Raw genomic sequence first — 115,343 nt, 5'->3', positions numbered from 1 at the left:
TAATAATATTCTAGACTGTATCCCGCATTTCTCAAACTTCGCGGAATAGAAGGAAGTTTGTCCGTCTTTTCGGGATATTTCATAATGCTGGTGCTTGGCTGTCCGGGATAACCACTGATGATGGAAGCCAGCCCACGATCGGTACGGAAGCTGCTGGCGTAGAAATTGCTGAATAATATGCCTTCTTTGGCGAATTTATCCATATTGACAGCTACGTTCGGATGTCCGCCGAAAGTTTCCATCAGATGTGTGGAGAAACTTTCGAGAATAATAAAGATAATATTCGGGCGTTGTGTATTTAATAATTGGGGAATGCTGTCGGCAGTTACGGCAGGTTTGTCTACCATTTTCGCAAACAATTCGTCGGCCTTTTGAGGGTCCATGAACCGATATTGTTTCTCAAAATTATTCTGATGGGTAGCAGAATACATGAAACTGAATGCCGGATTGATGGCGGCATGATTCATTCGCTGATCCTGACTGTAATAGACTTTACTCAGATTCATGGTCGACACGGTGAACCCGCCACGAATGGGGATGAAAAGTGCGGCGGTGAGCAATAACAGCGCGAATGAGACATTTTGCCGGCGATAGGGTATCTTTAAAGGTTTTCTTTCACGGATCAGTACGATATAAAAGATAGAATATAAAACAGCCGCATAGACCAACATTGCTAATATTCCCAATAAAACGAACCAGAAACTGACGCTTGCGATAGCATCTTTGGGTGAGGAGAAGAAATAGAAAATGGGGGTGGCGTCGAGACGGAATCCCCAGAAACCGTATAGCCCGAGATCGACAATAAAGATACATGCCATGACAAATGCTATCAATCCGAAATAGACTTGCCGGATGCGGCGGAGTATAGACGAATCCGTCCAGGCGGAAGCGATAAGTATCAAGCCGGGAATGGCGGTGAGGTAACCTGCGAGTGATAAATCCAAAGGTAAGCCGTGCCACATGACACTGAAATAATCACCGAAAGAAACATCGGCGTATAAATCATGGTAGTAGACCATGAAGACCGGCTTTTGAAGAACAAACAAGAGGACAAATAAAAAGTATGTCGTGAGAAATTGGATAATTCTCTTTTTCATAATGTGTAAACTTAAAATAATTGAACGGATACAAAGTTAGTATACTTTTCGTTATCTTTCTCATGATGTAATATAAAACATCTCTTTTTTTCCATATCTTTGTCGTGTATGTGACAAAAATTAAGTAATGAAATGGCTAAGATTGCGAAGAAACTAACAGATTTAGTGGGGAATACTCCTCTGATGGAGCTTTCCGGTTATTGTGGAAAGTATGGTCTGGAACGAAATATTATTGCCAAACTGGAGGCTTTTAATCCGGCGGGAAGTGTGAAAGACAGGGTGGCTCTTTCGATGATTGAAGATGCGGAGGCACGTGGGGTATTGAAGCCCGGTGCAACGATAATCGAACCGACAAGCGGAAATACAGGTGTCGGACTGGCAATGGTCGCTACCATCAAAGGATATCACTTGATATTGACAATGCCTGAGACGATGAGTCTGGAACGGCGTAACCTGCTGAAAGCACTCGGTGCGGAAATTGTTCTGACAGACGGCTTGGGCGGAATGGCGGCTTCCATTGCAAAGGCTGAGGAATTGCGAGACAGTATTCCCGGTTCGGTGATTCTGCAACAATTTGAGAATCCTGCCAATGCGGCGGCGCATGAGCGTACGACAGGAGAAGAGATATGGCGGGATACAGATGGTGAAGTAGACGTTTTTGTTGCCGGAGTTGGTACCGGAGGAACGGTTTGCGGTGTAGCCCGTGCTTTAAAGAAACATAATCCTGATATTTATATCGTAGCGGTAGAACCGGCTGCGTCTCCTGTATTGGAGGGTGGACAGGCGGCTCCACACCGTATTCAGGGAATCGGAGCCAATTTTATTCCTAAACTTTATGATGCTTCTATGATAGACGAAGTTATCGGTGTGCCTGATGATGAAGCGATTCGTGCAGGGCGTGAACTATCGGCAACGGAAGGCTTGTTGGCCGGAATTTCTTCGGGAGCGGCTGTGTATGCAGCCCGTCAATTGGCACAGCGTCCGGAATTTAAAAACAAAAAGATAGTGGCGTTGTTACCTGATACGGGAGAGCGTTATTTGTCGACGGAATTGTTTGCATTTGACGCATATCCGTTGGACTGATTTTGATTTATAAATACTAAAAAGACCTGAACCATGGTAAGAACGATTATTGCTTTACTTTTCTGTTTCCCGGTTGCCTTGTATGCGCAAACTTATCAGCAATTGTCCGAAAGGGCTATTGACTGTATCGAAAAAGACAGTCTTCCACAAGCGGAAGAACTTTTGCTTCGTGCTTTGAAACTGGAACCGAAAAATGCGAAGAATGCCTTGCTTTTTTCCAATCTGGGATTGGTACAACGTCGTTTGGGAGAGTTTGATAAGGCGCTCGAGTCTTACTCTTTTGCCTTAAACTTTGCTCCGTTGGCAGTTCCTATCTTGCTGGACCGTGCCGCCATCTATATGGAAATGGGAAAGACAGATCGCGCTTATACGGATTATTGCCAGGTGCTTGACGGGGATAAGCAGAATAAGGAAGCCTTATTGATGCGTGCGTATATTTATGTACTCCGCAGGGATTATCCGGCTGCCCGTATTGATTATAATCGTTTATTGGAACTTGACCCGCAGAGTTATAGCGGTCGGCTGGGATTGGCTACGTTGGAACAGAAAGAAGGAAAGTTCCGTGAAGCTCTTGCCATTCTGAATAAGATGATTGTGGAATATCCTGAGGATGCGACACTGTATATAGCCCGTGCCGATGTGGAGCGTGACATGAAACATGAAGATTTGGCGCTGGTTGATTTGGAGGAAGCGATCCGGTTGGATGCCTCGTCGGCTGATGCTTATTTGTTGCGTGGAAATATCTATCTGGTGCAGAAAAAAAAGGCATTGGCAAAATCGGACTTTGAGAAAGCCATTTCGCTGGGAGTACCTCCTGCCGATTTACACGAGCAGTTGAAACAATGTAGATAACCATTCAGAAGTAACTATACGGCAAAAAAGACTTTACTGGATTTGGAGTCGGATGTCAGGTGAACTGCCGGATTAGGTTGACGAAATCTTTACCATACTTTTTCTTCTTATATTCTCCGATACCGCTGATAGATCCGAAATCTTCAATGGTGGTAGGTCGTGAAATGCTGAGCAGATGTAATACTTTGTCCGACAATACGATATAGGCGGGCAGACCTTCCTGATCAGCTAATTGTTTTCTTAATCCGCGCAGTGCTTCGAATAAATCTTCGTTTTCGCCGCCTGCCAGGCCGAAAGGAAGTTCTTTGGCTACCACTACTTTCTTCTTTTTCCCTTTTCGTGTGGCGGTCTCTTCATGACGGATAACTGCCAATGTGGCTTTTGCTCTCCCAAAAAGAATGTCACTCCCGCTGGGCGTGATTTTCAGATGGTTGTTCTCGTTATAAGCTATTTCAAAATAGCCGAGTTGCAACATCTGAAGAAGGTAATCTTGCCAATCGCGAGGGGGAATATCACGTCCGACACCGAATGTCTTGAGTTCTTGGTACCCTTTCGCTGTCACCTCTGCCGAATAGCTTCCCCGCAGAATGTCGATCAGAAGCCCTGTCCCGATCTGTTGTTCCGCACGTGCAATGGCGCTTAGTGCTTTTTGTACAATGACCGTCCCGTCAAAACGTTGGGGGGGATTCTTGCAGACATCACAATTTCCGCAGTCCTCTGTGGCTGTCTCTCCGAAATAGCTCAATAAGATGCGTCTCCGGCAGATGTCAGCTTCCGCATATTGTTGCATTCGTTGAAGTTTCTCGAGGTTGATCTTTTGTTGGCTACTTTCCGATGCAAATTTGGTCAGTAGTATCAGATCGCCTAATGAATAGAATAATACAGTATCGCTGGGCAGGCCATCCCGTCCGGCACGTCCGATTTCCTGATAAAAGCTTTCTATACTTTTGGGCAGATTATAGTGAATCACCCAGCGTACATTCGATTTGTCGATTCCCATACCGAAAGCGATGGTGGCACACACTACCTGAATGCGGTCGTTGATGAAATCATCTTGTGTCTCGTCACGTTGCTGTGCGGATAAACCGGCATGATAGACCCCACAACGGATACCTTGCTTTAGCAGCATTTGGGCTACTGTTTCTGTCTTGCTGCGGCTCATGCAGTAGATGATTCCGCTTTCTTTTCCATGTCGTTGGATGAATTCTATGATGGCTTTATTTTTTTCTTTCGCCTGAAATCCCCGTTTGACTGTCAGGCTGATGTTGGGGCGGTCGAAAGAAGAAATAAACGTACGTGGTCGGATAAGATGTAGCTGACGGATGATATCTTCGCGGGTGATTTTATCCGCAGTGGCGGTTAAAGCGATGATGGGCACTTGTGGGAATTGTTGATGGAGGACTCCCATCTGTGTATACTCCGGACGAAAATCGTGTCCCCATTGAGAGATACAATGAGCCTCGTCTATGGCAAATAGAGAAATGTTCATATCCCGTAGCAGGTAGTCTTTTTCCGCCAACAACTTTTCAGGAGAAATATAAAGCAGCTTCAGCTTCCCCGCAACGCAGGAACGCCGTAAATTGGCATTTTCCGTTTCGTCATTACTGCTATTCAGGGCTCCGGCGGCAATGCCGTTTGCCTGTAACGCTTCCACCTGATCTTTCATGAGTGAGATAAGCGGAGAAACCACGATGGCAGTACCTTCGCTGAGCAAAGCAGGCAATTGATAACAGATGGATTTTCCTCCACCTGTGGGCATTAGAACCAGTGCATCCTGTTTATTCAGAATGTGCCGGATGATTTCTTCTTGTAGCGGACGGAAACTGTCGTATCCGAAATATGTTTTTAGGGTTTCTCTCATTGGGCGTTCATTTAAACTTGTTGCAAAGGTACATTTTTATTCGTCAATTATGATAATGAGTGGATTTCAGTTTCCGATATGAAACATAAAAAGGTTAAAGTTTCTTATTATTCGAGCTTAATCCCTCTTTTTCAAGGTTTTTGATTGTTTATTCAGAAAAAAAACGCACAAAATAATTGTGTGTTTAAAAAAAAAGTAAGACATTTGTAACATGTAACGTTGCGAGTATGCAACTTACTAACAAATGAACAAACCCTAACCAGTTAATTCAATGAGTGATTTAGAGAACAAAACATCGGAAGAAACTCCGAAAAAACGCCCTTACAATTTGAGGGAGAAGAAAGAAAAGAAGGCTGCATATAGGTCGTTAATCAGACCGGAATTGGCAGATGAGTTGTATGACAAGATCTTGAATATCATAGTCGTACAGAAAAAGTACAAGGATCCTGATTATTCAGCAAAAGACTTGGCGAAAGAATTGAAAACGAATACTCGTTACCTTTCTGCAGTAGTGAACTCACGTTTCGGTATGAATTATTCTTGTTTGTTGAACGAATACAGAGTGAAAGATGCTTTGCATTTATTGACTGACAAACGTTATGCCGATAAGAATGTGGAAGAAATTAGTGCCATGGTTGGTTTCGCAAATCGTCAATCTTTTTATGCCGCATTTTACAAGAATATAGGTGAGACTCCTAACGGATACCGCAAGAAACATTTGGAAAGCAAAAAGTAATAGCGTGTTCCGGAATTAGCCAAAAGGAATTACCTCTAAATGAAAATGTTTGGAGATAATTCCTTTTCTCATTTTAATTGATCAACACTAGCATTATGAAGAAACATCTTATTTCAATGACTATTGCCGCCACGCTTTTGACGTCGTGCGGAGGAAGTAAAACAACAACTGCTGATGCAGAAAAATTTGATTATACAGTGGAACAATTTGCTGATTTACAGATTTTGCGTTACAAGGTTCCCGGATTTGAGGAACTGACGCTGAAACAGAAAGAACTGATTTATTACCTGACACAGGCTGCTTTGGAAGGAAGGGATATTCTGTTCGACCAGAATGGAAAATACAATTTGAGAATCCGTCGGATGCTCGAAGCGGTATATACGAATTATCAGGGGGATAAGACAACTTCTGACTTTAAGAACATGGAGATTTACTTGAAAAGAGTATGGTTCTCCAATGGTATTCATCATCATTATGGCTCGGAGAAATTTGTACCGAATTTCTCACAGGACTTTTTGAAACAAGCTGTGCTTGCCCTCGATGCCAAGCAGCTTCCGCTTGCAGAGGGGCAGACTGCCGAACAGCTTTGTGATGAGTTGTTCCCCGTGATCTTTGATCCGGCTATTATGCCGAAACGGGTGAATCAGGCGGATGGTGAGGATCTTGTGCTGACTTCGGCTTGTAACTATTACGATGGGGTGACGCAACAGGAAGCGGAGGCTTTCTACGGAGCGATGAAAGATCCGAAAGATGAGACTCCCATTTCTTATGGCTTGAATAGCCGTCTGGTAAAAGAGAATGGAAAGTTGCAGGAGAAAGTATGGAAAGTCGGCGGGCTTTATACACAGGCTATTGAGAAGATTGTGTATTGGCTGAAGAAAGCGGAAGCGGTGGCTGAGAATGATGCACAGAAAGCTGTGATTGCCCAACTGATTCAGTTCTATGAGACCGGTAGCCTGAAAGATTTTGATGAATATGCTATTCTTTGGGTGAAAGACCTTGACTCGCGAATTGATTTTGTGAATGGATTTACAGAAAGTTATGGAGATCCGTTAGGCATGAAAGCGAGTTGGGAATCTTTGGTCAACTTCAAAGACCTGGAAGCTACTCGCCGTACGGAAATTATCAGCAGCAATGCCCAATGGTTCGAGGATCACTCTCCGGTGGACAAGTCTTTCAAGAAAGATGAAGTGAAGGGTGTGTCGGCTAAGGTGATTACCGCCGCTATCCTTGCCGGTGATCTCTATCCGTCAACTGCTATCGGTATCAATCTTCCGAATGCCAACTGGATTCGTGCGCATCACGGTTCTAAATCGGTGACTATCGGTAACATTACGGACGCTTACAATAAGGCGGCCCATGGAAACGGGTTTAATGAGGAATTCGTTTATAGCGATACGGAAAGACAGCTGATCGACGCTTATTCCGATCTGACCGACGAACTTCACACGGATTTGCATGAGTGTCTGGGACATGGTTCCGGGAAGTTGCTTCCGGGAGTAGATCCTGATGCGTTGAAGGCTTACGGCTCTACGATTGAAGAAGCCCGTGCCGACTTGTTCGGATTGTACTATGTGGCCGATCCGAAATTGGTGGAACTGAAACTTCTTTCCTCTCCGGAAGCTTATAAAGCTCAATATTACACGTATCTGATGAATGGTCTGATGACTCAGTTGGTACGTATCGAACCGGGAAACAATGTGGAGGAAGCTCATATGCGTAACCGTCAGTTAATAGCCCGTTGGGTATATGAAAAAGGAGCTGCCGATAAAGTGGTGGAATTGGTGAAGAAGGATGGAAAGACGTATGTGGTCATCAACGATTATCCGAAGGTACGCGAACTTTTCGGTGAGTTATTGGCTGAGATCCAGCGTATCAAGTCGACCGGTGATTTTGAAGGTGCCCGTTCATTGGTAGAGAATTATGCGGTGAAAGTAGATCCGACTCTGCATGCTGAGATACTGGAACGCTATAAGAAGTTGAATCTGGCTCCTTACAAAGGCTTTGTGAATCCTAAATATGAACTGGTGACGGATGAAAACGGTAACATTACGGATGTCACCGTATCATACGACGAAGGTTATGCAGAACAGATGTTGCGTTACAGCACCGAAAACTCTCCGCTGCCTTCGGTAAACAACTAATCTGAAATGGATATTAAAGAACAACTGAAAGATATCAAGACACAGCTCCGTCTCTCAATGAACGGGGCTGTGTCCCAAAGTATGCGTGAAAAGGGGTTGGTATACAAATTGAATTTTGGTGTCGAACTGCCCCGTATCAAAATGATCGCAGGGAATTACGAGAAGAATCACGACTTGGCGCAGGCCTTGTGGAAAGAGGATATCCGCGAATGTAAAATATTGGCCGGACTGTTGCAGCCGATTGATACTTTTTATCCTGAGATAGCCGATATTTGGGTAGAGGATATCCGGAATATAGAGATTGCGGAACTGACGTGTATGAATCTTTTTCAGAATCTGCCGTATGCCCCTGCCAAGTCTTTCCACTGGATAGCCGATGAACGGGAATATATACAGACTTGTGGGTTCCTGACTGCTGCCCGGCTTCTGATGAAAAAGGGAGATATGACTGAACGGGCTGCCGGTGAGTTGCTTGACCAGGCTATTTGCGCCGTTCACTCCGAAAGTTATCATGTACGCAATGCTGCTTTGCTGGTGATTCGTAAATATATGCAGCACAACGAAGAGAATGCTTTCCGGGTATGTCGGTTGGTAGAAGGAATGGCCGATTCCAATATGGAAGGAGAGCAAATGCTTTATAATATGGTAAAGGCGGAGATGGAATAATAAACCTGTGTACTTTTAATTGGTATATTGGCATAGGAGCAAATTGATAATTTATTAAAATCCTTTTGCGTTCCGCAAAAAAGGCTTAACTTTGTTCGCGCTAATTCTGGCTGATGATGGAAACTCAAAACGTGAAAGATACAGTAAGGCAGATATTCACTGAATATCTCACTGCGAACGGGCATCGTAAGACTCCTGAACGCTACGCCATACTCGATACAATTTATTCTATCGACGGTCACTTCGATATCGATATGCTTTATTCACGAATGATGGATCAGGAGAATTTCCGGGTGAGTCGGGCTACTCTTTACAATACCATTATTCTTCTTATCAATGCACGGCTGGTCATTAAGCATCAGTTCGGTACCTCTTCCCAATATGAAAAATCATACAATCGTGAAACGCATCATCACCAGATATGTACGCAATGCGGTAAAGTGACTGAGTTTCAGAATGAGGAATTGCAGCATGCCATTGAAAATACGAAATTAAGCCGCTTCCAGCTTTCGCATTATTCCTTATATATATATGGGATATGCAGCAAGTGCGACAGAGCCAACAAACGGAAAAAAGTCAATAACAACAATAAAAAAGAAAGATGAAAGTAGATGTTCTATTAGGATTACAATGGGGCGACGAAGGTAAAGGAAAAGTAGTCGACGTTTTAACACCTAAGTACGATGTGGTTGCTCGTTTTCAGGGCGGCCCGAATGCCGGTCACACACTTGAGTTTGAAGGACAGAAGTATGTACTTCGCTCTATTCCTTCCGGTATTTTTCAGGGAAATAAGGTAAACATCATCGGCAATGGTGTGGTACTTGACCCGGCGCTGTTCAAGGCAGAGGCTGAGGCTCTTGAAGCATCCGGCCATCCGTTGAAAGAACGTTTGCATATTTCAAAGAAGGCTCACTTGATTCTTCCGACACATCGTATCCTTGACGCTGCCTATGAAGCTGCCAAAGGGGATGCCAAAGTAGGAACTACCGGTAAGGGTATCGGTCCTACATATACAGATAAGGTTAGTCGTAACGGTGTTCGTGTTGGAGATATCCTTCATAATTTCGAACAGAAATATGCCGCAGCGAAAGCCCGTCACGAACAGATTCTGAAAAGTCTGAATTATGAATATGACTTGACGGAGCTGGAAAAGGCTTGGCTGGAAGGTATTGAATATCTGAAACAATTCCATTTCGTAGATAGTGAACATGAAATAAACAATTTGTTGAAGGATGGTAAGAGCGTACTTTGTGAAGGTGCCCAGGGTACTATGCTTGACATTGACTTCGGTTCATATCCGTTCGTAACTTCTTCTAATACGGTTTGTGCAGGTGCTTGTACAGGCTTGGGCGTAGCTCCTAACCGTATCGGGGAGGTATATGGTATCTTCAAAGCATATTGTACACGTGTAGGTGCAGGTCCGTTCCCTTCGGAGTTGTTTGATGAGACAGGCGACAAGATTGGCGCATTGGGACATGAGTTTGGTGCTGTGACCGGCCGTAAGCGTCGTTGCGGATGGATTGACTTGGTAGCATTGAAATATTCTGTAATGGTAAACGGAGTTACTAGGTTGATTATGATGAAGAGCGATGTGCTCGATACTTTCGATACCATCAAGGCTTGTGTAGCTTACAAGGTAAATGGTGAGGAAATCGACTATTTCCCGTACGATATCACAGAAGGTGTGGAACCTGTATATGCGGAACTTCCCGGTTGGAAGACAGATATGACTAAGATGCAGAGCGAAGATGAATTCCCGGAAGAATTCAATGCTTATCTGACTTTCCTGGAAGAACAGTTGGGCGTACAAATCAAGATTGTATCTGTAGGACCGGATAGAGCGCAAACTATCGAACGCTATACTGAAGAATAATAATTGACTAATTTTTAGCTAATTCTTCATAAAAGCAAGGGGAAACTATTCTGACATTGATAGTTTCCCCTTATTTTTGGCAAACAATTTGTATATAGAGATATAGAGTAATAATTAAAATGAAATGAATATGTCTTATTGGGTATTATTTATAGGAATAGCCGTAGTAAGTTGGCTGGTACAAATGAATTTGCAGAGCAAATTCAAAAAGTATTCTAAGATTCCTACAGGAAATGGAATGACAGGACGCGATGTAGCTATCAAGATGTTGCATGACAATGGAATTTATGATGTACAGGTGACGCATACGCCGGGTCAGTTGACCGATCACTATAATCCGACTAACAAAACGGTGAATCTGAGTGAAGGAGTGTACGAAAGTAATAGTATAATGGCGGCTGCCGTAGCGGCTCATGAATGTGGTCATGCCGTGCAGCATGCGCGTATGTATGCTCCTTTGAAGATGCGTAGTGCGTTGGTTCCGGTAGTTAACTTTGCCTCTTCCATTATGACATGGGTATTGCTGGGTGGTATCTTGTTGGTGAACACATTTCCGCAGTTATTGCTGGCAGGTATTATTTTGTTTGCTATGACTACATTGTTCAGCTTTATCACGTTGCCGGTGGAAATCAATGCAAGTAAACGTGCATTGGTATGGTTGAGTTCATCCGGCATTACTAACTCGTACAATCATGCACAAGCTGAAGATGCTCTTCGTTCTGCTGCTTATACCTATGTAGTTGCTGCATTGAGTTCATTGGCTACGTTGGTTTACTATATCATGATTTTCATGGGTAGAAGAGACTAAGTCTTTCCGAAGACTATGGAGGATTTTTTCGTATATATGTAAGCATTGCTCGGAAATTTGCAGTAAATTTGCGCAATTAAAATTATAAACAGCAATATCATGGCAGCAAAACCAAGTATTCCTAAAGGAACTCGTGACTTCTCGCCGGTAGAAATGGCGAAGCGTAATTATATATTCAATACAATTCGTGACGTATACCATCTGTATGGTTTTCAGCAGATAGAAACTCCTGCGATAGAGATGCTTTCTACATTGATGGGAAAGTACGGTGACGAAGGTGATAAACTCCTTTTTAAGATTCAGAATTCGGGTGATTACTTCTCAGGAATCACAGACGAAGAATTATTGAGCCGTAATGCCGCTAAGCTGGCAAGTAAGTTCTGTGAGAAAGGATTGCGTTATGACTTGACAGTACCTTTTGCGCGTTATGTAGTGATGCACCGTGACGAAATCACTTTCCCTTTCAAACGTTATCAGATACAGCCGGTATGGCGTGCCGACCGTCCGCAGAAAGGGCGTTATCGCGAGTTCTATCAGTGTGATGCAGACGTGGTGGGAAGTGATTCCTTGCTGAACGAAGTCGAATTGATGCAGATTGTCGATACTGTATTCAGCCGTTTCAACATCCGTGTGTGCATTAAGATCAATAACCGCAAGATTCTTTCCGGTATTGCCGAGATTATCGGTGAATCGGATAAGATTGTCGATATCACTGTTGCCATAGATAAGCTGGATAAAATCGGTTTGGACAATGTAAATGCCGAACTGAAAGAGAAAGGTATCAGTGATGAGGCTATTGCCAAGTTACAACCGATCATTCTCCTTAGCGGAACGAATGCGGAAAAGTTGGCGACGCTGAAAAATGTGTTGGCTGCCAGCGAAGTAGGATTGAAAGGGGTAGAAGAGAGCGAATTTATTCTGAATACTTTAGAGACAATGGGATTGAAGAATGAAATCGAACTTGACCTGACATTGGCTCGCGGACTGAATTATTATACCGGTGCTATTTTTGAAGTAAAAGCATTGGATGTGCAGATCGGCAGTATCACAGGTGGTGGTCGCTATGACAACTTGACCGGTGTATTCGGCATGGCAGGAGTATCAGGTGTCGGTATTTCCTTTGGTGCAGACCGTATCTTTGATGTGCTGAACCAACTCGACCTTTACCCTAAAGAAGCTGTGAATGGAACCGAACTTCTGTTTATTAACTTCGGTGAGAAGGAAGCCGCATTCTCTATGGGCATTTTATCGAAAGTACGTGCTGCCGGTATCCGTGCGGAGATTTTCCCCGATGCGGCTAAGATGAAGAAGCAGATGAGCTATGCCAATGCAAAGAACATTCCGTTTGTAGCTATCGTCGGTGAAAACGAAATGAGTGAAGGCAAAGCGATGTTAAAGAATATGGAGACAGGAGAACAGAATCTTGTTTCGGCGGAAGAATTGATTGCCGCTATAAGATAAGAGATAGTAGGAATTAAAATAAATAAGGTGTCGTTGACTTCACAATCAGCGGCACCTTATTTTTTCTTTTCGTGTGTACTGTTTAATATTCTATTTGGTCAAGTATTCCGTTGAGGTAGGCGATAGCCACTCCATAATTTGTCATGGGGATGTGCTGCTCCCGCGCACGTTCGATGCGGCTTAGCACATATTTGCGGTTGAACATACATGCTCCGCAATGGATAATCAAGTCGTAAGGCGTGAGATCCTGAGGGAAATCCGTTCCGCCTACAATGTCGATTTGTAACTTTTCGCCAATTCGTTTGCGTAATAGGCGGGGAAGTTTCACTCTTCCTATATCTTCGGTAAGGGGAGCATGGGTACAAGCCTCCGCAATCAATACTCGTGAAGCCTCCGTCAGGCTTTCAATGACGGCGGCACTTTCTACGTAGTAATGAATGTCTCCCTTATAACCGGCAAAAAGTACCGAAAAAGAGGTCAGTTTGCTTTCTTCCGGTTTCTGTTCATAAACAGCCTTGAAAACTTGCGAGTCGGTGATGATTAGTTTCGGAGGACGGGCGAGAGCTTGTAATGTCTCTGTCAACTTGTCGGTAGTGCAACTCACAACGAGGCATTTCTTGTCCAGCAATTCACGGATTGTCTGCACTTGCGGCAGGATAAGTCTGCCTTTGGGAGCTTGGATATCCTGCGGAATGACGAGAAGAACAAGATCATTCTCTGCGGTAAGCTCTCCGGTAATGCTTTGCTGACCGAAGTCCGAAGGCAGTTTTTCAAGAATTGCCTGCCGGATTTGCTCGATTCCTATCTCTTCTTTTGCACTGACGAGCAATGGACGTATTTTACATTCTTTCTCAATGTATGTAGCTAAGCTATCACTGTTCTCTCTTATATCTATTTTATTCAATACCGGAATGACAGGGATATTCTTCTTTTTCAATAGTGCTAGCATCTCTTTTTCATGAGAAAAGGTAGTATCCCCACATAGCAGCAATGCAATATCCGTTTTCTCAATAGCCTTTAAAGTCCGGCTGACACGTAGTTCTCCCAGCTCTCCCTCATCATCGAACCCCGGAGTATCTATAAACAAACACGGACCAATACCTTGAATTTCCATAGCTTTGGATACAAGGTCGGTAGTCGTTCCCGGAGTATCTGAAACGAGGGCGGTATCTTGTCCTGTCAATGCATTGATAAGAGAAGATTTACCACTGTTCCGTCTGCCGAAAAGGGCTATATGAAGTCTGTTGGCATTTGGAGTATCTGTCAGGCTCATAAGCGAAAATCTCTTTTACCGTTGGAAATTTCTTTTAAGTTACGGATAGCTATTTCTCTGATTTTGGGATTGGGAATTCGTTCCGTTTCTTTGGAAATCAGCTCCAATCCTTTCCGACGGGTATCTTCGGAGGCATAGTCTTCCAGATACTCTTTCAAGGTCATCAGAGCGTTCGGTCCGCAGCAATTTGCTATCTGACCGGATTTGACTAATGACATGAAGCGGTCTCCCGTCCGTCCTTCCCGGTAGCAGGCAGTGCAGAAACTAGGGATATAGCCTAGTTCGAGTAGCCAGTTGACCACTTCGTCCAATGTCCGTGTGTCGCTGACATCAAATTGAGCGGAGTTGTTTTCGGGCAATTCTGTTTCGGCATAACCGCCTACACTGGTACGTGAGCCGCCACTGATTTGCGAGATACCCAGTTCGAGAACTTTTTTACGGGATTCCTGTGATTCACGGGTGGAAATAATCATTCCCGTATAAGGAACGGCAATCCGAATCACAGCCACAATCTTGCTGAATATTTCATCTGAGATGGCATTGGGAAAGTCTCCGGCGTCAATATCATCTGCCGAACAGATTCGGGGGACGCTGATGGTATGTGGTCCTACACCGAACTTAGCTTCCAGGTGTTCGGCGTGCATTAACAATCCTACAAAATCATACCGATAAGTATTCAGACCGAAAAGAACTCCAATCCCCACATCGTCAATACCTCCTTCCATTGCACGGTCCATTGCTTCCGTATGGTAAGCATAGTTACTTTTCGGTCCGGTAGGGTGGAGGGTTTCGTAGTTTTCCTTGTGATAAGTTTCCTGAAATAGAATGTAGGTACCGATACCCGCTTCTTTCAGTTTACGATAGTTTTCTACCGTAGTAGCGGCGATGTTGACATTCACCCGGCGGATGGCACCGTTCTTATGTTGAATGCTATAAATTGTCTTTATGGACTCCAGAATATATTCTATCGGATTCAGTGATGGATGTTCTCCGGCTTCAAGAGCAAGACGCTTGTGTCCCATGTCCTGTAAGGCGATCACTTCCCGGCGAATCTCTTCCTGTGTCAGTTTCTTGCGGGCAATCGTCTTGTTCTTGGCGTGATACGGACAATATGTACAACCGTTTACGCAATAGTTCGACAGATAGAGTGGTGCGAACATCACGATGCGGTTACCATAGAATTTTTGCTTGATTTCTTTAGCAAGATGAAATATGCGCTCTATAAGGTCGGGCTGGTTGCATTCCAGCAACAGGGCTGCTTCGCGATGGCTCAATCCTTTACAATGGGAGGCCTTTTCAATCAGCTGCTCGATAAGTGCACGGTTGTCTTTATTGTTTTTAGCGTATTCCAGCGTATCCAGAATTTCTTCGTGGTGGATAAACTCTTCTGCTTTTGATGAATCTTTTTGGTATATCATATATTTTCTCTTTTTTCATTTTCACCACAGATTACACGGATTTTCACAGATTTATTTCGATTCATTCTTAATCTGTGAAAATCCGTGTAATCTGTGGTGCACTGTATAAAGTCCCCTCTTTCGGTGGAAATCTCGTAGCCGATGGCATTCAGCTGTTTTTGTAGGACAATCAAGCCTTCGGCAGATTCCGCTTCGAGTGAAGCTTTGTCATTATATAACTCATATTTCTTCCGTTCCTCGCGCGGAGAGAGGTTAGGCATTACTACATTGGCGCCTGCCAATATTCCCCGTTCTCTTCCGTCGGAGGCAAGAGTCGCTAAAGCCGTTGTTGCCGGGATCAATGCGGATGGATGCATCAGGCGGAAGATGGATAATAGGAGAACTGTCTGTGCCACTGTTCCACTTGGACATTGGGCAAAAGGGGTATCATGATGCGGCAGGAAAGGACCTATGCCGATCATTTCCGGACGGAGCCGTTCTATAAATAAGATATCTTCGACAATATCTTCCACTGTCTGTCCGGGACTGCCGACCATAATTCCGGTTCCTGTCTGGTAACCGATGTCTTTTAGATCTTGCAGACATTGCAAACGCCGCTTGCCGGACATCTCCGCCGGATGCAGCTGTTGGTAATGCGCCTCGTTGTAAGTTTCGTGGCGTAGCAGATAACGGTTGGCGCCTGCTTTGAAAAAACGTTCATACGCATTGCGGGACTTCTCTCCGAGTGATAATGTAATGGCACAGTCCGGGTATCCTTGCCGGATGTTTGTGACTATCCTCTCTATCTTATCATCCGTCAGGACGGGATCTTCTCCACCTTGCAGGACGAAAGTACGGAAACCTGACTCATATCCCTGTTTGCAACAGTCCAATATGCTTTCCTGCGTCAGACGATAACGCTCGATGTTTGGATTACCTTTACGAATGCCGCAGTAATAGCAGTTGTTCCGGCAGCAATTGCTGATTTCAATCAGTCCACGGATATAAATCTTGTTTCCAAAATGAAGGAGACTGACTTCCTGTGCCTGTTTGTTGATGTAACGCAGCAGCTCTGCGTCACATTCAGTCAACAGTTGCCGGAACTCTTCCGGTCGGAGGGTTCTTTCCCGCCGTAGCCTATCGATCCATTGTTTCATAGCTCTCTTTGCGTTTGAGAAGCTCTTGTACCAGTTGGCGACGTCCTGAAACAATATCGTTATGCGTACTTGGACCGGTGATACATCCGCCTTCGCAAGCCATCACTTCGATGAATTGTCCGGCAGCTTTTCCCGTCTTGGCGCAAGCGCGTAACAGAGCGATATTCTTCTTATTGATGTCCGATACCTGTATCGCGTTGATTTTCTCCGCTTCTTCTTTCAAGTAAGCCTTGACAGCCCCCATCACGCCGCCTGCTTGGGCAAACCCGTGTGCTTCGCGGACGGAAGTGTGCAGAATGGAAAATTCCTGCATTTGTTCCAATTGGATATCGAATCCATCAAGAATAGAACCTATTTCCTCAAATGTCAGAATGTAGTCTACCGCTTCGTCGCGTCGGACTTCTTTACGCTTGGCTATACAGGGGCCGACGAATACGATTTTTGCGTCCGGGTGTTTTTCTTTGGCGATCCGTGCGGCATAATACATGGGTGAACCGGTGGAAGATACGTATGGCTTCATTCCCGGAATATGTTTTTCGACTAACTCTATATAAGAAGGGCAACAAGAAGTGGTCATGAATTTCTGTCCCTCTTCCAACTTCTCCAATAACTCGTGAGCTTCGTTGCTGGTAGTCTGCATGGCACCTTCAGCAACCTCAATGACATCGGCGAATCCTATTTCCTTAAATGCTCCGTATACCTTTTCTATGGTTGTGTTGAACTGCCCGAGAATGGACGGTGCAACGATGGCAACCAGCTTTTCTCCTTTACGGATATGCTGCAGGACATCGAATGTCTGTGAAATCTCAAAGATTGCACCGAATGGACAAGCGTTCAGACACTTACCGCAATAGATACATTTACTTTCATCGATATGCTCTATGCCATGTTCGTCTTTGCTGATTGCTTTTACCGGACAAGATTCTTCACATGGCACGGGGATATACACAATGGCATGATAAGGACAACTCTTATGGCAAATACCGCAACTGACGCAAGTGTCATGGTCAATCATCGCCTGACCGTTCTTTTTGAAGCGTATAGCGTCTTTGGGACAGTTCATATAGCAACTGCGGGCTACGCATCCGCGACAAAGATTGGTAATCTCATAGTTGATTTGGACACAGGAAGAACATGCTTCGTCAATCACACACATGATATTTTCCTTATTCGGCTCGGGGCGGCTCAATGCCATACGCGCATAATCAGAAAGGGGAGCGACTTCATCATGTTCATCCGTCATATCCAATCCCATCAAAGGAAAAGTCTTATATCTCCATACCGCCCGTTCTTTATGTATGCAGCAACGTCCCATCGGTTTCGATCTTCGGGGACTCAGTTCTACGGGGAGCCGGTCTATCTTTTCTATTAACTGGTCGTTTTTCCAGAGTCTTACAAGGTCTGCCAGCAATTTGTGCCGGACAATCATAATATTATTCGTAAATGCCATATTGTAATAAAAATAAAGAGATTATTAGTTAGCCGGTGCAAAGATACGAACACTATTTCAATATTTAAGTTTTTTGTAATAAAAGAAAATAAACAGGCGAAGTGAGGTGGTTCGCTGGAAATTCCTATATTTGTATTATGAAAAAATGAAACCTCATGGAAGAAAAGAATAAAGCATGGCAAACTTTGAGTAGCAAGTACCTGTTTCGCCGCCCTTGGCTAACTGTACGTTGCGAAGATATGTTGCTCCCAAATGGGAATCATATCCCAGAATATTATATCTTAGAATATCCCGATTGGGTGAATACGATTGCCATCACCAAAGAAGGTAAATTTGTTTTTGTTCGTCAGTACCGTCCTGGAATCGGACGGACTTGTTATGAACTTTGCGCCGGTGTGTGCGAGAAGGAAGATGTTTCGCCACTGGTATCCGCCCAGCGCGAATTGTGGGAAGAAACAGGGTATGGCAATGGGAACTGGCAGGAATATATGGTAGTTTCGGCTAATCCGAGTACTCACACCAACTTGACTCATTGTTTTCTCGCCACAGATGTGGAACTGATAGATCATCAACATTTGGAAGCTACGGAAGATATTTCTGTGCATTTGCTCACATTGGAGGAGGTGAGGACGTTGCTTGAGAATAACGAAATTATGCAGTCGCTGAATGCCGCCCCGCTTTGGAAATACATGGCAAGTCTATAATTTAAAATCATTATATTATGAAAACAACATTATTAAGCGTCCTTTGTCTATTCATTTCGGGATGGGGGAGTATGCAGACCGCATTAGCGCAGGATTTACAGGAAATGGAGAAAAGTTTGTCGGCCATCAATGAAGAACTGAATCAGAAAACAAAAGAGTATAGTTGGCAACTTGTGAGTGCTTACGCAGACTATTGTGAAGCGAATAATAAGTATATCAGTTGGAATGATGTGCCTTACCTGCAGGAGATTGTTGAGTATAACCGTCCTGCTTCATTGGAAAATTACCGGCTTGAGCATAAAGTCTGTAAAGATGCGCTGGATAAGTTCTTAAATACATATAAGGAATATAGGGAACTTAAAAAGAGACAAACGGAGGTTGTATCTAAGGAAGAGAAAGATGCGTTGTCGGCAGCTTTTTCTGCTTTTTGGAAGAAGTTGAGAAGTGAAGACAATGCTTATAAAGAATTATATTATGCGGAACGGAAGACCGTTTGTAAATATAGATCGGAAGCTTTGCGATATATGATTGAACAATATAAAAAGGATAATAAGGCAGTGCCCACTTCCATGATAAAATACTCAGACCGTTCTTATCTGTTACAGAAAGGTTCAGCTTTGGAACTGTTGGACAAAGAAGTGAACGCATTGGAGAGTGTTCAAAGGGAACTTGTACGGAAAATTACGAGAGCAAAGTATGGCTTGACTGAGGCCGAAGAAAAGTACGAAAAGACTTTCTATCTGTCTGATTTACCGGAATTAAGTTGTATGATGTCCGTGTGTCGTACAAATGTGGTATGCCCTTCACCTTTTCGCTATAACGCCTTATTCATGGGCGTTAGCGGGTGAAGGGCATATCTTTCACCCTCTTTTCTCTTTTTTAAGGCTGTCTATGCATACCGACAATTGGTCTGATGGCGGGCGTATATTGTAGATAAACCTCTTTTCTATGAGATCTGAACTCCCTTTCTATAGGCACTGAACTTCTTTTGGGTTATGGATAAACTATAAATGAAGGCTTTGATTATAAAAACGAAGCCTTTGTTTTTATAAACGCAAGCTTTGTTTTTATAAACGCAACTTGCGTTTATAGATTGCGACTAGTGCAAAAGAATTTTATATTCGGAAGAAGAGAGGTTTATCTATAATAGAAAAGAAGTTTAGTGCCTATAGAAAGTAAGCTTGTTATTAATGGACCGGAGGTGTAAGTGCGGGTGAAGATGTCGCCCTTCACCCGCTAATACCGATGAATAAGGAGTTACAGTGAAAAGGTGAAGACTATTAATATATCAAACTCATGTTATAATAAGGCATAATATGATTCCTGTGCGAAAACTTTCGCACGGGATTTTGTGTTATATTGCATCGGAAAGTGTATCTTTGTAGTATATAAAGATTGGAGGTTAATATGGATGATACTTTGAATTTGCCGAATGAGAATATTTATTGGAATATGTTGAAGGATCTTAGCAATGAGGCTAAGTTGGAATTGATAGCCCGATTAAGTAACTCGCTTCTTCATCAAGAAGTAAAAACGAAGATTTCGGCTAGTAGTTTCTATGGAGTTTGGAGAGATGATGATGTACCAGAGGATTTAGCGGAAGAAATAAAGGTGTCCCGAAGGTTTAAAAATGACATAGAAGCCTTTTAGAATAATGGAAAAGTATTTGCTTGATACAAATATTTGTATATTTCTTCTACGAGGAAAATATGATGTAGACAAAAAGATTGATAGCGTAGGATTGGAGAATTGCTGCATATCAGAAATAACAGTAGCCGAGCTAAAGTACGGTGCTGAGCTAGGGCGTAGAAAAGGGCTAAAAGATCGTCGGCAAAGTCTTGAAAGATTTTTATCTTCTATCTGTGTGTTGCCTATAACAGGGGCGCTTGATTTATTTGCTACAGAAAAAGTTCGCTTGCGTTTAGCTGGAACTCCGGCAGAAGATAACTTTGATTTATTGATAGGTTGTTCTGCTATTGTGCATGGAATGATAATGGTTACAGAAAATATCAGGGATTTTAAGAACTTATCAAAGATCCGACTTGAAAATTGGATCAATAGATGATTCTTAAGATAACCGGTCTTTCGGAAGAAAAAATAGAAAAGCTATAAGATTATTTTAACGTAATAAGGTATAATATGAATCCCGTGCGAAAACTTTCGCACGGGATTCATTTGTTTTTGCCATAACGAGGTAAGCGGACAGCCATTTTGTCAGTTCAATTTCTGACAAAGAATCACTAAACTGCTTTGGCACACTTTTCGCAATGTTTTTAGCGTTCCGCCTGAAAATGACGGGTAACATCTAAACATTAAATGTATAACTAAAATATAAAAGTAACTATGAACATTAAACCATTAGCAGACAGAGTGCTTATCCTCCCTGCACCTGCAGAAGAAAAAACAATTGGTGGTATCATTATTCCTGATACAGCAAAAGAAAAACCTTTGAAGGGTGAAGTTGTGGCAGTAGGTCACGGTACGAAAGACGAAGAAATGGTATTGAAAGTAGGCGATACAGTTCTTTATGGTAAATATGCCGGAACAGAACTTGACGTTGAAGGTACTAAATATCTAATTATGCGTCAGAGCGACGTTCTCGCTGTTTTGGGTTAATTAATAATAGTAGATAGTAAAATTTTAAATAGTAAATAAAGAGATGGCAAAAGAAATATTATTCAATATCGATGCCCGTGACCAATTGAAAAAAGGTGTCGACGCTTTGGCGAATGCAGTAAAAGTAACTCTTGGTCCGAAAGGACGTAACGTTATCATTGAGAAGAAGTTCGGTGCTCCGCACATCACAAAAGACGGTGTGACAGTAGCTAAAGAAATCGAATTGGCTGACGCTTATCAGAATACTGGTGCACAGTTGGTAAAAGAGGTCGCTTCTAAGACAGGTGACGATGCAGGTGACGGTACAACTACTGCAACTGTTCTTGCTCAGGCTATCGTAGCTGAGGGTTTGAAGAACGTAACAGCGGGTGCCAGCCCGATGGATATCAAACGCGGTATCGACAAGGCGGTTGCCAAAGTGGTGGAATCAATCAAGAACCAAGCTGAAACAGTAGGTGACAACTACGATAAGATCGAGCAAGTGGCTACTGTATCTGCAAACAATGATCCGGTGATCGGTAAATTGATTGCTGACGCTATGCGTAAAGTTTCTAAAGACGGTGTTATCACTATCGAAGAAGCTAAGGGTACTGATACTACCATCGGCGTAGTGGAAGGTATGCAGTTCGACCGTGGTTACTTGTCGGCTTATTTCGTAACAAATACGGAAAAGATGGAATGTGAGATGGAGAAACCTTACATCCTGATCTACGACAAGAAGATTTCTAACCTGAAAGATTTTTTGCCTATCCTTGAACCGGCTGTACAGACAGGTCGTCCTTTGTTGGTAATTGCAGAAGATGTAGATAGCGAAGCGTTGACTACATTGGTAGTAAACCGTCTGCGTTCTCAATTGAAGATTTGTGCAGTGAAGGCTCCGGGCTTCGGTGATCGTCGTAAAGAAATGCTTGAGGATATTGCTATCCTGACAGGTGGTGTTGTTATCAGTGAAGAAAAAGGTTTGAAACTGGAACAGGCTACCATCGAAATGTTGGGTACTGCCGACAAGGTTACTGTTTCTAAAGACAATACAACAATCGTAAACGGTGCAGGTAACAAAGACAGCATCAAGGAACGTTGCGAACAGATCAAAGCTCAGATTGCTTCAACTAAGTCTGACTATGACCGTGAGAAATTGCAGGAACGTCTGGCTAAATTGTCAGGTGGTGTAGCTGTTCTCTATGTAGGTGCTGCTTCTGAAGTGGAAATGAAAGAAAAGAAAGACCGTGTAGATGACGCATTGCGTGCAACCCGTGCTGCTATCGAAGAAGGTATTATTCCGGGTGGTGGCGTAGCTTACATCCGTGCCATCGAATCTTTGGAAGGTCTGACAGGTGACAATGCTGATGAGACAACCGGTATCGGTATCATCAAACGTGCCATCGAGGAACCGCTTCGTGAGATTGTAGCTAATGCCGGTAAAGAAGGTGCTGTAGTTGTTCAGAAAGTACGTGAAGGAAAGGGTGACTTCGGTTACAATGCCCGTACGGATGTTTACGAAAACTTGCACGCTGCCGGTGTGGTAGATCCTGCTAAGGTTGCTCGTGTAGCTTTGGAAAATGCAGCTTCTATCGCTGGTATGTTCCTGACTACTGAATGTGTAATCGTAGAAAAGAAGGAAGATAAGCCAGAAATGCCGATGGGTGCTCCCGGAATGGGAGGCATGGGTGGAATGATGTAATTCCGGCTTTCGCAGAATGAATATAGAAGTCGCTTTCGGTTTACCGAAAGCGACTTTTTTGTTATAAACTGTTCTGAACTTAAAAGAATCTCTTTTAATCCTCATGCTCCTACTTGATTATTATTTATTTATCGGATTGAATACGATGAAAGTCCTTATCATACAGTCCTACAAGTAAGTTTTGTCCTTTATCATTCACTTTCAGTCCGCCATATACGGCTTTTTGATAAAGGGTATCCTGTCCTTCTTCGAAGAAGAAAGACTCGGCACCGAGGAAGAGCCTGTGATGTACTATTTTATATTTGATGACCAGTTCATCACTGTTTACAGGTTCTAAAGCATCTTGCAGTCGTACTATTTCTCCTACCTGATTACTGTCAGTTCGAAGTACGGCATAACCGCGTTTGGCAGTTTGTTCGTCTACCGGAGCTGATGAGGCTTCCTGGTAGTTAAGTCTCATATAGTCTCCTTGCATAAGAGAGCGGGGATCGACAGGAACTAACTGTAACAAAACCAACCGTCCGTCTTTCAAGATCTGCTCTTTCTTATAAACCGACCAGTTGAAATATCCTAGTAAAAGTATCAGGTTTACGATAATCAATATTCGGCTATATTTTTTCATGTCTTGTTCTTTTTTGAGTGAAGAAATACCAGGCTGCAATACATGCAATTCCGATGAAGAAAAGCGTAATGGATTTGGTGAGCAGACTCAAATTCAAATCATAATAGTATTTGGAAACAGCATAGATAAAGAGAAGGAGTGTAGCGGCACACTCTGCTCTATAACCATAATGAAAACATATTAAAATCAGTAGCAAACTACCGGATAAATAAGGAGCAAATACGGTAGGCAGACAAATGATAATACAAAGAATATAGATACCAACCTGATTTACTGGGTTGTCCACTTTCATGACCTGCATGATTCGTTGAATCATGATAAGAAGTCCTATCCATATACAAACGGACAGTATGCAGGATATGAACCAGCTATTTGTCTCTGATACCAGATAATTGATTGATAATCCTCCCAGTGAAACGATACCGGATACGAATAAGCCGATATGAAATGGCCTGTATTTGGAAAAGTAATTCCCCGTCTCTGCACACTTAAACAGCTTTGCCTCGAAGACATTCGTAAATAGAAATGCTGCAAGGATAGGGACTACTGCAATTTGAAGGGGATAAAATGAAGAAAAGACATAGACAGCTTCTCCAAATAAAGATATAGTAAACAGAATGACTGAAAGAAAGGGGAGAATGAATCCTCTTGATAAAAAGAAGGTGAGTATACTGATTATTATAAGTATAAAGAAGAGGGCATGAATATTAGCACTCATGCCAAAGCCTGCCAATACGCATCCTGCTATATATAAAGTGATGTTCATCGCATCCAGAAAAGGCCGGATAACGACGCGGCTGATTATTAACGTAGTAATGATTAACATAGTTCCTATAATCAGACTGGAAATCTCGGATTGAATGATTCTGGCAAGTGCCAGAAATCCCAGAAAGAAAATAGCCGTCAGGATTCCCCCGATAATGGATACGACTTGAATGGTGAGGTTATGCTTCTGTGCCATACCATTGCTTTTTTAGATGAAGAATGATGTAAATAAGTAAAGTTGTCCCGGTGATGACAATGATTCCTCCATAGAAGAATATCTGAACATCCCTAAGATCACTTTTAGATATGAATGTAGTCAATAAAATCATTAATGTGGCAAAAGGAATGATAGCCAGATAGAACAGACTCTTTTCTCTCCATCCGTACCAAAGTCCCGCTGCGAATAGAAGGACAGTAGTTATGAGAGGAACAGATAATATGGTATAATCATCACAGATGGCCGCTATTAACAGAAAGCTGGTGTGTAGAATGGTAGCCAACGAAAGAAGACTGACAAGCCAATGATTGTTTCTGTTCAAATGACCTTTTGCACTCATCCATTCCGTAATAATAGTTGCCACGGCACATATCCAGGTTACTGCATTGCCCAATAGAGTTATTTCCCAAGAGCCATAGCCGGCAATTTGTATATTATACAGCCATATCGTAGTACAAAGTAGTCCGATGAAGGTCAGCCATAACGGAGCGAAGCGGATAGCAATCGCCCAGAGAATGGTGAAAAGAGTCCACCCCAGGAAGAGATCGTAAGCATCGGCCCCTGTTTGGTAAATTTGTCCGAAGACAGCGAAAAGCGTACCTATCAGAAATGTAGCTCCGGTGAGGAGAATTTGTTTGACGAGCTTACTCCAACGGGTAAATGTAGCGAGCAGGACAGAGGCTACTAATAATACTTCTACCATTCCTAATTTTGCAAATTTAGGTAGTTTATCCCAGTTATAGGCAAAAAAGAAGACGATGCCTGCCACTGTAAAGCCAACGCCCACTGCCAATAAAAAAATAGAAAGGAATTGATTCCACTCTTTTTTATCTGCATGTAGAGCTTGTCGGGATAAAGGCGAAAAGTCGGGCTTTTCCATGTGTTTTCACTTTTTGATAATTGCAAACATAAGAAAATAAAATGATTTCCACTTCAAGATAGACTATAAAATAGACTATAAAAAGGTATGACTTACCTTACTGCGATTAGCAATAATAGTAAGTCATACCTTGGGAGAGGTATTGAAGAACTTAAAAAGAGAATAACTTAAAATACCTCCCGTATATGCTTAAAGTTAGAATTGATAGTATCGATAACTTCTTGTGAGCGGCCGTTGATTAACAACTTGTACATCGACTGTGCAAAACCCACCATTTGTCCGAATTCAATTTTCGGAGGCATGGCCAGTGCATTCGGATCAGTCATGATATTTACAAGTACCGGACCATCCAGTTCGAATGCATTAAGTAAGGTAGTCAACACCTCTTCCGGATCGCTGACATTAAACCCTGCCATTCCCATCGCTTCAGCCACTTGGGCAAAGTCGGGATTCAGCATATTTGTTTGCCAGTCCGGCAGTCCGTCCACTTCCATTTCCAACTTCACCATTCCCAGTGAGCGGTTGTTGAATACGATGATTTTGATCGGCAACTTATATTGGACAACTGTTTCCAAATCTCCTAAAGTCATAGACAATCCGCCATCTCCGCAAAGTGCCACTACCTGACGATCTGGAAAGGCTAGTGCGGCACCGATGGCTTGCGGCAAAGCATTTGCCATAGAACCATGATTGAAAGATCCCAGCATGTGGCGTTTACCTGTCGCTTGCAGATAACGCGCTCCCCATACACAAGTCATTCCTGTATCTACTGTGAACACAGCATCGTCCGAGCTTAGTTTGTCTATTTCAGACATCACATATTCGGGATGAATCTTATTTACATCGCCTTTATCTTCCGTGTAAGCAGCCAGATCCTTCTTTACTCCTTCATATCTTTTGAGTTGTTTCAACAGGAACGAATCATCCGTCTTCGGATTCAGCATACGCAATAAACTTTGGATGCTAAGTTTAACATCGCCGCAAAGTCCGATATCAACCTTTGCTCGACGTCCCAGACGTTCGGGCTTTATGTCAATCTGTGCTATCTTGATGTCATCCGGCAAGAAAGCGGAATATGGAAAGTCGGTGCCGAGCATGAGAAGCACTTCGGCTTCATGCATACTGTAATAGCCCGACGGCATTCCCAGCAATCCGGTCATACCCACTTCATACGGATTTTCATATTGCACCTCCATCTTTCCTTTGAAAGTATATACAACCGGAGCGTTCAGCTTCTCGGAAAGCGCAATCACTTCCTCGTGAGCTCCCCGGCAACCGATGCCGCAGAAAAGAGTGATGCGTGTATGTTTGTTTAACATATCGGCTAATTGAGCCAGATCTTCTTCTGACGGACAAACTTCCGGTGGGGCAGGATAGTTGATAACCGACGAGTCGACAGCAACGGCAGAAGCCTTTGCCAAGTCACCCGGAAGCCCGATAACGGACACCCCTTTGCGGGTGACAGCCGTTTGTATGGCCGACTGGAGCATACGTGGAAATTGTGTGGGAGTAGTGGCTACTTCATTATAATAACTGCAATCGTTAAAAAGTTTGATGGTATTTGTCTCCTGAAAATATTCCGTACCGAACTCTCCGGTAGGAATTGTAGAGGCGATAGCGACTACCGGTGCGCCGGATCGGTGCGCGTCATACAAGCCGTTAATCAGATGAACATGTCCCGGCCCGCTACTTCCCGCGCAGCATCCCGGGCGACCGGTCAGTTGTGCTTCTGCCGCAGCGGCATACGCCCCTGTTTCTTCGTGGCGCACATGTATCCATTTTATTTGATTGTTTTTTCTGACTGCTTCGTTTACTTCATTCAGACTGTCGCCTGTTACGGCGTAGATGCGTTCAACTCCGGATTTTACCAGAGTATCTATCAACTGTTCTGCTATTTTTTTTGCCATAGCTGTAATTGGTTTAGGATTGATTTTTATGTAATAACAGATGGCTGCAAAGAAAAGTTCTACTTTAACATATGCTAATAACGTCTCTGTGTCGGGACACATCATCGCTTTTATGTTAAAATTAATTCTGTAACAACTTTCTAGTGAAGATGTATAAACAATTGCAATATCCTTTTGTTATCTTTATAGGCGAAATCTTAACCTAATGTATTAAACCTCTTAATAACTCTAGAAAAATGAACAAAAATGAAATCGGCGTGAATGCCGGTAAGGTTTGGCAACTGCTTAGCAATAATGAGAAGTGGAGCTATGGACTTTTGAAGAGAAAATCCGGGCTGAAAGATAAAGAGCTGGGTGCCGCTTTGGGGTGGTTGTCAAGAGAGAGCAAAATAGAGTTCGATCAGTGCGATGAAGAACTTTATGTATATCTCTGTGTGAATGTTTATATTGGCTAAAAGAGTCTGACGCTTTAACGGGAACAGAAGAGTCTCCGGAGGAATGACGGAACGGTCAGGGCTTTGGAGATTCTCGTTTTTTATTCTTTTTCCGCTTTGTGTATCGGAAGCATTGAACCTTCTTTTGATGCCACAAAGGAGGATGTAGACGAGTTTATAAGACTTTTAAAACGTTAAAAAGGAAATCCGGAACAACAAAAACGCCTAAATCTCTGTTTTTATAAGAAGTTTGAAACTAACTTTGTCCGCAATGTTTTCTACTTCTTATGATGATGGATACTAGACAGAACAGGCTAATCATATTCGCGATTTTGTTATTGACACAAACCCCATTGGGCGCGCAACTGCATTCTACAAAAATTGAACTGCCGGAGGATTCTATACCTGTAATCATTGAAGATTCTGTTCCGGCGAAGCGCAGCTTCTTTAAGAAGTTTCTTGATTACTTCAATGATGCCAATAAGGAAAAAAAGAATAAAAAGTTTGATTTCAGTGTGATAGGCGGCCCTCACTATTCCAGTGATACCAAGTTCGGACTCGGACTGGTGGCAGCCGGATTATATCGTACCGATCGGATTGATTCGCTTCTTCCTCCTTCCAATGTCTCTCTTTACGGAGATGTGTCGACGGTCGGCTTCTATCTGTTGGGAGTCCGTGGAAACCATCTGTTCCCGCAAGATAAATACCGGTTGAATTACAATCTGTATTTCTATTCTTTCCCCAGCCTGTATTGGGGACGGGGATATGACAATGGAGCGAACTCTGATAACGAAAGTGATTATAAACGTTTTCAGGCACAGGTGAAAGTCGATTTTATGTTCCGGCTGGCAAAGAACTTCTACATCGGACCGATGGCCGTATTCGATTATATTGACGGACGGAACTTTGAGAAACCGGAATTATGGGAAGGAATGGCCGCGCGAACTACCAATACCAGCCTGGGACTTTCCCTCCTTTATGATTCACGTGATTTCCTGACCAATGCATATCATGGCTATTACTTGCGGGTAGACCAACGGTTCAGTCCGGCTTTTCTCGGTAATAAATATGCGTTTAGCAGCACAGAACTCACTACCAGCTATTATCAACCGGTATGGAAGGGCGGAGTACTGGCAGGGCAATTCCACACATTGCTTACTTATGGAGATACTCCCTGGGGCTTGATGGCAACGCTGGGAAGTTCCTACTCCATGCGCGGATATTATGAAGGACGCTATCGGGACAAGTGTGCTATGGATGCACAAATAGAACTCCGCCAACACGTATGGAAGCGGAATGGAGTGGCTGTATGGGCAGGAGCGGGAACGATTTTTCCACGATTCTCCGAGTTCACCCCGAAACACATTCTGCCTAACTATGGTTTCGGTTATCGTTGGGAGTTTAAGAAGAGAGTAAATGTACGTTTGGATTTAGGGTTTGGCAAACACCAGACCGGATTTATTTTTAACATCAATGAAGCTTTTTAAGAATATAAAGAATTGGTTGGAGAATCAGGAACATCTGTTTTATCTGTTTCTGTTTATCTTGATAGTACCTAATATAGTACTCTGTTTTACAGAGCCTTTACCATTTATGGCAAAAGTCGCCAATGTGTTGTTACCTTTCGGTTGCTATTACCTGTTGATGACTTTGTCGAGGAATTGCGGCAAGATGCTGTGGATTTTATTCCTGTTCCTGTTCTTCGGAGCTTTTCAGATCGTGTTGCTTTATTTATTCGGCCAGTCCATTATCGCTGTCGATATGTTTCTGAATCTGGTCACCACCAATTCGAGTGAGGCATTGGAACTGCTCGATAATCTTACACCTGCCATTATTGCTGTAATCATACTCTATGTACCTGCCCTGATATTAGGGACGATTTCAATTATACGTAAACGGAAACTCACGGTAGAGTTCATTCGCAGGGAACGGAAGAGAGCCTTCCTGGTCTTTGGCATCTCCCTTCTTAGTCTTGTCGGAGCCTATGTGCAGGATTCGGGATATGAGTTGAAATCTGATTTATACCCGCTAAACGTATGTTATAATGTAGGTCTTGCCTTTCAAAGAACAGCTCTGACACAGGATTACCACCGTACATCCAAAGACTTTACTTTCCATGCCCAGCCTACTCATCCGGAGGGAAAACAGGAAGTATATGTAATGGTCGTAGGAGAAACCTCTCGTGCCCTAAACTGGCAATTGTATGGTTACGAACGTGAAACGAACCCGCTCTTATCCCGGCAAACGGGTCTGATTGCTTTCCCGAAAGTGTTGACAGAGTCGAATACGACACATAAAAGTGTCCCCATGTTGATGTCGGACGCTACTGCCTGCAACTACGATTCTATCTACCATCAAAAAGGAATCATCACCGCTTTCAAAGAGGCAGGATTCCGGACGGCTTTTTTCTCCAACCAACGTTATAACCATTCATTTATCGACTTCTTCGGAATGGAAGCCGATACGTATGATTTTATAAAAGAAGATTCGGTCGGTTCTACCTATAATCCTTCTGACGATGAACTTCTGAAATTGGTGGAGCAGGAACTGGCGAAAGGTGCAACGAAACAATTCATCGTACTTCACACCTACGGTTCCCACTTTAACTATCGCGAGCGTTACCCGTCGGGAGATGCTTTCTTTACACCCGATTATCCGGTTGATGCGGAAAAGAAATACCGGGATAATCTGATAAATGCCTACGATAATTCTATCCGTTATACGGACCGCTTTTTGTCACGGCTTATCCGTATATTGGAAAATCAGCAGGCTGATGCCGCCATGCTCTATACTTCGGATCATGGAGAGGATATTTTCGACGATTCCCGTCATCTGTTCCTCCACGCTTCTCCTGTACCTTCTTATTATCAGCTTCATGTACCATTCTTGATTTGGATGTCCGATGATTACCGCGAAACGTATCCCGAACGCTGGAATACCGCTATTGAAAATAAGGATAAGAATGTTTCTTCCAGTAGCTCTTTCTTCCCTACAATGCTGTCCTTAGGCGGAATAGAAACTTCTTACCGGGATGATTCGCAGGCTGTGACGGCTCCGGACTACGTAATGAAACCAAGGGTTTATCTGAATGATCACAATGAACCCCGTTCATTGGATGATTTGGGCATGAAGAAGCAAGACTTCCGAATGCTGGAGGAGAGGAATATAAAGTATTAAATATTAGGTATTAATCCTTGTTAATTTTTGCATCCAAAAGCGTGCTTGGCGTGTTATTTGCCGTATGATGTATGAACGATTAAATTCATAAAACATGGCCTATATAGATTATTATAAAGTTCTTGGGGTAGACAAGAGTGCTTCTCAGGATGATATCAAAAAGGCTTTTCGTAAGTTGGCCAGGAAATATCATCCCGACTTGAATCCGAATGATCCGAGTGCAAAGGATAAGTTTCAGGAGATCAATGAAGCAAATGAAGTGCTGAGTGATCCGGAGAAACGTAAAAAGTATGATGAGTACGGAGAGCATTGGAAGCATGCCGATGAGTTCGAAGCACAGAAGCGGGCACAGCAACAGGCCGGAGGCTTTGGTGGTGCAGGCGGGTTCGGCGGATTCGGTGGCGGACAGGGTTTCTCTGACGGCAACGGGACGTATTGGTACAGTTCCGATGGAGAAGGATTTTCCGGTGGTAACGCCAGTGGATTTTCCGATTTCTTCGAATCGATGTTCGGTGGACATCGGGGTGGAAGAGGACAGGGTGCTGCAGGATTCCGTGGGCAGGACTTTAATGCAGAGCTGCATTTGTCTCTTCGTGACGCTGCCCAAACGCATAAGCAGATATTGACTGTCAATGGTAAACAGGTACGTATCACTATTCCAGCCGGTGTGGCCAACGGGCAAGTCATTAAACTGAAAGGCTATGGTGCCGAAGGTGTCAATGGTGGACCGGCCGGTGATCTGTATATTACTTTTGTCATAGCGGAAGACCCGGTGTTCAAACGTCTGGGTGATGATCTGTACGTAGATGTGGAGGTAGACCTTTACTCTGCCGTATTGGGAGGAGAGAAAGTGGTTGATACGCTGGATGGTAAAGTGAAACTGAAGATAAAGCCGGAAACACAGAACGGAACGAAAGTCCGTCTGAAAGGCAAAGGATTCCCGGTATATAAAAAGGAAGGACAATTTGGTGACTTGATTGTGACCTATTCTGTCAAGATTCCAACAAACTTGACGGACAGACAGAAAGAGTTGTTCCGTGAGTTACAGAGTATGAACTAAAAAGAATGAGTGCTATGCAGACTGAATTAATTATTGTCAGTGAATACTGTCACAAATGTCATATTGAGCCTTCATTCATAGATATGTTGGAAGAAGGTGGGTTGATAAATGTACATACCGAAGGAGGTGAGCATTATTTGTTTTTGTCAGAACTTCCGAGTGTTGAACGTTATAGCAGAATGTATTATGATCTTGCCATTAACATGGAAGGTATCGATGCAATTCATCATTTGCTGGAAAGAATGGAAGCTATGAGACGTGAAATGAATTCACTCCGTAATCAGCTTTTATTGTATCGGGAACGGGAAATAGAAGATGCGGATTGGTAACAATGTAGGAAGGGCGGCTATAATGAAGAAATAAGAAAGGCTGGACTCAATTTTGTTGGGTCCAGCCTTTTTTATTATTAGACCGGAAACTTTCTTACTTCTTGTAGAAAGCCAAGTCTTCTTTGTCGAAATTTTCGATGAATCCGGCGTGTTTTTCTACTTCTGCTTCCGCATAATTCAGATATACGTGTGCAGATTTAGCAAACAGTTCGGGATTCTTGCTAGCGTCTTGAATTAACAGGTGGCACATGATAATATCGGCAGCCATTTCCATCAGTCTGCGAGCAGTGAAATCAAGTAATTCCTGGTCTTGTGCTTCTTTTACAGCGTTGGTGCTTGCTTCAAATTTGTTAGCCATCTTCTTCAGACGGGACATTAACGGTTCCATTTCCGGTGAACAGGGAATGGTTTCAAACTCGCGGATAGTGGAGATATAAGAGCCATTGGTGACATAACGGATGGCGGCTACAGTCTGCAATTGGGTAGTTCCTTCGTAGATACTAGTGATACGTGCGTCGCGGTAGATACGTTGACAAGCATATTCCATCATGAATCCTGAACCACCGTGAATCTGGATACAGTCGTATGCGTTTTGGTTGGCGTATTCGGAGTTCATACCTTTGGCTAGCGGAGTAAAGCTGTCGGCCAATTTAGCATATTTTTTCTGTTCCTGACGTTCTTCCGGAGTCAGCTTACGTTCGCGGGCGATATCATCCAATGCTTTGTAGATGTCTACGTAGCGGGCTGTCTGGTACAGCAAAGCACGTCCGGCATCCAATTTACCTTTCATGATAGCCAGCATATCGTATACTGCCGGGAATTCGATGATTGCTTTGCCGAATTGCTTACGGTCTTTAGCATAGGCCAATCCTTCATTGTAAGCAGCCTGGCTCAATCCTACAGATTGTGCGGCAATACCCAGACGGGCACCGTTCATCAAAGCCATCACGTATTTAATCAAACCGAGTTTACGGTCACCGCAAAGTTCGGCTTTTGCATTCTTGTATACTAATTCGCAAGTAGGAGAACCGTGGATACCGAGTTTGTTTTCGATACGGCGTACGTTTACCCCGCCTTGACGTTTGTCATAAATGAACATAGACAAACCGCGACCGTCTCTTGTTCCTTCTTCCGAACGTGCCAGTACAAGGTGGATATCAGCGTCTCCGTTTGTAATGAAACGTTTCACACCGTTCAGCAACCAGCAACCGTCTTTTTCACTGTAAGTAGCTTTCAGCATAACTGATTGAAGGTCGGAACCTGCGTCCGGTTCTGTCAAGTCCATAGACATGGTTTCACCCTGACATACACGAGGGATGAAACGGCTGTGCTGGTCGGCATTACCGAATTCGTACAGTGTTTCGATACAGTCCTGCAAAGACCAGATATTTCCGAAACCTGCATCGGCAGCGGCTACGATTTCTGCACACATGGTGTACGGAGTGATCGGGAAATTCAAACCACCGAATTTGCGTGGCATGGTCATGCCATTCAGCCCGGCTTTTACCATAGCGTCCAAATTCTGTTTGGTTCCGGAAGCGTATTCTACACGGCCATTGGCGCAGTGAGGACCTTCTTCATCTACACCTTCTGCATTAGCAGCTATGATTTCCCCAGTGATTTCTCCGGTAATCTCCAATACTTTATCGTATGAGTCTACAGCATCTTCAAAATCTAGCGGAGCATAGTCGAATTCATCTTTATCTCTGTAATTGCGTTCTTTGAGTTCGCAAATACGTTTCATCATCGGATTGTTCAAGTGAAACTTGAGTTCCGGTATGTCTGTATAATAATTAGCCATCTTTCCTTACTTGCTATTTTGTTTATAATACTTAATCATCTTCGGCACAACTTCTTCGATAGTTCCATTGATTACATAGTCGGCAATTGTATTGATCGGAGCGTCCGGGTCGTTATTGATGGAGATGATGATACCACTTTCCTGCATACCGGCGATATGCTGAATCTGTCCGGATATACCGCAGGCGATGTAGAGTTTCGGACGGACTGTGACACCAGTCTGGCCGATTTGGCGGTCATGGTCTGCAAAACCTGCGTCAACAGCGGCACGGCTGGCACCTACTTCTGCATGAAGTTCTTTAGCGAGGTCGAACAGGAGGTCGAAGTTTTCTTTCGAACCTACACCATATCCACCAGCTACGATAATAGGAGAACCTTTCAAGTTGTTTTTAGCCTTTTCTACGTGGCGTTCGATAACTTTCACTACATAGTCCGTGTCGGCTACATACTTCTTTACGTCGTGACGGATTACTTCTCCCTGATAAGTCGGAGAGAGGATTTCTTTCTTCATTACACCTTCGCGGACGGTTGCCATCTGTGGGCGGTGTTCCGGATTCACAATCGTAGCAACGATGTTACCACCGAATGCCGGACGGATCTGATACAGCAGATTCTTGTAAGTCTTACCTTCTTTTTTGTCTTCGTGGTCACCGATTTCAAGTGAAGTACAGTCAGCAGTCAGTCCACTGGTCAAAGCGGAAGAAACGCGCGGGCCGAGATCACGACCGATAACGGTAGCACCCATCAGGCAGATTTGCGGTTTTTCTTCTTTGAAAAGATTTACCAAGATAGAAGTATGGGGAAGTGAAGTATAAGGGTAAAGCCCTTCACCGTCGAAAACGTGGAGTTTGTCTACTCCGTAAGGAAGGATTTGTTTTTCAATCTCTTTGAGGCCTGTTCCTGCAACCACAGCTTCGAGCTGGCAGTTCAATTGGTTGGCTAACGAACGACCTTTGGTCAGAAGTTCGAGGCTGACGTCTGCAACGTTACCTTCTTCTATTTCGCAATATACAAATAAGTTATTCATGATTATCCGATGGTGTGGTTAGCTAATAGTTCAACAATCAGGTCTTCTACGTCACGGTCACTGCCGCTAATGGTTTTGCTCTCTTTAGCCTGGAACACGATGTTCTGGATGGCTTTTACTTTTGTCGGTGAACCGGACAGACCACATTGTGCAAGGTCACCGTTTACGTCGGCTACACTCCATTCTACCAGATTCAGATAATCACGCTTGTCATACAAGTCGGTATAATCAAGGTTACCTTGTTGTTTTTCGGTAACTGTTTTGGCGTGTTTGTATTTCTGTACTAGTTTCGCATTGCGCGGACGGCAAGGAGCGGCAGAACCATTTACAGTAATCACGATAGGTAACGGGCCTTCTACGGTTTCCACGCCACCGTCAATATGGCGTTTCACTTTAATCTTGCCTTCACCTACCTCCAGAATCTCTTCTGCGTATGTGATTTGTGTCAATCCCAGCTTTTCTGCTACCTGCGGACCTACCTGCGCTGTGTCACCGTCGATAGCTTGGCGACCGCCGATAATGATATCACAGTCACCGATTTTGCGGATGGCAGTGGCCAGTGCGTAAGATGTCGCCAATGTATCTGCACCGGCGAAGGCACGGTCAGTCAGTAAGTAACCGTTATCTGCACCACGGAAAAGTCCTTCACGAATAATATCGGCTGCCCGTCCCGGACCCATTGTCAGGATGGTTACGGTAGAGCCTGGATGAGCATCTTTCAATCGAAGCGCTTGCTCGAGAGCATTCAGGTCTTCGGGGTTGAAGATGGCGGGGAGTGCCGCACGGTTAATCGTTCCGTCGGCTTTCATGGCATCTTTCCCAACATTGCGTGTGTCGGGAACTTGTTTTGCCAATACAACAATTTTCAAACTCATGTTATAAATTTTAGTATTAGTATTTCTACAAGTTAGTAGCCAGTAGTCAAGTAGTAATGTCTTGCTATTCAAACTATCCGGTTAACTATCAGCGTGCAAATTTACTCAAACACTTGGTTCTGACAAGAAATCCAAGCGAAAAATGTACATTGTTAAGCATTTCTTTGTTCTGTTAGTTATATGTATATCACTGTTCTTTTCGATAAAAAAAGGTTTTTGTATTGTTTATGTGCAACTAATATGTTTATTTTGCCCGCTATTATTTGGTAATATTATGGAAAATGATAAAAGACAAATGGAGAAGGACTTTCAATCTTTCTTCACTGTTAACTTTCCTAAAGTGAAGAACTTTGCTCGAAAGTTACTGAAATCGGACGAAGATGCAGAAGACGTTGCTCAAGATGTTTTTTGTAAACTGTGGCAACAACCGGAAATGTGGCAACATCCTAATGATAAATTGGATGGGTATATCTTTGTAACAACACGGAATATTATTCTTAATATGTTTAAGCATCAGCGTATAGAGCAAGAGTACCAGGCAAGTTTTGCGGAAAATGCGATACTTTGTGAAATAATAGAAGATGATCAGGCACTAAAGGATATCTATTATAAAGAGTTACTTATGATTCTCCGGCTTGCTTTAACAAAAATGCCTGAGCGTCGGAGGATGATATTTGAGGCCAGCAGATTTCAGGGACTAAGCAATAAAGATATTGCGGAAAAATTGGGTGTTTCTATCCGTACGGTAGAGCACCAAATTTATTTAGCATTAATAGACCTAAAGAAAATACTTCTTTTTTTAGTTTTTTTCTCTTCTCTCTTAAGTAGTATAATGATTTTAGTTGTCTTTAAAGTATAAGGCAGAAATAATAATGAAATAATGATGAAGAATTATATTCGACAAGTGATAGAACTTTTTAGTCAGAATGACTATCCGGTTTCCGTCCAAAAGCAATTCCGGCATTGGTTGGCTGATGAAGAACATAAGGAAGAAAAAATGGAAGCGCTCACTTCTCTTTGGGAAGAAGCCGGACAGCAGCGAGTTCCTCAGGGAATGCAGCAGTCTATACGCCGTATGCAACAAAATATAGGTATGCGTCCTGTCTCTTCGCAAAAGAGGTATATATTACGTATTTGGCAGGTAGCGTCGGTATTGTTGCTGGCTGTATCGTCGGTTTCTATCTATTTATTATTGGAAAAAGACGATTTCTCCAGTGATTTGATAGAATGCCATATACCAACTGCAGAAATACATGAACTGACATTACCGGATGGTACTTCCGTTATGTTGAATTCAAAAAGTACTTTGTTTTATCCGGAAAGTTTTAATGGCAAAACCAGAAGTGTATATCTGATAGGTGAGGGCTATTTTAAGGTAAGGCCGGATAAGGAACATCCCTTTATTGTGAAAGGAGCTGATTTTCAGGTTACAGCTTTGGGGACTGAGTTTAATGTAAATACTTATTCGGAGAATGACGAAGTGTACACTACTTTAGTTTCGGGCAGTGTAAAAGTGGAGTATGATAATTTAGTCTCAAGTGTTATATTGAAGCCTAATCAGCAGTTATCTTATAACAAACTTACTAAGAAAAGTCGTTTGCAACAATCACAAGTTGATGATGTAATAGCTTGGCAACGTGGAGAGCTTGTATTTAGTGATGCACATTTGGAAGATATATTCACGAGACTAGAACATAAGTATCCATATACTTTTGTATATAGTTTCCATAGTTTGAATAATAATACTTATAGTTTCCGTTTCCCGAAGAATGTGACGTTGGAAGAAATTATGCTAATTATTTCACAAGTAGTTGGAGATATCCACTATGTGATTAAAGACAATAAATGCTATATAACTAATTGAAAAATAACCCCTATGTCTAATTATTAACTTAACACACCATGAAAAAAAATATCCGGAGGGAACTGCCATTCCTTCCGGATATGAAATCGAAAAATTCCTTAATATTAGCGTGTTACTAACGCAATCCAATCAAAATAGAATTAATAACCAATTTACTAATACCAGGAAAATGCTACAAATGTATAAAGAAATAGCAGGACGAGTGCTCCAAAAACAGGTTTTTCTTACTTTTTTAGTATTATTAATGATGCAGACCTCTGTTTTTGGGCAAAGAGATAGTAAAATAACTATCCAGCAGAAAAATATGACTGTAATTGAGGCTTTAAAATCTGTGGAAAGACAAACTAAAATGTCTATCAATTATAGTGATTCTCAATTGAAAAGCAAAAAGCTTACCAATCTGAACTTGAAAAATGCGCTTATAACTACTGCGCTTGATACAATCTTAAAAGGAACAGGTTTCACTTATCAAATCCGTGATAATTATGTTATAGTTACCGAACAAAAGTCGGTAGCACCTTCTGTAGTGAAGAATATAAGAGGCAAGGTAGTTGATGAAAATGGAGAACCACTGATTGGTGTGAATATCTCGGTGGAAGGTAGTTCTACGGGAACTATAACTGATATGAATGGAAACTTTATGATAAAAGCTTCCGATAAATCTAAGTTGAAAATATCTTATATAGGGTATGCAACTCAAATGGTTGCCGTTTCAAATAAAGATTTTTATCAGGTTGTGTTAAAACAGGACGCTGAAGTCTTGGATGAAGTTGTTGTAACCGCATTAGGTATAAAACGTGCGGAAAAGGCTTTGTCATATAATGTACAACAGGTGAAAGGGGATGAATTGACTACTGTGAAAGACGCTAACTTCATATCTTCATTGAATGGAAAGGTTGCCGGTGTTACCATTAATTCTTCCAATTCAACTGGTGGCGCATCCCGTGTTGTTATGCGTGGTGTAAAGTCTATCACTTCTTCCAACTTGGCGCTTTATGTGATTGATGGTGTGCCCATGTATAATATGATGAATGGTGGCAATTCACAAAGCGTTTTTGCTGACCAACCGGGTACAGATGGGGCGGCTGATATTAATCCGGAAGATATAGAGTCTATCTCTATGCTGACAGGACCTTCCGCTGCTGCATTGTATGGTAATGCTGCCGCTGCGGGTGTAGTGCTGATTACTACTAAAAAAGGATCTGTTGACAAGACGTCTGTGACAGTATCTAACAATACAACTTTCTCGAAGGTGGCGATGATGCCGGAAATGCAGAGTAAGTACGGAAATGTGGCAGGAAATGTGGATAGCTGGGGACCGATTGTGAATAGCAATTATGATCCGCGCGATTTCTTCCGTACAGGTAGCAACGTGATAAACTCTGTAGCTTTGTCTACCGGTAATCAAAAGAACCAGAGTTATTTGTCGGCTTCCACTACCAATACAACAAATATCCTGCCGAACAGTGGATATAACCGTTATAATTTCACTGTACGCAACACGACCAGTTTCTTGAAAGATAAAATGACACTGGATGCCGGTGCAAGCTATATTCTTCAGAACGATAAAAATATGGTATCTCAAGGATACTATTATAATCCACTGCCCGGACTTTATCGATTCCCCCGTTCGGAAAATTTTGAGGATGTGCGTATGTTTGAGCGTTACAATGAGGGTTTAGGTATAATGGAACAGTATTGGCCTTACGGAGAAATTTCCAGTGGACTGGCAAATCCATATTGGGTACAAAACCGTCAGATACGTGAGAATAAGAAAACACGTTATATGGTGAATGCTTCTCTGAAATATCAAATATTTGATTGGTTGGATGTCACAGGTCGTGTGAAAATTGACAATTATGAAAATCGTAAGACATACAAGGCGTATGCTTCTACCGGTAGTCTGACTGCAGGAGACAGAGGAACATATCATGATACTTGGGCTCAGTCAAAGACTACCTATGCAGATGCCATTGCTACGGTAAATAAGAACTTTAACGATTGGTCTGTGAATGTAAACTTGGGTGTATCTTTGAATGACAGTCGTTATGAATCGATCGGATATGAAGGCGGCTTGAAGATTTATAACTTCTTTGCTGTTCATAATTTGGATTTTGATAAAGCATGGAAACCAAAGCAAGAGGGTTGGCATGATCAGACTAGAGCTATCTTTGCGAATGCAGAACTAGGTTGGAAGTCAATGCTTTATTTGACGGTAACCGGACGTAATGACTGGGATTCAAGATTGGCTTTCTCTGATTATAAATCATTCTTCTATCCATCGGTAGGGCTTTCGGCTATTCTTACAAGTATGTTTGATACACCGGAATGGTTAAGTTTTTTGAAAGTTCGTGGTTCATATACTGAGGTAGGTAATTCTTACGATCGTTTTATGACTACTGTCACTTATCCATACGATGAAGCATCGCATAATTGGAACACGACTTCTGTTTACCCGAATACTAAATTGAAGCCAGAACGCACAAAATCATGGGAAGTGGGGGTAGACGCCAGATTTCTGAATGATATCAGTTTCAACTTAACTTACTATCGTTCCAATACTTACAATCAGACTTTCCATGCAACTTTGTCTGCTTCTTCCGGATATTCATCTATTCCTATCCAAAGTGGAAATATTATGAATGAAGGTATTGAAATGTCTTTAGGATATGATAAGAAGTGGGGAGATTTCTCTTTCAACACTAATTATACGTTGACTTGGAATCGTAATGAAATAAAACAATTAGCCGATGGCGCTTATAATTATGCTACCGGAGAGCCGATCGTAATGCCGGAGTTGGATGTTTTGCATTATGGACAATTAGATGCCCGTCTGCTTTTGCGTGTAGGTGGTTCAATGGGAGATGTATATGGTCAGAAAGTGCTGAAACGCGATCTCAATGGATATATCCTTAATGAGGAAGGAGTAGGTCTTGCCCTTGAAAATAAGGAAACTCATTTGGGATCTATCTTGCCAAAGATGAATATGGGATGGCATTTGGGATTCGGATATAAAGGTATAAATCTGGGTATGACATTTACCGGACGTTTTGGAGGTATTGTACTAAGTGAAACGCAATCAGTATTGAATGCTGCCGGTGTGTCTAAAATTAGTGCGGATGTTCGTGATGCGGGTGGCGTACCGATTAATCAAGCCAAAATAGATGCGCGCAATTACTTCCAGACAATTCAAACAGCTTCCGTTTACTATACATATAGTGCTACAAACGTGCGTTTGGGTGAATTAAGCCTGAGTTATACATTGCCGAAGAAATGGTTTGCCAATAAATTAGGTATGACTGTCGGACTTGTAGGAAAGAATCTGTGGATGATTTATTGCAAAGCACCTTTCGACCCGGAACTGACTACTTCGGCTGCGTCTAATTTCTATCAGGGATTTGATGCATATATGCTCCCAAGTACGAGAAACTTTGGATTTAATGTCAAATTTCAGTTTTAAATAGTAAATAGGTATGAACAAGATAATAAAATATATTGGAGCAAGTGCGGTTATATGCTTGATGGCAGGATGTACTACTAATTTTGAGGATTTCAATACCAATCCGTACCAGCCTTCTAAAGTGCCGGCTAATACATTGCTGTCGGGAATGTTTAATGTATATGCAGCACCTATGCAAAATGACTGTCAGCATATAAATTGTATGTGGGCTTGTTTTAGCGGACAAATTACCGCACCTAATACTTGGTCAAAAGGGGAAAATCTTTTTGCTTATTACAATGCGATGGAGGATCATAACGCTGCTACCTGGGCTAAAATATATGCACGCATTTATCCTAACTTCTTCCGGATTGAGGAAGCTACGGAGAAAAAGGGTGTTATCTACGCTATGGCTCAGTTGACACGTATTTATGCAATGCAGATGATGGCCTCCCTGCAAGGTCCTATCCCTTACTCTAAAGTGAAATCGGGTGATATAAGGGCTGCTTATGATGACGAACCGACTGCCTGGCGTGCCATGTTCGATGATTTGGATAATGTAATTACTATACTGAAATCTGCAGCGGAATTGGGGATTAACCAGGATTTGGCAGCAGTAGATCAATTTTATGGCGGAAATTGCGAAAAATGGATGAAATTTGCCAATACATTAAAACTTAGAATGGCTCTCCGGGTGTCCGGAGTAGCAGATTATGCTCAGGCTAAAGCTGAAGAAGCTGTACGTGGTGGTGTGTTGGAGTCTGTTTCCGATAGTTCGTATGACACAACTAGCAGTGGTATCAATGAAAATGGCTATGCTATTGTGAGCGGATGGGGCGAAGTGAGAGCTAATGCTTGTATTACCTCATATATGAATGGGTATAAGGACCCACGGCGTTCCGCTTATTTTACTAAGCAAGCGGCTGGCTTTTCTGAAGATTATGTAGGAGTCCGTTCGGGATCTTGGGTAGCTCCAAGTCCTTCTGATTATCAGAACTATAGCAACCTGATGATAACGACTGATAAAACATTGCCGCAACCGGTGATGTATGCTGCAGAAGCAGCTTTCCTACGTGCTGAAGGCGAGCTGAAAGGCTGGGATATGCAGGGTGATGCGGAGACTTTCTATGAACGGGGAATTCGGTTGTCATTTGAGGAATTTAAAGTAACCGGAGTAGATGAGTATTTGGCTGATGATGAATCGAAACCGGGAAATTACGTTGATCCCAATCACTCTGCCGACAGTTATAGTAATCTGTCTACCATCACTATTAAATGGGACAAAAATGCTACTCCGGAGGAAATGTTGGAGAGAGTGCTTACTCAAAAGTGGATAGCTCTCTATCCTGATCCTTTAAATGGCTGGTCGGATTTCCGTCGTACGGGATTCCCGAAAATATTTCCGGCAACACATTCTGCAAATCCGGATTGTAAACCGGCTCGCGGGCAACGCCGTCTTCGTTTTGCTGACACAGAGTATAATACAAATAAAGAAAATGTGGAGGCTGCTGTGACTATGCTTAGTGATGGGAGAGACTCTAATGGTACCGATTTGTGGTGGGCTTTGAAAAATTAGAGATTATTAATGGTTAATTTTAAGATTATAGTATGAGAAAATTAATATATTTCATATTCGCGTCTGTCGCTGTACTTGTATTTGTGCAATGTAGTGACTGGACTGAAATGGAGAATAAATTTACTGAACCGGTGAATATTAATAGCGAGGATTACTATCGAGCCTTGCGTGAATATAAAAAAACAGATCATCCTATTTGTTTTGGATGGTATAGCGATTGGTCGGGGACAGGTGACAATATGAATAACCAATTGAGAGGTATTCCCGACTCCATGGATTTAGTATCTTTGTGGGGCGGCGCTTTCAATTTGACAGAAGCGCAGAAAAGTGATCTTAAGGAGGTTAGGGAAAAGAAAGGAACCCGGATATTGTATTGCCAGCATATCATGGATATTGGTAGAAGTATGACACCTGCTTCTGTGGAGAATGACCATATGGTAGACGGTGTGCAATATGACTCTTATGCAGAGGCTATGGCAGCTTACTGGGGATGGTATGCAACCGGAAATCATCCAACGTACAATAATCACTATGGTGATGGCTCCCCAGAGGGTATTGAGGCTGCTATCCGTAAATATGCACAGGTTATAGCGGATTCTGTCAATAAGTATGATTATGACGGTTTTGATATTGACTATGAACCGAATTGGGGCTATCCAGGCAATATTTCCAGTCATCCGGAACGCATGCACATTCTTCTTGATGAGTTATCGAAAAATTTTGGACCGAAATCGGGAACAGGCCGTATTCTTATGGTGGATGGAGAACCTCAGACTTTGAACACAGAATCTGGTGGACTATTGGATTATTATGTGATTCAAGCATATTATAGCCCGGGTGATACTGATTTGGATACTCGTTTCAATAAACTATTGGCTAAATTTGGATCAATAGAAGATGAAGTTACAATTCTTCGTAAAACTGTTTGGTGTGAAGACTTCGAAAGACATAAATCGGACGGAGGACCGCAGTTTACAACTCGAGACGGTGTGACGACATATTCTTTGAAGGGGATGTCTATGTATTATCGTCCGGGAGTAGATGCACGTATCGGTGGTGTAGGAGCGTATCGTTTTAATTTGTGCCGTCCGGTAAATGATTATTTCTTTATGCGCGAAGTGATTCAGGTGATGAATCCTGCCCAACATTAATACTATGAATATAACTAAAAATGAAAACTATGAAGATGATTAGATTTTCTAAATATGTGGCATTGGTAATTATTCTAGCATCAGTCTTTGGTTGTGATGATGCGGAAATGAAGGCCATTGATAATGGATTATATATTCAGGAGGCCGCACCTTCTAATAAATTCGATCAACAGATAATAACGCAGTTGGTAGATGATGAAGAAGTTGTAAAAACGCTGACAGTTCGTTTAGTTCGTGCTATGGATCATGATGTCACTGTTACACTGGATATTGATCCGCAGTTGCTTGAGGATTATAATAACAAAAATGAAGCAAACTATTTAGTACTTCCGGAAGAATATCGAAATTTTGAAAAGACGGTTACTATTTCTGCTGGTAATGTTTCAGCTCCGGTTATTGATCTTACTATAAAACCATATAGTTCTTCAAATGGTGAGGCATATGCTATCCCTATACGAATTACTTCTGTGGACGGACCGGTCGAAATGAAGGGGAACGCGAATCATCTTCTTTATTTGCTAACCTCACCTCATAGGCAAAAAGCTGTAATAATAAAACGTGGAAATAGAACTACTAAGACGTTTAGTACTGCCATTCCTATGGAACAATGGACTTTTGAATATTGGGTGAAGGTAGATAATATAACAGGGAGCCCTACAGGAGATTGGGAAGGTCTGGAAAATAAAAATTTCAGGGCACGAATTTTTGTTCCTGATTCCCAACCGCTCACATTCTCTGATTTAACTCTTCGCTATTATGCTGATGGAGCTAATGTACAGATTCCTATTTTACAATTCCAAAATTCAGCAGGTCATTTTGATACTACCGGATTCTGGTGGCCTGATACATGGTATCATATTGCTTATACCTATGATGGTACAACAGTTACAGTATATAAAGATGGTGTAAAGGATAATTCGTTAGCAAATTCTATTGACTGGACTTTTAAAAGCCTTTCTTTTGCTATAGGAAGCTTTGGATATGAACAACAAGTAGAATTCGCACAGATTCGTATGTGGAAGAAATGTCTTTCAGAGAATGTGATAAAAGACAATATGTCACGTCAAGTTGCCGGAGATTCTGATGGGTTGATAGGTTACTGGAAATGTGATGAAGGAACGGGTAATGAGTTGAAGGATAGTAGTCCTAACCAGAACCATGTAACTCTTGGTGGAACACCTCAATGGAGTGAACAAATTAATTTTTCTCATCCGAATAAATAACTCCTAGTGAAATGAATAGAAAAGTCGTCACGTTAATAAGTGGCGACTTTTTTGTTTCTAGGATTGGAATCTCATATTCCCACTTACGGTCGTTAAGTTAGGTTTTAGTTGTATTAGAGGAATGGATAAACTAGAGGGTAATTCCGAATACAAAATAGACCTGTTCCTCGTAAGGGTTAGCTATTAATTTTCCGAATATGGGCAAAGAAAAATTGGATGTAATTTTGAGTCCTTTTGTTGCGGATAACCCGACGTTGACTACATTGAATTTATTGGAATAAAAACTTTCCCAAGGTGTAAAGCCTGCTTCGATACTTAGATTTACGTCCTTCACATTGAAAGGATAACTCAATTCACAGTAACTGGACCAAGCGCGTTTCCCGTTTTCCCGGTAGTCATTTCCTGCAAATGTGGTGTACCAGCTTACAGATAGTGGAAATTTCTCGCTAAACATATATCCGGCTCCTATTTCAAAAGTATGTCCGGTGGAGTGTGAACTGTAATTGAAATATTTGAAAGGTTCATCCTCTGTTTGGGTAAAGTAGTTATTGAAGTAAAGAGTCAGGTTTTTATACTCATATTCTAGTGAAAGGTCTATTTCATTATTTTTTTCCCGGAACTCGGTGGACCCCCAAGCATAGACGGTCAACCCTTTCCAGTTGAGGCCGAGTGAGGGTTGCACACTTGCATTGCCGCTGTCAATACCACGCCAGATATAGCTGCTGACGAAATCTGCATTTACAAAAACTTCTTGTGCCTGTGCAAAGGCTGCGTAAAATAGGATTGCAATAAGTACAATATGTCTTTTCATTTTATCGGTTGTATTTCTCTGTTTTCGGGTGCAAAGATACGTAATATATAAATTGAATGTGACCGGATAGGGCAAAAAAAGGAAACGACTGCATTATGCAGCCGCTTCGTAATCAATTATAAATCTTAATAGTCATTTAGAAAGTGACATCCATTTTCAGTACGAAAGTGCGTGGGGCAGCAACTGCCATAGGACGATAGCTGTATTCTTTGTTCAATAGGTTATTTACCATAAATTGGAACGCTACTTCTTTGGTTGCTTTTACTCCAAAACGCAGGTCGACGGTAGCATAATCCGTATTGTGCTTTTTCCAGTAAGTAGCCAGTGTCTCGCCTTTTGAATAGCCGAAGAGAATACCGCGTACATAGTCCATCAGATCTTTCTGCTGTTTATCACGTTCGTCCATCATCAAATAGTCTACTGCTAGGATTTTGCTCTTCCATGCAATGTTGGCACCTACGTTGATACGCTTCCACTGGAAATCTACCGTAGCTTTAAAGCTATGTTTAGGACGGTATTTCAGATATTTTCCCGTATTTGATTTCTCCTTCATCTGTAACGGGTCGGTATAAAGTCCTTCTACGGCATTGCGTTCCTGATAATCAGCATCACGAGGTTCGGTATATACATATCCTAAGTTATAGAATAGTTTTGTATTCTTATTGAAGTTGTACACACCGTTTGTGGAGATTTCAATACCGTAGATTTGTGCTTTCGATACATTATGAAATTGGGCACCGATTCCAAAGCCTTTACCGTCTGATAACATCTGAATGGCATCGCCAATACTGTTGATCATCGTATAGTTGGCATTGTTGAACAAACCGAACTGGAATTCAACCATATCTTTATATTGCGTATAGAATCCTGCAAGGTCTACAAATCCTTGCAGATTGCCGACTTTATATCCCTGTTTGAATCCTAATTCCGCATTAAATCCCTTTTCCGGTTTGATGTCCAGATTAGGATAGATACCGACTCCACCGATATCTTTACGCAGGTATTTTTCATTGATAGACGGGTTGCGGTATCCCTGTCCGAAGCTGGCACGGATAAAACTGTAATCAGCCAATTGATAATTTAATCCGGCACGGAAAACAGGACGGAAGGGGACCTTTGTTCCGAATATTTTTGTTTCCGCCTCTCGGTGATGGCTGTTTACGCGGTAGTATTCGGCACGTACACCGGCCGATACGCTCAGACGGTCCCAAAAACGTTGGTCATATTGCAGGAAAGCGGCAATGTTGTCACTTTTATATATCTCATCCATTACGGCAGAATCATAGCGGATATGTTCGAATGTAACCCCCGTAGTGATTTGCGCACCACTGTTCCATTTTTTATTAAATTGGTAGTCGAGGTAATAGTCGAAATTCTTGTCCGTCTGTGTTTTCGGATTAATGCGTGACGGATTAATAACATTAGATAGCCAAGGAACGAGATCACTGGGCAATTTACCATCCTGTATCAGTTTGTCTAAATCAGCGGGCAGCCCGTGATCCATAGTCCATGAGATTAAGTCGCAATAGTCGGCGGTTGTTGCATTCGGGAATATATTTCCTAATGAAGTGAATATTCCATTCATTGCATTTTCCAGATTTCCATTGATAAGTCCTGAACCAATGCCAACTAATGCCGGGTAAAGTGAACTGTAATCACCTCCTGCTATATTCTGTATTGTTTGGGCATCGGTTCCCATATTCCCTAGAATATCGGTAATGGAGGCTCCGTTGGTGGGGCGTATAATGTTGTCGGCACTATAATAGAAGCGGCCTTTAATCTTATGTGATGTACCGTTCTCCGGATTCACATAGTTGATGAAAGGGTCGATATGGAAGTTATTTTCTTCACGTCCCATGTTGGTGAAAGGAGATGGCTTGTATACTTCTGTCGGCGAACGCCAGATAAAGAAATCTCCATATTGGTTGGACAGGAAGTCAACATTGAATCCATAGTTCAACAGTTTCATACCCATATCCGGCTGATGATAGGTCAGGCTCCCACCCATCCGGAAACGTTTGTTGTATCCTTGTTCGCGATATCCTTCGTCGGTGAAGAGATTAATACCTCCGCTAACGTCGAAATTACCGATACGGCGGGAGTGGGAAAGGTCGAATCCTTCGTAAATAGGATTGCGTACACCACTAAGAAGGCTTCCACGCAAGATAGGTTTCACTGCGTATTTATCTTCTTTCCAAAAGCTCTTGTCGCTCCATTGATATTCATCATTTTCTGCATCACCATATACACCGACGTAAGCACTGAACCTGGTTTTCGGAGTCAGTCCCGGCCGGGCGGTACGGATATTGATAATACCATTCAGTGCTGACGAACCATATAGTACCGAAGAAGCTCCTTTTATCACTTCCACTTGTTCTACATTTTCTAGAGGTACGGTGTTCCAATTTATTTCTCCGGTTTTAGGGTTGAGTGTACTCATTCCGTCTACCAGAATTTGGCTACGTGCACCTACTCCGTAGGTCCATCCGCTACCACCACGCATGGAAGGCTGTTTATCTACAATATCTACTCCGGGAAGTGTACGAAGGGTAGAGGAGATATCTGTCGGTGCCTGGCGGGCAATATCTCCTGATTTGACTACATCCATAGAGACGGTAACATCGCTCAACTTCTGCTCAAAACGTCCTGCACTGACCACTACTTCTTCCAGTAGCTTGGTGCTTTCTTTCATATAGACGTCTTTGGTGACAATTTCACGTTTATTGATCACAATAGGCATTAGCACATCTTCATAACCTACATAACTGAAAACAAGGTCAACTCCTCCTTCTGGAAGTTTGATTTCATATTCTCCGTTGATGTTGGATACTACTCCCTGATTGCCGTGAAGCTTATAAGTGACGGCTGCTCCTACCAATGGTTCATTGGTCTTTGCATCGTATATATGTCCTTTAAGGGTTTGGGCAAAACTTGTATTCAAACAGCTAAGGCATAAAAGTAGAGTTAGGATATATATTTTCTTCATTGTTTCTTATTCTTTATTAATGTTTAGTTTCACTTTTCTTTTGGGTATCCAATCCTATATTCACTGTTTTGATCACTGGCCAAGCTTCTATAATTGGCTTCACGTAACTTGCCACTAGAAGTTCCCCGAAAGTAGGTATGGCTTCTAAGGTCGGTATCATTTTTGCTAGAATATTGATGAATGGAGTGAGGACCGATTTGTCTGCATATATGTAAGTATGTCCGTTTACATTATCCAGATGCATGGGAATGCCATTCTTTATCCAAACGAAAATAGCTTGGAAGTCTTTATCATCTATCTCAGTTATTAGAGATAAAATTGGATTATTTAATTGTTTGTTGATAGTAATGAGCACAGATTGTAGTTGGCTTGGATTTGATTTCAGCAAAGCATCCGTGACGGTGTTTATCAGATTGTAGTCTACATTTTTTCCTTTGTCTTGCATAGACTTTACAATAATGGCGGGAATGTTTAATTTTATATAGAAAAGTCCATCTTTAGAGTACCAGTATGCTAAGCCCTGAGAAGAAGAGGTATAGTGGCGTCCGGTTGTTACGGCTTCTATATCGGCAGCGGTAAATCCACCTCCCATTTCGACAGGAAAATACAGTTTCTGCATTATAAAAGTCATCAGTTGGCTCATAGCCTCTTTGTTGTTCATATCTATTTCACTGATTTTTAGTTCTCCTATTTGTACTTCATCCGTAGTATAATTGGCTACGATATTGCCGTTGGATGTAATATCCACAGATTGTAATAATTGAGCTATCATATATCCACCGAAGCCTTTGATAACATCTGTAATTGTTGCATACAGGAAGACTGCATTATCTACCTGCAAGTTGATATCCATGTCTGTATACAAGGCGGTTGCAGTCAGCTTGTTAGCTTCTTCTCCCCATTCATATAGTCCTGTCTCTTTATTGCGTACAGGATATTTTTTTGTACCGTATGTCAATTCGCTCATTTGGTAGGAGTGTGCCCATTGAGAACTGTTTCCCATTTTTATATTAGTGAGGTTGATGGTCAGTTTTCCTTTCTCAACATATCCGTTATAATTGAATGTTGCTCCTGTCACATTTCCTGTTCCGTTGCCTGAAAAAGAATAATTAGTATCGTTTCCTATTAGAGGAATAGACACTAGCTTTAATGTTTCTTCTCCCGGAATAATATCATAAAGAGTTATATTAGCTGTTTCTCCTTTTACAGTACTGAAGTCTACCGACTTACCAAGCATTTCTTTACCACTATAATATAATGACAAATTGGAATTAGGATTTGAGAACTTATTTGAATAATTGGCTGTTACATCCACAGGATCTGGTCCTGGGTAATCTTCGCTACAAGAAGTTAACAGACAGGCTGTGCTAATGAAACTGATAATTAATAATATAGATATTTTTTTCATCATTCTTTGTTTTCTTGATTTTTGAGATTGAAGTATTTATTTTTGTGTAGTTAGGTCTAATCCAATATCCATTGTATCGATCATTCCTAATAATCCACTAATATCCATTCCTAAGTTTTCGGTTATAATAGGGGCTATAGCACTGAAAATAGGAATTATTGTATTTTTATTAACATAGAGATATGTATGTCCATTTTCTTGGTTCATTTCTACTGGTATTCCACTTTTTAACCAAGAAAATATGGTAGTAAATGTGGTATCGTCTACTTGTAAAATATAGCTAATGATCTTATTGTTAAGAATCTGATTAACGGTACTTAATGCCGCTTTCAGTCTGATAGGATCGGATTTTAAAAGGGCTTCACTCACTCCGGCTATTAGTTGTGAATCAATGTTCTGTTCACTGTTTTGTGTTATGAGTGAGAGGATTTGCGGGAGGTTTAGTTGCATCACTAGGTTGGTATTGTTTATTTGATTCCAAAAAATGAGTCCTTTAGGAGAAAGCGTGTAGGTACGATTGTTAATGATACTCTGAAAATCTGCATCGCTCATTTCGCTATTGACAATATCCATTATTTCATCCATATTAATGGGACTAGTAGTATATTGAGCTGTTGTTATACCATTCTTTTCGAGGGTTATATCTGACAAAATATGTGGTAATAACGCATCTAAAAGATTAGTCGCAATTGCTTGGATAAATGGAACGAGAAAGGCTCCTCCTGAACCTTCTGTCGCAGTCATTCGGACATAGCTGGCACCACTATTACGTACTGTGGAACCTTCGTAAGTGTGTGAATATGGGGGGAATACGTATGTATTCGCAACGGAACCGTAATGAGCCATCGTCACCTCAAGTGACAATTGCATAGCTTTCGGTGTAATTCTACCGCTATATTTAACTTCAGCCCCTGTTTTCGTAACGCTTGTCCCATTGAATGTATAAGCATCTTTTTCTCCACTTTCATTCAATTGCACATCATTGATTGGAGTGGTGTTTTCTCCCGGAATTACATCGTTTAATGTCAGTGTTCCTGTCTCACTGTCTTCCGTTTTAAAGTTGACTGTTTTTCCAGCCAATTTCTCTCCACTGTAGGTTAGGTCTAAAGTGTATGGCTTGATATACGAACCATATTCCTGGCTGATTTCTCCCGGCCAAAAGAGTTTGTCGTTGTAGGTTTTCTCGCAAGAAGCCAAGAGTAAAGCCATACAGGCGACATAAAATAGTTTCTTAGAAGTTTTCATTCTCTTTTAGTTTTTATTAGAATATTAATTAAAACTCTGCAAAGGTCGTTTAATGTTTATTCGCTATCAAGCTCCATATTTGGGATTCAATGTTCTATATTTGCTATTTTAATTCGTAGAATCTAATGAAATATTAAATAGATGTTCCATTTATTAGATATGTTGTTCTATTCTTAATGTGCTATAACAAAGGTCTCAAAAGAAAAACTATCTTTGGGCAACTTAATTTTTTTGGTTATGATAATAGATGGTAATCTTCCTAAATTTGATCTTCCTATTGATTTTATAGCGGATGATAGTATTACTGGTGATATATTAAATATGTATAGTCGGTTTCCCTGTCAGATAAAAGCCGGGCTTTTTATACTTTGTACGGAGGGAACTGTTCGTGCCACCATAAATTTGTTGGAGGTAGTCATTCGTCGAAATGACTTTATCACTCTTCTTCCTAATTCATTTATCCAAATACATGAAGTATCTTCGGATACCCGTGTTTGCTTTGCCGGATTTTCTTCTGAGTTTGTCGCTTCAGTGAATTATGTCGATTCGTTGTTGAGCTTATTGCCAAACATACTGAATACTCCGGTCGTTCCTTTACCGGAAGAGATTGCAACTTTGTATCGTAATGCTTATAGCTTATTAATCAGGGCTTATTCTTTGCCTAATACATTGGAAAATAAAGAAATCCTTCGTTCTATTCTTACTATCTTTTTTCAAGGAGTGAAAGAGTTGTATAGTCGACAACAAACAGTAGTGAATGAACCTCTCAAACGTGAACATGAATTATATCGGCAATTTGTTCAAATATTAATGGCGAATTATACAAAAGAGCATGAAGTCGCTTTCTATGCTGATAAATGCGGAGTGACACCGGCACATTTCTCCAGTACAATTCGAAAGGCAAGTGGGCATAGTCCGTTGGTGATTATTACAGGTATGATAATAATGAATGCTAAGGCACAATTAAAGTCTACCCGTTTACCGGTGAAAGAAATAGCATTCTCGTTAGGCTTTAGCAATTTGTCTTTCTTCAATAAATATTTTCGGAAGCATGTAGGGATGACTCCACAGGAATATAGAGAGAAGTAATTATGAAATAAAAGAACGGTATTCCTGTACATTTGATGTAGGGATACCGTTCTCTATATTAGTCAGTTATGCTTTTTAATACTATTTTCAGGCAGACTTATTTGATACCCAGTTTCTTGGCAATTTCCTTAGGAAGTGCATCCTTGTGTACTAGAATATTCATAGTCTTATAAGCAACAAAGGCTTTGGAGGCATACCAGATACCGTTATATTTGCCGGCTTTTCCCCAAGAATTCTTTACCATGAAATATTCTTTCCCTGTCTGATCTTTGGCGATTCCATAGATTTGCATTCCGTGATCATCTGTTGTTTCCCAGTTATCAAAAGCAGCCTGACGCATTTCTTGAGTAATTTCCATTTCCGGTGATGGTTTGCTACTCAATTCTCTGCGTTTGTCGGCAGGAGTCATACCTGTCCAACGGGCCATGTCCGAACCGGAAAGTTCAGCTCCTTTGATGATGTCCGGCATAACGGCGGTACCATTGCGGCTGAACCCTTGTTCACTGACATCACTACCCCATGCAAAAGTATATCCTTTCTTTACGGCATTGTCCATTACAGCCATCAGTTCATCGATTGGCAGGTTGTATGACAGACCGTTACGCCAATTATCCTGAACTTCTACGGCAAATTGAGTATAGAACGGATGATGAGTATAAGAAGTCAGTGATATATAGTCATCGCAGTTCAGACCAAGTGATTCGGCGAAACTTTTCGGCGTATATTCTTTTCCTTTGTAAGTGAACTTCTCAGGACATTCTCCCAAATATGTATCATAAATAGCTGTCAGACCGTTTTTCCAAACCGGAGTCAATTTGCTTAACTTGCCTTTGGCTATTGCATTAATGTATCCTTCGGCAACTGCGTCCAGTTCATTGTGCACCGGTAGAGTATCACCATACATGATACCCGGCATTACTTCTTGCGGAACGATACCGTAATTCTTAATACAATACATCACATCATAGAAACTTCCACCCGGTGAAAAAGAACTGTCGCCATGATAGCGTACATAATTCACTCCACGATCTTCCATCGTTTTGTGTACTACGAACATTTCAGAAAGGTCATATTCACCTTTTCCTAGCCGGAGTAATTCGGACTCTACGAATCCAAGAGTAGAGAAACTCCAGCAGGTGCTCGAACGGTTCTGGTTCTTAATGGAAGTAATCGGATTTTCTTTCACTGTCGTGAAAACGAAGCCCTCTTCGGGTTTTGTGTCTTGTGCCGTCATGCTTAGGCTGAATAAGCCCAAAGCAGCGATAAGGATACTCTTTTTCATTCTTATGACATTAATATTAAATTTGTTTTGGCTACAAATATAAGGATTCCTCTTTTGATAACCATCCGTTTGAATTAATATGTATAAAAAAAGAATGAATATTAGTATATTGGGGTACGAAAATACCGCTTTGTTCTAACAACAAAGCGGTATAGTTAGATGCATCATTAGATGCGTGTTATTCTTTCTTTTCCTTATCCTTGGATGTTACTATGTAATCTTCTTTAATGAATTCATCGTAGACACGTTTCGGATGGTCGAACGGTGCAGTTCCGTTTTTCTGTTCGTTGAAGTTGTCCCGGCGGAATTGTTTTAATTTCAGATTGTCTTCTGCGTATTCTCTAAGTTTCTTAGGCTCGTTTCCATAAAGCGAACTTTCGGTCACATCGGAATTGAGCAAACTCTCTTTGGGGGTAATAGTCGGTAGAAGTACTTGTTCCAATAGTCCACGATAGGCTCCGTTATATTCGCACCATACGATGTCATTGGTTACGAATATGCGATAGGAGTACTTTGACCATGCGGTTTTGATTTCAATGGACGTAGCATAAATCTCAATAGTGGCTTCTGAACCATACGCCTGGTCACGGATCACAACGGTCGTCCGACCGCTAAGTTCTTCCTTCACGGAAGTTTGCCATCTTTCGGAATTCATGATTTCTTCGATGATTTCCGGTAAATTTTCTTTAATCTCAAACTGTATTCTCATGGTGCTTGCCTGCGGGCAGGACTTTTTTAATTTTTCCTCCTTAAACAATTAAGCTAGCCTAAAGTTACATATATTGAACCGAAAAAACAAGTATCTGTTTAAATATTTGCTATTTTTGCCCAACAATCAGCCTTTTTGTTTGAATTTGTCATAAATATGCAATAAAAGACAAAGGCTTGTTTATGCAACATAGAGTGTGAAAACGAGAATGGGAGTAAGGATATGAAAGATTTGAAAGTAGATGAATCTATAGGATTGGTATTGGAAGGCGGAGGTATGCGCGGTGTGTTTACTTGTGGTGTACTCGACTATCTGATGGATCACAATATTCGTTTTCCTTATACGATAGGAGTATCGGCAGGAGCGTGTAATGGGTTGTCGTATGCTTCCCGTCAACGGGGACGTGCCAAATACAGCAATATTGACCTGTTGGAGAAATACAACTATATCGGTTTGAAGTATTTACTCAAGAAGCGTAACATTCTCGATTTCGATTTACTTTTCAATGAGTTCCCCGAGCATATCCTTCCTTACGATTATGAAACTTATTTTGCTTCATCCGATCGTTTTGTGATGGTGACTACGAATTGCGTGACGGGAGAGCCCAATTACTTTGAAGAGAAGAAAGATAAAAAGCGAGTGATCGATATCGTTCGTGCTTCCAGCAGTCTGCCTTTTGTTTGCCCTATTGCCTATGTAGACGGTATACCGATGCTCGACGGAGGAATTGTAGATTCCATTCCCCTGCAACGGGCTATTGCGGATGGTTACACACACAATGTCGTTGTGCTTACCCGTAACAGGGGTTATCGGAAAGATTCGAAGGATATTCGCATTCCGGCATTTGTTTATCGGAACTATCCGAAGTTACGTGAAGCGTTGAGCCGTCGTTGTGCTGTTTATAATGAACAATTGGAAATGGTGGAGCGTATGGAAGACGAAGGAAAGATTATCGTTATCCGTCCATTGAAGCCTGTGGTGGTAGACCGTATTGAAAAGAATGTGCGCAAACTGACGGAATTTTATGAAGAGGGATACGTATGTGCACAGGCTTTGTCTCATTATTTTTCTACTTTTTTTCCCGATTAATTCGATTTTAAGTCTTTATTAATTCCTTTTAGTGGGATTTATTAAGGGGCGCTCCTTTACTTTGCTGAAAAATAGTATTGGAGAACTTTTAATATAACATGAAAAACAAAGGAATATGGTAAAAAGATTTAGTTGGTTGGTTTTTTGTTTATTGTTTTCAGTAGGTATAACAGCCAAAGGTGGAGGCAGGCAATATAACTCTTATAAGGGGTTAGTGATGGCCGGTTATCAGGGGTGGTTCAATACCCCTGATGACGGCTCTGGTCGCGGCTGGCATCATTATAATGGTCCGAAGGGTTTTCGTCCCGGTTCCTGTTCAATTGATTTCTGGCCGGAAGTGTCGGAATATAAAAAACTCTATAAGACAGAGTTTACTTTTGAGGATGGCAAACCAGCATCAGTCTTTTCTTCTTATGACGAATCTACAGTCGAACTTCATTTTAAGTGGATGAACCAATATGGGTTGGATGGAGTATTTATGCAACGCTTTGTTTCCGAAATTCGGAATGAAAGCGGATTGAAACATTTCAATAAAGTCCTCAATTCGGCAATGAAGGCAGCAAATAAATACGAACGGGCTATCTGTGTGATGTATGACTTGAGTGGTATGAAGCCGGGAGAAGAAGGGTTGTTATTAAAAGATATTGCAGAAATCGCACGTCAATATTCTATAAAAGATCATGTCAAGAATCCGTCTTATCTATATCATAATGGGAAACCGTTGGTTACCGTATGGGGAGTTGGATTTAATGATAACCGACGTTATGGGCTGAAAGAGGCGGAGCGTATTATTGACGGTTTAAAATTGCAAGGATTCAGTGTAATGCTTGGAGTGCCTACCCAATGGCGCGAACTGAAAGGAGATACAGAATCAGATCCCCACCTTCATCAGCTTATCAGAAAATGCGATATCGTGATGCCTTGGTTCGTAGGACGTTATAATGAAAACACTTATCCAAAATTTCAAAAATTGGTAGAGGCGGATATCCAATGGGCAAAGAAGAATCAAGTGGATTATGCTCCATTGGTATTTCCGGGTTTCTCGTGGGGCAATATGAAAGGTCAAGATCACAATTCATTCATTCCCCGCAACAAAGGTTCTTTCCTTTGGAAACAGCTGATGGGAGCTATTCGTGCAGGAGCCGAAATGATTTACGTAGCAATGTTTGATGAAGTGGATGAAGGCACAGCGATCTTTAAATGTGCAAAAAAAGTTCCGGTAGGGGAAAGTATATTTATTCCTGTTGAAGAGGAAGTGGAAAGTGATCATTACTTGAAGCTGGTCGGTGAAGCTGGTAAAATCTTACGTAAGGAAAAGGCGATGGCTTTCGATACTAGTTTGAATCCTTCGGCGCCTAATCCTTTTATCCGCCATATGTATACGGCAGATCCTTCCGCACACGTTTGGAAAGATGGCAGGTTGTATGTATATGCTTCGCATGATATTGCTCCGCCCCACGGATGTGATTTAATGGACCGTTATCATGTTTTCTCTACCGACGATATGGTACATTGGACAGATCATGGTGAGATCTTGAATTCAGCCCAAGTGTCTTGGGGACGCAAGGAAGGAGGTTTTATGTGGGCACCGGATTGTGCATATAAGAATGGAACCTATTATTTTTATTTTCCTCATCCTAGTGGAACGGATTGGAATGATAGCTGGAAAATCGGAGTGGCTACGAGCCGTAAGCCTGCCGAAGGGTTTAAGGTAAAAGGTTATATAAAAGGAATGGACCCGTTGATCGATCCTTGTGTTTTTGTGGACGACGATGGACAAGCCTATATCTATAATGGAGGTGGCGGTCTTTGTAAAGGGGGGAAACTGAAAGATAACATGATGGAATTGGACGGACCTATGCAGGTAATGGAAGGTTTGGAAGATTTTCACGAGGCGACTTGGATACATAAGTATAATGGTAAATATTATCTGTCTTATTCCGACAATCATGATGAAAGTTGGAATGATGGAGTCAAAGGGGATAACCGAATGCGTTATGCCGTCAGTGATTCTCCTTTGGGACCTTGGGAATCAAAAGGAATCTATATGGAACCGACTGACAGCTATACGAATCATGGTTCTATCGTAGAGTTTAAAGGACAGTGGTATGCCTTTTATCATAATAGTACGCTCTCCAATCATGATTGGCTCCGTTCCATTTGTGTAGATAAATTATATCACAATCCTGACGGGACGATTAAGCTCGTAAAACAGACGAAAAGTACGCCGATAACGGTACAGAAAAAGTATCCGTTCCGTAATCCTCAACTTTCCATAGAACAACGTGTTGATGATTTAGTTTCCCGTTTGACTCTGGAAGAAAAGGTGAGACAGATGTTGAACAATGCTCCGGCGATCAAACGTTTGGGAATTCCTGCCTATAACTGGTGGAATGAATGTTTGCATGGTGTTGGACGTACTAAATATCATGTCACAGTATTTCCGCAGGCAATAGGAATGGCAGCTTCATGGAATGATGTGTTAATGAAAGAAGTCGCTTCTTCTATAGCAGATGAAGGACGTGCTATTTATAATGATGCACAAAAGAGAGGGGATTACAGTCAATATCATGCTTTGACGTATTGGACCCCCAATATAAATATCTTTCGTGATCCTCGTTGGGGACGTGGTCAGGAAACGTATGGTGAAGATCCCTATCTGACATCTAAAATAGGAAAAGCCTTTGTTCTTGGGCTCCAAGGAGATGATCCCCGTTATCTGAAAGCTTCGGCTTGTGCTAAACATTATGCTGTGCATAGCGGTCCGGAAAAGAATAGGCATAACTTCAATTCCGATGTAAGTACTTATGATTTGTGGGATACTTATCTGCCGGCTTTCCGCACATTGGTAGTCGATGCAAATGTATCCGGTGTCATGTGTGCGTATAATGCTTTTAAGGGACAGCCTTGTTGTGGAAATGATTTGTTAATGCAGTCTATCTTGCGTGATAAGTGGAACTTCAAAGGTTATGTTACTTCTGATTGTGGCGCTATCGATGACATATTCAATCATCATAAGGCACATCCGGATGCGGCTACAGCAGCAGCCGATGCAGTATTTCATGGGACTGATTTGGATTGCGGTCAAAGTGCATATCTGGCTTTAGTAAAAGCTGTAAAAGACGGAATCATTACGGAAAAACAATTGGATGTCTCTGTGAAGCGTTTGTTTACGATACGTTTTCGTTTGGGTTTATTCGATCCCGCAGAACAGGTGGATTATGCCCATATTCCCATATCTATATTGGAATGTAAAAAACATCAGGATTTAGCGAAGCAATTGGCGCGTGAATCAATGGTACTTCTCAAGAATGACCGATTGCTGCCCCTTCAGAAAAATAAATTGAAGAAGGTGGTAGTGATGGGGCCGAACGCTGATTGCAAAGACGCTCTGTTGGGAAATTATAATGGTCATCCTTCCCGTATGTTAACTCCTTTGCAGGCTATCCGTGAACGTCTGAAAGGAGTGGCGGAAGTTGTATATGTGAGTGGTATTGATTACATAAATACCCTATCGGAAGATGAACTGAAGCGATATGTTAATCAGGCGAAAGGTGCTGATGCGGTTATTTTCGTAGGCGGTATCAGTCCGAGATTGGAAGGTGAGGAAATGTCGGTCAATAAAGACGGATTTGATGGCGGTGACCGTACTTCCATTGCTTTGCCGGCAGTCCAGACACAACTGATGAAAGCATTGGTGGCAGGGCGTATTCCGACTGTATTCGTGATGATGACGGGAAGTGCACTTGCCATTCCTTGGGAAGCAAAGCACGTTCCGGCAATCTTGAATGCTTGGTATGGAGGTCAATATGGTGGAGAAGCGATTGCAGATGTTCTGTTTGGAGATTATAATCCTTCCGGAAAGCTTCCGGTAACTTTCTATGCCAAAGACAGCGATTTGCCGGATTTCGAATCCTATGATATGCAAGGACGGACATACCGTTATTTTAAGGGAAAAGCACTTTATCCTTTCGGCTACGGATTGAGTTATACCGATTTTAGGTATTCTTCTTTGAAAATGCCTACGGCTTGCAATACTACTGATAAAGAAATTCCGGTAACAGTTACAGTGAAAAATACAGGAAAGATGGATGGGGAAGAAGTTGTCCAGCTTTATGTATCCCATCCGGATAAAAAAATACTGGTTCCGGTGACGACCTTAAAAGGTTTTAAACGGATATATTTGAAGGCTGGTGAAGCAAAACAAATAACTTTCTCTTTATCTTCTGAAGATTTGTCCTGCGTCGATGAAAACGGCATTCGTAAAGTTCTGCCTGGCACAGTAAAGATACAAGTTGGCGGCTGTTCACCTGTGGCTACGCTAACTGCTCCTTTAAAAACTGTAGAAACTGCTTTGAAACTTACAGGAGATACTTATACGATAGATAAATAATTATTTAATTATATTTGAAAAAAGCATAACATGAGAAACAAAATGAAATGGATGTTGGCAATAGGATTATTATCATGTTCTGCGGTGATGGCGCAACAACAGAGCGATATTATGTCAGTATCGGCTTCTGTGAATGCGGAAAGAGCTGCATTGGCTGTTGATAAAAATGTGAAAACGATGTGGACGTTGCCGTCTCAGGCGTTGAAAGCCGAACAATGGTTAATGTTCACTATCCAGCAACCGGGGGATGTTTGTGAACTGGACCTCCAGATGCAGGGAATCAATAAGAATGATCTGAAAGGATTATTGGATATTTATGTCACCTATGATCCGATGAATCTGGGAGATCCGGTGGACTATCAGGTGAGTGGGAGCGATAAATCAATGAAAGTCAAGTTTACTCCTAAATATGGCGCTCACGTCAAGTTGAATTTTAAACCCGGAAAAGCGGATAAACCTTTTTCATTGAAGGAAATTACCGTATATCTCACGGAAAAAGTGCTGACAGACAGCAAAGGGAAAGTGACCGACCGTCCCTATATGGATGCATCACTCCCCGTAGATGAACGGGTAGAAAGTTTGTTGGCTGTAATGACTCCGGCAGATAAGATGGAACTTATCCGTGAGGGATGGGGAATTCCCGGTATTCCTCATTTGTATGTACCGCCTATTACAAAAGTGGAGGCAGTACATGGATTCTCTTATGGCAGTGGGGCTACCATTTTCCCCCAGGCTCTGGCAATGGGAGCTACCTGGAACAGGCAACTGACGGAAGAAGTAGCAATGGCTATTGGAGATGAGACGGTGATAGCCAATACCAAACAAGCATGGTCACCGGTGTTGGATGTAGCTCAGGATGCACGTTGGGGACGTTGTGAAGAAACGTTCGGAGAAGACCCGGTATTGGTCTCTCAAATGGGAGGTGCATGGATTAAAGGATATCAATCTAAAGGATTGTTTACTACTCCCAAGCATTTCGGTGGGCATGGAGCGCCTTTAGGCGGGCGTGATTCGCACGATATAGGTTTGTCCGAGCGTGAGATGCGTGAAATACATTTAGTACCGTTCCGTCATGTGATTCGTAATTATGACTGTCAGTCGTTGATGATGGCTTATTCCGACTATATGGGAATTCCAATTGCAAAAAGCACAGAATTGTTGCAGCAGATTTTACGTCAGGAATGGGGATTCAATGGTTTTATTGTCAGTGATTGTGGTGCTGTAGGTAACCTGACTTCCCGTAAGCATTATACGGCAAAGGATAAGATCGAGGCTGCCAATCAGGCGTTGGCTGCCGGAATAGCAACCAACTGCGGTGACACTTACAATAATAAAGAAGTGATTCAAGCTGCAAAGGATGGACGTATCAATATGGAAAACCTGGATAATGTATGCCGTACAATGTTGGCTACCATGTTCCGGAATGAGCTTTTTGAGAAGAATCCTTGCAAGCCTCTCGATTGGAAGAAAATCTATCCGGGATGGAACTCGGACAGTCATAAAGCTATGGCACGTCGGGCAGCCTGCGAGTCGATCGTGATGTTGGAAAATAAAGACAACCTTCTACCTTTATCAAAGGAACTTCGTACGATTGCAGTTCTGGGTCCCGGAGCAGATGATCTTCAACCGGGTGATTACACTCCGAAACTTCAACCGGGACAGTTGAAATCTGTATTGACCGGTATTAAGGCGGCTGTAAGCAAACAGACTAAAGTGCTTTATGAAAAGGGGTGTGACTTTACTGAAACGGGTGTAACAGATATTCCTAAAGCTGTGAAAACCGCTTCTCAAGCGGATGTTGTAATTATGGTGCTGGGAGACTGCTCGACGAGCGAGGCTACTAAGGATGTGCGTAAAACATGTGGTGAAAACAATGATTTAGCCACTTTGGTCTTGCCGGGTAAGCAACAGGAATTGTTGGAAGCGGTTTGTGCAACCGGAAAACCTGTAATTTTGATTCTTCAGGCCGGTCGTCCCTATGATCTTTTGAAGGCTTCGGAAATGTGTAAAGCTATTCTGGTAAACTGGTTGCCTGGACAAGAAGGCGGACCGGCTACGGCAGATGTTTTGTTTGGTGATTATAATCCGGGTGGTCGTTTGCCGATGACTTTCCCACGTCATGTAGGGCAGCTTCCTTTATACTATAACTTCAAAACTTCGGGACGTCGTTATGAATATGTAGATATGGAATATTATCCTCTTTATCGTTTCGGATACGGATTAAGCTATACTTCGTTTGAATATTCGGGATTGAAAGTACAGGAAAAACCGAATGGAAATGTGACGGTTGAGGCTACCGTGAAGAATATAGGAAACCGTGCCGGTGACGAAGTTGCCCAATTGTATGTTACGGATATGTATGCCAGTGTAAAAACACGTATCATGGAACTGAAGGACTTTACCCGTATTCACTTGAATCCCGGAGAGTCAAAGACTGTCTCTTTTGAACTGACACCGTATGATTTGTCATTGCTTAATGACCGTATGGATAGAGTAGTTGAAAAAGGGGAGTTCAAGATTTGTGTTGGTGGTATGAGCCCTGATTATAAGGCAAACAATGAAATTAAGCATAGTGTAGGTTACAGTGATAAGAAGAGAGGGGTATCCGGAATACTCAATTATACGCATGAGTTCGGAGCTGATTTTGCTCTCTCTGTATCGAAAGTGGAAGAGAATCTGTTGAAAGACCAAAAGACTGTATGGGTGAGTGTGAAGAATGGCGGTACTTTGATGGATACCGGTAAGGTGGAAATGTTTGTTGACGGTAAGAAGATGGGAGATGCCATTCACTATGAACTCGGGCCGGGAGAAGAAAAGTTGATTCCTTTCAAGCTGAGCAAAGATAATAAGCAGCCTGTTGCTTTCACTACCAAATATAAAATGGTTGCTTTATAGAGGTATCAATTTAGGAAAACACAATGAAAGGAACCACCTCTATAATAATTGGTATGTTGTTGGCAGGAAGTGTCACTTCCTGCCAATCACAAAAGCAAATAGCCGCTCACCGGATTGTTGCTAACCCGATCAATCTGAATTATCGATTTCAACCGAAAGACGAGTCTCGTCGTGAAGCCGCTGATCCGGTATTGGAATACTTCAAAGGTTATTATTATCTGTTTGCCTCCAAGTCCGGAGGATATTGGCGTTCCGACAATCTGGCGGACTGGGAGTATATTCCTTGTACAACTATTCCCACATTGGAAGATTATGCTCCTACGATTCTTCCGATAGGAGATACATTGTACTTCACTACCTCTAGTGGGAAAACTCAAATATTCAAAAACGCTCATCCGGAAAAAGATACATGGGAACCGGTAGATACGAAGTTGACTTACCGATTGCATGATCCGGCGTTTTATAAAGACGATGATGGAAGAGTATATATGTATTGGGGATGTTCGGACAAAGATCCCATAATGGGAGTGGAGGTAGATCCGCAGGATGGCTTCAAGGCTATTGGGGAAGCTAAGGCATTGATCGAACATCATGGTGATAAATATGGTTGGGAAGTTCCGGGAAAGAATAATGAAGAGCCGCGTCAGGGATGGAATGAAGGTCCTTGCATGCTGAAACATGAGGGACGTTATTATTTGCAATATGCAGCTCCGGGTACTCAGTATCGAATTTATGGTGATGGAATCTATGTCGGCGACAGTCCTTTGGGGCCATTTGAATATATGGAGGATAATCCGTTTTCCTTTAAACCGGGAGGTTTCATTGGTGGAGCCGGGCATGGGCATACTTTCCGCGACAAATATGGAAATTATTGGCATGTGGCGTCTATGACTATTTCTGTCCGCCATTGGTTTGAACGGAGGCTAGGGCTTTTCCCCGTTGTAATTTCTCCCCGCAAAGGTATGTACGCTCATACGGTTTGGGGAGATTATCCATTTTATATTCCGGACCGCAGAGTTGATTTTAGTAGGAATAATCTCAGTATAGGCTGGAATCTACTCTCATATCGGAAACCTGTTCTTGCATCTTCATCCCTTGCAGGATATGAGCCGGATAAGGTAAATGACGAACAAATAGAAACGTGGTGGGCTGCTCAAACCGGAAAAAAAGGAGAGTGGTTACAGGTCGATTTGGAAACTCCGTTGTCCGTGAATGCTATACACGTGAATTTTGCCGATCATAATTTTAAGGTTTTTGCACCGCATCCTCCAGTAGTCTATCAGTTCGTTATTGAGGGGTCGACGGATGGAAAAGAGTGGGTGAACCTTGTTGATGAAAGAGATAACAGTAAGGATGAGCCTCATCGTTTGTTCACATTAGATAAATCTGTAAAAGTCAGATATCTGCGGATCAGTAATGCAAAGAACATGGATGGCAGTTTCTCTTTATCCGGTTTCCGTGTATTTGGTATGGGGCAAGGAATTGCTCCTTCTAAAGTGACAGGATTCCGAGCTGTTCGGGATCAGCAAGACAAGCGGATCTACCGTTTTACTTGGGATGTTCAAAGAGGGGCTACGGGCTATGTATTACGCTGGGGAACTCAAGAAGATAAGCTGACTCATGCAGTGATGGTTTTTGATAATCAGTATGAGGCTCGTTATTTTAATCGGGATTCGGAGTATTATTTCTCAATTGAAGCTTTTAATGAAAACAGCTCCGATCTACTAAAGAGTACAAGATAGAAAAATGAGTATAAAAGAAATAAGAAAGTTTATATTGGCGGGTGTTCTGTGTGGAGCACCTTGCCTTTTTTCATACGCACAGGAATTGTATAAGAATGAAAATGCTCCTGTGCATGAACGAGTGATGGATTTGATTTCACGTTTGACGGTGGAAGAGAAAATAAGCCTGCTTCGTGCCACTTCTCCCGGTATTCCCCGTCTGGGCATTGATAAATATTATCATGGTAATGAAGCATTGCACGGAGTTGTCCGCCCGGGACGTTTTACGGTATTTCCACAAGCTATCGGACTGGCAGCTACATGGAATCCCGAATTACAAAAGCGGGTAGCTACTGTGATTTCGGATGAGGCGCGCGCTCGTTGGAATGAACTCGATCAGGGGAAGAATCAAAAAGAACAATTCAGTGATGTGCTGACTTTTTGGTCACCTACCGTGAATATGGCTCGTGACCCTCGTTGGGGACGCACGCCGGAAACGTATGGAGAAGATCCTTTCTTAAGCGGGGTGATGGGAACGGCTTTTGTGAAAGGATTGCAAGGAGATAATCCGCATTATTTAAAGATTGTTTCTACTCCCAAGCATTTTGCTGCCAATAATGAGGAACACAATCGCTTTGTCTGTAATCCGCAAATCTCGGAAAAGCAACTGCGCGAATATTATTTCCCTGCTTTTGAAATGTGTGTGAAGGAAGGAAAAGCCGCTTCCATCATGACTGCTTATAATGCGCTGAATAATGTGCCTTGTACGCTGAATTCCTGGCTTTTGCAGAAGGTGCTGCGTCGGGATTGGGGATTTCAGGGATATGTGGTATCCGATTGCGGAGGACCTTCTTTGTTGGTCAATGCGCATAAGTATGTGAAAACCAAAGAAGCGGCTGCCACGCTATCCATTAAAGCCGGATTGGATCTGGAATGTGGAGATGATGTGTATGATGAATATCTGTTGAATGCTTACAAACAGTATATGGTTTCGGAAGCGGATATTGACTCGGCTGCCTATCATGTGCTGACAGCTCGTATGAAACTGGGACTTTTTGATGGTGTGGAACGGAATCCGTATGCTAAGATTTCTCCATCGGTAATAGGTTCGAAGGAACATCAGACGGTAGCTTTGAATGCTGCCCGCGAATGTATTGTCTTATTGAAGAATCAGAAAAATATGCTTCCGCTTAATGTAAAGAAGCTGAAATCAATAGCTGTTGTGGGGATTAATGCCGGTAAATGTGAGTTTGGTGATTATAGTGGGGCTCCGGTAGTGGAACCGGTTTCTATTCTGCAAGGTATCAAGAACAGGGTAGGCGATAAGGTAAAGGTAGTTTATGCTCCTTGGAAATCGGCTGTCGACGGTTTGGAACTTATTCAAGGAGAGAATTTCCCGGAAGGACTGAAAGCGGAATATTTTGATAATACCCGTTTGGAAGGTACGCCCAAAGAGCGCAAGGAAGGTTGGATCAATTTTGAACCAGCCAATCAGGCACCCGATCCGTTCCTTCCTAAATCTCCTCTTTCCATTCGTTGGACAGGAAAGTTGAGACCTACCATTTCCGGGCATTATACTTTTAGCTTTACTTCGGACGACGGTTGCCGTTTACGTATTAATAATGAGATGTTGATTGACGCTTGGAATGGGCATTCCGTATCTACCGACTCTGCATCTATCTATCTGGAGGCGGGAAAAGACTATCAGCTACAGGCGGAATATTATGATAACCGGGATTATGCCATTGCGAAGTTACAATGGAAAGTGCCGCAAATAGGAAAGGCTACCCGGCTTGATTTGTATGGAGAAGCAGGAAAGGCCGTTCGTGAATGTGAGACTGTTGTTGCCGTAATGGGAATCAATAAATCGATTGAACGCGAAGGGCAAGACCGTTATGGCATTGAACTTCCGGCAGATCAGCGTGAATTCCTACGGGAGATTTATCAGGTGAATCCGAACATCATTTTAGTTTTGGTAGCGGGAAGTTCTTTGGCCGTTAACTGGGAAAATGAGCACTTGCCGGCCATAGTGAACGCATGGTATCCCGGTGAACAGGGAGGAACAGCTGTTGCAGAGGTTTTGTTTGGAGACTATAATCCGGCGGGTCGTTTACCGCTGACTTATTACAAGTCTTTGGAGGAACTTCCACCCTTTGATGATTATGATATAACCAAAGGACGTACTTATCAGTATTTTAAGAAAGACGTGCTCTATCCGTTTGGTTACGGACTTAGTTATACGACTTTTAAATATAGTAATCTGGAAGTAACTGATGCGGGAAAAACGGTGAATGTATCATTCACGTTGAAAAATACAGGTAGGCGGGCTGGCGATGAAGTGGCGCAAGTTTATGTTAAATTGCCGGAAGTTGCAGGTGGTACGCAAGCTATCAAACAGTTGAAAGGTTTCCAACGGGTTGCTTTGAAGGCAGGAGAAAGTAGGAAAGTGGAGATTACGGTTGATAAAGAGCAACTTCGGTATTGGGATGAAAAACAGACCTGTTTTGTTGTGCCGCAAGGTTCGTTTACTTTTATGGTAGGGGCTTCATCCAGTGATATTCGTTTGGAGAACACTACAATTTTGTAGTGTTCGTCATTTTAAAGTAGTTTTCGTTATCATGTGATAAAAAGGAAGGGTATCTTGAAAATAGGAGGAGATAGTAAATATTAGGATGAAATATCGTTTAATATCTGATTAATTATACCTGCTCTTGCTTTTCATAGATAGATTTCGTATCTTTATAGTTTTTACTCCTTTTGAAAAGGAGTGGTTGTCTTATAAGGTGACATTCGTCACGCTATAAAGTGCCATTTATCCCTTTACAAGGTGACAATGGTCACGTTATAAGGGGACTACTTCCCGGCTACATAAAAGTACCTAGTTTTTCGCACTGAAAGTCTTTAATCTCCGCACTGAAAAGTCTTATACAATAAGAGATTTTAGATAAGAATCAATGAGAAGCCCTACCGTAAATAGAAGCTTTTAGGCTTATTGCTTTACGGTAGGGCTTTTTTAAAGACTCTTTTACTAGAATCTATTTTTTGAAGATATTGAACAGGGGGTATTAGTTCTCTACAAAGAATATAATGTTTTGAGTTGAATAGTCGGTGTTGAAGACAACTTTGAATTGAACATTTCCACCGTCCTTGGGTGCAGTTACTTTAATTTTAAAGTTATCTGGATCTGTTACAGTGAAATAAGAACCACAATCGCCTTCTGTATTTAATTTGAGTTCAGCCCTTCTTTTACCAAAATATGTCTTGCAATAATCAGTTATTGCTAATCTTCCCAACTCATCGCTATATTTTACCAATGCGGGAAGTTTTGCTCCGGTGAGCTTATTAGGACCGCCATAAACATCCCATGCACAACCGTTTCTCCAAAAAGCTATATTCCCGAAGGCTTTTCCTAAATCATATTCTTCTCCTGCTACAAGTTCCTTCAATTGAGAGTGTGCTCCGTTAGTCAGATCTTTTACTTTGATACTATATCCTGTGCTTATCACGCCTGTGGCATTTGGATTTTTGTCATAGTTCAAATAAGTGATATTATCGCCCGGATTGAAAGTCGGGTCTTTGATGAACCACCGTTCTTTACCGTCAGATTGTACTTCTCCTTCTCCTGCATTAAATTTCCATGAGAACTGAATGCCGACTTTATCTTTGTCACCGCCAAGTTCTGAAGGCTTCTTGTTCAATAAGTTGTATTTGTATAACTCATTGTCGTTCTTTACTGTTAATGTGCCATTTTCAGCATGCCAAGCAAAACTGCCATCCCATTTCTCTTTTACATACTGATTCTGGTCATTTTCATTCATAGTAAATACAAATTCTGCATCTGTAGGTTTGAAGTTGTATAAACTACGGAAATCAATATCTGTGAAGTTATAGCCTTTTTCTGTGTCGTATATACCGGGAATAGCAAAGTGGCTACCATAATAGAGATCTCCTTTGGGTAGTTCTTCGGGCTTCTTATCTATACCGCCTTTAGCATAAATCATCACTTCTAATTCCGGTTTCTTAGTCGGATTCTCTATCACATAACTTGCTTTTACATTACCAACATAAACTCCTATTTGCTTGCCATTGTGGTCGAAATTCTCTTTATCCGTTGCTTCTTCATTCATAGCGAACAAGTTAGCGTTTTCTATATTTTTTGTTTGTGGACCTACCAATAAATAGCTTTTCTTGTCAGTTGCATCGTAATAGAGACAGACTTCTCCATTAGCTAATGAACGTTCTTTTGAAATGTCAGAGAGAGAAGTTGTCATTTCGATAACTTTCCAAGTCTCATCGGGTTGTTTAGCACCTAGTTTCCATGCTTTGGATGTGGTGACTCCTAAACTTTCCAGACTAGTCTGGCTGTTGCTAACTTCGATGACTTTCGTTCCTTGATAAAGAGTCTCAATGTCGCTTAACATTTCTGTTGCTCCGGATAATTCAATACCGCTTTTAGCAGTGCTTTCATCTTGAGAATAAACTAGAATTTCTTTAGAAAATTCTTCTTCGGCTACGATATATGTTACTTTCAGTTTTCCTGTTTTGTTGGCACCGGTAGCTGTTAATATGCCTTTTTCAGTCACAGCAAAAGTGTTGTTGGGATTATCAACCAATTCATATTCTACTTTTACGGTCAAATCTCCGAAACCTAGTTCATCGACAAATTTCACTTCTCCGGATTCTCCAAATCCCCATCCTATGGCTTTAGAAAGATCGAGACTTTCGGTACTGATGAATTTGAGAGATTCTGAACTTTGGTAAAATTCACGGGTTTCGCGGTAAGCAAACTGACCTTCAGATGCGTTGTATGAAGTCGGCTTCACAACAAAATAATTAGAACTGGTCGTTGTCTTATCCAATGTGATCTCCAACACGGCTCCATAATACTCTGCCGGCATATCTTGCGGAGTGAGCTCTACGGTCAGAATACCGTTTTCGTCCAATTTACCATTGTTAAGAGCTTCTACCAACAATTGAGGAGCAGCCGCACGTGTCAGCTTTAACTCGTGTATATCCGCACAGGCAAAAGTCGCTTCAGATAAGTCTATATCTTTAGGCAGAATTTTAAACTTAGCGGTTGCGGTATGGGCTGTCACTACTTCGCCTTTTGTATTTGTATAGCTGGCAGCTTCCAGGTATTCATCTTCCTCAAAAACGAATTGTTTCTGGAAAAGAATAGAACTAATGCCACTAAAACCACCACCTTGTATAGGAAGAATATAATTCTCTCCGTAAATATAGATAGAAAGTGTCTTGTTTTCCTTGTTCTCGGCAAGAATAGGTGTTTCCTTGTTTACTGTGATACTGGTCTGTACCAATGATTCGGTTTTCTGGATGTAGATATATCCATTGCTCTTGTCATAGTACAATTGATCTTTTTCTGTGCCGGGAATTTCTTTTTCAGTACCTGATTCCAGCACTTTGTTCCAACCTGCTCCCTTATCGCTACTGTATCTCCATGTACCATCTTCTATTTTAAATTGATAGAAAGGGGTTGCTTTGTTCGAAGCTTGTACATATAGTTCGTCGCCGTTGCTCAATACGATTGTGTACTGTGACTGGTCCTCGCTGGGATACCAACTTTGTACTGTCAGATTGGCATTCAAAGCAGCTTCAATCTTTTCCTTGAATCTTTCCATATCAGATTCAACCGTTGTGATACGGTTGTTCAAGCCTTCAATATCGTCGTCATAGTCCTTACAGGAAACGACTCCTGTTCCTAATGAAAACAACAATGCTCCATAGAGGACGTTGTTTAATAATCTTTTGTTCATCATAGGTAAATTTTTAGTTTAATAATTATTTTACTTTTCTTTATTTCTCTGCAATGATTTCCACATAATTCAAGCTGATCTCACCCTCGGATACTATCAGATTGAGGTCTGCATAGCCGCGTGTGTCACGGGAATAAATAGCTACCTCGGCTTCTTCCCAAGTTCCTCCTGTGGCAGGAAGGCTTATGCTTTTTGCCATTGTATCACCGATCAGACAAGATACAGTAGCTACGGTATTGCTGGAGTAACGGAACCGAATTGTATTCTGTCCGCTTCTGAAAGGCAATTCTTTCCATTTTAACGTGTTCAAGTCTTCTGCTGTAAGGTCAGTATGCCATCCACCGCTGTATTTGCTGTCCTCACAACGTTTTACTACAAATTGTTCGGGGGCATTTGTCATCTCTTGCTCCGTTAATGATGTCTCAATCTTATTTCCGGAAACAGTTCCTTCGTAACAGAAGTCACAGGCTTCCGCTTCCAATCTCTGTTCCATGGGGAAAGGATGATTGCCGTATTTGCGGAGCAAGTTGATGCGTTGGTTCGGGTAGTCATAGTAGGTTCTGTCCTTACTGCGCCACCAAGCCGCATTTTCGGCTACATCGGTAAATCCCTCAAGAAATACTAAGTCCGGTTTCATGTTGAGGAAGGACTCGAACATTTTAGTGGCGAATTTACCATGATTAGCATCAATAAACTGATAATTTGGACGACTACGTTCACCTTGAACGAATCCCGGACATCCACTGCCTACTTTAAAACCCTTGAAATTGTAAGAAGGGATATAGGTATTGTAGATTAAATTTTCGTTATATACGTCTTCTGACATATCCATAGTAGGAACGGCAAACCAGTTGTGAATACCATCCAGATAGGGACAATCTACCAATGAGTAATCACGGTCTGTCCATTCGCGTTGAACGATAAGGAAAGGGCGTACGCCGAATTCTGCGTTAAAGTCATCACTGATACACTTCAGAATATAACTCAGCTTGCCATTGTATGCGTCCGCTTTGGTATAATCAAGACCGGTAGTGCTGACATATTTATTGGGGTATTTGGTCATTAACTCACCAAGATAGCTATCTTGTAAGAAACCGTTAGGATTCCAGAAAAAAATGACCGGACGTCCGTTTATCTCAAACCAATAGTCACGTGGCATATTTTCAAATGCCGGCTTCAGGTTGGTATCCCAGATGTAGTAATAGATTTCCTTACGAAACTCATTACCTGGCCCTTTCTGGTCTTCTTTTTCCGGATCGAGGAATAATAACGGATAATGTGAACCTTCTACTCGTGTGCCATTTTTAAAAGGTTTACTGTCGTAACCGTATCCTAGATGAGAGTTGCGTGCTGCCGACCATGAAGCCGGCGTATCATCAAAGATGGCGATTTTGAATTTATTCTCCAGACCTTTACGTTTAATGGCTTCTATCATTTTAGGGAGTAGGGTGGGACGCCCGTGGTCTACACCACTTGCTTCACCACGACAGTTCATGGCAACGTAGTCCTGACCGCTATAAGCGATTTCTTCCACAAAATTATCCCACCAATCTGCTTCGGTGATTGGAGAAGGATAAACCTGCTTTTTCGGTTCTTCAGCTTCTGGGGTTATAGGTGGTTCCGGAGCTATTTGGTCGGAATAGGCAGAAGCTATGTAACGATAGAATAAAGAGCGATTGTACATGACAGTACTTTGAGTGAAAGGGATATCCATTTTTGTTCGCAAGTCGCCTTCAAATCCTGCCAATGTACCCAATTTGTAAGAACGAACGATTTCCTGTTCGATTCCCTGCTCGCCTTCTCCTGAACCTCCGCCGGCATTTTCCGTATTATCATCCGAACATGAGTAGCAGAAAGCTCCCAAACTTAGCAGACATATATATTTAAAATACTTATTTCTCATATTTATTTTAATTATTAAAGAGTTGACATTTACTTAATTCTTCTTGAATTGTTGACGGGTAATTTCCAGATAAGTTTTTCCATATCCGTTTCCATATCCTTCTACTGTAGGCTCAATGAATGAATTGAAGTTATATTTGTTGTAAGAGTCGATAAAAATCAGTCGGTTACGTCCGGCGTTCATTTTTGCAACATTACATATTGTACGGTAAGTAGCAGGATCTTTTGTCACAATCGGAGAATTACCGATGGAACCGCGACCGTCCTGGACAAGCTTATTCCATGCCGGACCTATGGTAGGAATGAATTCCATGCTTCCATTACCAAAGCTAGGCAATGCGGTTTCACGGTTGTATTTCCAGTTCTGGTCTATCATTTGCGGATACATATAAGAACGGCTCACTTCACTTTGGTCGTACATATTACGACTGGCTACTGCGTCTACCTCTCCTTGCATATAGAAGTACTGATAACGCATTTGGTTACACCATACGTCAGCACTTTCCACTACAATGTAAATGTCGTATCCGGTGGCCTCTTTTACAGCCTGGCGGATGCCGTCATACATTGCTTTGGAGTTTTGCGCGTAGATTTCACCTGTCTTGTTCTTGATATAAACCATTGGACGTGTACCTCCTACCTTATAGTAACTTTCGTCGGAAAAGAAACATTTACCGATTTCACTAAAGAAATTGTTGAGCAATTGCTGGCGAGTATATTCCACACCATTGTACGTTTTTCCGGCAACATTTTCTATACAACTGCTTGAAGAGAGTTTGGGAGGCAGATCAACGATAGCGTTCCAATTGATACCGGCTACGATTTTCATCGTTTTTAAATCTACAAAATCTCTGCCCGGCTGTCCCATGTGTGGCATAGGTAACTTATTGCCTCCTCTTCCTGAACGTCCCAACATCATGGTAACGAACAAGGAATCACCTCTACTAAGTCTTGTGCCAGGACCTTGGTTGAGGTCTACACCTACTTCGGGAAGTATCATAAAATCGGCTCCCGCTTCGATACAGTCATCCACGTGCTGTTGGATCATGGGAATCATACGGAAACTTTGGCTACCTGCATCCGGCTGTAGGAAACCTTCCTTTTGTGATTCGGGCATTACTTGGGGAGTCAGATTATTATAATAACTCTTTGCACTGAGTTCCTCGTCTGTCAGCGTCAGGATCTCCCAACGGGTAAAATTAGGATCACCATTTGGAATACCGGTAATATCGTTTCCTCTGTTGTAGAAAATTCCTACCTGATAGTCTTCGGTGACAGGTATTTCCGGAATCTCATAATTCAAGAAGTGATCGTCAATGCTCGGCCCTTCGTCTTCCTTGCACGCAGCAAAAAGGAGTAAAGCAACAGAGCAAACGGTAGTGTATTTCATTAGTTTCATAACTTTCTTATGTTTATTTTATTAATTGTCTTCTTTTATACGTACATATCCAATACTTGCTGCCAGACGTTCTTCTCCTTGCAGATGGGAGTATTCAGGATAGTCTTTGAGGACATTATCATAAAATTCCTCCAATGTATCTCCATACCAGTGCGCCACCATCTCGTTGTTGTACATCAGGTATCCTTCTTTCCAACGATCGTACAAGCCTTCTTGATTGTATGGACCTCCAATGCCCAAAGGAGTAAAGAAGTTATCGTTGAAATTGTTATCGGGACGAGGTGTCTGCGATGAAGATTGCAACATACGGCAGGCTTCACGGTAATAGTTCATATTCCAGTTGCGCTCGTCTATCGGATATTGTAATCGTTCGGGAATCGGATCAAATAAGTTGGCGCCATAAGTTCCATAATTGTTTTCCGGATTATTGTAGAAGAAGGGCGGGAATTTCATAACACGTGTTCTGCGTTCCAGTGTCCATCCGGCAAATCCGTTAAAATAGCTGGCAAAGTAGCGTTGTTTCCATACTTGTTCCAGGTTATTCTTGTAACCGCCTTTTCCATTGATATCCGCTTTGTAGAAGTTGCGGTAGTCATGACATCCTAAACCATTGGTGTTCCATTTAATGCCGTTACGTTCCATATACTCGGAGATGCCCGTAGTGACACCGTATTCGTTCATGGAAGCACTGATGCCGTTATAGTAGTACTGTTCCGCACTTTGCGGTAATGCTACGTTCACACCCCACTCGTCTTTGCGCAATTGAATTTCAGCTAACATAAAGTTTACTTCCGCACATGTCAATAGCTTTACAGTAGCGTCTTGCTTGATGAAGTCGCGTGGCAATAAAGCGTAGGTATATCCTTCGATACTGACTGACGCCGTAGAATAAAGGCTTTGAAGGTCATTGTTGTGCTCATCTTTGCCTACAAGCCATCCGCTTGGTGTCTGTTTCATTTCGAAACGAGGTAAAAATGGGACTCTATAAGATACCTGTACGAATTTCTTTTCTACTGTCGACCATAAAGAGTCTCTTACTACTGCACGATGATCACCCGAATCGTCGTTGCGTGATGTTTGTGCGTATTTGCTCAGACGGGGATCGTCATACGAACGCATATAACAGAAGAAATATTCATTCATGGCAGGATAGGTTAGACCGCCGAGTTCGGTTTCTAACTTAGTGCCCAGATCGAATTCTTTCAGGATACGTTCGTAGTATAAAGAAACATCAGAGTTGGGGTCCGTTCCGTAGCGTCCCATAGCGTTATCGCTGTTGGAAGTGAACAAATAGTTACGATTCGTTTCATTCAATGCTTTAGCCATTTGCTCACGTGCCATAGAGATCGCTTCTGGGCTTTTTTTCATGTTCATCATGCGGATGGCTACATCCAGACGTAATGAGTTGGCAAATTTGCGCCATTTCTCGATATCGCTTTCACCGTTAGCACCGGGATAGAAAGGATCTTTCAGCATTTTCTCACCGCTAGGGTCGAATGTCTCTACTGCTTCGTCCAGCCAACGGAGGATTTGTATATTTACTTCAGCTTCACTGTTATAGTAGTATACATTTCCGTAAGTTTCTTTACAAGCGGCGTCCATAGGCACCGGTCCCCAAGTGGCAGTTAGTACAGAATAGAGATATGCTTTCCATGTGGTCAATATTGCCCAATAGTTTCCGTTGGAATCACGGTCATATTTCTCTTCCATGATGGCTACGTCTCCTAAAACCTTTTTATAGAAGTTATAGAATCTGTCGCCTATGTTGTCCATGCTTTTGGGAGCAGTCCATGAAACTACATAACGTGCCATGTAGGCATAGTGGTTGTAGTTCATTTCGGACAGTACATTCAATGACTTATAGATAGTTCCCGGAAATATCTTTTGAATATCGATATCCTCCATATAAAGTTTGTTAGGATTCTGATTCGTTGCGTCGAAACTATCCACACACGAAGTAGCCAGGCCTAACAAAGCTGCTGTACATAGTGTATATAAGTACTTTTTCATTGTTGTTGCTGTTTTTTAGAAAGTTATCTTAAAGTCGAAACCATAGGTGGAAGTCGGCAAATTGAAGCCTCGTTCCAAGCCTTGTTGGATACCCATAGAAGAAGTAGCTTCGGGATCGATACCTTTTGGAGTCTTTTGGTGGAGAATGGCAACGTTCCTACCCACAGCCGAGATTCTCATAGACTGTATGAAACCGATCTTTCTCAACCAGTTTTTCGGGATGTTATATCCTAAAGAAATTTCTTTCAGTTTTACATAAGAAGCATCGTATAAATATAACTCGCCGTTTCTACCGCTATCGTTAGTCCAATAGTCAATCGGCTGAATCCAGGCTTGACAGGGCTGTCCGGCCAGTCCCGGTACGGAAGCGTCATAAACAGCTCCGGGAATATTCATACCTTTGGGACGGGAAGCATCCATATAGATGTTACTCATACCGTTGGGCACATATTTGGAATCCAATGTACCAAGATATCCTGTCTGGTCACCTTCATTTAGGATTAACTTGGAGAATAAGTGTTCTTCACGTCCTCCAAGTGACATGATTGTTCCTGCGTTGCGGGAACCTATAAAAGCCGTTTCCGACCAAACGTGCCCACCCATACGGACATCGAATAATGCGGAGAATGTAAGGTCTTTCCAACGGAGGGAGGTTCGGATACTGCCTGTCCATTTGGGCTCTACGTCCGCGAGGAATTTGGCTTCACCTGATAGCGGACGACCGTTGGCACCTACCAATACTTGTCCTTGCTCGTTTCTTTTCCAAGGCTCGCGGCAATAGAGGCTTACTAATGGCTCACCTTTGACAATGCGTAATTCCACACTATTTTGTACAGTAGTCAGGGTCATGTAATCCATTCCATTGGCCAATGAGACAACTTCTGAATTGTTCTTTGCCCAGTTAAAATCAACTTTCCATTCCCAGTCTTTATTTTGGAAAGGAGTGATACCTAATGTTAATTCATATCCCCAATTCTTTACTTCACCGGCATTGAATAACGCTTCTCCGTATCCGCTCACACCATTGATAGTGGAAGTTAGGATTTGGTCCTTTGTATTCTTATTATAATAAGTAAAGTTTAAAGAAACGCGGTCTTTCAGGAAACGAAGGTCAAAACCAGTCTCGAAAGAGGTTGTGCTTTCCGGTCTCAGTGTATTTGTTTTGCGTTTGTTTTCACTTTCAAACCATGCCATATCTCCTAAATAAGAATTGTTGTAGTTAAAACCGTTCAATAATTGGTCAAAGCCGGTATCGTTACCTACCTTAGCGTATGAAACACGGAACTTGGCATAAGACAACCAGTCCTTTGGAATGCTTTTTACTAGTTCTGTCAATACAAAGCTGGTTCCATAAGAGGAATAGAAATAGGAGCGATTGTCAGAGGGTAGGGCTGATGACCAGTCATTACGGCCTGTTACATCCACATAGATAAAATCCTTGTACCCTAAACTGGCTGTTCCGTATATAGCCTGTTTCTTTTTAGCATTGTATTCCGGCCATGTTCTGATGGTAGCGCCATTGTTTGTCAGGGAGACAAAGTCTTTGGTCGCCAATGTACCGATTTCTGAGTTTTCTTTTTTAAAGAGGAAGTCTTGTGCATTAGTACCGATACTGGCGGATAGATTGAAATCTTTCCATGTCTTGTTGTAAGATAGCATGGCTTCGTACGTATAGTTACGTCCTTTTTCTGTAAATTCTTTGTAGAAACCGTCAGCGTCTCCCGGAGTATACATATTGCGGAATTCATAACCTTGCTTCATGTTTAAGTCGAGCGCTGCCTTTAAACGTAATTTCAGGTCGTTGGTGATTTTGTAATTCAACGTGATATCTGCCAATAACCATTCACCTTTATCTTGGTTGGAAAGTTCGTTCAACATCCAAACCGGACTTTTGAATAGAAGAGAGGTTGGTTTGCCGTTTTCGTCTTTCCAAGGATACATTTCGCCGACAGATATGTCACGTGGCATATTGATCAGTGTATAAATAGGGTTACGGTCAGAATTGTTGCGGTATGAACGGTTGTTAACGTGTTCATGTGTATAGCGTCCGTTCAAGTCAATATCAAATTTCTTTGTTAGTTTGATATTGGTTCGTACATTGAATGAGTTACGTGTTAGATTGTTCAAACCTTCCAATACATCGTTACTGCGTAGGTTTGTATAGCCGATACGAGTTGCAACATGATCTGTAGAACGTTCTACGGAAACACTGTTTGTCCATGCATAAGCAGTTTGATACATGGAGGTCGTGTTCTCCGGAGTAGGAATATAGGATTTTATTTCTCCATTCCGACCTACTACTTGCATTCCTAACATCGGCATACCCCATGAGCGTTCACCGTAACCTCCGTCCAATCTGTTAATACCGTAGGGGAGATTGGGATCATAAGGTACTTTGATGTCGTTTGCAAATGTATTGGCTTTATTGTTTTCAAATTGATTGATGTGTCCGCTACCATATATGTTTTGGTATATGGGGTATTGTGAGAACTCGGTAAATTGCACATTGGTAGAGTAGGTGACTCCCCATCCCGAACGGTTACCTGCCTTCTTGGTAGTAATTAAGATTGCGCCGTTGGCTGCATCCGAACCATAGAGAGCAGAAGCATTAGCACCTTTCAAAACTACAATGTTCTCGATGTCATCAGGGTTGATGTTGTTGGCTGGGTTACCGTAGTCGATTTCACCGTCTAATACATTGTTAATAATAGGTACACCATCAATAACATAAAGTGGCTGGTTATTACCTGAAATAGAATTGGCTCCACGGATTCGTACGGTGGCAGATCCCGCCGCGCCATTGGAGATCACTTGCAACCCTGCTACTTTTCCTTGTAGCATATTGACAAAACCCGCATCCCGGGTTTCGGTCATATTCGCTACATCCATCTTCTGAAAAGCAGTAGAAAGAGATTTCTCATCCCGGCGCAGGTCCATTGCTGTTACTACGGTTTGTTCCAGCATGACGGCATCTTCTTCCAATGTCACGTTTAATACATTTTTTCCTTTTGCTACATTGAATGACTTGGCTTTAAAGCCAATGTAGGAGAATTTTAATACAGCACCACTTTCAGGAATCTGAATAGAGTATTTACCATCAAGGTCGGTTATTACACCTTTTGTACCGCCCACTATCACAACGTTAGCACCGATAATAGGCTCACCTTGCGCATCGGTCACTGTTCCCTTTAACGTTCGGTTTTGTGCTTGTATGACCGAAACACTGAACAGCATCAAAATAAAAATGAGACTTCTTTCATAATATCTCATGTAGTTAGAAAATCGTTGTTTCATGTTTTTCATGAATTTATTTATGAGTAATCACTAAATTAAGAATAGTCGGATGAGAGGAGCCTGAATCATATTAAGCTCATCATACAAACTAGATTAAGGGTTTCTTTCTTTATTCATAATATGTTTATCATTAAGATTAATTTTCTGCAAATGAACTGAAAGACAATAAAAAAAAGAGGATGTTTGCAATTAATCGGGGATTAAAAAACAATTAAATGTGAATTAATCCTTTATTTTTCTTATAATCATGCTTTTGTTTGATTATGAGGGATGAGAAGCAAGGATGAAGAAATCCCTCTCACTAGACTTCATGATTAAATGTTTCAATGAAAAAGTGAGAGGGAAAAATTATAGATAAAAAAAGTTTTAGAAATAATATTCAGAAAGACTATAAATCAGCAAACTGGGTTTTGTAATTTTCCCCCATAGAATCGCGGTATTCTTTGCAAAAACGATCATATAAGTTTCTAGCAATACCTTTTTTCCCTTGTGCGGAAAGTACGGCGCACTTTGCTGCTAACGCTTCCTCATTCAATGGGTCGTGCAGGAACATGATATCGGCAAGGCGAATTATCATTTCCTGGTGGTTTCGTTGAATTTCGATATCCAATAGATTCTTGAGTAGATCAATGGAATGGCTGGAATAAGCATCTTTAAAATCATCCAACCAGTCAAAAATTGTATTGGGCAGCAGAGGACCGTATAACAGCAATTCCAATATCCGATTGAGCAGCTCTTCGCTCTTCTCTTGCTCAAATTGTTGAGTACAGGTTAATAGGGTGTGGTAATCGCAGAATACGGTTGTTCCCCATTTGATACGTAAGAAATTATTTTCAGTTATGACTTCTACGTCTCCGATGCTTTCTAACAATACACGTAACTTACGCAAGTTTACATTGCGGTTGTTGCGAGCAGACGTCTCTTCCTTTTCAGGCCACAGTATTTCTGTTGTTTTGGAGGCGAGTATACCTTGCTCATTCTTCTCTGTATAAAGTATAAGCAAGATAAGTAAATGTTTCAGACGGGGAGTAAAATTGGAAGTTATGTCGTTTCCATCTTTATCCCGTACATTGAAACATCCGCATAAGGAAATTGATGCACGGCTACGGTCGTAATAGTTTGTAGGTTTTACGGAGACTGCATCTGTTTCCTGTATAGTGTCTTTTTCTTGCGTTGTTGTACGTTCGGTTACCACTGTTTTTTCCAGAGTATTGTGATGCCCTATGATAACCGGGACCTCCTCAATCTCCTTAATGGTAATTGTTTTGTCTTTTCTGTTACTGCATCTGGAACGGTAGAAAATTATGCCCGCTGCTATGAGCAATAATATGATTCCAGTAATATATAGGTATTTATGGCCATTAACGATTGTCGTATTGGCCGACTGTCGTATATCTCCTTCGTTCACAAGAGGCATATTGATGGAATAGATGTATACATTGTGAGTGTGGTCATTGAGTATCTTGTCTAATACTAAAAATAGTTTTCCGTGAACGGGTGAAGAATAGAGACTGAAATCGCAATCCTGGTAGTTCGATTCGTTATAAATGGGTTTTGAAACCTCAGTGTAAACAGAGTCTTTCATTGAGATTTTCCATAACACTCCTCCTTTATTCATCGAAACGGCATAAAAGGAACTGTCTGAAGGCTCGAAATACATAGAGGAGGCCATGAGCGTTCCGTCTTTCTGAGGAGAATTTCGTTGCCATACCATGCGCGACTGATTGGTTTTCAGATTAATAGCACATAAACCAAAATAGAAATGAGTACTTAACTCCTGCTTGCCATATTTATTGCCTCTGCCGCCAAAAACAAATAATTCGTCACCTACTATAGCCATAGCCGCAGAATAACGGGGATAGAGGGGCCGTTCGTATTCCACTTGTTCCAGCTTATAACTACCAGACTTCATCCGGAATAAATCATTACGATACTGATAAAATCCATATCCACCGAAAAAATAAAAAGAAGAGTCGGCGGGATTAAATGTCCTGGCATGATTATAGTTACTGGCTTCATCCATATTACGCTCTACATTACTCCATTTATTGGTGTCGAATGAAAAATAAGATGTGGCACCTTTTTTTAAATAATAGGATACCAATTTATTGGTTAAAGTATCATATAATAGATGGTTGGGATATTCTACGGCAGGATATCCTCCACGTATCACTATTTCCTGTTGTAGTGTTCCTTTTTCATCTAATACTTCAATAGATTGCGGTTTTACTAGATAGAATAATGCCTCACGGGCATTGAAGGCGACATCCAGCCTTCCGGGAATATGAGCTTGGTGGATCAGTTTCCATTCGATATGGTTATCAATCAGCCAAAAAGGATGGATAGCGCGGGCTATTGCTTTTTCTTTCATATCGTAACAAACATCGTCGTTGTGTTTCCATAACTTCCATTCACGTGTTTGCTTACCGTCTTGTGTGACGGTTATGTTCCTCAAATTGATGGGAGCCACATCTGCCAAATAGTTTTCCATCTGTCCAAATAGGGCAGAAATGCTTTTTGTATCCTCTAAAGGAACCATGGCTGACACTTTTTTGTTATCGTAGTCTACTTCTATGACATTGTCCTTCAGTCGCAGATGTAATGAGACGTCCAACCATTTCTCGCGTTCGATAGGAGTGTCTATGGTGATGATACCTTCGTTGAGTACCAACGCCGGGAAGTGTCTTTCTTCACCCGCTACAAATGAGAAACGAATATATTGATTGGTATTCGTATGCAGATGGAGAATAGAACCGAAATCAGGCTCATTGGTACGTACATATATCTGGAAAGAAATAGTGAAATTATTCTTTATAGGAAAAGGCTGGTTATCGTCTAAATATAAGGTCGTTCTTTCTACTGCCGGCACAGCATGGGATTTGAGATAAAGTCCGTAATCATATAAGGAAGATGCTTCCAATTTGCCTACCAGGCAAAGTAAGATAAAAAACAATATTTGTAGTTGATATTTCATAGTATTTTCTACTTCAGTCTGTTCTACAGTTTGTAGGTGCAAAAATAGGAAAAAAATGTCTCAAAATAGAATATTCATATCCAAAATTCTACTTTGAGACATCTTTATGTAATCGGATAGAGCTTATTTATTTTCTACTGATGGGGGAGTGGCGTCTGCTCCACTACCCCAAGCCTTATTAGGTTTGCTACCCATTATCAATACTAGCTTACCGCCATTCTTTAAATCCTCATGGCTAAACCAAGGTTTATTCCACTCCTGCCCGTTTAAGGTAGCGGACTGGATATATTTGTTTTTATCAGAAGCATTTTTTGCTTCGACCTCAAATATAGAGCCATTGCTGAGTGTTATCTTTATATTTGTGAAAAGAGGGCTTCCGATGTTGTAGGTCGGTGAACCTGGGGTGACAGGATAAAAACCGAGTGAAGAGAAAACTACAAATGAGGTCATACCACCGCCATCTTCATCTCCAGGCATACCCATAAGGTCGTTGCGGAACCATGTTTTCAACATTTGACGGATGCGCTTTTGTGTTTTCCAGGGTTGACCGGCGTAGTTATATAGATAAGGTATGTGCAACGATGGTTCGTTAGCCATGGAGAACTGTCCTACGTTACCTGTATGATCTGGTAGTTGCGAATAGAACTGGTATTTGCTACGTCCCAACGGTTCACTGAACGTACGGTCTAAGTTGGCGATAAACTGCTCGTTCCCTCCCATAAGGTTGATCAGATCGGATACGTTATGGGGTACATCCCAGCGATAAACCCAGCCATTGTTTTCTCCATAATATTCACGGGCACCCATTCCGCCGGAATAACGATAATCGAAAGGCTCAATCCAATTGCCTTCTTTGTCTTTCGGATGGAAGAAACCGGTTTCCTCATTGAATATATTTCGATAGTTGTAAGAACATTGCAGGTAGTGAGCGGCTTCCTCTTTTTTACCTAATGCTTCTGCTATGCGGGAGAGACACCATTGGTCATAGCTGGTTCCCAATGTGACAGCAACAGGCTGGCGTTTCTCAAATGGATGTACATTCGGGTCATTTTCTTTTTCATTAGGACGGAGGGCGGGTATGTATCCGTTTTCCCGATAGAAGTTATCTAGCCAACCGGCTACCGCTCCCGACCAGGGGGCAAGCGTTTTTTCTTCTATTCCTTTTCTGCATGCTTCATAAGCTTTGACCGTATCTACTTTCAGCCCTTTAGCCAAAGCATCGGCTATGGTGGCTACGGCATGGTTGGAATTCATGCGGCGTGTGTCACCAGTCACTTCGGGGAAAGTCGGCATCCACATATTTCCCATTTGTTCAGCCATAAGCAAATAAGAGGCAATGATGTCCTCTTCTTTTTTCTGGTCAATCAGGGTACGGAGCGGATGTGCTGCGCGATAAGTATCCCAAATCCAGTCGTCGGTATAGAAGGGAGTACCGTTATCATCATGTACTTTACCATCAAAAGCACTGAAATAGCGACCGTCTTCACTCATGCAAATTGGGCGTTCGAATGTACGGTAGAATGAAGAATACAATACAATCTTATCATCTTCCGTTCCTCCCTCTACCTTTATACGTCCAAGTGCTTCATTCCATACCTCTCGCCCTGTTTGTGCCAGTTTTTCTATATCGTAATCCTTTAATTCGCGACGTAGATTCTTTTCAGCCTGTTCTTCACTAATGAAGGAGATACCATAACGGAGACTGACTGTTGTCGTTCCTTCCGGGAAACGCCATGCTGCACAAGCATTTATACCTTCGGCATTATCTTTGCTGGCTTCAATAATTCCATTTTCCAAAATGCCGGTGCTTAATGGCTTTTCCTGTGGTTCGATATATACGTAGACATTGGTATTGTCACTTAGTCGTTGATGACCGCTGATGAAATTTTCGCCTACATGAATGGAACCGTTGCGGGAATTCACAATGATATAGGCCGGCTTGTCCGCTTCAAATGTTATTTTATAGAGAGCAGCCTGATGTGAAAGTGCGTATTCGGCTTTCATGCGATTATCGTCTAACTCCACTTCGTATGAGTAAGGTGTGAGATGCTCGTTATCGTAATTGAAAGTGATGATCGGGTGGAGTGTTTCGCCTTGATAAGGGCTGAGGTTGAATGCGGAACGTTCCCGATGATTGGTAACGATCAGTGGAAGTCCGTTCAGAAGTTCAGTTGTATAGTCTGCGCGTTCGGGATAGACACGAAGCATACTGTTGGGTAATTGAATGGTCGGGAATGTAGGAACCAACAGGTGGCTGATGTTCCCTATGTATGGATTAACATAGTCAACCGGACTCCGGTTGACTATGCGTTGTCCTCCATCACACGCTCCTATCATTAAACAAATTGCTACAGTAGCGAAAAGATGTGTAATTTTCATGATATGTTTATTATATTAATACTCTATTATTTGACTTCCGGATTAATAAAGGAGGCTTTTAATAATGGAAGAAAATCTTGTTTATTGTCGCATTTGAAGAAACCGCCAAACTCATGCCGATCTTCATTTCCTACTTTAATAACCAGTTTATTCCATCCTTGTAACAAAGGCAGTTCTTTGTAAATGACTTCATTGCGACCATTGTGAGAAATGTTGTTGTAGAGTTTATCGTTGATGGATAATTCACGTTTCTTGGCTTTTAACATCAATGAAAGTTTCGGCATATTCGGCTCAATCAGTAAATCGTCTAGTGGACGAGGGCTGAATACGTAAAACTCCAAAGCCCAGCCATCACTTGTTTTTACTAGTTTATCTTTGGTTGCTACCGGGAAATTCACCTGATTATCCCGTAAGAAGAATACTTCATTAATATTTATCTCAGGCTTTTTGTAGCTAATACCGGCATTTTTCAGGATAGTGCTCAAGGTATTATATCCTTTCTCTGAATTGGCAAACTCTGTTAATGTATTCAAATAGAAAGTAGATGCGCCCTGTTGGTATTTTACAAATACCGGTGTAGCGGCTGTACATTCATATTCGCTGCGAATCGTTCCGGCAGTCTTGATTTCTTCCGGACGTTTATTCCATTTACGCCAGTCTGTTTTACAAGCATTCAGCAAGACTTCTCCTTCTTCTACTAAAGTGCCTTTTAGTGAATAGTTGCAGGCATCCGCTTTCTGGAGTTCACAGAAATAGAAGTCTGAATTGTTAAGACCACGCATCCATGATTTTTGTATAGGAAGGAAAGAAGAACGTTTCAATACATCTAAAGCTACCGGGACAGGTAGAATTTCATTGTATCCATTAACTGTTTCCGGTGTGATTCCCCAAATCCAGACATCTGCACCTTTCGCAATTTGTTTTTGTATCTCTTTTTTAGCTGTTGTATCCAATGTTTGACTACCATCTACAATATAAAGCAGGGAAGAAGGATTGGTTACTTTCGATGTAAATATGACTCCTTGTCCATCTAACAACTGTTTCACTTTGCTATTTGGATTACCGATGAAGACTACTTCTTTATAGTTATCTGTTATAGGTATGGTTTCGTGAGCCTCATACTGTGATTTGTCAATGACAGCGTAAGGAGACCATGCAGGAGCTCCCGGCGCATTGGCTGCACGTAAAGCACCGTACATCGGCCATTCCTGATAGAGTGGTAAAGTTGGGTCGTAACCGGGATTAAAGGTTGTGCCGTAGGGACCTACACGCTCGGGCTGTATACCGGGGACTCCTTCGCGGTATTCTCCGAAGAATATTCCATCTTCATTAACAGTAGGGATTTTACTGATATCTCTTTTTCCGAGTGGTAGCGGTTTCAGTGCATACCATGCCATATTAAATACGGTAGTGTACGAAGCTCCCATTTTGCGTTGGTTAGCTATCAAATTATAGCATTCATTTGCCAGACCTTCCATACGGCCCTCTTGCGATTCGTAGGCACGTTCTCCGTTGTACTTAGACACTTGTTCCGGTGTCCCGTAGTAAGCCATACTATGCTCACCTATACCCCAAGGTTTTCCGATACCAATCCATTTTTTCATGGAGTTTATATCTCCATAGTGCCCCACAGTTACAGGTAATATGCCGTTTCCGTCATCTTCTCCATCGGATGAAATCCAAGGCCGGGTCGGATCATAGAGACGTACGATATCACGCCATTCTTCCCATGCCTTCTGTTGGGATGGTATCAGTTCGGGACGATTGTATACATGTAGGATAACAGGCTTGTTTTCGTTACTGATACTCCATCCGAAAACAGACGCGTGATTACGGTCGCGTAGTACAAAACGTTTCAAATGGTCTTTTGAGGCTTTCCAGAAGTGTTCAGAATCTAATTTGGGACCACCGTCACTGGCCCAGTTGGCTGTTTCATTCAGTACGCAGATCCCCATTTCGTCAGCCATATCCATATAGAAACGAGGGTAAACTTGGGCGTGAGGACGTACAGCATTTCCATTCATGCCTTTAATAGCGGTGAACCAAGCCCATGCATAGCGGCGTGTCATTTGCGGAATACCCATAAAGTGCCATGAGTCTCCGTGTAATACATAGGGCTTTCCGTTTAAGCATTGGGTAGTTCCTTGTAATGTCCATTCCCGCCAGCCGAAGCGTTCGTATTTTGTATCGACTGTTTGTTTCTTATCTTTTACAGAAAGTAATAAAGCGTATAGATTAGGTTGTTCGGGAGTCCAATATTTTAATGCATTTTCATGGACGGGTATTTGCAATGTCACTTTTTGTGATGCGTTGGCGTCAACTGAAACTTTGGATGGGGCAACTCGTAATGCTTCTTCGCCGAGTGTCCATTCAGGTACAGGAGCAGAATTAATATCTGTGCCGGCACAATTCACCCATTCTTTAATATTGCCTTGTAGTTGTATTTCCGTTTTTTTAGCAGTTCTATTTTCTATTGTGACTTCAATTTCTAAAGTGTTTTTCGATACTAGCGGTTTCACATACACATCTTCAATATGTACTTTCGGCAAAGCCAAAAGATATACATCCTGCCAGATCCCATTGATAAGATATCCCCACATGGAGCCTCCCGGAATAATACGTCGACCGATTGTTGAATTATCTTCGAATAAGGATTGACTACGGACACCTACCAATATTTCTACTGTTTCTCCGGGAACAACCTTATCGGTGATATCAAAGCTGAACGGTAAGAACAGGTCGAAATTCTCACCCAGTTTCTTTTTGTTTATATAGATTTCTGAATATCCTGCTACAGCCTCAAAATAAAGTTTGATTTGCTGGCCTGCCCAATTGGTAGGGATAGTGATATTTTTCTTCATCCATGCCATTTTTACTTGTTCCCATTCATTAGGATAAGAAGGGTAATTGCGATGGTCGGGGCCTTCTAAATCCCGATAACCGAACGAATTGACGTTCCACGGTGAAGGTATCTTAATTCGTGTCTTGCTCCAATTGCCGTCTTTGGGAGACGGTAATTGTGGAGCTACTCCTTTACCTTGTTTATAATCTTTAGGTAAAGAGACGGGTTGAAAATCCCAATAACCGTTTAGGCAGATTTCTTGGCGATGTTCTTTTTCGGTTTTGTTCACTAAGCCTTCACTGGGAGCAAAGGTGTAGGGATAGATCAATTTCTGATCATTAGTCACTGTCTGTGCATTTATCTTTGTAGACTGCAAAGTAAAACTTGCCAGCAGACTGCATAGTAAAATGAAATTTTTCTTCATATTTTATATATTAATGAGTTTTCTCGCATCATCTGATGGCAAAGTAAAACGAAAAGTATTAAAAAGGGAGAATCAAAAGACTTAATCTGAGATTAAAAAGTAATTAATTGGTTTTTAATCTCTGTTTAATTGGTTTTTAATCTCCCAATAAAGCGGGGTAAACTATCTTTGGCTTAATTAAAAATAGATTCGTAAAAAAGCAACTAAAAACAATTCTAATAAAGGAAAAATCTATGGGAAACAATTTGTTATTTACTATGAAGTGTCTCTTTCCATTATTCATGGGAGGATTAGCTGTTCTGAATTCGTGTAAAGAAGACCACCCGGTAATAAATGATGATTCCGGGCAGGGAAGTGATGTTGACGATGAGTATGTATACATTGATGACCGCTATGATAATGGTATCAGCTGTGAGGAATATTTAGCTAACTATCGTGGAGTGCCGTTTAAAAAGGGACCGGAAGGTAATAGTTTGTTTGTTATATCGGAAGTGCCGACTACGATAGAGGCGGAAGATTTTGATGATGGAGGGCAGAATATCTCTTTTCATTTTAAAAATACTACGGCTGGAAACTACAAAGATTACCGTGAAGAAAAGGAAGTTGCCATTAGCAAAAGCGGAGAGGTCGTAAATATTAGTAATATAAACAACGGTGACTGGCTTTGTTATACGTTACAAGTCACACAAGAGGGAGCTTATTCCATTGATACTTATTGTGTGGCGGGTAGTGGGAAAACCAGCTTCTACTTTGAGGTGGATGGAAAGTCAGCCGGTCAGATCGTAGATTCACCGGAAGGAGATTGGAGTGACTTCTCACGTACTGTTAAAGTGACCAATGTGCAGTTGAGTGAGGGTAAGCACGTATTAAGATGGTATACTACGGGTAGTGTAAATTTAGATAAGTTTGTACTTACCCGTACCGGAGAATATACAGGAAATATGGTAGATGCTTCTTTGTTTGAATATCCTCGATATGGTTATTACGAACATAATCCGTTGTTCGTTAATTTTGCATCAGAAATGTATCAGAACTCATTTACCGGAACACTCTATACAGCCGACCCGTCAGCACACGTATGGGCTGATGGACGACTTTATGTCTACGCTTCGCATGATATGGAGCCGACACAGGGATGTGACCGTATGGATCGTTATCATGTTTTTTCTACTACAGATATGAAAAACTGGACGGATCATGGGGAAATCATGAATTCCGCTACTGTGAAGGCGCACGTAGGTATAGGCATTGATGGTTTCATGTGGGCTCCTGATTGCGTTTATAATAAGGAAGATCAGTTATACTATTTTTATTTCCCTCATAAGATTGATACGGACACATGGCGTATTTTTGTGGCAACGAGTAAAGAGCCAGCTGCGAAATTCAGGGTGAAAGGTGTGATTGAAGGAATTCCTTCAACGATCGACCCTTGTGTCTTTGTGGATGATGACGGACAACCTTATATATATACTAGTGGTGCCGGTAAAGGTTGTTGGGGAGCAAAATTACGTAAGGATGATTGGACTAAGTTGGAGGGTGTAATGAGTCCTTTAACAGGCTTTACCGATTTTCATGAAGCTCCTTGGGTGCATAAATACAAGGGGAAATATTATTTGAGCCACTCAGATAATCATGCTTCCAGTCAAGGAGGTAACCGGATGCAATATTCTGTGTCGAATAATCCCTTGGGACCATTTACTCCGTGCGGTGTATATATGTATCCTCATGGTGAAGAAACGGCACACGGTTCAATTGTAGAATATAAGGGGAAATGGTATGCTTTCTATCATACCGCTAATTATTCAGGCAGAGGAGCTTTGCGGTCGGTTTGTGTAGATCCGATTGAATATGATCAAAATGATAGATTGAAAGTTGTACAAAACTGGGGACAGCCTTATGAAGGGAAGGCTCTGGAAGTAGATTTATCGGAGACGTTAGTATTGGAAGCCGAACATTATAATAAAGGTGGCGAACATTATGGTTACCACAAGAATCCGTCGGAGGGGGATATGCAAGTAGGTACGGATAATGGTGTTACCTATCTTAAAAGTATGAAGTCCGGAGAATGGGTGCGTTATTCGATTAATGTAAAACAGACTGGATCCTATGCTATTACTTGTCGGATGCGCCAGCAGCGTTCGGGAGGAAAATTCCGTATTGCTATAAATGGAGTGTATAAGACGAACGAGGTAAAGTTGGATGGTTCGGGCAGTACATGGAACGAAGCTTTTATATATCCTGTCGAATTACAAAAAGGTGAACAATATATTGATTTGCGTATTAAAGGTGGAGAATTGGATATTGATTGTATCAAGTTAGGAGAAGGATGCAGCCAAGTACCCGGTATCATTCAGGCGGAAGATTTCGATGAAGGAAAGTATCAATTTAGGGAAGGTTCGAAAGGTAATTTTAAAACTTACCGGAGTGATCAGGGAGTAGCTATCAGTGCTAGTAGTAACATCATCCACATTAGTAATACTTCTGGAGGAGATTGGATTCAATATACATTTAAGGTTTTGAGGCCGGTCTCAAATGTTACTGTTCGTGGGGCTGCAGAGAAAGATGGGAAGTTCGCTTTATCTTTTGATGGAGGGGAGCAGTTGACTCCTGTTCCGGCAACTACCGGAAACTGGAACACTTATAGTGATTTCCCTGTGTCGAATGTACAATTGTCGGAAGGTATTCATACGATGAAGATTCATATACTTAATCCAATGAATGTTGATTCATTCGATTTTCAATAAAATAAGGTTGACATCATTTGAAACAAAGTTTATAGACGAAGGCAAAGATAGCTCCTATCTTTGCCTTCGTCTATTTTTGTTGAGTTCTGATATAAGAATACTTTGTTACCATAAAAACTATGTCAATGCACTCATGTATAAAGATGGGGAATACCATTGGTATTTTCAATATAATCCATCAAATAGCACTCTATGCAACATATATTACAGCCTTTGAAACATTTTTTTTAGTCGATTGATATAAATCAACCGTAATTTGCATCATCGATAAAGATAAAATTCGTACTTTTAAATTAATAACATCAAACTAATGCTCAGTATTATGAAGAACAAAAAACTTCTTTGCAGCGTTTGTTTCCTGTTTACTTTCATGTCAGCCCTCTGCGGGCAAAACATAACAGTGAAAGGAAACGTTACTTCCAAAACGGATGGCCAGCCGATTATTGGCGCTTCCGTCATTGAGACTATATCCACAACTAATGGAACGATTACCGATTTTGACGGTAACTTCACGCTTTCTGTTCCTACTAATGCTACTTTAAAGATTTCGTATATCGGTTATAAGCCTGTGACTGTGAAAGCGGCTACCTCTATCCAAGTTTTATTGGAAGAAGATACGCAAATGGTGGATGAAGTGGTGGTGACAGGTTATACTACTCAGCGTAAAGCCGATTTGACCGGTGCGGTATCTGTGGTAAAAGTTGATGAAATTCAGAAACAAGGTGAAAACAATCCGGTAAAAGCACTCCAAGGGCGTGTTCCCGGTATGAGTATTACTGCTGATGGTAATCCAAGTGGTACGGCTACTGTTCGTATTCGTGGTATCGGTACATTGAACAACAACGACCCTCTTTATATCATTGATGGTGTGCCTTCTAAAGCAGGTATGCATGAACTGAATGGAAATGATATTGAATCTATCCAGGTTCTGAAAGATGCGGCTTCTGCTTCTATTTATGGTTCGCGTGCCGCAAATGGTGTTATCATCATTACTACTAAACAAGGTAGGAAAGGACAGATTAAGATTAATTTCGACGCTTCGGTTTCCGCATCTATGTACCAGTCTAAATTGGATATGATGAATACTGAGCAATATGGGCGTACATTATGGCAAGCCAATGTGAACAGTGGTAAGAATCCGAATGCTAATTCTATCGGTTATCAATACGACTGGGGATATAATGCTGAAGGCTATCCTGTGTTGAATAACATCTATGTTCCCAAATTTATTGATGATGCCAATACAATAACAACAGGTGATACGGACTGGTTTGATGAAATCACACGTACCGGCTTTATTCAACAATACAATCTTTCGTTGAGTAATGGAACGGAAAGAGGTAATTATTTCTTTTCTCTGGGATATTATAAAAATGACGGTTTGATTAAATATACAAACTTCGACCGTATTTCTGCACGTATTAATAGTGATTATAAGGTGATAGATAATATTCTGACTATCGGTGAGCATTTCACTCTGAACCGTACGACGGAAGTCCAAGCCCCAGGGAATATCATGAGTGACGCCATGATTGCCCTTCCCATGATTCCCGTACACACTGTGGATGGAACGAATTGGGGAGGTCCCAACAGTACTATGCCCGACCGCCAAAATGTGGCTCGTGTAATTTATGATAATCGGAACAACCGATATACTTATTGGCGTTTGTTCGGTGATGCGTATGTAAACCTGAACCCGGTGAAAGGACTTAATATCCGTTCCACTTTTGGATTGGACTATGCACAGAAGTATCAACGTAATTTTACGCTTCCTTACAACACCGGTTTCCTGAACAGTGATAAGGATGCGGTTGAGATGAAACAGGAGCATTTCACCAAATGGATGTGGAATGCTGTGGCCACTTACGAATTGGAGATTGGCAAACATCGTGGAGATGTTATGGCAGGTATGGAGTTGAATCGTGAAGACGACATAAACTTTGCTGCTTACCGTGAAGGATTTGCGATTCTGACTCCCGATTATATGTATCCTTCCGCAGGAGTAGGACAGTCACAGGCAAGTGGCGGAGCAGGTGGTTTCTCACTGGTTTCTTTCTTCGGAAAACTGAACTATTCGTATGCTGATAAATATTTACTTTCATTTACCCTCCGTCGTGACGGGTCTTCCCGTTTTGGTAGCAATAATAAATATGCTACTTTCCCTTCCGTTTCTTTGGGATGGCGTATTAGTCAGGAGGCTTTTATGGAAAAAACTAAAGATGTGATTGACGATTTGAAAATTCGTGCGGCTTGGGGACAAACCGGTAATCAGGATATTGAAAATTACGCACGCTATTCTATCTACGAATCTAAATACGGTACAGGCAATCCTCCTACTTATGGAACTTCTTATGATATTACCGGAAGTAACGGCGGTAGTTTGCTTCCTTCCGGATTTGTGCGTACTCAGATTGGAAATGACGATATCAAGTGGGAAACTACTACACAAACCAATGTCGGTATGGATTTCAGTTTGTTTAATCAGACATTGTATGGCTCTGCCGAATATTACTATAAAAAAACAACGGATATTTTGATAAAACCGTCTTACATCGGTATTCTTGGAGAAGGTGGCGGGCAGTGGAGAAATGCCGGTTCGATGGAAAACAAGGGCTTTGAGTTTAATTTGGGCTATCGCAATAAGACGGCTTTCGGGCTTAGCTATGATATTAACGCGAACCTCGGTTTGTATCGGAACAAGATTTTGTTTGTACCGGGTGAAGTGGCTTCTACCGGAGATTTCGGTGGTGACGGGGTGATGAACATTATCGGTCATTCTATTAATATGAGAGCCGGTTACATTGCCGACGGTATTTTCAAGTCACAGGAAGAAGTGGACAATCATGCCGATCAGACCGGAAAAGGCGTAGGGCGTATCCGCTATAAAGATTTGGATAATAATGGTGTTATTGATACTAAGGACCAGACTTGGATCGGAAATCCGAATCCTGATTTCACGTATGGACTCAATATCTATCTGGAATATAAGAACTTTGATTTGACTATGTTTTGGCAAGGTGTGCAGGGAGTGGACGTTTATAATGAGGTGAAGAAGAATACCGACTTCTGGTCGGTAGGTGATATGAATGCTAATCGTGGCATCCGTCTGTTGGGAGCATGGACTCCGCAGAATCCGGGATCGGATATTCCTGCCGTTTGTTTGGAAGACTTGAATAATGAAAAGAGAATTTCCAGTTATTATGTAGAAAACGGTTCTTATCTGAAACTTCGGAATTTACAATTAGGTTATACATTGCCGACAGATATCTCGAAGAAAATAAAGATGGAACGTTTGCGATTCTATTTCAGCGCACAGAATTTGCTGACCATCAAAAGTAAGAACTTTACCGGTATGGATCCGGAAAATCCGAATTTCGGTTATCCGATTCCTCTCAATCTTACATTCGGTTTCAACATAGGTTTTTAATTCATTAAATAAAGATAATTATGAAAATCAAGAATATATATATATCCTCTTTGCTGTTGGTAGCCTCGTTGGTCGGTACTACCGGTTGCAATGACTTTTTGGAAAGAGACTTACAGGGAAGTTCTGACGAGGGAAAAACGATTAGTCCCGATAATGTGGACAATCTGGTAATTGCTGCTTACGCTCACATGGTGTCCGGTGAGGATATGAACAGTCCTTTCAGCCTTTGGCCGTATGGAAATGTCCGTGCAGATGATGCTTATAAAGGCGGGGCAAACTCCGAAGACGGTTCGCATTTCCATTTTCTGGAGATTGCTACGGGGATGACTACTGACAATTGGGCTTTTGATGATATCTGGTATCGTCTTTATTCGGGGGTGGCACGTGCCAATGCTGCTTTGAAATCTTTGGATGGTATGGATGCAAATACTTATCCGCAGAAGAATGAACGTATCGGTGAGATGCGTTTCTTACGTGGTCATTATATGTTTCTGTTGAAAGTGATGTTCAAGCATATCGTTTATGTAGATGAAACGATTCCTACTTCGGACTATACCAAGATTTCTAACCGCCAGTATACTAACGACCAACTTTGGCAGAGGATAGCAGATGACTTTAAGTTTGCATATGATCATCTTCCCGATACACAGGTGGAAAAAGGGCGTCCTACGCAGGCTGCTGCATCGGCCTATCTGGCAAAGGTGATGCTTTACAAAGCTTATCGCCAGAATGAAAAGAATGAAGTGATCGAAATTAATGAAGAGGATTTGAAAGCTGTAATTACGTATACGGATAATGCTATCATGACTGCCGGAGGTTTTGGCCTGGAAGAAGATTTTGCATATAATTTTCTGCCGCAATATGAGAACGGAAAGGAATCTATTTGGGCTGTCCAATATTCGCAGGATGATAATACGATGTATGGCAACTTGAACTTTGGTAATGAGTTGACAGCTCCGCAATTCTTCGGGTGTTGTGATTTTCAGAAGCCTAGCCAAAACTTGGTGAATGCTTTCCGCACGGAAAACGGTAGGCCGATGTTCGATACTTACAATGAGAAAGATAATTATGATATGCAAGGCAACTATGATCCCCGTTTATTCCACACGGTGGCGATTCCGGGATTTCCTTATAAGTATAATGTGAACTATATTTTTGATAAGACGTGGACACGTAACGAACAGGAATATTATGGTCTTTACTCATCTTTAAAAGAGAATGTGGACCCCGATTGTTCTTGCCTGAAGAAAGTGAATTCTCCGTTTGTTGCTAATTCGATGAACCGTATTGTATTGCGTTATGCAGATGTAGTGCTGATGCGTGCCGAGGCATTGATTCAGTTGAATCGTTTGTCGGAAGCATTGCCGTTGGTCAATGAGATACGTAACCGTGCAGCCCGTAGTACTACGCTTGTTTTTGATTATGGGGCAAGTTTTAAAGTAGAACCGTATACAATGGCCGAATGGACTGATCGGGACATTGCTATGAGAGACCTGAAATGGGAACGTCGTCTTGAACTGGCATTGGAAGGAAGCCGCTTCTTTGATTTAGTTCGTTGGGGAGATGCGGCAAAAGTGATGAATCAATATTATGCGTCGGAAGCTAGTCGTCGTTCTTATTATTCGGATGCAAATTTTATAGCAGGAAAGAATGAATATCTGCCTATTCCTCAGAAGCAGATCAATTATAGTGGTGGTTTGTATCAGCAAAATAATGGTTGGGAGAAATAATAAATGGGAATTATGAAGACTTTGATAGATAAAATATATATGGTGTTACTGGCTGCACTTTTACTTTCTGCAGCTGGATGTAGTGATGATGATGACACATCGTTGGCTTTGAATGGTGATACATGGATTACTTCTTTCCATATCGAAGGTTATGATAACTTTATCGTTGAGCAGGATAATCAGGCGAGAAGCATTAAAGTACATGTGGAAGATGATACAGATGTGACAAATTTAATTCCGGTATTTACTTTGTCCGAAGGGGCTACGGCGAATTTGGAAAGTGGTAAACCTATTAACTTTACAATGCCCGTAGTGGTAAAAGTCACAAACGGAAATGTATTTATGAATTATACGATTTCCGTAGAATTGGATAAGCCGCAGATTACTGGATTTATGATAGGAGAGTATGCGGGCAGAATTGATGAAACAAACAAAGAAATCGTTGTGTATGTACTTGAAGACATGGATATTACCGCTTTGTCTCCAGTCGTTACTGTTCCTGATGGTGCTACGGTAAGCCCGTTGTCAGGCACTACATTGGATTTCACTACACCTAAAGAATATACGGTTACAAATCATTTGAATGCAGCCACTTATACGGTGAAGGTAGAAAAGGTAAGAACTTTTGTTTCAATGGCATTTATCGGAACTGCTGCAACTATTGATGAACTGACTAATAATGAAGAAAAAGCCGCTGCCCAATGGATGTTGGATAATATGCCGGGGGCAAGGTATATTTCATATTCAGATTTGAGGGATGATAACCCGAAAGTGAAACTTGATCCGGAACAGATAAAAGTCATTTGGATTCATGATGATAATCCTATCTATGATGATAATGGATTTAATTGGAGTTCAAAGAATAATATTAAGAATTATTATCAGACAGGTGGAAATTTGTTATTATCTCGTGGAGCTTTACGATATATCGTAAAAGATCGGTGGGCTATTTCTATGGATGGTAGAGATCCTAATAATCAATTTGGGAGTGAAGATTCTAAGACTGTTACAGATAAACCTTGGGGCTTTTCAATAAAGGGTATCTCTCATGAAATATTTGATGGCTTAGTAACTGAGGATAATTCTAATATTTATTTAATAAATACAGGTTATCGTATTCTTAATTGGGTATTTCAATGGCGTATAGATTGGGAACCTTATTTGGGAATAGAAGGATGGAGACAACAAACTGGTGCTATAGAGTTAGGGTATGATGTTTCCAATCACAATGCAGTGCCTATCGCTGAATTCCCTTCTCGCCAGATAGGAGGAAATAGTAGTGGAAAGGTAATATGTATTGGTATGGCAGCTTATGATTGGTATGATGAAAACCAATCAGATAATCAATATCGTGGTAATATCGAGAAACTTACTTCTAATGCACTCGATTACTTAAGTAAGTAAAGTATAATCTAATAAAGAAAAGCAAATTATGAAAACTATGATATTAATGGCTTCAATACTGTGTCTGTCAATGTCGTTTGCTGCTTGCAGCGACGATAACAGTCCGGTAATCACAGATAAAAATCTGAATGAAACGACAACATTCTTTAGTTCGACGGAACCGAACAATTATACGACTTATTACAAACCTTATGTTGGTTATGTAGGTGATCCAATGCCTTTTTTTGATCCGGTAAGTAAAGAGTTTCGTATTCTTTACCTTCAGGATGATCGTGACGGTAATTCTACTATCTATCATCCTATCCACGAATTGGCAACTACGGATGTGGCAAACTATATCTCTTTCCGCGAAGCAATACCATGTGGAACAGCAGTAGAAGATGATCCGGCTATCGGGACAGGAAGTACTGTTTATGATGAGGCTACGAAAACTTATTATACTTTTTATACGGGACATAAAGCTACCGAACCTCGTGAAGTAATATTGTTGGCTACTTCCAAAGATTGTAAAACCTGGACTAAAGACCGTTCATTCCGTTTATCGGCTCCAATAGAAGCAGGGTATGATAAAAATGAATTCCGTGATCCATATGTTTTTTATGATGCAACTGCGCAATGTTATAGGATGTTAGTTTCTGCTCTGAAAAATGGGGATGGATATATCATTGAGTTTACTTCTACCAATTTGCATGATTGGGATTTAAAACCGGAACCGTTCTTCAATAATATTTGGGGGCGTTTCTATGAATGTCCGGATGTTTTTCAGATGGGAAGTTATTGGTATATGGTTTATTCTTCACAAGGAACAAAAAATGAACCGGCCGTTGTCCAATATTTCTATGCGCAGACTTTGGAAGAATTGAAGGGAATAGCTGTAGAGAATGGGCAGTTCCCTACTTCCGTACCCCACGAAGGATGGTTAGATGGAGTTAGTTTTTATGCCGGAAAAACAGCGGGCGATGATACAAATCGTTATCTTTGGGGATGGTGTCCGACACGTGAAGGGCAGAAAACCACAGGTACCAAAAATTGGGCAGGAGCATTGGTTGCTCATAGATTGATTCAGAACGGAGATGGAACATTAAGTTTGGATGTTCCACAAGCGATTTCCGCCAAATATTCCCAATCGGTGACATTGACTGAAAAGACGAAGGTAGGGGATGTAACGGTCAGCACTTCTTCTTATACATTGAAAGCAAATTCATTTGTCCGCTTCGCCCGTTTGAGAAACCGGAACAAAATAACCATGACTGCAACAATCCCTGAAGAGAATGAAGCCGTATTCGGACTTTCATTTGTCGATTGCAGTGATAAGGCAGAAAAGGCGCGTATTTTCATAGAAGATAAATATAATTTCCTGAAGTTGAAAGAAGTAGAAGTAAATGAGAAAACAGGTGAATGGAATGATGCGGGTGCTATAACAGAACGTGCTATAACTCCGGCTACTGACAATGTATATCATATAGAGGTCTATACTGAAGAATCTGTGTGCATAGTCTATATAAATGGAAGGTATGCTTTCACCAACCGTATTTATGATTTGGCTAAAAATCCTTGGGCTATTTTTTGTACTGAGGGTGAAGTGACTGTATCTGATATAAAATTGAGTACTTATTAATTGAGAAAGTAACATCTTTTATAGCGTTTGAAACAAATGTGATAGGCGCTCCGATACATTGCGCCTATCTTTGCATTGCAACAACCAAGAAATATGATACTATTAATAATAAGTAATAACCTTAATACCATAAACATGAATGTATTTTTACCCTTGAGAAAACTTCAGACTCTTCTGATTTGTTCCATTTTTATGAATATCTCGCTTCTGGCTTTAGCTGCAGATCCTTCTCTTTTAATAAAAGATTTAGGAGAAGGACATTGTTTGGTGCGTGTCAATACTACTCAGAAATACTTGTTATTACCGGTAGAAGATGCATCGCCTGACGTACGTATCAGTATGATTGCTGATAACAAAGAAGTGAAGAACTTTGATGTCCGTCTGGCTATTAACAAGGTAGATTATTTTGTTCCGGTAGACCTTTCCGATTATTCCGGTAAGTTGGTTTCATTTAAATTCAAAATGAATTCAAATGATCCGGTACGTGTCAATCTTTCGCCGGATAACACCGCTTGCTGTAGGGAAATGAAGTTGTCCGATACCTTCGATACAACTAATCGTGAAAAGTTCCGTCCTGTTTATCACTTCTCACCTCTTTATGGATGGATGAATGATCCCAACGGAATGGTATATAAAGACGGAGAATATCATTTGTTTTATCAACATAATCCATATGGTTCCAAATGGGGAAATATGAATTGGGGACATGCTATCAGTAAAGACTTAATCAATTGGGAACATCGGCCTGATGCTATAACTCCGGATGCGTTTGGCACTATTTTCAGTGGTTCGGCTGTGGTGGATCATAATAATACAGCTGGTTTTGGTGCAGGTGCTATCATCGCTATCTATACACAGAACGGTGATCGTCAGGTACAAAGTATCGCTTACAGTACCGACAATGGGCGTACTTTTACAAAGTATGCGGATAATCCGGTGTTGGTATCTGAAGCCCGCGATTTCCGCGATCCGAAAGTCTTTTGGTATGAAGGGACAAAACGTTGGATTATGGTACTTGCCGTAGGGCAGGAAATGCAGATTTTCTCTTCTCCCAATTTGAAAAACTGGACTTTTGAAAGCAGTTTCGGTAAGGGACAAGGTGCTCACGGAAATGTTTGGGAATGTCCGGATTTATTTGAACTTCCCGTGGAAGGTACGAATGAAAAGAAATGGGTATTGCTTTGTAGTCTTGGTGACGGCCCTTTCGGTGACTCGGCCACTCAATATTTTGTCGGAACGTTTAACGGAAAAGAATTTGTAAACGAATCACCCTCCAAAACCAAATGGATGGACTGGGGAAAAGACCATTACGCCACTGTAACTTGGAGTGATGCTCCCGACAACCGTCGCATTGCTATCGCATGGATGAGCAACTGGCAATATGCAAACGATGTTCCTACCTCTCAATACCGTAGCCCGAACTCTGTTCCTCGCGATTTGAGCCTGTTCACCGTAGATGGCGAGACTTATCTTCAGTCTGCTCCCTCTCCCGAACTGCTGAAACTGCGTGACGTCTCCAAGAAACGCTCGTTCAAAGTGAACGGAACACGTATCATCAAAGACATGATTGCCGGCAATGAGGGTGCATACGAAATAGAACTGACTATCGAAAATCAACATGCGGATATAATCGGCTTCCGTCTCTACAATGACAAAGGCGAAGAAGTGGATATACAATATGACATGAAAGAAAAGAAATTCTCGATGGACCGCCGCAAAAGCGGAGATGTAGGTTTCAATGAGAACTTCCCAATGCTGACCTGGACGGCTATTGAGAGTGGAATAGACGAATTGAAACTCCGTCTGTTTGTCGACAAATCCAGTGTGGAAGCCTTTGGCGATGGCGGACGTTTTGTGATGACTAATCAGGTGTTCCCGTCGGAACCTTACACTCATATCGACTTTTACAGTAAAGGAGGAGCGTATAAAGTAGATTCGTTTGTGATTTACAAGTTGAAGAAATAAACTCATTCTCCTTACTCTATGTGCTCTTTACCCGCTTCTTTGTTTTAGGGTGATGTACATTGCCCTATGGAAACAGAATTCATCGTATAAAAGATAAAATAATGGAAAACAGTAAAAACTCTTCCCTCTCCAAACTAGTCCCGGTAATGCTTTGCTTCTTCGCCATGGGATTTGTTGACCTGGTAGGCATTGCCTCCAATTACGTAAAGGCGGATCTTGGTCTGTCGGACTCACAGGCGAATATCTTTCCGTCATTAGTATTCTTCTGGTTCCTGATTTTCTCCGTCCCCACCGGCATGTTGATGAGCCGCATTGGTCAGAAGAAAACCGTATTGCTTAGTTTGATTGTGACTTTCGCTTCTCTGTTGCTACCCGTTTTCGGCGACAGCTATATGCTGATGCTGATTTCCTTCTCCCTCTTGGGCATTGGAAATGCGTTGATGCAGACTTCCCTGAACCCGTTGCTTTCCAATATCGTACGTGGCGACCGTCTGGCAAGTAGCCTGACTTTCGGTCAGTTTGTGAAAGCCATTGCTTCTTTTCTGGCTCCTTACATCGCCATGTGGGGAGCGACGCAGGCCATTCCGACTTTCGATTTAGGCTGGCGCGTGTTATTTCCTATTTATATGGTTGTAGCGATCATTGCCATTCTCTTGCTCAATATTACTCAGATTGAAGAAGAAAAAGAGGAAGGCGAACCGTCAACTTTCGGACAATGTCTGGCGTTGCTTGGCAAACCGTTTATCCTGCTTTGTTTTATTGGCATCATGTGTCATGTCGGTATTGATGTAGGTACAAATACTACCGCTCCAAAGATTCTGATGGAACGTCTTGGCATGGGATTGGATGACGCTGCTTTTGCTACAAGCCTTTATTTTATCTTCCGTACGGCTGGCTGCTTCTTAGGATCGTTCATCTTACGTAAGATGTCGGCAAAATCTTTCTTTGGCATTAGTGTGGTAATGATGTTGGTAGCGATGGCAGGATTGTTTGCTTTCCATGAAAAGACAATGATTTATGCCTGCATTGCATTGATTGGTTTTGGTAATTCCAATGTATTCTCTGTTATTTTCTCGCAGGCGTTACTCTATCTTCCGGCAAAAAAGAATGAGGTTTCCGGCTTGATGATTATGGGACTTTTCGGAGGAACAGTGTTTCCGTTGGCTATGGGAGTTGCCTCCGATGCAATGGGACAGAGTGGGGCGGTTGCCGTAATGACGGTAGGCGTACTGTATCTTTTGTTTTATACGTTCCGTATTAGAAAATAAATTAATAACTTTGGAAACAATAAAATCTGTAAGTCATGAATAATATAATTGTAGGAATGGGCGAAGCACTTTGGGATGTGTTGCCCGAAGGAAAGAAAATTGGTGGTGCTCCGGCAAACTTTGCCTATCATGTATCGCAGTTTGGCTTTGACAGCCGCGTAGTAAGTGCCGTGGGGAATGATGAACTGGGAGATGAGATTCTGAGAGTATTCAATGAAAAGAAACTGAAAACACAGATTGAACGTGTGGATTATCCTACCGGTACGGTGCAGGTAACGTTGGATGATGAGGGTGTCCCTTGTTATGAAATTAAGGAAGGGGTTGCATGGGACAATATTCCTTTTACAGATGAACTGAAACGTTTGGCTTTGAATACACGTGCTGTTTGCTTCGGATCATTGGCGCAACGCAATGAGGTGAGCCGTGCCACTATCAATCGTTTTTTGGATACAATGCCTGATATAGACGGGCAATTGAAGATCTTTGATATTAATCTCCGACAGGATTTTTATTCAAAAGAGGTTATTCGTGAGTCCTGCCAGCGTTGCAATGTGCTGAAGATAAATGACGAAGAATTAGTGACCATTAGCCGTATGTTTGGCTATCCGGGTATTGACTTGCAGGATAAATGCTGGATTTTGTTAGCTAAGTATAATCTGAAGATGTTGATTCTGACTTGTGGTATTAATGGTAGTTACGTATTTACTCCGGGGGTTGTTTCCTTCCAAGAGACCCCGAGAGTTCCCGTAGCTGATACAGTGGGAGCCGGTGACTCCTTTACAGCAACGTTCTGTGCTTCTATTCTCAATGGTAAGTCGGTTCCCGAAGCTCATAAACTGGCTGTTGAAGCTTCCGCTTATGTATGTACGCAAAGCGGTGCAATGCCGGAACTTCCGCAGGTACTGAAAGATAGGATGTTGTAAAAGCCTATACGATAGAATATATAATAAAACTCTCATGAGCTTCAATCTCATGGGAGTTTTATTATGACCTTACATAAGAGGTATGGGTATAAAAAAAGGAGCAACGCCTTGCTCCAACCTTTGTTAACCTTAAATCTAATACTATGAAAAACACAATGCAAAGATACGGACTTCTGTGAAACTAGCAAATAATCCAAATAAAAAGAGATGTTTTATAACATTGATTAAGTGTTTGCCTAACTCTTTATACTTTTATTAATGAAATCTGACTTTGTTGTGCCACTGTTTGCGGGTAGAAGGAGGCTTGTTAATAAAGCAGATTTGAGGCTTTTTACTTTCTGTTTTTAAGAGAAAACCATTATCTTTATCCCGATATATGACAAATAGATAGTATGGTAAAAGATATAATCTACGAAAAAATACACAATACTATGGGATATTTACGTTGGATAGTGATCTTGTTTTGTTTTCTCGGAATGGTAGCCTGCCATCAAGATGTGCCGCATTTCCGTATTGGTGTGGCTCAATGTAGTGATGATTCTTGGCGGCACAAAATGAATGATGAGATTCTTCGTGAAGCCATGTTTTACGATGGGGTGGCGGTTGAAATCCGGTCGGCTGGAGATGATAACCGCAAGCAGGCGGAAGATGTCCGTTATTTTATGGATAAAGGAGTTGATTTACTTATTATCTCAGCCAACGAGGCGGCTCCGATGACTCCCGTCGTGGAAGAAGCCTATCGGAAAGGAATCCCTGTCATTTTGATAGACCGGAAGATTCTATCTGATAAATATACTGCATATATCGGTGCCGATAATTATGAAATAGGCCGTGCGGTTGGAAATTATATTGCATCAAGCTTGCGGGGAAAAGGGAATGTGGTGGAGCTAACAGGGCTGGGAGGTTCGACCCCTGCGATGGAGCGTCATCAGGGATTTATGGCAGCCATCAGTAATTTCCCGGATATAAAGCTGATTGATAAAGCGGATGCGGCATGGGAGAGTGGTCCGGCTGAAGTGGAGATGGATAGTATGCTCTGTCGTCATCCGAAAATCGATGCGGTGTATGCACATAATGACCGCATAGCTCCGGGAGCTTATCGGGCTGCCAAGAAAGTAGGTAGGGAGAAAGAAATGCTCTTTGTTGGTATTGATGCTTTGCCGGGTAAAGGAAACGGATTGGAACTTGTGCTTGACAGTGTGCTGAATGCTACTTTTATTTATCCTACAAATGGTGATAAGGTAATGCAGTTGGCTATGAATATTCTTGAAAAAAAGCCTTATCCTAGAGAAACCGTAATGAATACGGCCGTCGTAGACCACACGAATGCTCATGTCATGCAACTCCAGACTACGCATATATCTGAATTGGATCAGAAAATCGAAACATTGAACGGACGTATCGGAGGGTATTTGTCACGTGTTGCTACCCAACAGGTTGTCATGTATGGTGGTCTGGTTATCCTTTTGTTGGTGGCAGGTTTGTTATTAGTAGTATATAAATCTCTTCGCTCCAAGAATCGCTTGAATAGAGAACTTTCCGAACAGAAGAAGCAGTTAGAGGAACAGCGTGACAAACTGGAAGAGCAACGTGATAAATTGGAAGAACAGAGGGATCAGCTTATACAGCTTTCTCATCAATTGGAAGAAGCGACTCATGCCAAATTGGTTTTCTTTACGAATATTTCTCATGATTTCCGTACTCCACTGACATTAGTTGCCGATCCGGTGGAGCATTTATTGGCTGATAAAACATTGAATGGAGACCAGCATCGGATGTTGATGTTGATTCAGCGGAATGTGAATATCCTTTTGCGTCTGGTCAATCAGATTTTGGATTTTCGAAAGTATGAAAATGGTATGATGGAATATACACCTGTTCCTGTAGATATTCTTTCTTCTTTTGAGGGGTGGAATGAGTCGTTTTTAGCAGTGGCGCGAAAGAAACATATTCATTTCTCTTTTGATAAGCTGGCGGATACGGATTATCATACATTGGCGGACGTGGAAAAATTGGAACGCATTTATTTTAATCTTCTTTCTAATGCTTTCAAGTTTACTCCGGAAAATGGAAAGGTGACCGTTCGTCTGTCTCCTTTGACAAAAGAGGATGGGCGTTGGATTCGTTTTACCGTTGCTAACACCGGTTCTATGATTTCTGTGGAACATATTCGGAATATTTTCGACCGTTTCTACAAGATAGATATGCATCATGCAGGTTCGGGGATTGGTTTGGCACTTGTGAAAGCTTTTGTCGAATTGCATAAAGGAACTATTTCTGTAGAAAGTGATGAAAAACAAGGAACAATCTTTACGGTTGATTTACCGATGCAGACTTGTGAGGTAACCGTTTCGGTGGATAGCCCATTGTCTTCTTCCATTGGGGCTTCGGTCTCTTCTGCTTTAAACAATGCTCAAGTAGCTGAGGAAGAGGAAACTGAAAGAGATTATGATTCTTCCCAACCTTCCGTCCTTATCATTGACGATAATGCAGATATCCGTTCGTATGTACATAGTTTGCTTCATGCCGATTATACTGTTATTGAGGCTGTAGATGGTTCGGAAGGGATTCGTAAGGCTATGAAATATGTTCCGGATTTGATTATTTCTGATGTGATGATGCCGGGAATTGACGGCATTGAGTGCTGTCGTAGGTTAAAAAGCGAGTTGCAGACATGTCATATTCCTGTTATTCTGTTGACTGCCTGTTCTTTGGATGAACAACGGATTCAGGGATATGACGGTGGTGCCGATTCATATATTTCCAAACCTTTTAGTTCACAACTGCTGTTGGCTCGTGTCCGTAATTTGATTGATTCGCATCGTCGCTTGAAGCAGTTCTTTGGCGACGGACAGACGTTGGCGAAAGAGGATGTTTGTGATATGGATAAGAACTTTGTGGAGAAATTCAAGTCTTTACTTGACGCAAAGCTAGGGGATTCTAATCTGAATGTGGAGGATTTAGGAAAAGATATGGGACTGAGCCGTGTACAACTTTATCGTAAGATAAAGTCCCTTACTAATTACTCTCCTAATGAGTTGCTTCGGATTGCTCGTCTGAAGAAAGCGGCTTCTCTACTTGCTTCATCGGATATGACAGTGGCAGAGATTGGTTATGAAGTAGGTTTCAGTTCTCCTTCTTATTTCACAAAATGTTATAAAGAACAGTTTGGAGAGAGTCCGACGGACTTCTTAAAAAGAAGAGGATAATAAGATTGCAATTGGTATGATTATAATAAATCCCGATAAGGTATATTCAATACTTTATCGGGATTTAGTGTATGGGATAGGAAAAGAATCAGTTATAGATCAACAGACTTTTATCTGCATTACCTTGACCGTACCAATTTTGTTCATTTTTGCCGCTGCTTGTTGCCCATTTCCTGAATCCAGGATAAGCTTTCAAGAAGTTGGCTTTTTCAATTGCGTGGGCTACATTACCCGGTACTCTTAAGCCCCAGATCAAACGCTCTTTACTAAAATAGTAATTATCGTCTTCTTCATCTCCGTCAGATTCATATACAGGAAGTAAATTAGAATCTTTGAATGGATATTTGTAACCAACTGGCTCAATACCATTCATGTGTATTTCTGTTCCATCGTCATTACGTTTTAAGTATAAATCAAATTCATCATCCTCCAATATTTCTTCTACCTCTTTGGCAACATTGAGATCAATTGTAATAATGATTTCCGGTAGATCATTTGTTGATACTAAGGCTCCTCTTTCAGTATTGAAGTACTGACTTTCGCCTTTTGGCAGATTTTTGATTAATTCGCTGCAATCGATGATAAGATAATTTTTTTTGTTTTCAACGCAATTAACTTTGAATGGTCTTCCTGTTTTAGCGTCCATCATTTCAACTTCGGCTTCAGACTTTTTTATTTCTTTGAGTCTTAAATAAGGAGAATATGGGAATATTCCACCAACAGCTTTTAAACGTAAACCGATGACAATCAGTTTACTTTTATAGTCTTTATTTTTTTGTTTGTTGACTTCAAATTGTACCTTGTAATTTACTACAAAGTCATTGAAGTCATAATCTCCCAATGATGGAAATTGATCTTCAAACATAATTGTTCCCCAACCATTCTTAGGATGATATATTACTCCTTCCCCTTTGTCGTAATCAATGTCATCTTCTATGTCATGCCCACGTGTAACTGCTCGAGATGTGGTATTGTTATTATCATTGATGGATAATGAGAAACTGCCATCAGGGTTGATTGGCATTGTTGCTTTGATCATAGCACCTGAACCATTTTTATATTGAGCATACAATGTTTTTGCATATGTAGGAATACTTAATGGTAGGCTTGAAGTTTCTGCGTATACAGGGATAGTTGCTAGTTTTTCTTCTTCACTGCATGCTTCATCCAAAAAGAATGAAACTATTGTAGGAGTAGGAATTGTAGATGACACCGTTGTCTCACTTACTCGAGTTAATTTCCATTGGAAATCCGCAGGTATATCCAAGTCTTTCATTTGGAGTTCCTTTTCAGGCTGTTTGCTTTCATCATAAAGATTCTTCTCACAGGAACTGAAAGCTAAGGTTCCTAACAAACAAGAAGCAAATAGAACAGTCTTCTTTTTCATAATGATGTTGCTTGTCTCGTTAATAATAAAACTACTTTTATGCCACAAAGGTCGTAATAAATTGTATATAAAGCAAGTAAAGTTGCATATATTGTTTGTTGTATCTTAATAATTTGCAAATATTCGTCTTTTTACCTAGCTTTGAGGAAGAAAAATAAGTAAAAGAGAAGGGTTAATGAAGGATTATAAAGTAGACAAGGCAAAGTTTTCTGTGTCTTTTTGTCAAGAGGTGTATCAGGTTGTTTGTGATATTCCGGTAGGAAAGGTTTCTACCTATGGAGAGATTGCCGCATTATTAGGAATGCCTCAATGTTCCCGTATGGTAGGACGTGCTTTGAAGCAAGTACCGGAGGGTATATCTGTTCCATGCCATCGAGTAGTCAATGCATCGGGGCGCCTTGTACCCGGCTGGACAGAGCAAAAGCAACTCTTGCTGAAAGAAGGGATTTCTTTCAAACAAAATGGATGCGTAGACTTGAAAAAGCATCTTTGGAATTACTCTGCTTCTGAATAAAATTTGCATTTTTAATCTGTTTTCCTTATCTTTGTGCCAACAATATGCAAGAACAGACTGTTATTTATTTATGAAAATACTGTTTTTTACTGTTCATTGAGAGGATAATCTTATCAAATTCTATTCCTTTTAAACTACTCAGTCTGTTTTTTTAATCATTTAAAAAACTCATTGGATCGTCATGTTACCATGTAGCAGGACTGAACCATGCGGAGATTCAACTTGTTTATGTAAACAAGAATGAGAAACGCAGCAGTTGGAAACAAAACAAATATTATAATCTAAACCAATATATTATATGAGTAAAATAGAAATAAAGGATTTGTACCTTATCTTTGGTCATGAGAAGCAGAAAGCACTCAAGATGCTGAAAAAAGATAAGAGTAAAGCGGAAATTCTGAAAGATACCGGTTGTACGGTAGGAGTGAAGGATGCCAATCTTTCAATAAATGAAGGAGAGTTTTTTGTGATAATGGGCCTCTCGGGAAGTGGAAAATCGACATTACTGCGCTGTATCAATCGTTTGATACGTCCTACTGCCGGGCAAGTCCTTGTAAATGGAGTCGATATATCTAAAATATCCGAAAAAGAACTATTACAGGTTCGCCGGAAAGAGCTGGCAATGGTTTTCCAAAATTTCGGTTTGTTGCCTCACCGCTCTGTATTGAGTAATATTGCGTTCGGCCTTGAACTTCAGGGAGTGAAGAAGGGAGAGCGTGAAAAGAAAGCGATGGAAAGTATGAAGCTCGTCGGATTGAAAGGATATGAGAATCAGATGGTAGGTGAACTTTCCGGTGGAATGCAACAGCGTGTCGGATTGGCACGTGCCTTGGCCAATAATCCCGAAGTACTTTTAATGGATGAGGCTTTCTCAGCTCTCGATCCTCTGATTCGCGTACAGATGCAGGATGAGCTACTGGCCTTGCAATCAAAGATGAAAAGGACAATTGTCTTTATTACTCATGATTTAAGTGAAGCAATTAAACTAGGTGACCGTATTGCTATTATGAAAGACGGAGAAGTGGTACAGGTAGGTACTTCGGAGGAAATCCTGACTGAACCGGCTAACGATTATGTAGCCCGTTTTGTTGAAAACGTGGATAGGAGTAAAATTATTACCGCCTCTTCTTTAATGATTGACAAACCGTTGGTGGCTCGTCTGAAGAAAGAAGGTCCCGAAGTTTTGATTCGTAAGATGCGTACGAAGAATATAACTGTATTACCTGTAATAGATGCCGACGATAAACTGGTCGGGGAAGTGCGCCTGAACGATTTGCTTAAGTTACGTAGCAGGCAGGAAAAATCCATTGAAACAGTTGTGCGTACAGAAGTACATTCTGTGTTGGAAGATACAGTGTTGGAGGATATGCTTCCTTTAATGACAAAGAGCAATTCACCAGTATGGGTGATAGATGAGACACGCGAGTTTTTAGGAACAATCCCACTTTCATCTTTAATCATCGAAGTGACCGGGAAAGATAAAGAAGAAATAAACGAAATAATTCAAAACGCAATAGATTTATGATAAATATAGGACAATATATAGAGGTGGCCATCAATTGGATGATGGTACATTTTTCCACTTTCTTTGATGCCGTGAATGTAGGCATCGGTAGTTTTATTATAGGATTCCAGCATATACTTTTCGGAATACCTTTTTATATAACCATCCTGGTGCTTGCTGCACTTGCATGGATAAAAGCAGGGCGTGGTACGGCAATTTTCACTGCATTAGGATTATTATTGATTTATGGAATGGGATTTTGGGAGGCTACAATGCAAACCCTGGCTCTCGTTTTGTCATCTACCTGTCTGGCTCTAATTGTTGGTGTACCTTTGGGAGTATGGACGGCAAACAGTCCGCGTGCAGAGAAAATACTCCGCCCTGTTCTCGACTTGATGCAGACGATGCCTGCTTTTGTTTATCTGATTCCTGCCGTTTTGTTTTTCGGATTGGGAGCAGTGCCTGGAGTGTTTGCCACTATTATCTTTGCTATGCCTCCTGTAGTCCGCCTTACCGGATTGGGAATCCGACAGGTTCCTAAAAATGTAGTGGAAGCTTCTCGTTCGTTCGGGGCTACCCGTTGGCAACTGCTATATAAAGTACAGCTTCCTTTGGCACTGCCTACCATCCTGACCGGTGTAAACCAGACAATAATGATGTCACTTTCTATGGTTGTAATCGCTGCAATGATTGCTGCCGGTGGTTTGGGGGAAATTGTATTGAAAGGTATCACCCAGATGAAGATCGGACTTGGGTTTGAAGGTGGTATAGCGGTAGTTATTTTAGCTATCATCTTAGACCGCATCACACAAGGAATGGCAGGAAGAAAAAATAAGAAGGACTAAAAGAGAAAGAATTAAAACAAGAAAGAGTGAAAACTGAAAGGAATAAAAATGAGAATATATAAATTAGTAGGAATCGTACTGACTGCTCTGCTTTTGCTGGCTTCCTGTGCAGATTCCGGCCCAAATAAGAAAAAAGTAAAAATAGCCTATGCCAATTGGTTGGAAGGAATAGCCATGAGCCATTTGGCAAAAGTGGTACTGGAAGAACAAGGATACGAGGTTGAACTACAGAATGCTGATCTTGCCCCTATCTTCGTATCCATATCCGGAAAGAATTCAGATGTCTTTTTAGATACCTGGTTACCGATAACGATGAAAGACTATATGGATCAGTATGGTGATAGCATCGAATTTTTAGGAGAAGTATATGGAGAAGCACGCGTTGGGTTAGTCGTACCTCAATGTGTTGCCATTAATTCCATTGATGAACTGGCTGCCAATAAAGATCGTTTCTCTTCTGAAATAGTGGGAATTGATGCCGGAGCAGGAATTATGAAGACTACAGACAAGGCCATCTCAACTTACGGTCTTGACGGCTATACCCTCATGACTTCAAGTAGCTCAACCATGTTGGCATCTTTGAAAAAAGCGATGGATAGGGGAGAATGGGTTGTCATTACAGGTTGGACACCGCATTGGATGTTCGATCAGTTTGACCTGAAATTCCTGGATGATCCGAAGAAAGTATATGGAGATCTGGAAGAAATACATGCCATTGCCTGGAAAGGTTTCAGTAAAAAAGATCCGTTTGCCGCTGAATTTTTCGGTAATATCAAATTAACGACAGAAGAACTTAGCTCTTTTATGACAGCTATGAAAGACGCTCGAATGGATGAAGAAGAGATTGCACGTAAATGGCGGGATGAACATCGGCAGCTGGTGGATAGCTGGATACCGAAGTCTGATAATTGTCAGACGAAAAAGAAACAATTGTCAGACGAATAAAACCTACATCATTAACCATAAATCCGTGAAGCATCAAAAATAAGTTTGCACAATCTCAAAATTAGTTCATAACCGGCCTTATAAAAATCGGCCTTATATAAAACTGGCTTAGACATAAAAAAGGGAGTCATGCGGTTGAGCAGACTCCCTTTTTATATTTATTTGAGTGTGATTAATTATTCAGCACCCCAGTTCTCTTTAGCCAGACGTTTGTAGCTGTTGTAACGCCATTTAGCGTTTGCTTCAGCAGCTTTAAACAGCTCTTCTGCTTCGTTAGGATATTGTTTCATTACAGAAGCGTAACGAACCTCACCCTTCAAGAAACCTTGGAAGTCTTCCCAATTCGGTTCTTTGCTATCCAATTGGAACGGATTCTTACCTTCTTCTTCCAAAGCAGGGTTGTAACGCCACAAATGCCAGTAACCACACTTAACAGCCTTTTCTTCTTCTTCCTGGCTCTTACCCATACCGGCTTTCAGACCGTGGTTGATACACGGAGCATAAGCGATAATCAAAGATGGTCCTGGATATGCTTCTGCTTCGCGGATAGCTTTCAGAGTCTGAGCCTGGTCAGCACCCATAGCAATCTGAGCAACATATACATAACCGTAAGTAGTAGCCATCAGACCGAGGTCTTTCTTACGTACGCGCTTACCTGCAGCAGCGAACTTAGCGATAGCGCCTACCGGAGTAGCCTTAGAAGACTGACCACCAGTGTTGGAGTAAACTTCAGTATCCAGAACGAGGATGTTAACGTCCTTACCGGAAGCGATTACATGGTCAAGACCACCGTAACCGATATCGTAAGAAGCACCGTCACCACCGATAATCCACTGGCTGCGTTTTACAAGATATTGTTGCAGTTCAGCGATTTGCTTGCAGTGATTGCATTTATCCTTGTTAGCTTCAACCATCGGGATGATCTTAGCTGCCAATTCCTTAGTCTTGTCTGCATCCAACATATTGTTGATCCATTCAGCGAACAATTCTTTAGCTTCAGCAGGAGTACAGTCAGCAGCGATAGCTTCGTTCATCACTTTCACGATACGTGCACGCATCTTTTCGTTTGCCAATTCCATACCCAGACCGAATTCGCAGAAGTCTTCGAACAGTGAGTTAGCCCAAGCAGGACCGTGTCCGTTTTCGTTCTTTGTATAAGGTGTAGAAGGAACAGAACCAGAATATATAGAAGAACATCCGGTAGCGTTAGCAACCATTTCACGGTCACCGAACAATTGAGAAATCAATTTTACGTACGGAGTTTCACCACAACCGGAGCAAGCACCTGAGAACTCAAACAACGGAGTAGCGAACTGAGAGTTTTTCACGTTGGCTTTGATGTCAACAAGATGTTGTTTAGTCTTCACGTTGTCAACGCAGTAAGTCCAGTTTTCAGCTTCAGCCAACTGACTTTCAAGGTGTTTCATTGTCAATGCCTTGCCACCCTTCTTCGGATTACCCGGACAGATGTCAGTACAGTTACCGCAACCCAGACAGTCGAGAACGTCAACCTGGATACGGAATGTCATACCGTCGAATACTTTACCTACGGCTTTCAGTTGTTCGAACTTAGCACCCTTCTGTTCTTCAGCGTCGAGTACGAACGGACGGATAGAAGCGTGAGGACAAACGTATGCACACTTATTACACTGTATACAGTTTTCAGGATTCCATTCAGGAACGAATGCGGCTACACCACGTTTTTCATATTTAGCAGTACCTTGATACCAAGTACCGTCTTCAATACCCTTGAATGCAGATACAGGCAACAAGTCACCGTCTTGAGCATTGATCGGACGAACTACTTCGTTGATGAATGCAGGATCGTTGTTTTCAGCTTTAGCGTCATCCGGCAGGTTAGCCCAAGCAGGATCAACAGTCAAAGTCTTGTATTCACCACCGCGGTCAACAGCAGCATAGTTCTTGTTAACAACGTCTTCACCCTTCTTGCCGTAAGACTTAACGATGAATTTCTTCATCTGTTCAACAGCTTGTTCAACAGGAATAACACCTGTGATACGGAAGAATGCAGATTGAAGGATAGTGTTGGTACGGTTACCCAAACCAATTTCCAATGCAATCTGAGTTGCGTTGATATAGTATACGGAAATATTGTTCTGTGCGAAATATTTCTTCACCTTGTTAGGCAGATTCTTAGCCAGTTCTTCACCTTCCCAGATAGTGTTCAGCAAGAAAGAACCGTTCTTACGCAAACCGCGAGTTACATCGTACATGTGCAGGTAAGCCTGAACGTGACAAGCAACGAAGTTCGGAGTGTTAACCAAATAAGTAGAACGGATCGGAGTATCACCGAAACGCAAGTGAGAACAAGTGAAACCACCTGACTTCTTAGAGTCGTATGAGAAGTAAGCCTGACAGTGTTTGTCAGTGTTATCACCGATAATCTTCACAGAGTTCTTGTTAGCACCTACCGTACCGTCAGCACCCAGACCGTAGAATTTAGCTTCGAACATACCTTCACCGCCCAATGCGATTTCTTCTTCTTGCGGAAGAGAAGTGAAAGTAACGTCATCTACGATACCGATAGTGAAGTGGTTCTTCGGCATTGGCATAGCCAAGTTTTTGAATACTGCGATGATCTGTGCAGGAGTAGTATCTTTTGAACCCAGACCGTAGCGACCGCCAACGATAACAGGAGCGTTTTCAACACCATAGAAGCAGTCTTTAACGTCAAGATAAAGAGGTTCACCGTTAGCACCCGGTTCTTTTGTACGGTCAAGAACTGCGATAGTCTTAGCAGTCTTAGGTACAGCAGCCAAGAAGTGTTTAGCAGAGAACGGACGATACAAGTGTACGGCAACCAAACCTACTTTCTCACCGTTTGCTACCAAGTAGTCGATAGCTTCGCGGGCAGCTTCTGTTACAGAACCCATAGCGATAATTACGCGTTCTGCATCTTCAGCACCGTAGTAGTCGAACAAACCGTATTTGCGGCCTGTAATCTTAGAAATTTCATTCATGTATTCTTCTACGATAGCAGGAACTGCTTCATAGTAGTTGTTGCATGATTCACGATGTTGGAAGAAGTGGTCAGGGTTTTCAGCCATACCACGAGCAACCGGATTCATCGGATTCAGTGCACGGGCACGGAATTCAGCCAAAGCTTCCTGGTCGATCAGCGGAGCCAAGTCCTCATTTTCCAACATTTCGATCTTCTGGATTTCGTGAGAAGTACGGAAACCGTCGAAGAAGTTCATGAACGGAACGCGTGATTTGATAGTAGCCAAGTGAGCAACACCGGCCAAATCCATAACTTCCTGTACGGAACCTTCAGCCAACATAGCGAAGCCAGTCTGACGAGCTGACATTACGTCTTGGTGGTCACCGAAGATACACAATGCGTGAGAAGCCAATGTACGAGCAGATACATGGAATACGCAAGGCAAGAACTCACCGGCAATTTTGTACATATTAGGGATCATCAGGAGAAGACCCTGAGAAGCAGTGTAAGTAGTAGTTAACGCACCAGCCTGAAGAGAACCGTGAACTGCACCGGCAGCACCGCCTTCAGATTGCATTTCCTGTACCAATACTGTTTCGCCGAAGATGTTTTTACGTCCTGCGGCAGCCCATTCGTCTACGTACTCAGCCATAGTCGAAGAAGGAGTGATGGGGTAGATAGCAGCTACTTCAGAGAACATATACGAGATATGTGCTGCAGCCTGGTTACCATCACAAGTGATGAATTTCTTCTGTTTAGTCATAACTAAATTAAATATTTAAGTAAATAAATCTTTTAATATAAAAAGCCGAACATCCAGAGAGGTATCTGATTGCCCCGACCTATTTCTGCCTTATGCAACGCATACGTCACATTCGGGTTATTCTTAATCTTTGCACCTTCCAGGCAAATCTTGAACGGCATCACTTCGTCTACGATAAAAGAGAAATTCTTGTCTCCTTTGTGTATCTTATGGTCCTTCCATAAAGAGTTTGCAAAGAAAGTGTCCAATACATCCTGTTCTTCTACTTTCACCGGGTAGATGGAATACATCAAGTTGGAGTTGT

Annotated in this window: 74 protein-coding genes and 1 pseudogene (2 of these 75 running past the window's edge); 45 read left to right on the top strand and 30 right to left on the bottom strand. The window is 41.7% G+C overall.

Features of this window, described 5'->3' with window-relative positions:
- Positions 1 to 1,097, bottom strand: partial view of an LTA synthase family protein gene (locus ACNOGP_RS20630; protein ID WP_418213604.1) — the 5' portion only. 739 nt of this gene lie to the left of the window's left edge; the window shows 1,097 of its 1,836 coding nt (coding positions 1-1,097); it begins with the start codon at positions 1,095 to 1,097; its stop codon lies beyond the left edge, outside the window.
- Between the two features lie 132 nt (positions 1,098 to 1,229).
- Here ACNOGP_RS20630 and cysK point away from each other — a divergent pair, with 132 nt between their 5' ends.
- Both cysK and ACNOGP_RS20620 read left to right on the top strand, forming a co-directional pair.
- Entirely contained in the window at positions 1,230 to 2,180 is a 951-nt protein-coding gene (cysK, locus tag ACNOGP_RS20625) for a cysteine synthase A (protein ID WP_418213603.1), read from the top strand.
- A 33-nt stretch (positions 2,181 to 2,213) separates the two neighbouring features.
- A complete protein-coding gene (locus ACNOGP_RS20620) occupies positions 2,214 to 3,032 on the top strand; it encodes a tetratricopeptide repeat protein (RefSeq protein WP_186967081.1) in 819 nt (272 codons plus the stop codon).
- 55 nt (positions 3,033 to 3,087) lie between these two features.
- On the opposite strand, the gene recQ is transcribed toward ACNOGP_RS20620, so the two are convergent.
- Positions 3,088 to 4,893: a DNA helicase RecQ gene (gene recQ / locus ACNOGP_RS20615; protein WP_418213602.1), complete on the bottom strand. Its 1,806-nt coding sequence runs from the start codon at positions 4,891 to 4,893 to the stop codon at positions 3,088 to 3,090.
- Between the two features lie 271 nt (positions 4,894 to 5,164).
- Between recQ and ACNOGP_RS20610 the strand changes: the two genes are divergently transcribed.
- The 7 genes from ACNOGP_RS20610 (at position 5,165) to hisS (ending at position 12,581) form a co-directional block, all read left to right on the top strand.
- The gene (locus ACNOGP_RS20610; protein WP_007748573.1) at positions 5,165 to 5,629 is read left to right on the top strand and encodes a helix-turn-helix domain-containing protein; all 465 of its coding nucleotides are present in this window, start codon (positions 5,165 to 5,167) and stop codon (positions 5,627 to 5,629) included.
- Between the two features lie 95 nt (positions 5,630 to 5,724).
- A complete protein-coding gene (locus ACNOGP_RS20605; RefSeq protein ID WP_195629439.1) occupies positions 5,725 to 7,773 on the top strand; it encodes a dipeptidyl-peptidase 3 family protein in 2,049 nt (682 codons plus the stop codon).
- 6 nt (positions 7,774 to 7,779) lie between these two features.
- Positions 7,780 to 8,439, top strand: coding sequence for a DNA alkylation repair protein (locus tag ACNOGP_RS20600; RefSeq protein WP_007748568.1), 660 nt, complete (start codon positions 7,780 to 7,782; stop codon positions 8,437 to 8,439).
- Between the two features lie 116 nt (positions 8,440 to 8,555).
- On the top strand, positions 8,556 to 9,044 hold the full coding sequence (locus ACNOGP_RS20595) for a Fur family transcriptional regulator (protein WP_007758474.1): 489 nt from the start codon (positions 8,556 to 8,558) through the stop codon (positions 9,042 to 9,044).
- Positions 9,041 to 10,312, top strand: a complete 1,272-nt coding sequence (locus tag ACNOGP_RS20590) for an adenylosuccinate synthase (RefSeq protein WP_418213601.1) — start codon at positions 9,041 to 9,043, stop codon at positions 10,310 to 10,312. The genes ACNOGP_RS20595 and ACNOGP_RS20590 overlap by 4 nt, the downstream gene beginning before the upstream one ends.
- Before the next feature lie 130 nt (positions 10,313 to 10,442).
- A complete protein-coding gene (locus ACNOGP_RS20585; protein WP_022275614.1) occupies positions 10,443 to 11,120 on the top strand; it encodes a zinc metallopeptidase in 678 nt (225 codons plus the stop codon).
- Positions 11,121 to 11,219: 99 nt separating this feature from the next.
- On the top strand, positions 11,220 to 12,581 hold the full coding sequence (gene hisS / locus ACNOGP_RS20580) for a histidine--tRNA ligase (protein WP_418213600.1): 1,362 nt from the start codon (positions 11,220 to 11,222) through the stop codon (positions 12,579 to 12,581).
- 82 nt (positions 12,582 to 12,663) lie between these two features.
- On the opposite strand, the gene hydF is transcribed toward hisS, so the two are convergent.
- Genes hydF through ACNOGP_RS20560 form a run of 4 tightly spaced genes read right to left on the bottom strand, consistent with a single transcriptional unit; the run spans position 12,664 to position 17,858 of the window.
- A complete protein-coding gene (hydF, locus tag ACNOGP_RS20575) occupies positions 12,664 to 13,854 on the bottom strand; it encodes a [FeFe] hydrogenase H-cluster maturation GTPase HydF (protein ID WP_418213599.1) in 1,191 nt (396 codons plus the stop codon).
- Positions 13,851 to 15,272 (bottom strand): [FeFe] hydrogenase H-cluster radical SAM maturase HydG, encoded by a 1,422-nt coding sequence (gene hydG, locus ACNOGP_RS20570; RefSeq protein ID WP_029425775.1) that lies wholly within the window; start codon positions 15,270 to 15,272, stop codon positions 13,851 to 13,853. The genes hydF and hydG overlap by 4 nt, the downstream gene beginning before the upstream one ends.
- The gene (hydE, locus tag ACNOGP_RS20565; protein WP_418213598.1) at positions 15,269 to 16,408 is read right to left on the bottom strand and encodes a [FeFe] hydrogenase H-cluster radical SAM maturase HydE; all 1,140 of its coding nucleotides are present in this window, start codon (positions 16,406 to 16,408) and stop codon (positions 15,269 to 15,271) included. The genes hydG and hydE overlap by 4 nt, the downstream gene beginning before the upstream one ends.
- Positions 16,389 to 17,858 (bottom strand): 4Fe-4S dicluster domain-containing protein, encoded by a 1,470-nt coding sequence (locus tag ACNOGP_RS20560; protein WP_007748547.1) that lies wholly within the window; start codon positions 17,856 to 17,858, stop codon positions 16,389 to 16,391. Before ACNOGP_RS20560 ends, hydE begins: the two co-directional genes overlap by 20 nt.
- Before the next feature lie 155 nt (positions 17,859 to 18,013).
- Here ACNOGP_RS20560 and ACNOGP_RS20555 point away from each other — a divergent pair, with 155 nt between their 5' ends.
- From ACNOGP_RS20555 to groL, 6 genes and pseudogenes are all read left to right on the top strand, one after another.
- On the top strand, positions 18,014 to 18,562 hold the full coding sequence (locus ACNOGP_RS20555; RefSeq protein ID WP_418213597.1) for an NUDIX hydrolase: 549 nt from the start codon (positions 18,014 to 18,016) through the stop codon (positions 18,560 to 18,562).
- 17 nt (positions 18,563 to 18,579) lie between these two features.
- Positions 18,580 to 19,299, top strand: a pseudogene (locus tag ACNOGP_RS20550) (DUF5039 domain-containing protein); the annotation flags it as partial.
- 670 nt (positions 19,300 to 19,969) lie between these two features.
- Positions 19,970 to 20,212, top strand: a complete 243-nt coding sequence (locus ACNOGP_RS20545; protein WP_007758487.1) for a hypothetical protein — start codon at positions 19,970 to 19,972, stop codon at positions 20,210 to 20,212.
- Between the two features lie 4 nt (positions 20,213 to 20,216).
- Positions 20,217 to 20,627 (top strand): type II toxin-antitoxin system VapC family toxin, encoded by a 411-nt coding sequence (locus ACNOGP_RS20540; protein WP_007758488.1) that lies wholly within the window; start codon positions 20,217 to 20,219, stop codon positions 20,625 to 20,627.
- A gap of 278 nt (positions 20,628 to 20,905) precedes the next feature.
- On the top strand, positions 20,906 to 21,178 hold the full coding sequence (locus tag ACNOGP_RS20535) for a co-chaperone GroES (RefSeq protein ID WP_004314007.1): 273 nt from the start codon (positions 20,906 to 20,908) through the stop codon (positions 21,176 to 21,178).
- A gap of 43 nt (positions 21,179 to 21,221) precedes the next feature.
- Positions 21,222 to 22,859, top strand: a complete 1,638-nt coding sequence (groL, locus tag ACNOGP_RS20530; RefSeq protein ID WP_418213596.1) for a chaperonin GroEL — start codon at positions 21,222 to 21,224, stop codon at positions 22,857 to 22,859.
- Between the two features lie 124 nt (positions 22,860 to 22,983).
- Here the strand turns inward: groL and ACNOGP_RS20525 are convergent, their stop codons facing one another.
- From ACNOGP_RS20525 to ACNOGP_RS20510, 4 genes are all read right to left on the bottom strand, one after another.
- Complete coding sequence (locus ACNOGP_RS20525) at positions 22,984 to 23,481, bottom strand: GDYXXLXY domain-containing protein (protein ID WP_418213595.1); 498 nt, start codon at positions 23,479 to 23,481, stop codon at positions 22,984 to 22,986.
- Positions 23,468 to 24,442, bottom strand: a complete 975-nt coding sequence (locus ACNOGP_RS20520) for a DUF4401 domain-containing protein (protein WP_418213594.1) — start codon at positions 24,440 to 24,442, stop codon at positions 23,468 to 23,470. The genes ACNOGP_RS20525 and ACNOGP_RS20520 overlap by 14 nt, the downstream gene beginning before the upstream one ends.
- Positions 24,426 to 25,343 (bottom strand): DUF2157 domain-containing protein, encoded by a 918-nt coding sequence (locus ACNOGP_RS20515; RefSeq protein ID WP_418213593.1) that lies wholly within the window; start codon positions 25,341 to 25,343, stop codon positions 24,426 to 24,428. The genes ACNOGP_RS20520 and ACNOGP_RS20515 overlap by 17 nt, the downstream gene beginning before the upstream one ends.
- 167 nt (positions 25,344 to 25,510) lie before the next feature.
- Positions 25,511 to 27,250 carry a thiamine pyrophosphate-dependent enzyme gene (locus tag ACNOGP_RS20510; protein ID WP_418213592.1) on the bottom strand — a complete coding sequence of 580 codons (1,740 nt, stop codon included), beginning with the start codon at positions 27,248 to 27,250 and terminating at the stop codon, positions 25,511 to 25,513.
- A 236-nt stretch (positions 27,251 to 27,486) separates the two neighbouring features.
- On the opposite strand from ACNOGP_RS20510, the gene ACNOGP_RS20505 reads away from it, so the two are divergent.
- The 5 genes from ACNOGP_RS20505 to ACNOGP_RS20485 all read left to right on the top strand — a co-directional run bounded on the left by ACNOGP_RS20505 (position 27,487) and on the right by ACNOGP_RS20485 (position 32,250).
- Positions 27,487 to 27,705: a winged helix-turn-helix domain-containing protein gene (locus ACNOGP_RS20505; protein WP_007758501.1), complete on the top strand. Its 219-nt coding sequence runs from the start codon at positions 27,487 to 27,489 to the stop codon at positions 27,703 to 27,705.
- Positions 27,706 to 27,971: 266 nt separating this feature from the next.
- Complete coding sequence (locus ACNOGP_RS20500) at positions 27,972 to 29,171, top strand: BamA/TamA family outer membrane protein (RefSeq protein ID WP_418213591.1); 1,200 nt, start codon at positions 27,972 to 27,974, stop codon at positions 29,169 to 29,171.
- The gene (locus ACNOGP_RS20495) at positions 29,158 to 30,861 is read left to right on the top strand and encodes a sulfatase-like hydrolase/transferase (protein WP_418213590.1); all 1,704 of its coding nucleotides are present in this window, start codon (positions 29,158 to 29,160) and stop codon (positions 30,859 to 30,861) included. The genes ACNOGP_RS20500 and ACNOGP_RS20495 overlap by 14 nt, the downstream gene beginning before the upstream one ends.
- Positions 30,862 to 30,955: 94 nt before the next feature.
- Positions 30,956 to 31,921, top strand: coding sequence for a DnaJ C-terminal domain-containing protein (locus ACNOGP_RS20490; RefSeq protein ID WP_143868016.1), 966 nt, complete (start codon positions 30,956 to 30,958; stop codon positions 31,919 to 31,921).
- 14 nt (positions 31,922 to 31,935) lie between these two features.
- Complete coding sequence (locus ACNOGP_RS20485) at positions 31,936 to 32,250, top strand: chaperone modulator CbpM (RefSeq protein ID WP_007758508.1); 315 nt, start codon at positions 31,936 to 31,938, stop codon at positions 32,248 to 32,250.
- A 94-nt stretch (positions 32,251 to 32,344) separates the two neighbouring features.
- Here the strand turns inward: ACNOGP_RS20485 and ACNOGP_RS20480 are convergent, their stop codons facing one another.
- From ACNOGP_RS20480 to ACNOGP_RS20470, 3 genes are read right to left on the bottom strand one after another with little or no spacing between them, the layout of a single operon-like run.
- On the bottom strand, positions 32,345 to 34,051 hold the full coding sequence (locus tag ACNOGP_RS20480; RefSeq protein ID WP_418213589.1) for an acyl-CoA dehydrogenase family protein: 1,707 nt from the start codon (positions 34,049 to 34,051) through the stop codon (positions 32,345 to 32,347).
- 6 nt (positions 34,052 to 34,057) lie between these two features.
- On the bottom strand, positions 34,058 to 35,077 hold the full coding sequence (locus ACNOGP_RS20475) for an electron transfer flavoprotein subunit alpha/FixB family protein (protein ID WP_007758514.1): 1,020 nt from the start codon (positions 35,075 to 35,077) through the stop codon (positions 34,058 to 34,060).
- Positions 35,078 to 35,079: 2 nt separating this feature from the next.
- Positions 35,080 to 35,952 carry an electron transfer flavoprotein subunit beta/FixA family protein gene (locus ACNOGP_RS20470; protein ID WP_143868012.1) on the bottom strand — a complete coding sequence of 291 codons (873 nt, stop codon included), beginning with the start codon at positions 35,950 to 35,952 and terminating at the stop codon, positions 35,080 to 35,082.
- A 274-nt stretch (positions 35,953 to 36,226) separates the two neighbouring features.
- Between ACNOGP_RS20470 and ACNOGP_RS20465 the strand changes: the two genes are divergently transcribed.
- The 6 genes from ACNOGP_RS20465 (at position 36,227) to ACNOGP_RS20440 (ending at position 45,205) form a co-directional block, all read left to right on the top strand.
- On the top strand, positions 36,227 to 36,811 hold the full coding sequence (locus ACNOGP_RS20465) for an RNA polymerase sigma-70 factor (RefSeq protein WP_143868010.1): 585 nt from the start codon (positions 36,227 to 36,229) through the stop codon (positions 36,809 to 36,811).
- A gap of 24 nt (positions 36,812 to 36,835) precedes the next feature.
- Entirely contained in the window at positions 36,836 to 37,816 is a 981-nt protein-coding gene (locus ACNOGP_RS20460; protein ID WP_195629445.1) for a FecR family protein, read from the top strand.
- A 169-nt stretch (positions 37,817 to 37,985) separates the two neighbouring features.
- Positions 37,986 to 41,276, top strand: coding sequence for a SusC/RagA family TonB-linked outer membrane protein (locus ACNOGP_RS20455; protein ID WP_418213588.1), 3,291 nt, complete (start codon positions 37,986 to 37,988; stop codon positions 41,274 to 41,276).
- 13 nt (positions 41,277 to 41,289) lie between these two features.
- Positions 41,290 to 42,831, top strand: coding sequence for a SusD/RagB family nutrient-binding outer membrane lipoprotein (locus ACNOGP_RS20450; RefSeq protein WP_418213587.1), 1,542 nt, complete (start codon positions 41,290 to 41,292; stop codon positions 42,829 to 42,831).
- Positions 42,832 to 42,863: 32 nt separating this feature from the next.
- Positions 42,864 to 43,982, top strand: coding sequence for a glycoside hydrolase family 18 (locus tag ACNOGP_RS20445; RefSeq protein ID WP_418213586.1), 1,119 nt, complete (start codon positions 42,864 to 42,866; stop codon positions 43,980 to 43,982).
- A 29-nt stretch (positions 43,983 to 44,011) separates the two neighbouring features.
- On the top strand, positions 44,012 to 45,205 hold the full coding sequence (locus ACNOGP_RS20440; RefSeq protein WP_418213585.1) for a BT_3987 domain-containing protein: 1,194 nt from the start codon (positions 44,012 to 44,014) through the stop codon (positions 45,203 to 45,205).
- A gap of 130 nt (positions 45,206 to 45,335) precedes the next feature.
- On the opposite strand, the gene ACNOGP_RS20435 is transcribed toward ACNOGP_RS20440, so the two are convergent.
- The 4 genes from ACNOGP_RS20435 to ACNOGP_RS20420 form a co-directional block, all read right to left on the bottom strand.
- Entirely contained in the window at positions 45,336 to 46,016 is a 681-nt protein-coding gene (locus ACNOGP_RS20435) for a hypothetical protein (RefSeq protein WP_186967063.1), read from the bottom strand.
- Between the two features lie 136 nt (positions 46,017 to 46,152).
- The gene (locus ACNOGP_RS20430; protein WP_418213584.1) at positions 46,153 to 49,002 is read right to left on the bottom strand and encodes a TonB-dependent receptor; all 2,850 of its coding nucleotides are present in this window, start codon (positions 49,000 to 49,002) and stop codon (positions 46,153 to 46,155) included.
- A 16-nt stretch (positions 49,003 to 49,018) separates the two neighbouring features.
- Positions 49,019 to 50,413 (bottom strand): DUF4925 domain-containing protein, encoded by a 1,395-nt coding sequence (locus tag ACNOGP_RS20425; RefSeq protein ID WP_418213583.1) that lies wholly within the window; start codon positions 50,411 to 50,413, stop codon positions 49,019 to 49,021.
- Between the two features lie 33 nt (positions 50,414 to 50,446).
- Entirely contained in the window at positions 50,447 to 51,655 is a 1,209-nt protein-coding gene (locus tag ACNOGP_RS20420) for a DUF4925 domain-containing protein (protein WP_186967060.1), read from the bottom strand.
- A 237-nt stretch (positions 51,656 to 51,892) separates the two neighbouring features.
- Here ACNOGP_RS20420 and ACNOGP_RS20415 point away from each other — a divergent pair, with 237 nt between their 5' ends.
- Complete coding sequence (locus tag ACNOGP_RS20415) at positions 51,893 to 52,744, top strand: helix-turn-helix domain-containing protein (RefSeq protein ID WP_418213582.1); 852 nt, start codon at positions 51,893 to 51,895, stop codon at positions 52,742 to 52,744.
- Between the two features lie 97 nt (positions 52,745 to 52,841).
- On the opposite strand, the gene ACNOGP_RS20410 is transcribed toward ACNOGP_RS20415, so the two are convergent.
- Both ACNOGP_RS20410 and ACNOGP_RS20405 read right to left on the bottom strand, forming a co-directional pair.
- On the bottom strand, positions 52,842 to 54,026 hold the full coding sequence (locus ACNOGP_RS20410; protein ID WP_186967059.1) for an aminopeptidase C: 1,185 nt from the start codon (positions 54,024 to 54,026) through the stop codon (positions 52,842 to 52,844).
- A 178-nt stretch (positions 54,027 to 54,204) separates the two neighbouring features.
- On the bottom strand, positions 54,205 to 54,735 hold the full coding sequence (locus ACNOGP_RS20405; RefSeq protein WP_186967058.1) for a hypothetical protein: 531 nt from the start codon (positions 54,733 to 54,735) through the stop codon (positions 54,205 to 54,207).
- 222 nt (positions 54,736 to 54,957) lie between these two features.
- Here ACNOGP_RS20405 and ACNOGP_RS20400 point away from each other — a divergent pair, with 222 nt between their 5' ends.
- From ACNOGP_RS20400 to ACNOGP_RS20380, 5 genes are all read left to right on the top strand, one after another.
- Positions 54,958 to 55,824 carry a patatin-like phospholipase family protein gene (locus ACNOGP_RS20400; RefSeq protein ID WP_418213581.1) on the top strand — a complete coding sequence of 289 codons (867 nt, stop codon included), beginning with the start codon at positions 54,958 to 54,960 and terminating at the stop codon, positions 55,822 to 55,824.
- 115 nt (positions 55,825 to 55,939) lie between these two features.
- Positions 55,940 to 60,217: a glycoside hydrolase family 3 C-terminal domain-containing protein gene (locus ACNOGP_RS20395; RefSeq protein ID WP_418213580.1), complete on the top strand. Its 4,278-nt coding sequence runs from the start codon at positions 55,940 to 55,942 to the stop codon at positions 60,215 to 60,217.
- 30 nt (positions 60,218 to 60,247) lie between these two features.
- Positions 60,248 to 63,112 (top strand): glycoside hydrolase family 3 C-terminal domain-containing protein, encoded by a 2,865-nt coding sequence (locus ACNOGP_RS20390; protein ID WP_418213579.1) that lies wholly within the window; start codon positions 60,248 to 60,250, stop codon positions 63,110 to 63,112.
- A gap of 23 nt (positions 63,113 to 63,135) precedes the next feature.
- On the top strand, positions 63,136 to 64,854 hold the full coding sequence (locus ACNOGP_RS20385) for a family 43 glycosylhydrolase (protein WP_418213578.1): 1,719 nt from the start codon (positions 63,136 to 63,138) through the stop codon (positions 64,852 to 64,854).
- A gap of 4 nt (positions 64,855 to 64,858) precedes the next feature.
- Positions 64,859 to 67,420 carry a glycoside hydrolase family 3 C-terminal domain-containing protein gene (locus tag ACNOGP_RS20380; protein ID WP_418213577.1) on the top strand — a complete coding sequence of 854 codons (2,562 nt, stop codon included), beginning with the start codon at positions 64,859 to 64,861 and terminating at the stop codon, positions 67,418 to 67,420.
- A gap of 478 nt (positions 67,421 to 67,898) precedes the next feature.
- Here the strand turns inward: ACNOGP_RS20380 and ACNOGP_RS20375 are convergent, their stop codons facing one another.
- The 8 genes from ACNOGP_RS20375 to ACNOGP_RS20340 all read right to left on the bottom strand — a co-directional run bounded on the left by ACNOGP_RS20375 (position 67,899) and on the right by ACNOGP_RS20340 (position 87,831).
- Positions 67,899 to 70,610 carry a hypothetical protein gene (locus tag ACNOGP_RS20375; protein WP_418213576.1) on the bottom strand — a complete coding sequence of 904 codons (2,712 nt, stop codon included), beginning with the start codon at positions 70,608 to 70,610 and terminating at the stop codon, positions 67,899 to 67,901.
- A gap of 37 nt (positions 70,611 to 70,647) precedes the next feature.
- On the bottom strand, positions 70,648 to 72,510 hold the full coding sequence (locus ACNOGP_RS20370) for a DUF5010 domain-containing protein (RefSeq protein ID WP_186967052.1): 1,863 nt from the start codon (positions 72,508 to 72,510) through the stop codon (positions 70,648 to 70,650).
- Positions 72,511 to 72,543: 33 nt separating this feature from the next.
- Positions 72,544 to 73,908 (bottom strand): hypothetical protein, encoded by a 1,365-nt coding sequence (locus ACNOGP_RS20365; protein WP_287666368.1) that lies wholly within the window; start codon positions 73,906 to 73,908, stop codon positions 72,544 to 72,546.
- Between the two features lie 21 nt (positions 73,909 to 73,929).
- The gene (locus ACNOGP_RS20360; RefSeq protein WP_186967050.1) at positions 73,930 to 75,918 is read right to left on the bottom strand and encodes a SusD/RagB family nutrient-binding outer membrane lipoprotein; all 1,989 of its coding nucleotides are present in this window, start codon (positions 75,916 to 75,918) and stop codon (positions 73,930 to 73,932) included.
- A gap of 15 nt (positions 75,919 to 75,933) precedes the next feature.
- A complete protein-coding gene (locus ACNOGP_RS20355) occupies positions 75,934 to 79,212 on the bottom strand; it encodes a SusC/RagA family TonB-linked outer membrane protein (RefSeq protein WP_418213575.1) in 3,279 nt (1,092 codons plus the stop codon).
- 388 nt (positions 79,213 to 79,600) lie between these two features.
- Positions 79,601 to 82,186, bottom strand: a complete 2,586-nt coding sequence (locus ACNOGP_RS20350) for a hypothetical protein (protein ID WP_418213574.1) — start codon at positions 82,184 to 82,186, stop codon at positions 79,601 to 79,603.
- Between the two features lie 123 nt (positions 82,187 to 82,309).
- The gene (locus ACNOGP_RS20345) at positions 82,310 to 84,565 is read right to left on the bottom strand and encodes a GH92 family glycosyl hydrolase (RefSeq protein WP_418213573.1); all 2,256 of its coding nucleotides are present in this window, start codon (positions 84,563 to 84,565) and stop codon (positions 82,310 to 82,312) included.
- A 26-nt stretch (positions 84,566 to 84,591) separates the two neighbouring features.
- The gene (locus ACNOGP_RS20340) at positions 84,592 to 87,831 is read right to left on the bottom strand and encodes a glycoside hydrolase family 2 protein (protein ID WP_418213572.1); all 3,240 of its coding nucleotides are present in this window, start codon (positions 87,829 to 87,831) and stop codon (positions 84,592 to 84,594) included.
- Between the two features lie 233 nt (positions 87,832 to 88,064).
- Between ACNOGP_RS20340 and ACNOGP_RS20335 the strand changes: the two genes are divergently transcribed.
- The 9 genes from ACNOGP_RS20335 to ACNOGP_RS20295 all read left to right on the top strand — a co-directional run bounded on the left by ACNOGP_RS20335 (position 88,065) and on the right by ACNOGP_RS20295 (position 106,119).
- A complete protein-coding gene (locus ACNOGP_RS20335) occupies positions 88,065 to 90,575 on the top strand; it encodes a family 43 glycosylhydrolase (protein ID WP_418213571.1) in 2,511 nt (836 codons plus the stop codon).
- 322 nt (positions 90,576 to 90,897) lie between these two features.
- Positions 90,898 to 94,002 (top strand): SusC/RagA family TonB-linked outer membrane protein, encoded by a 3,105-nt coding sequence (locus ACNOGP_RS20330; RefSeq protein ID WP_418213570.1) that lies wholly within the window; start codon positions 90,898 to 90,900, stop codon positions 94,000 to 94,002.
- A 20-nt stretch (positions 94,003 to 94,022) separates the two neighbouring features.
- On the top strand, positions 94,023 to 95,732 hold the full coding sequence (locus tag ACNOGP_RS20325; RefSeq protein WP_418213569.1) for a RagB/SusD family nutrient uptake outer membrane protein: 1,710 nt from the start codon (positions 94,023 to 94,025) through the stop codon (positions 95,730 to 95,732).
- 12 nt (positions 95,733 to 95,744) lie between these two features.
- On the top strand, positions 95,745 to 97,136 hold the full coding sequence (locus ACNOGP_RS20320; RefSeq protein WP_418213568.1) for a DUF4960 domain-containing protein: 1,392 nt from the start codon (positions 95,745 to 95,747) through the stop codon (positions 97,134 to 97,136).
- Between the two features lie 28 nt (positions 97,137 to 97,164).
- Positions 97,165 to 98,754 (top strand): glycoside hydrolase domain-containing protein, encoded by a 1,590-nt coding sequence (locus tag ACNOGP_RS20315; RefSeq protein ID WP_418213567.1) that lies wholly within the window; start codon positions 97,165 to 97,167, stop codon positions 98,752 to 98,754.
- Between the two features lie 135 nt (positions 98,755 to 98,889).
- Positions 98,890 to 100,719, top strand: coding sequence for a DUF4980 domain-containing protein (locus ACNOGP_RS20310; protein WP_418213566.1), 1,830 nt, complete (start codon positions 98,890 to 98,892; stop codon positions 100,717 to 100,719).
- Positions 100,720 to 100,820: 101 nt separating this feature from the next.
- Positions 100,821 to 101,987, top strand: coding sequence for an MFS transporter (locus ACNOGP_RS20305; protein ID WP_195475405.1), 1,167 nt, complete (start codon positions 100,821 to 100,823; stop codon positions 101,985 to 101,987).
- A gap of 35 nt (positions 101,988 to 102,022) precedes the next feature.
- Complete coding sequence (locus tag ACNOGP_RS20300; RefSeq protein ID WP_007748309.1) at positions 102,023 to 102,910, top strand: carbohydrate kinase family protein; 888 nt, start codon at positions 102,023 to 102,025, stop codon at positions 102,908 to 102,910.
- A 431-nt stretch (positions 102,911 to 103,341) separates the two neighbouring features.
- Positions 103,342 to 106,119 carry a substrate-binding domain-containing protein gene (locus tag ACNOGP_RS20295; RefSeq protein WP_418214784.1) on the top strand — a complete coding sequence of 926 codons (2,778 nt, stop codon included), beginning with the start codon at positions 103,342 to 103,344 and terminating at the stop codon, positions 106,117 to 106,119.
- Positions 106,120 to 106,207: 88 nt separating this feature from the next.
- Here the strand turns inward: ACNOGP_RS20295 and ACNOGP_RS20290 are convergent, their stop codons facing one another.
- Positions 106,208 to 107,506, bottom strand: a complete 1,299-nt coding sequence (locus ACNOGP_RS20290) for an LruC domain-containing protein (protein WP_186967037.1) — start codon at positions 107,504 to 107,506, stop codon at positions 106,208 to 106,210.
- A gap of 175 nt (positions 107,507 to 107,681) precedes the next feature.
- Between ACNOGP_RS20290 and ACNOGP_RS20285 the strand changes: the two genes are divergently transcribed.
- The 4 genes from ACNOGP_RS20285 to ACNOGP_RS20270 all read left to right on the top strand — a co-directional run bounded on the left by ACNOGP_RS20285 (position 107,682) and on the right by ACNOGP_RS20270 (position 111,314).
- A complete protein-coding gene (locus ACNOGP_RS20285; protein ID WP_272719689.1) occupies positions 107,682 to 108,020 on the top strand; it encodes an MGMT family protein in 339 nt (112 codons plus the stop codon).
- Positions 108,021 to 108,318: 298 nt separating this feature from the next.
- Positions 108,319 to 109,545: a quaternary amine ABC transporter ATP-binding protein gene (locus ACNOGP_RS20280; RefSeq protein ID WP_418213565.1), complete on the top strand. Its 1,227-nt coding sequence runs from the start codon at positions 108,319 to 108,321 to the stop codon at positions 109,543 to 109,545.
- Positions 109,542 to 110,369: an ABC transporter permease gene (locus ACNOGP_RS20275; RefSeq protein WP_418213564.1), complete on the top strand. Its 828-nt coding sequence runs from the start codon at positions 109,542 to 109,544 to the stop codon at positions 110,367 to 110,369. The genes ACNOGP_RS20280 and ACNOGP_RS20275 overlap by 4 nt, the downstream gene beginning before the upstream one ends.
- Before the next feature lie 48 nt (positions 110,370 to 110,417).
- The gene (locus ACNOGP_RS20270; RefSeq protein WP_418213563.1) at positions 110,418 to 111,314 is read left to right on the top strand and encodes a glycine betaine ABC transporter substrate-binding protein; all 897 of its coding nucleotides are present in this window, start codon (positions 110,418 to 110,420) and stop codon (positions 111,312 to 111,314) included.
- Positions 111,315 to 111,490: 176 nt separating this feature from the next.
- Here the strand turns inward: ACNOGP_RS20270 and nifJ are convergent, their stop codons facing one another.
- Together nifJ and ACNOGP_RS20260 are read right to left on the bottom strand one after the other, a co-directional pair.
- A complete protein-coding gene (nifJ, locus tag ACNOGP_RS20265; protein WP_418213562.1) occupies positions 111,491 to 115,039 on the bottom strand; it encodes a pyruvate:ferredoxin (flavodoxin) oxidoreductase in 3,549 nt (1,182 codons plus the stop codon).
- Positions 115,040 to 115,071: 32 nt separating this feature from the next.
- Positions 115,072 to 115,343: the end of an ATP-binding protein gene (locus tag ACNOGP_RS20260; RefSeq protein ID WP_143867961.1), read on the bottom strand. 907 nt of this gene lie beyond the right edge of the window; 272 of the gene's 1,179 nt are visible here — the last part of the coding sequence; its start codon lies beyond the right edge, outside the window; the stop codon is at positions 115,072 to 115,074.

The sequence above is a fragment of the Bacteroides difficilis genome (genome assembly GCF_048319815.1).
GTDB lineage: Bacteria > Bacteroidota > Bacteroidia > Bacteroidales > Bacteroidaceae > Bacteroides > Bacteroides zhangwenhongii.
This window is presented reverse-complemented; position numbering and strand designations above follow the sequence as displayed.

Coding starts and splice junctions, on each gene's coding strand:
- ACNOGP_RS20315 (WP_418213567.1), top strand. CDS start 97,165: ATGAAAACTATGATATTAATGGCTTCAATACTGTGTCTGTCAATGTCG.
- ACNOGP_RS20395 (WP_418213580.1), top strand. CDS start 55,940: ATGGTAAAAAGATTTAGTTGGTTGGTTTTTTGTTTATTGTTTTCAGTA.
- ACNOGP_RS20300 (WP_007748309.1), top strand. CDS start 102,023: ATGAATAATATAATTGTAGGAATGGGCGAAGCACTTTGGGATGTGTTG.
- hydG (WP_029425775.1), bottom strand. CDS start 15,272: ATGATATACCAAAAAGATTCATCAAAAGCAGAAGAGTTTATCCACCAC.
- ACNOGP_RS20330 (WP_418213570.1), top strand. CDS start 90,898: ATGAAGAACAAAAAACTTCTTTGCAGCGTTTGTTTCCTGTTTACTTTC.
- ACNOGP_RS20595 (WP_007758474.1), top strand. CDS start 8,556: ATGGAAACTCAAAACGTGAAAGATACAGTAAGGCAGATATTCACTGAA.
- recQ (WP_418213602.1), bottom strand. CDS start 4,893: ATGAGAGAAACCCTAAAAACATATTTCGGATACGACAGTTTCCGTCCG.
- ACNOGP_RS20350 (WP_418213574.1), bottom strand. CDS start 82,186: ATGAAATATCAACTACAAATATTGTTTTTTATCTTACTTTGCCTGGTA.
- ACNOGP_RS20295 (WP_418214784.1), top strand. CDS start 103,342: ATGGGATATTTACGTTGGATAGTGATCTTGTTTTGTTTTCTCGGAATG.
- ACNOGP_RS20415 (WP_418213582.1), top strand. CDS start 51,893: ATGATAATAGATGGTAATCTTCCTAAATTTGATCTTCCTATTGATTTT.
- ACNOGP_RS20605 (WP_195629439.1), top strand. CDS start 5,725: ATGAAGAAACATCTTATTTCAATGACTATTGCCGCCACGCTTTTGACG.
- ACNOGP_RS20325 (WP_418213569.1), top strand. CDS start 94,023: ATGAAAATCAAGAATATATATATATCCTCTTTGCTGTTGGTAGCCTCG.
- ACNOGP_RS20390 (WP_418213579.1), top strand. CDS start 60,248: ATGAGAAACAAAATGAAATGGATGTTGGCAATAGGATTATTATCATGT.
- ACNOGP_RS20335 (WP_418213571.1), top strand. CDS start 88,065: ATGGGAAACAATTTGTTATTTACTATGAAGTGTCTCTTTCCATTATTC.
- ACNOGP_RS20470 (WP_143868012.1), bottom strand. CDS start 35,952: ATGAGTTTGAAAATTGTTGTATTGGCAAAACAAGTTCCCGACACACGC.
- ACNOGP_RS20365 (WP_287666368.1), bottom strand. CDS start 73,908: ATGAAACTAATGAAATACACTACCGTTTGCTCTGTTGCTTTACTCCTT.
- ACNOGP_RS20460 (WP_195629445.1), top strand. CDS start 36,836: ATGAAGAATTATATTCGACAAGTGATAGAACTTTTTAGTCAGAATGAC.
- ACNOGP_RS20610 (WP_007748573.1), top strand. CDS start 5,165: ATGAGTGATTTAGAGAACAAAACATCGGAAGAAACTCCGAAAAAACGC.
- ACNOGP_RS20400 (WP_418213581.1), top strand. CDS start 54,958: ATGAAAGATTTGAAAGTAGATGAATCTATAGGATTGGTATTGGAAGGC.
- ACNOGP_RS20380 (WP_418213577.1), top strand. CDS start 64,859: ATGAGTATAAAAGAAATAAGAAAGTTTATATTGGCGGGTGTTCTGTGT.
- ACNOGP_RS20275 (WP_418213564.1), top strand. CDS start 109,542: ATGATAAATATAGGACAATATATAGAGGTGGCCATCAATTGGATGATG.
- ACNOGP_RS20285 (WP_272719689.1), top strand. CDS start 107,682: ATGAAGGATTATAAAGTAGACAAGGCAAAGTTTTCTGTGTCTTTTTGT.
- ACNOGP_RS20525 (WP_418213595.1), bottom strand. CDS start 23,481: ATGAAAAAATATAGCCGAATATTGATTATCGTAAACCTGATACTTTTA.
- ACNOGP_RS20305 (WP_195475405.1), top strand. CDS start 100,821: ATGGAAAACAGTAAAAACTCTTCCCTCTCCAAACTAGTCCCGGTAATG.
- ACNOGP_RS20465 (WP_143868010.1), top strand. CDS start 36,227: ATGGAAAATGATAAAAGACAAATGGAGAAGGACTTTCAATCTTTCTTC.
- ACNOGP_RS20590 (WP_418213601.1), top strand. CDS start 9,041: ATGAAAGTAGATGTTCTATTAGGATTACAATGGGGCGACGAAGGTAAA.
- ACNOGP_RS20475 (WP_007758514.1), bottom strand. CDS start 35,077: ATGAATAACTTATTTGTATATTGCGAAATAGAAGAAGGTAACGTTGCA.
- ACNOGP_RS20495 (WP_418213590.1), top strand. CDS start 29,158: ATGAAGCTTTTTAAGAATATAAAGAATTGGTTGGAGAATCAGGAACAT.
- ACNOGP_RS20410 (WP_186967059.1), bottom strand. CDS start 54,026: ATGAAAAAGAGTATCCTTATCGCTGCTTTGGGCTTATTCAGCCTAAGC.
- ACNOGP_RS20310 (WP_418213566.1), top strand. CDS start 98,890: ATGAATGTATTTTTACCCTTGAGAAAACTTCAGACTCTTCTGATTTGT.
- ACNOGP_RS20270 (WP_418213563.1), top strand. CDS start 110,418: ATGAGAATATATAAATTAGTAGGAATCGTACTGACTGCTCTGCTTTTG.
- hisS (WP_418213600.1), top strand. CDS start 11,220: ATGGCAGCAAAACCAAGTATTCCTAAAGGAACTCGTGACTTCTCGCCG.
- ACNOGP_RS20290 (WP_186967037.1), bottom strand. CDS start 107,506: ATGAAAAAGAAGACTGTTCTATTTGCTTCTTGTTTGTTAGGAACCTTA.
- cysK (WP_418213603.1), top strand. CDS start 1,230: ATGGCTAAGATTGCGAAGAAACTAACAGATTTAGTGGGGAATACTCCT.
- ACNOGP_RS20340 (WP_418213572.1), bottom strand. CDS start 87,831: ATGAAGAAAAATTTCATTTTACTATGCAGTCTGCTGGCAAGTTTTACT.
- ACNOGP_RS20370 (WP_186967052.1), bottom strand. CDS start 72,510: ATGAGAAATAAGTATTTTAAATATATATGTCTGCTAAGTTTGGGAGCT.
- ACNOGP_RS20440 (WP_418213585.1), top strand. CDS start 44,012: ATGAAGATGATTAGATTTTCTAAATATGTGGCATTGGTAATTATTCTA.
- ACNOGP_RS20320 (WP_418213568.1), top strand. CDS start 95,745: ATGAAGACTTTGATAGATAAAATATATATGGTGTTACTGGCTGCACTT.
- ACNOGP_RS20515 (WP_418213593.1), bottom strand. CDS start 25,343: ATGGAAAAGCCCGACTTTTCGCCTTTATCCCGACAAGCTCTACATGCA.
- ACNOGP_RS20405 (WP_186967058.1), bottom strand. CDS start 54,735: ATGAGAATACAGTTTGAGATTAAAGAAAATTTACCGGAAATCATCGAA.
- ACNOGP_RS20510 (WP_418213592.1), bottom strand. CDS start 27,250: ATGGCAAAAAAAATAGCAGAACAGTTGATAGATACTCTGGTAAAATCC.
- ACNOGP_RS20445 (WP_418213586.1), top strand. CDS start 42,864: ATGAGAAAATTAATATATTTCATATTCGCGTCTGTCGCTGTACTTGTA.
- ACNOGP_RS20545 (WP_007758487.1), top strand. CDS start 19,970: ATGGATGATACTTTGAATTTGCCGAATGAGAATATTTATTGGAATATG.
- ACNOGP_RS20505 (WP_007758501.1), top strand. CDS start 27,487: ATGAACAAAAATGAAATCGGCGTGAATGCCGGTAAGGTTTGGCAACTG.
- ACNOGP_RS20435 (WP_186967063.1), bottom strand. CDS start 46,016: ATGAAAAGACATATTGTACTTATTGCAATCCTATTTTACGCAGCCTTT.
- ACNOGP_RS20480 (WP_418213589.1), bottom strand. CDS start 34,051: ATGGCTAATTATTATACAGACATACCGGAACTCAAGTTTCACTTGAAC.
- hydF (WP_418213599.1), bottom strand. CDS start 13,854: ATGAGCCTGACAGATACTCCAAATGCCAACAGACTTCATATAGCCCTT.
- ACNOGP_RS20520 (WP_418213594.1), bottom strand. CDS start 24,442: ATGGCACAGAAGCATAACCTCACCATTCAAGTCGTATCCATTATCGGG.
- ACNOGP_RS20490 (WP_143868016.1), top strand. CDS start 30,956: ATGGCCTATATAGATTATTATAAAGTTCTTGGGGTAGACAAGAGTGCT.
- ACNOGP_RS20555 (WP_418213597.1), top strand. CDS start 18,014: ATGGAAGAAAAGAATAAAGCATGGCAAACTTTGAGTAGCAAGTACCTG.
- ACNOGP_RS20485 (WP_007758508.1), top strand. CDS start 31,936: ATGCAGACTGAATTAATTATTGTCAGTGAATACTGTCACAAATGTCAT.
- ACNOGP_RS20560 (WP_007748547.1), bottom strand. CDS start 17,858: ATGGCATTTACGAATAATATTATGATTGTCCGGCACAAATTGCTGGCA.
- ACNOGP_RS20430 (WP_418213584.1), bottom strand. CDS start 49,002: ATGAAGAAAATATATATCCTAACTCTACTTTTATGCCTTAGCTGTTTG.
- ACNOGP_RS20455 (WP_418213588.1), top strand. CDS start 37,986: ATGCTACAAATGTATAAAGAAATAGCAGGACGAGTGCTCCAAAAACAG.
- ACNOGP_RS20540 (WP_007758488.1), top strand. CDS start 20,217: ATGGAAAAGTATTTGCTTGATACAAATATTTGTATATTTCTTCTACGA.
- ACNOGP_RS20280 (WP_418213565.1), top strand. CDS start 108,319: ATGAGTAAAATAGAAATAAAGGATTTGTACCTTATCTTTGGTCATGAG.
- ACNOGP_RS20345 (WP_418213573.1), bottom strand. CDS start 84,565: ATGAAAATTACACATCTTTTCGCTACTGTAGCAATTTGTTTAATGATA.
- ACNOGP_RS20535 (WP_004314007.1), top strand. CDS start 20,906: ATGAACATTAAACCATTAGCAGACAGAGTGCTTATCCTCCCTGCACCT.
- ACNOGP_RS20585 (WP_022275614.1), top strand. CDS start 10,443: ATGTCTTATTGGGTATTATTTATAGGAATAGCCGTAGTAAGTTGGCTG.
- ACNOGP_RS20620 (WP_186967081.1), top strand. CDS start 2,214: ATGGTAAGAACGATTATTGCTTTACTTTTCTGTTTCCCGGTTGCCTTG.
- nifJ (WP_418213562.1), bottom strand. CDS start 115,039: ATGACTAAACAGAAGAAATTCATCACTTGTGATGGTAACCAGGCTGCA.
- groL (WP_418213596.1), top strand. CDS start 21,222: ATGGCAAAAGAAATATTATTCAATATCGATGCCCGTGACCAATTGAAA.
- ACNOGP_RS20450 (WP_418213587.1), top strand. CDS start 41,290: ATGAACAAGATAATAAAATATATTGGAGCAAGTGCGGTTATATGCTTG.
- ACNOGP_RS20425 (WP_418213583.1), bottom strand. CDS start 50,413: ATGATGAAAAAAATATCTATATTATTAATTATCAGTTTCATTAGCACA.
- ACNOGP_RS20385 (WP_418213578.1), top strand. CDS start 63,136: ATGAAAGGAACCACCTCTATAATAATTGGTATGTTGTTGGCAGGAAGT.
- ACNOGP_RS20360 (WP_186967050.1), bottom strand. CDS start 75,918: ATGAAAAAGTACTTATATACACTATGTACAGCAGCTTTGTTAGGCCTG.
- ACNOGP_RS20375 (WP_418213576.1), bottom strand. CDS start 70,610: ATGATGAACAAAAGATTATTAAACAACGTCCTCTATGGAGCATTGTTG.
- hydE (WP_418213598.1), bottom strand. CDS start 16,408: ATGAAACAATGGATCGATAGGCTACGGCGGGAAAGAACCCTCCGACCG.
- ACNOGP_RS20500 (WP_418213591.1), top strand. CDS start 27,972: ATGATGATGGATACTAGACAGAACAGGCTAATCATATTCGCGATTTTG.
- ACNOGP_RS20355 (WP_418213575.1), bottom strand. CDS start 79,212: ATGAAACAACGATTTTCTAACTACATGAGATATTATGAAAGAAGTCTC.
- ACNOGP_RS20420 (WP_186967060.1), bottom strand. CDS start 51,655: ATGAAAACTTCTAAGAAACTATTTTATGTCGCCTGTATGGCTTTACTC.
- ACNOGP_RS20600 (WP_007748568.1), top strand. CDS start 7,780: ATGGATATTAAAGAACAACTGAAAGATATCAAGACACAGCTCCGTCTC.